Origin of the sequence: Streptomyces sp. NPDC096310 (genome assembly GCF_044763125.1) — a bacterium.
GTDB lineage: Bacteria > Actinomycetota > Actinomycetes > Streptomycetales > Streptomycetaceae > Streptomyces.
This window is the reverse complement of sequence record NZ_JBIWFO010000002.1, coordinates 281,813-394,579: the sequence shown is the minus strand read 5'-3', so window position 1 is coordinate 394,579 and position 112,767 is coordinate 281,813. Positions and strand designations below refer to the sequence as shown.

103 protein-coding genes, 1 tRNA gene, 4 pseudogenes and 2 CRISPR repeat arrays (1 of these 110 running past the window's edge) are annotated in these 112,767 nt (G+C 71.3%); of the genes and pseudogenes, 55 read left to right on the top strand and 53 right to left on the bottom strand.

Going from position 1 to position 112,767, the window contains the following annotated elements:
* The 3 genes from ACIQ7D_RS07220 to ACIQ7D_RS07210 all read left to right on the top strand — a co-directional run.
* Positions 1-1,126 carry the 3' portion of a glycosyltransferase family 39 protein gene (locus tag ACIQ7D_RS07220; RefSeq protein ID WP_403934505.1) on the top strand. Its footprint begins 1,037 nt before the window's first position, so only the last 1,126 of its 2,163 coding nucleotides appear in the window; the start codon falls outside the window, past its left edge; its stop codon occupies positions 1,124-1,126.
* Between the two features lie 121 nt (positions 1,127-1,247).
* Positions 1,248-2,801: an MFS transporter gene (locus ACIQ7D_RS07215; RefSeq protein WP_403934501.1), complete on the top strand. Its 1,554-nt coding sequence runs from the start codon at positions 1,248-1,250 to the stop codon at positions 2,799-2,801.
* 44 nt (positions 2,802-2,845) lie between these two features.
* Complete coding sequence (locus ACIQ7D_RS07210; RefSeq protein WP_403934498.1) at positions 2,846-3,670, top strand: TetR/AcrR family transcriptional regulator; 825 nt, start codon at positions 2,846-2,848, stop codon at positions 3,668-3,670.
* A gap of 79 nt (positions 3,671-3,749) precedes the next feature.
* Here the strand turns inward: ACIQ7D_RS07210 and ACIQ7D_RS07205 are convergent, their stop codons facing one another.
* Both ACIQ7D_RS07205 and ACIQ7D_RS07200 read right to left on the bottom strand, forming a co-directional pair.
* Positions 3,750-4,721: a hypothetical protein gene (locus ACIQ7D_RS07205; RefSeq protein ID WP_403934495.1), complete on the bottom strand. Its 972-nt coding sequence runs from the start codon at positions 4,719-4,721 to the stop codon at positions 3,750-3,752.
* Between the two features lie 354 nt (positions 4,722-5,075).
* The gene (locus ACIQ7D_RS07200; RefSeq protein ID WP_403935052.1) at positions 5,076-5,543 is read right to left on the bottom strand and encodes an NUDIX hydrolase; all 468 of its coding nucleotides are present in this window, start codon (positions 5,541-5,543) and stop codon (positions 5,076-5,078) included.
* 49 nt (positions 5,544-5,592) lie between these two features.
* Between ACIQ7D_RS07200 and ACIQ7D_RS07195 the strand changes: the two genes are divergently transcribed.
* A complete protein-coding gene (locus tag ACIQ7D_RS07195; protein WP_403934492.1) occupies positions 5,593-6,030 on the top strand; it encodes a hypothetical protein in 438 nt (145 codons plus the stop codon).
* A gap of 64 nt (positions 6,031-6,094) precedes the next feature.
* Here the strand turns inward: ACIQ7D_RS07195 and ACIQ7D_RS07190 are convergent, their stop codons facing one another.
* Positions 6,095-6,946, bottom strand: coding sequence for a helix-turn-helix domain-containing protein (locus ACIQ7D_RS07190; protein WP_403934489.1), 852 nt, complete (start codon positions 6,944-6,946; stop codon positions 6,095-6,097).
* 10 nt (positions 6,947-6,956) lie between these two features.
* Complete coding sequence (locus ACIQ7D_RS07185) at positions 6,957-7,691, bottom strand: DUF6879 family protein (RefSeq protein ID WP_403934486.1); 735 nt, start codon at positions 7,689-7,691, stop codon at positions 6,957-6,959.
* Between the two features lie 172 nt (positions 7,692-7,863).
* Between ACIQ7D_RS07185 and ACIQ7D_RS07180 the strand changes: the two genes are divergently transcribed.
* Positions 7,864-8,064 (top strand): hypothetical protein, encoded by a 201-nt coding sequence (locus tag ACIQ7D_RS07180; protein WP_403934483.1) that lies wholly within the window; start codon positions 7,864-7,866, stop codon positions 8,062-8,064.
* The gene (locus ACIQ7D_RS07175) at positions 8,061-8,300 is read left to right on the top strand and encodes a hypothetical protein (RefSeq protein WP_403934480.1); all 240 of its coding nucleotides are present in this window, start codon (positions 8,061-8,063) and stop codon (positions 8,298-8,300) included. The genes ACIQ7D_RS07180 and ACIQ7D_RS07175 overlap by 4 nt, the downstream gene beginning before the upstream one ends.
* Positions 8,301-8,508: 208 nt before the next feature.
* On the opposite strand, the gene ACIQ7D_RS07170 is transcribed toward ACIQ7D_RS07175, so the two are convergent.
* Positions 8,509-8,730 carry a DUF397 domain-containing protein gene (locus ACIQ7D_RS07170; RefSeq protein ID WP_403934477.1) on the bottom strand — a complete coding sequence of 74 codons (222 nt, stop codon included), beginning with the start codon at positions 8,728-8,730 and terminating at the stop codon, positions 8,509-8,511.
* A 79-nt stretch (positions 8,731-8,809) separates the two neighbouring features.
* A pseudogene (locus ACIQ7D_RS07165) lies at positions 8,810-9,532 on the bottom strand (Scr1 family TA system antitoxin-like transcriptional regulator); the annotation flags it as partial.
* A gap of 345 nt (positions 9,533-9,877) precedes the next feature.
* On the opposite strand from ACIQ7D_RS07165, the gene ACIQ7D_RS07160 reads away from it, so the two are divergent.
* Together ACIQ7D_RS07160 and ACIQ7D_RS07155 are read left to right on the top strand one after the other, a co-directional pair.
* The gene (locus ACIQ7D_RS07160) at positions 9,878-10,114 is read left to right on the top strand and encodes a hypothetical protein (protein ID WP_403934474.1); all 237 of its coding nucleotides are present in this window, start codon (positions 9,878-9,880) and stop codon (positions 10,112-10,114) included.
* Positions 10,111-10,368 (top strand): hypothetical protein, encoded by a 258-nt coding sequence (locus tag ACIQ7D_RS07155; protein ID WP_403934471.1) that lies wholly within the window; start codon positions 10,111-10,113, stop codon positions 10,366-10,368. Before ACIQ7D_RS07160 ends, ACIQ7D_RS07155 begins: the two co-directional genes overlap by 4 nt.
* Before the next feature lie 353 nt (positions 10,369-10,721).
* Here ACIQ7D_RS07155 and ACIQ7D_RS07150 read toward each other — a convergent pair whose 3' ends face one another.
* The 4 genes from ACIQ7D_RS07150 to ACIQ7D_RS07135 form a co-directional block, all read right to left on the bottom strand.
* Positions 10,722-11,186 (bottom strand): PPOX class F420-dependent oxidoreductase, encoded by a 465-nt coding sequence (locus tag ACIQ7D_RS07150; RefSeq protein ID WP_403934468.1) that lies wholly within the window; start codon positions 11,184-11,186, stop codon positions 10,722-10,724.
* Between the two features lie 87 nt (positions 11,187-11,273).
* Entirely contained in the window at positions 11,274-12,101 is an 828-nt protein-coding gene (locus ACIQ7D_RS07145; protein WP_403934465.1) for a YceI family protein, read from the bottom strand.
* Between the two features lie 108 nt (positions 12,102-12,209).
* The gene (locus ACIQ7D_RS07140; RefSeq protein WP_403934462.1) at positions 12,210-14,777 is read right to left on the bottom strand and encodes an MFS transporter; all 2,568 of its coding nucleotides are present in this window, start codon (positions 14,775-14,777) and stop codon (positions 12,210-12,212) included.
* 13 nt (positions 14,778-14,790) lie between these two features.
* Positions 14,791-15,327 (bottom strand): MarR family winged helix-turn-helix transcriptional regulator, encoded by a 537-nt coding sequence (locus ACIQ7D_RS07135; RefSeq protein WP_403934459.1) that lies wholly within the window; start codon positions 15,325-15,327, stop codon positions 14,791-14,793.
* A gap of 253 nt (positions 15,328-15,580) precedes the next feature.
* Between ACIQ7D_RS07135 and ACIQ7D_RS07130 the strand changes: the two genes are divergently transcribed.
* Positions 15,581-15,790: a hypothetical protein gene (locus ACIQ7D_RS07130; RefSeq protein WP_403934456.1), complete on the top strand. Its 210-nt coding sequence runs from the start codon at positions 15,581-15,583 to the stop codon at positions 15,788-15,790.
* 200 nt (positions 15,791-15,990) lie between these two features.
* Here ACIQ7D_RS07130 and ACIQ7D_RS07125 read toward each other — a convergent pair whose 3' ends face one another.
* The 6 genes from ACIQ7D_RS07125 to ACIQ7D_RS07100 all read right to left on the bottom strand — a co-directional run bounded on the left by ACIQ7D_RS07125 (position 15,991) and on the right by ACIQ7D_RS07100 (position 21,006).
* Positions 15,991-16,872 carry an RNA polymerase sigma factor SigF gene (locus ACIQ7D_RS07125; RefSeq protein ID WP_385006962.1) on the bottom strand — a complete coding sequence of 294 codons (882 nt, stop codon included), beginning with the start codon at positions 16,870-16,872 and terminating at the stop codon, positions 15,991-15,993.
* Positions 16,873-17,105: 233 nt separating this feature from the next.
* Positions 17,106-17,951, bottom strand: coding sequence for an RNA polymerase sigma factor SigF (locus ACIQ7D_RS07120; protein ID WP_403934453.1), 846 nt, complete (start codon positions 17,949-17,951; stop codon positions 17,106-17,108).
* Between the two features lie 176 nt (positions 17,952-18,127).
* Complete coding sequence (locus ACIQ7D_RS07115) at positions 18,128-18,421, bottom strand: Dabb family protein (RefSeq protein ID WP_403934450.1); 294 nt, start codon at positions 18,419-18,421, stop codon at positions 18,128-18,130.
* 43 nt (positions 18,422-18,464) lie between these two features.
* Positions 18,465-18,629: a hypothetical protein gene (locus ACIQ7D_RS07110; RefSeq protein WP_329828324.1), complete on the bottom strand. Its 165-nt coding sequence runs from the start codon at positions 18,627-18,629 to the stop codon at positions 18,465-18,467.
* A gap of 468 nt (positions 18,630-19,097) precedes the next feature.
* The gene (locus ACIQ7D_RS07105; RefSeq protein WP_384996960.1) at positions 19,098-19,742 is read right to left on the bottom strand and encodes a response regulator; all 645 of its coding nucleotides are present in this window, start codon (positions 19,740-19,742) and stop codon (positions 19,098-19,100) included.
* Positions 19,743-19,746: 4 nt separating this feature from the next.
* Positions 19,747-21,006 carry a sensor histidine kinase gene (locus tag ACIQ7D_RS07100; RefSeq protein WP_403934446.1) on the bottom strand — a complete coding sequence of 420 codons (1,260 nt, stop codon included), beginning with the start codon at positions 21,004-21,006 and terminating at the stop codon, positions 19,747-19,749.
* Between the two features lie 160 nt (positions 21,007-21,166).
* On the opposite strand from ACIQ7D_RS07100, the gene ACIQ7D_RS07095 reads away from it, so the two are divergent.
* The 3 genes from ACIQ7D_RS07095 (at position 21,167) to ACIQ7D_RS07085 (ending at position 26,373) form a co-directional block, all read left to right on the top strand.
* Positions 21,167-22,057 (top strand): ABC transporter ATP-binding protein, encoded by an 891-nt coding sequence (locus ACIQ7D_RS07095; protein ID WP_403934443.1) that lies wholly within the window; start codon positions 21,167-21,169, stop codon positions 22,055-22,057.
* Positions 22,054-24,717, top strand: coding sequence for an FtsX-like permease family protein (locus ACIQ7D_RS07090; RefSeq protein WP_403934440.1), 2,664 nt, complete (start codon positions 22,054-22,056; stop codon positions 24,715-24,717). Before ACIQ7D_RS07095 ends, ACIQ7D_RS07090 begins: the two co-directional genes overlap by 4 nt.
* Positions 24,718-24,984: 267 nt before the next feature.
* Positions 24,985-26,373 carry a GntP family permease gene (locus ACIQ7D_RS07085; RefSeq protein ID WP_403934437.1) on the top strand — a complete coding sequence of 463 codons (1,389 nt, stop codon included), beginning with the start codon at positions 24,985-24,987 and terminating at the stop codon, positions 26,371-26,373.
* 31 nt (positions 26,374-26,404) lie between these two features.
* Here ACIQ7D_RS07085 and ACIQ7D_RS07080 read toward each other — a convergent pair whose 3' ends face one another.
* A complete protein-coding gene (locus ACIQ7D_RS07080) occupies positions 26,405-27,406 on the bottom strand; it encodes a tripartite tricarboxylate transporter substrate binding protein (RefSeq protein ID WP_403934434.1) in 1,002 nt (333 codons plus the stop codon).
* 95 nt (positions 27,407-27,501) lie between these two features.
* Here ACIQ7D_RS07080 and ACIQ7D_RS07075 point away from each other — a divergent pair, with 95 nt between their 5' ends.
* From ACIQ7D_RS07075 to ACIQ7D_RS07065, 3 genes are all read left to right on the top strand, one after another.
* Complete coding sequence (locus tag ACIQ7D_RS07075) at positions 27,502-29,169, top strand: ATP-binding protein (RefSeq protein WP_403934431.1); 1,668 nt, start codon at positions 27,502-27,504, stop codon at positions 29,167-29,169.
* A complete protein-coding gene (locus ACIQ7D_RS07070; RefSeq protein WP_403934428.1) occupies positions 29,166-29,840 on the top strand; it encodes a response regulator in 675 nt (224 codons plus the stop codon). Before ACIQ7D_RS07075 ends, ACIQ7D_RS07070 begins: the two co-directional genes overlap by 4 nt.
* A 127-nt stretch (positions 29,841-29,967) precedes the next feature.
* Positions 29,968-30,636, top strand: a complete 669-nt coding sequence (locus ACIQ7D_RS07065; protein ID WP_403934425.1) for an endonuclease — start codon at positions 29,968-29,970, stop codon at positions 30,634-30,636.
* A 197-nt stretch (positions 30,637-30,833) separates the two neighbouring features.
* On the opposite strand, the gene ligD is transcribed toward ACIQ7D_RS07065, so the two are convergent.
* The 3 genes from ligD to ACIQ7D_RS07050 form a co-directional block, all read right to left on the bottom strand.
* Positions 30,834-31,838: a non-homologous end-joining DNA ligase gene (ligD, locus tag ACIQ7D_RS07060; protein WP_403934422.1), complete on the bottom strand. Its 1,005-nt coding sequence runs from the start codon at positions 31,836-31,838 to the stop codon at positions 30,834-30,836.
* A 438-nt stretch (positions 31,839-32,276) separates the two neighbouring features.
* Positions 32,277-32,762, bottom strand: a complete 486-nt coding sequence (locus tag ACIQ7D_RS07055) for a hypothetical protein (protein ID WP_403934419.1) — start codon at positions 32,760-32,762, stop codon at positions 32,277-32,279.
* Between the two features lie 9 nt (positions 32,763-32,771).
* Positions 32,772-34,226: a helix-turn-helix domain-containing protein gene (locus ACIQ7D_RS07050; RefSeq protein ID WP_403934416.1), complete on the bottom strand. Its 1,455-nt coding sequence runs from the start codon at positions 34,224-34,226 to the stop codon at positions 32,772-32,774.
* A 159-nt stretch (positions 34,227-34,385) separates the two neighbouring features.
* Between ACIQ7D_RS07050 and ACIQ7D_RS07045 the strand changes: the two genes are divergently transcribed.
* The 10 genes from ACIQ7D_RS07045 to cas2e all read left to right on the top strand — a co-directional run bounded on the left by ACIQ7D_RS07045 (position 34,386) and on the right by cas2e (position 47,122).
* Positions 34,386-34,856, top strand: coding sequence for a hypothetical protein (locus ACIQ7D_RS07045; RefSeq protein ID WP_403934413.1), 471 nt, complete (start codon positions 34,386-34,388; stop codon positions 34,854-34,856).
* Positions 34,857-35,604: 748 nt separating this feature from the next.
* Entirely contained in the window at positions 35,605-36,009 is a 405-nt protein-coding gene (locus tag ACIQ7D_RS07040; RefSeq protein ID WP_403934410.1) for a hypothetical protein, read from the top strand.
* Positions 36,010-36,312: 303 nt separating this feature from the next.
* A CRISPR array of direct repeats spans positions 36,313-36,949; the repeat unit is 28 nt; unit sequence GGAACACCCCCGCAGGCGCGGGGTCGAC.
* A 186-nt stretch (positions 36,950-37,135) separates the two neighbouring features.
* Positions 37,136-40,135, top strand: a complete 3,000-nt coding sequence (cas3, locus tag ACIQ7D_RS07035) for a CRISPR-associated helicase Cas3' (protein ID WP_403934408.1) — start codon at positions 37,136-37,138, stop codon at positions 40,133-40,135.
* 184 nt (positions 40,136-40,319) lie between these two features.
* Positions 40,320-42,068: a type I-E CRISPR-associated protein Cse1/CasA gene (gene casA, locus ACIQ7D_RS07030; RefSeq protein WP_403934405.1), complete on the top strand. Its 1,749-nt coding sequence runs from the start codon at positions 40,320-40,322 to the stop codon at positions 42,066-42,068.
* A gap of 66 nt (positions 42,069-42,134) precedes the next feature.
* Positions 42,135-42,755: a type I-E CRISPR-associated protein Cse2/CasB gene (gene casB, locus ACIQ7D_RS07025; protein ID WP_403934402.1), complete on the top strand. Its 621-nt coding sequence runs from the start codon at positions 42,135-42,137 to the stop codon at positions 42,753-42,755.
* Positions 42,756-42,913: 158 nt separating this feature from the next.
* Positions 42,914-44,068 carry a type I-E CRISPR-associated protein Cas7/Cse4/CasC gene (cas7e, locus tag ACIQ7D_RS07020; protein WP_403934399.1) on the top strand — a complete coding sequence of 385 codons (1,155 nt, stop codon included), beginning with the start codon at positions 42,914-42,916 and terminating at the stop codon, positions 44,066-44,068.
* Complete coding sequence (gene cas5e, locus ACIQ7D_RS07015; RefSeq protein WP_403934396.1) at positions 44,065-44,931, top strand: type I-E CRISPR-associated protein Cas5/CasD; 867 nt, start codon at positions 44,065-44,067, stop codon at positions 44,929-44,931. The genes cas7e and cas5e overlap by 4 nt, the downstream gene beginning before the upstream one ends.
* A 5-nt stretch (positions 44,932-44,936) precedes the next feature.
* On the top strand, positions 44,937-45,743 hold the full coding sequence (gene cas6e, locus ACIQ7D_RS07010; RefSeq protein WP_403935049.1) for a type I-E CRISPR-associated protein Cas6/Cse3/CasE: 807 nt from the start codon (positions 44,937-44,939) through the stop codon (positions 45,741-45,743).
* A 3-nt stretch (positions 45,744-45,746) separates the two neighbouring features.
* Positions 45,747-46,847: a type I-E CRISPR-associated endonuclease Cas1e gene (gene cas1e / locus ACIQ7D_RS07005; RefSeq protein WP_403934393.1), complete on the top strand. Its 1,101-nt coding sequence runs from the start codon at positions 45,747-45,749 to the stop codon at positions 46,845-46,847.
* Complete coding sequence (cas2e, locus tag ACIQ7D_RS07000) at positions 46,844-47,122, top strand: type I-E CRISPR-associated endoribonuclease Cas2e (protein ID WP_403934389.1); 279 nt, start codon at positions 46,844-46,846, stop codon at positions 47,120-47,122. The genes cas1e and cas2e overlap by 4 nt, the downstream gene beginning before the upstream one ends.
* A 103-nt stretch (positions 47,123-47,225) precedes the next feature.
* Positions 47,226-47,859: a CRISPR direct-repeat array (repeat unit 28 nt; unit sequence GGAACACCCCCGCATGCGCGGGGCCGAC).
* Positions 47,860-48,330: 471 nt separating this feature from the next.
* Here cas2e and ACIQ7D_RS06995 read toward each other — a convergent pair.
* The 4 genes from ACIQ7D_RS06995 to ACIQ7D_RS06980 form a co-directional block, all read right to left on the bottom strand.
* A tRNA-Ser gene (locus ACIQ7D_RS06995) sits at positions 48,331-48,415 on the bottom strand.
* Positions 48,416-48,471: 56 nt separating this feature from the next.
* On the bottom strand, positions 48,472-48,957 hold the full coding sequence (gene tadA / locus ACIQ7D_RS06990; protein ID WP_403934386.1) for a tRNA adenosine(34) deaminase TadA: 486 nt from the start codon (positions 48,955-48,957) through the stop codon (positions 48,472-48,474).
* Positions 48,958-49,500, bottom strand: a complete 543-nt coding sequence (locus ACIQ7D_RS06985; RefSeq protein WP_403934383.1) for a hypothetical protein — start codon at positions 49,498-49,500, stop codon at positions 48,958-48,960.
* Positions 49,501-49,746: 246 nt separating this feature from the next.
* Positions 49,747-49,950: a hypothetical protein gene (locus ACIQ7D_RS06980; protein ID WP_403934380.1), complete on the bottom strand. Its 204-nt coding sequence runs from the start codon at positions 49,948-49,950 to the stop codon at positions 49,747-49,749.
* 149 nt (positions 49,951-50,099) lie between these two features.
* On the opposite strand from ACIQ7D_RS06980, the gene upp reads away from it, so the two are divergent.
* Positions 50,100-50,735, top strand: a complete 636-nt coding sequence (gene upp, locus ACIQ7D_RS06975; RefSeq protein ID WP_403934377.1) for a uracil phosphoribosyltransferase — start codon at positions 50,100-50,102, stop codon at positions 50,733-50,735.
* A gap of 88 nt (positions 50,736-50,823) precedes the next feature.
* On the opposite strand, the gene ACIQ7D_RS06970 is transcribed toward upp, so the two are convergent.
* Together ACIQ7D_RS06970 and ACIQ7D_RS06965 are read right to left on the bottom strand one after the other, a co-directional pair.
* Positions 50,824-51,447: a LytR C-terminal domain-containing protein gene (locus ACIQ7D_RS06970; protein WP_403934374.1), complete on the bottom strand. Its 624-nt coding sequence runs from the start codon at positions 51,445-51,447 to the stop codon at positions 50,824-50,826.
* Positions 51,448-51,570: 123 nt separating this feature from the next.
* A complete protein-coding gene (locus tag ACIQ7D_RS06965) occupies positions 51,571-51,879 on the bottom strand; it encodes a type II toxin-antitoxin system VapB family antitoxin (protein ID WP_403934370.1) in 309 nt (102 codons plus the stop codon).
* A gap of 813 nt (positions 51,880-52,692) precedes the next feature.
* Here ACIQ7D_RS06965 and ACIQ7D_RS06960 point away from each other — a divergent pair.
* The 3 genes from ACIQ7D_RS06960 to ACIQ7D_RS06950 all read left to right on the top strand — a co-directional run bounded on the left by ACIQ7D_RS06960 (position 52,693) and on the right by ACIQ7D_RS06950 (position 54,623).
* The gene (locus tag ACIQ7D_RS06960; protein WP_403934368.1) at positions 52,693-53,640 is read left to right on the top strand and encodes a Scr1 family TA system antitoxin-like transcriptional regulator; all 948 of its coding nucleotides are present in this window, start codon (positions 52,693-52,695) and stop codon (positions 53,638-53,640) included.
* On the top strand, positions 53,597-53,728 hold the full coding sequence (locus tag ACIQ7D_RS06955; RefSeq protein WP_403934366.1) for a DUF397 domain-containing protein: 132 nt from the start codon (positions 53,597-53,599) through the stop codon (positions 53,726-53,728). Before ACIQ7D_RS06960 ends, ACIQ7D_RS06955 begins: the two co-directional genes overlap by 44 nt.
* 112 nt (positions 53,729-53,840) lie before the next feature.
* Positions 53,841-54,623, top strand: a complete 783-nt coding sequence (locus ACIQ7D_RS06950) for a VOC family protein (RefSeq protein ID WP_403934364.1) — start codon at positions 53,841-53,843, stop codon at positions 54,621-54,623.
* 78 nt (positions 54,624-54,701) lie between these two features.
* Here the strand turns inward: ACIQ7D_RS06950 and ACIQ7D_RS06945 are convergent, their stop codons facing one another.
* Positions 54,702-56,243, bottom strand: coding sequence for a M28 family metallopeptidase (locus tag ACIQ7D_RS06945; protein WP_403935046.1), 1,542 nt, complete (start codon positions 56,241-56,243; stop codon positions 54,702-54,704).
* A gap of 150 nt (positions 56,244-56,393) precedes the next feature.
* On the bottom strand, positions 56,394-57,038 hold the full coding sequence (locus ACIQ7D_RS06940) for an HhH-GPD-type base excision DNA repair protein (protein ID WP_403934362.1): 645 nt from the start codon (positions 57,036-57,038) through the stop codon (positions 56,394-56,396).
* Between the two features lie 156 nt (positions 57,039-57,194).
* Here ACIQ7D_RS06940 and ACIQ7D_RS06935 point away from each other — a divergent pair, with 156 nt between their 5' ends.
* The 8 genes from ACIQ7D_RS06935 to ACIQ7D_RS06900 all read left to right on the top strand — a co-directional run bounded on the left by ACIQ7D_RS06935 (position 57,195) and on the right by ACIQ7D_RS06900 (position 69,549).
* Positions 57,195-59,549 (top strand): germacradienol/geosmin synthase, encoded by a 2,355-nt coding sequence (locus tag ACIQ7D_RS06935; protein ID WP_403934360.1) that lies wholly within the window; start codon positions 57,195-57,197, stop codon positions 59,547-59,549.
* Positions 59,550-59,624: 75 nt separating this feature from the next.
* A complete protein-coding gene (locus ACIQ7D_RS06930) occupies positions 59,625-60,962 on the top strand; it encodes a beta-ketoacyl-ACP synthase 3 (protein WP_403934358.1) in 1,338 nt (445 codons plus the stop codon).
* Complete coding sequence (locus tag ACIQ7D_RS06925; protein WP_403934356.1) at positions 60,946-62,373, top strand: beta-ketoacyl-[acyl-carrier-protein] synthase family protein; 1,428 nt, start codon at positions 60,946-60,948, stop codon at positions 62,371-62,373. The genes ACIQ7D_RS06930 and ACIQ7D_RS06925 overlap by 17 nt, the downstream gene beginning before the upstream one ends.
* 133 nt (positions 62,374-62,506) lie before the next feature.
* Positions 62,507-64,705 carry an acyl-CoA dehydrogenase gene (locus ACIQ7D_RS06920; RefSeq protein ID WP_403934354.1) on the top strand — a complete coding sequence of 733 codons (2,199 nt, stop codon included), beginning with the start codon at positions 62,507-62,509 and terminating at the stop codon, positions 64,703-64,705.
* Between the two features lie 49 nt (positions 64,706-64,754).
* Positions 64,755-65,012 carry an acyl carrier protein gene (locus ACIQ7D_RS06915; RefSeq protein ID WP_403934352.1) on the top strand — a complete coding sequence of 86 codons (258 nt, stop codon included), beginning with the start codon at positions 64,755-64,757 and terminating at the stop codon, positions 65,010-65,012.
* The gene (locus tag ACIQ7D_RS06910; protein ID WP_403934350.1) at positions 65,009-66,247 is read left to right on the top strand and encodes a beta-ketoacyl-[acyl-carrier-protein] synthase family protein; all 1,239 of its coding nucleotides are present in this window, start codon (positions 65,009-65,011) and stop codon (positions 66,245-66,247) included. The genes ACIQ7D_RS06915 and ACIQ7D_RS06910 overlap by 4 nt, the downstream gene beginning before the upstream one ends.
* Before the next feature lie 136 nt (positions 66,248-66,383).
* Positions 66,384-67,247 carry an SDR family oxidoreductase gene (locus tag ACIQ7D_RS06905; RefSeq protein WP_403934348.1) on the top strand — a complete coding sequence of 288 codons (864 nt, stop codon included), beginning with the start codon at positions 66,384-66,386 and terminating at the stop codon, positions 67,245-67,247.
* A 184-nt stretch (positions 67,248-67,431) separates the two neighbouring features.
* Positions 67,432-69,549 (top strand): TerD family protein, encoded by a 2,118-nt coding sequence (locus ACIQ7D_RS06900; RefSeq protein ID WP_403934346.1) that lies wholly within the window; start codon positions 67,432-67,434, stop codon positions 69,547-69,549.
* Between the two features lie 84 nt (positions 69,550-69,633).
* Here the strand turns inward: ACIQ7D_RS06900 and ACIQ7D_RS06895 are convergent, their stop codons facing one another.
* Both ACIQ7D_RS06895 and ACIQ7D_RS06890 read right to left on the bottom strand, forming a co-directional pair.
* Positions 69,634-69,852 (bottom strand): DUF397 domain-containing protein, encoded by a 219-nt coding sequence (locus ACIQ7D_RS06895; RefSeq protein WP_403934344.1) that lies wholly within the window; start codon positions 69,850-69,852, stop codon positions 69,634-69,636.
* Complete coding sequence (locus ACIQ7D_RS06890) at positions 69,849-70,736, bottom strand: helix-turn-helix domain-containing protein (protein WP_403934342.1); 888 nt, start codon at positions 70,734-70,736, stop codon at positions 69,849-69,851. The genes ACIQ7D_RS06895 and ACIQ7D_RS06890 overlap by 4 nt, the downstream gene beginning before the upstream one ends.
* A 262-nt stretch (positions 70,737-70,998) precedes the next feature.
* On the opposite strand from ACIQ7D_RS06890, the gene ACIQ7D_RS06885 reads away from it, so the two are divergent.
* Together ACIQ7D_RS06885 and ACIQ7D_RS06880 are read left to right on the top strand one after the other, a co-directional pair.
* Entirely contained in the window at positions 70,999-71,451 is a 453-nt protein-coding gene (locus ACIQ7D_RS06885) for an ATP-binding protein (RefSeq protein ID WP_403934340.1), read from the top strand.
* A gap of 8 nt (positions 71,452-71,459) precedes the next feature.
* A complete protein-coding gene (locus tag ACIQ7D_RS06880) occupies positions 71,460-71,702 on the top strand; it encodes a hypothetical protein (RefSeq protein ID WP_403934338.1) in 243 nt (80 codons plus the stop codon).
* 1,126 nt (positions 71,703-72,828) lie between these two features.
* On the opposite strand, the gene ACIQ7D_RS06875 is transcribed toward ACIQ7D_RS06880, so the two are convergent.
* Complete coding sequence (locus ACIQ7D_RS06875; protein ID WP_403934336.1) at positions 72,829-73,392, bottom strand: DoxX family membrane protein; 564 nt, start codon at positions 73,390-73,392, stop codon at positions 72,829-72,831.
* Positions 73,393-73,591: 199 nt separating this feature from the next.
* Here ACIQ7D_RS06875 and ACIQ7D_RS06870 point away from each other — a divergent pair, with 199 nt between their 5' ends.
* From ACIQ7D_RS06870 to ACIQ7D_RS06850, 5 genes and pseudogenes are all read left to right on the top strand, one after another.
* Positions 73,592-74,062, top strand: coding sequence for a MarR family winged helix-turn-helix transcriptional regulator (locus ACIQ7D_RS06870; RefSeq protein ID WP_403934334.1), 471 nt, complete (start codon positions 73,592-73,594; stop codon positions 74,060-74,062).
* A 78-nt stretch (positions 74,063-74,140) separates the two neighbouring features.
* Entirely contained in the window at positions 74,141-74,650 is a 510-nt protein-coding gene (locus ACIQ7D_RS06865; protein ID WP_403934332.1) for a SigE family RNA polymerase sigma factor, read from the top strand.
* The gene (locus tag ACIQ7D_RS06860) at positions 74,643-75,644 is read left to right on the top strand and encodes a hypothetical protein (protein WP_403934330.1); all 1,002 of its coding nucleotides are present in this window, start codon (positions 74,643-74,645) and stop codon (positions 75,642-75,644) included. Before ACIQ7D_RS06865 ends, ACIQ7D_RS06860 begins: the two co-directional genes overlap by 8 nt.
* 11 nt (positions 75,645-75,655) lie before the next feature.
* Positions 75,656-76,525 carry a hypothetical protein gene (locus ACIQ7D_RS06855; RefSeq protein ID WP_403934328.1) on the top strand — a complete coding sequence of 290 codons (870 nt, stop codon included), beginning with the start codon at positions 75,656-75,658 and terminating at the stop codon, positions 76,523-76,525.
* 126 nt (positions 76,526-76,651) lie between these two features.
* Positions 76,652-77,405: pseudogene (locus tag ACIQ7D_RS06850) on the top strand (dioxygenase).
* Positions 77,406-77,555: 150 nt separating this feature from the next.
* Here ACIQ7D_RS06850 and metG read toward each other — a convergent pair.
* The gene (gene metG, locus ACIQ7D_RS06845; RefSeq protein WP_403934326.1) at positions 77,556-79,160 is read right to left on the bottom strand and encodes a methionine--tRNA ligase; all 1,605 of its coding nucleotides are present in this window, start codon (positions 79,158-79,160) and stop codon (positions 77,556-77,558) included.
* 302 nt (positions 79,161-79,462) lie between these two features.
* Between metG and ACIQ7D_RS06840 the strand changes: the two genes are divergently transcribed.
* Positions 79,463-80,116, top strand: coding sequence for a response regulator transcription factor (locus ACIQ7D_RS06840; RefSeq protein ID WP_403935043.1), 654 nt, complete (start codon positions 79,463-79,465; stop codon positions 80,114-80,116).
* A gap of 74 nt (positions 80,117-80,190) precedes the next feature.
* Positions 80,191-81,387 (top strand): sensor histidine kinase, encoded by a 1,197-nt coding sequence (locus ACIQ7D_RS06835; RefSeq protein ID WP_403935040.1) that lies wholly within the window; start codon positions 80,191-80,193, stop codon positions 81,385-81,387.
* Positions 81,388-81,421: 34 nt separating this feature from the next.
* Here ACIQ7D_RS06835 and ACIQ7D_RS06830 read toward each other — a convergent pair whose 3' ends face one another.
* Both ACIQ7D_RS06830 and ACIQ7D_RS06825 read right to left on the bottom strand, forming a co-directional pair.
* A complete protein-coding gene (locus ACIQ7D_RS06830; RefSeq protein ID WP_403934324.1) occupies positions 81,422-82,558 on the bottom strand; it encodes an alpha/beta hydrolase in 1,137 nt (378 codons plus the stop codon).
* A 235-nt stretch (positions 82,559-82,793) separates the two neighbouring features.
* A complete protein-coding gene (locus ACIQ7D_RS06825) occupies positions 82,794-83,453 on the bottom strand; it encodes an alpha/beta hydrolase (RefSeq protein ID WP_403934322.1) in 660 nt (219 codons plus the stop codon).
* Between the two features lie 671 nt (positions 83,454-84,124).
* Between ACIQ7D_RS06825 and ACIQ7D_RS06820 the strand changes: the two genes are divergently transcribed.
* A complete protein-coding gene (locus ACIQ7D_RS06820) occupies positions 84,125-84,730 on the top strand; it encodes a SigE family RNA polymerase sigma factor (RefSeq protein ID WP_403934320.1) in 606 nt (201 codons plus the stop codon).
* Between the two features lie 356 nt (positions 84,731-85,086).
* Here ACIQ7D_RS06820 and ACIQ7D_RS06815 read toward each other — a convergent pair whose 3' ends face one another.
* From ACIQ7D_RS06815 to ACIQ7D_RS06805, 3 genes are all read right to left on the bottom strand, one after another.
* Complete coding sequence (locus tag ACIQ7D_RS06815) at positions 85,087-85,497, bottom strand: VOC family protein (protein ID WP_403934318.1); 411 nt, start codon at positions 85,495-85,497, stop codon at positions 85,087-85,089.
* Between the two features lie 10 nt (positions 85,498-85,507).
* Positions 85,508-85,966: a helix-turn-helix transcriptional regulator gene (locus tag ACIQ7D_RS06810; RefSeq protein WP_403934316.1), complete on the bottom strand. Its 459-nt coding sequence runs from the start codon at positions 85,964-85,966 to the stop codon at positions 85,508-85,510.
* Positions 85,967-86,071: 105 nt separating this feature from the next.
* Positions 86,072-86,827 (bottom strand): VWA domain-containing protein, encoded by a 756-nt coding sequence (locus ACIQ7D_RS06805; protein WP_403934314.1) that lies wholly within the window; start codon positions 86,825-86,827, stop codon positions 86,072-86,074.
* 49 nt (positions 86,828-86,876) lie between these two features.
* On the opposite strand from ACIQ7D_RS06805, the gene ACIQ7D_RS06800 reads away from it, so the two are divergent.
* From ACIQ7D_RS06800 to ACIQ7D_RS06790, 3 genes are all read left to right on the top strand, one after another.
* Positions 86,877-87,578, top strand: coding sequence for a hypothetical protein (locus ACIQ7D_RS06800; protein ID WP_403934312.1), 702 nt, complete (start codon positions 86,877-86,879; stop codon positions 87,576-87,578).
* Positions 87,579-87,894: 316 nt separating this feature from the next.
* Complete coding sequence (locus ACIQ7D_RS06795) at positions 87,895-89,991, top strand: PhoX family protein (protein ID WP_403934310.1); 2,097 nt, start codon at positions 87,895-87,897, stop codon at positions 89,989-89,991.
* A 91-nt stretch (positions 89,992-90,082) separates the two neighbouring features.
* Positions 90,083-90,511 carry an RNA-binding S4 domain-containing protein gene (locus ACIQ7D_RS06790; RefSeq protein WP_403934308.1) on the top strand — a complete coding sequence of 143 codons (429 nt, stop codon included), beginning with the start codon at positions 90,083-90,085 and terminating at the stop codon, positions 90,509-90,511.
* A 12-nt stretch (positions 90,512-90,523) separates the two neighbouring features.
* Here the strand turns inward: ACIQ7D_RS06790 and ACIQ7D_RS06785 are convergent, their stop codons facing one another.
* The 7 genes and pseudogenes from ACIQ7D_RS06785 to ACIQ7D_RS06755 all read right to left on the bottom strand — a co-directional run.
* On the bottom strand, positions 90,524-91,039 hold the full coding sequence (locus ACIQ7D_RS06785) for a hypothetical protein (RefSeq protein WP_403934306.1): 516 nt from the start codon (positions 91,037-91,039) through the stop codon (positions 90,524-90,526).
* Complete coding sequence (locus tag ACIQ7D_RS06780) at positions 91,023-91,514, bottom strand: RNA polymerase sigma factor (protein ID WP_403934304.1); 492 nt, start codon at positions 91,512-91,514, stop codon at positions 91,023-91,025. Before ACIQ7D_RS06780 ends, ACIQ7D_RS06785 begins: the two co-directional genes overlap by 17 nt.
* 129 nt (positions 91,515-91,643) lie before the next feature.
* Positions 91,644-92,267, bottom strand: coding sequence for a class F sortase (locus ACIQ7D_RS06775; RefSeq protein ID WP_403934302.1), 624 nt, complete (start codon positions 92,265-92,267; stop codon positions 91,644-91,646).
* Complete coding sequence (locus tag ACIQ7D_RS06770) at positions 92,264-92,665, bottom strand: sortase-dependent protein (protein WP_403934300.1); 402 nt, start codon at positions 92,663-92,665, stop codon at positions 92,264-92,266. Before ACIQ7D_RS06770 ends, ACIQ7D_RS06775 begins: the two co-directional genes overlap by 4 nt.
* Positions 92,666-92,834: 169 nt before the next feature.
* The gene (locus tag ACIQ7D_RS06765) at positions 92,835-93,806 is read right to left on the bottom strand and encodes a pyridoxal-phosphate dependent enzyme (protein WP_403934298.1); all 972 of its coding nucleotides are present in this window, start codon (positions 93,804-93,806) and stop codon (positions 92,835-92,837) included.
* A 99-nt stretch (positions 93,807-93,905) separates the two neighbouring features.
* A complete protein-coding gene (locus ACIQ7D_RS06760; protein WP_403935037.1) occupies positions 93,906-94,040 on the bottom strand; it encodes a helix-turn-helix domain-containing protein in 135 nt (44 codons plus the stop codon).
* Positions 94,041-94,116: 76 nt separating this feature from the next.
* A pseudogene (locus ACIQ7D_RS06755) lies at positions 94,117-94,789 on the bottom strand (helix-turn-helix domain-containing protein); the annotation flags it as partial.
* A gap of 10 nt (positions 94,790-94,799) precedes the next feature.
* Here ACIQ7D_RS06755 and ACIQ7D_RS06750 point away from each other — a divergent pair.
* Both ACIQ7D_RS06750 and ACIQ7D_RS06745 read left to right on the top strand, forming a co-directional pair.
* Positions 94,800-95,159, top strand: a pseudogene (locus ACIQ7D_RS06750) (alpha/beta hydrolase); the annotation flags it as partial.
* Positions 95,160-95,257: 98 nt separating this feature from the next.
* On the top strand, positions 95,258-96,283 hold the full coding sequence (locus ACIQ7D_RS06745; protein WP_403934296.1) for an ABC transporter substrate-binding protein: 1,026 nt from the start codon (positions 95,258-95,260) through the stop codon (positions 96,281-96,283).
* On the opposite strand, the gene ACIQ7D_RS06740 is transcribed toward ACIQ7D_RS06745, so the two are convergent.
* The 8 genes from ACIQ7D_RS06740 to ACIQ7D_RS06705 all read right to left on the bottom strand — a co-directional run bounded on the left by ACIQ7D_RS06740 (position 96,262) and on the right by ACIQ7D_RS06705 (position 106,208).
* Positions 96,262-96,399: a hypothetical protein gene (locus tag ACIQ7D_RS06740; protein ID WP_403934294.1), complete on the bottom strand. Its 138-nt coding sequence runs from the start codon at positions 96,397-96,399 to the stop codon at positions 96,262-96,264. The genes ACIQ7D_RS06745 and ACIQ7D_RS06740 overlap by 22 nt on opposite strands.
* Positions 96,399-97,853, bottom strand: coding sequence for a lysine N(6)-hydroxylase/L-ornithine N(5)-oxygenase family protein (locus ACIQ7D_RS06735; protein WP_403934292.1), 1,455 nt, complete (start codon positions 97,851-97,853; stop codon positions 96,399-96,401). Before ACIQ7D_RS06735 ends, ACIQ7D_RS06740 begins: the two co-directional genes overlap by 1 nt.
* A gap of 85 nt (positions 97,854-97,938) precedes the next feature.
* Positions 97,939-99,726: a pyridoxal phosphate-dependent decarboxylase family protein gene (locus ACIQ7D_RS06730; RefSeq protein WP_403934290.1), complete on the bottom strand. Its 1,788-nt coding sequence runs from the start codon at positions 99,724-99,726 to the stop codon at positions 97,939-97,941.
* Positions 99,723-101,138, bottom strand: a complete 1,416-nt coding sequence (locus ACIQ7D_RS06725; protein ID WP_403934288.1) for a diaminobutyrate--2-oxoglutarate transaminase family protein — start codon at positions 101,136-101,138, stop codon at positions 99,723-99,725. Before ACIQ7D_RS06725 ends, ACIQ7D_RS06730 begins: the two co-directional genes overlap by 4 nt.
* A gap of 309 nt (positions 101,139-101,447) precedes the next feature.
* Positions 101,448-102,974 (bottom strand): carboxylesterase/lipase family protein, encoded by a 1,527-nt coding sequence (locus ACIQ7D_RS06720; protein ID WP_403934286.1) that lies wholly within the window; start codon positions 102,972-102,974, stop codon positions 101,448-101,450.
* On the bottom strand, positions 102,971-103,939 hold the full coding sequence (locus ACIQ7D_RS06715; RefSeq protein WP_403934284.1) for an MBL fold metallo-hydrolase: 969 nt from the start codon (positions 103,937-103,939) through the stop codon (positions 102,971-102,973). The genes ACIQ7D_RS06720 and ACIQ7D_RS06715 overlap by 4 nt, the downstream gene beginning before the upstream one ends.
* 94 nt (positions 103,940-104,033) lie before the next feature.
* Positions 104,034-104,936, bottom strand: a complete 903-nt coding sequence (locus tag ACIQ7D_RS06710) for a helix-turn-helix domain-containing protein (RefSeq protein ID WP_403934282.1) — start codon at positions 104,934-104,936, stop codon at positions 104,034-104,036.
* Between the two features lie 117 nt (positions 104,937-105,053).
* Entirely contained in the window at positions 105,054-106,208 is a 1,155-nt protein-coding gene (locus tag ACIQ7D_RS06705; protein WP_403934280.1) for an alpha/beta hydrolase, read from the bottom strand.
* Positions 106,209-106,467: 259 nt separating this feature from the next.
* Between ACIQ7D_RS06705 and ACIQ7D_RS06700 the strand changes: the two genes are divergently transcribed.
* From ACIQ7D_RS06700 to ACIQ7D_RS06690, 3 genes are all read left to right on the top strand, one after another.
* A complete protein-coding gene (locus ACIQ7D_RS06700; protein ID WP_403935034.1) occupies positions 106,468-107,562 on the top strand; it encodes an LLM class flavin-dependent oxidoreductase in 1,095 nt (364 codons plus the stop codon).
* A gap of 74 nt (positions 107,563-107,636) precedes the next feature.
* Positions 107,637-108,317: an FMN reductase gene (locus ACIQ7D_RS06695; protein WP_403935031.1), complete on the top strand. Its 681-nt coding sequence runs from the start codon at positions 107,637-107,639 to the stop codon at positions 108,315-108,317.
* Between the two features lie 50 nt (positions 108,318-108,367).
* Positions 108,368-111,703 carry an ATP-binding protein gene (locus ACIQ7D_RS06690; RefSeq protein WP_403934278.1) on the top strand — a complete coding sequence of 1,112 codons (3,336 nt, stop codon included), beginning with the start codon at positions 108,368-108,370 and terminating at the stop codon, positions 111,701-111,703.
* Between the two features lie 39 nt (positions 111,704-111,742).
* On the opposite strand, the gene ACIQ7D_RS06685 is transcribed toward ACIQ7D_RS06690, so the two are convergent.
* Positions 111,743-112,612, bottom strand: coding sequence for an ABC transporter permease (locus ACIQ7D_RS06685; RefSeq protein ID WP_403934276.1), 870 nt, complete (start codon positions 112,610-112,612; stop codon positions 111,743-111,745).
* Positions 112,613-112,767: the final 155 nt, after the last annotated feature.

The following is a 112,767-nucleotide window of genomic DNA, read 5'->3' as shown; positions in this document are numbered from 1 at the left end:
CCGCAGGAGCCCGCGTACGGACACGGCGCGCTCGGCGTTCCTCGTGTGGGGCGGCGCGCTGCTGATGACGATGGGCGTCTTCAGCTTCATGGCCGGCATCTTCCACCAGTACTACACGGTCGCCCTGGCCCCGTACGTCGCCGCCGTCATCGGTATGGGCGTCGCGGTGCTGTGGGAGGAGCGGGCGCACATCGCGGCGTCGGCGGCGCTCGCGGTGACGGCCGCGGGGACCGCTGTCTGGGCCTTCGTACTGCTCGGCCGGACCTCGGACTACCTGCCGTGGCTGCGCTGGGCGGTGCTGATCGGCGGTCTGGTGGCCGCGGGCGGGCTGTTGTGCGTGGGGCGGCTGGGGCGGAGGTTCGCGCTCGGAGCGGCCTCTCTGGCCGTCGTGGCCTCGCTGGCGGGACCGTTCGCGTACACCCTGACCACGGTCGACAGCGCGCACACCGGCTCGATCGTCACGGCGGGCCCGGCCTCGACGGGCGGCTTCGGCGGCGGCGGTCGCGGCGGCCCTGGGGGCGGTCCCGGCGGTGGCGACGGCGGCGGGATGGGGATGCCGGGCCGGCAGGGCGCGGGCCAGGGAACGGGCAACGGCGGCCAGGGCATGGGCCGGCCCCCCACACAGAACGGCCAGCAGCAGACCGGCCAGACCGGCCAGACCGGCCAGACCGGCCAGACCGGTCAGACCGGCCAGCAGGCCGGGGGTATGCCGGGCGGTATGCCCGGCGGCGCCGCAGGTGAACGCGGTGGCATGGGCGGCGGTGGCATGGGCGGCCTCCTCAACGGCCAGAACGTCTCCACCAAGGTCGAGGCGGCCCTCAAGAAGAACGCCTCCGACTACACCTGGGTCGCCGCGGCCGTCGGCTCCCAGAACGCCGCCGGCTACCAGCTCGCCACCGGAAAGCCGGTCATGGCGATCGGCGGCTTCAACGGCAGCGACCCGTCCCCGACCCTCGCCCAGTTCAAGAAGTACGTGGCCGACGGGAAGATCCACTACTTCCTCTCGGGCAGCGGCGGCGGCCCCGGCGGCAACGGCGGCTCCTCCCTCACGACCTGGGTGGAGGCCACCTTCAAGAAGGTCACCGTCGACGGCACCACGCTCTACGACCTGACGCGGAAGGCGTGACCTCCGGGTTCACCCGTCCGAGGGACGGCAGAAGGACTCTCTGTACAGCGTAAGGGAGTCCCTTGTACGGTGTATGGCGACATGAGTCCCGTACACCGTACAAGGCGTTCAAGGAGACCCCATGCCGACGACGGCCGCCGAGAACCGGACCGCCCCCGCCCGTCACCCCCAGCGCTGGCTCATCCTCGGTGTCATCTGCCTCGCCCAGATCACCGTGCTGCTGGACAACACCATCCTCAGCGTCGCGATCCCCTCCCTCACCCGTGAGCTGGGCGCCTCCACCTCCGACATCCAGTGGATGGTCAACGCCTACTCGCTCGTCCAGTCGGGCCTGCTGCTCACCGCGGGCAACGCCGCCGACCGCTACGGCCGCAAGAAGCTCCTGATCGCGGGGCTCGCGCTGTTCGGGATCGGCTCCCTGGCGGCCGGACTCTCGGGGACCAGCGCGCAGTTGATCGCCGCCCGCGCCGGGATGGGCGTCGGCGGCGCGCTGCTGATCACCACCACGCTCGCCGTCGTCGTCCAGATCTTCGACGACACCGAACGCGTCAAGGCGATCGGCCTCTGGTCCACCGTCAACTCCCTCGGGTTCGCCGCCGGTCCGCTGCTCGGCGGGGTCATGCTCGAACACTTCTGGTGGGGCGCGATCTTCCTGATCAACATCCCCGTCGCGGTGCTCGGTCTGATCGCGGTCGTCGCCCTCGTACCCGAGTCGAGGACCAAGGAGGGCGACCGCCCCGACCTGCTCGGCGCGCTGCTCTCCACCATCGGGATGACCGCCGTCGTGTACGCGATCATCTCGGGCCCCGACCACGGCTGGGCGTCCGGACAGGTGCTGCTCGCCGCCGCCGTCGGGGTGCTGGTCCTCGGCGCCTTCGTCCTGTGGGAGCTGCGGATCCCGTACCCCATGCTGGACATGCGTTTCTTCCGTAACCAGCGCTTCATCGGCGCGGTCGGCGGCGCCGTCCTGGTCGCCTTCGGGATGACCGGCTCGCTCTTCCTGCTGACCCAGCACCTCCAGTTCGTCCTGGGGTACGGGCCGCTCGACGCCGGTCTGCGGACGGCGCCGCTCGCGCTCACCGTCATCGTCCTCAACCTCCTCGGCGTCGCGGCGCGGCTGCTGCCGAGGATCGGCACCCCGGGCCTCATCGCCACCGGAATGTCCCTGGTGGCCGCCGGACTCGCCTCGATCGCGCTGCTCGGCGCCCACGGGTACGGCGGCATGCTGCTCGGGCTGGTCGTGATGGGCGCGGGCGTGGCGCTCTCCATGCCGGCCATGGCCAACGCCATCATGAGCGCGATCCCGCCGGAGAAGGCCGGGGTCGGCGCGGGCATCAACGGCACACTGGCCGAGTTCGGCAACGGCCTCGGCGTCGCCGTCCTGGGCGCGGTCCTCAACGCCCGCTTCGCCGCCCTCGTACCGGCGGCCGTGGGCGCCGCCTCGCTGCCCGCGGCGCTCGCGGCGGCGGACGGGGCGGCGGAGCGGCTGCGGATCTCGGACGCGTTCGCCCGGGGGCTGGAGACCAGCCAGCTCGTCGGCGCCGTGGCCGTCCTCGCGGGCGGGCTGCTGGCGGCGCTGCTGCTGCGCAGGGCGGCGCGTACGGACGAGGCCGGGGACGGGCGTACGGACGCTCCGTCAGGGGCACCGTCGGGCGCCACGCCCGAGGCGGCCTAGCACCTGGTCGCGGCACTAGCATGAGGAAACGAGGAGGCTCACCCATGGTGTCGGAAACCGACAGCGCCCAGCGCCCCGTCCGTACCAGCGTGTGGCTGGAGGGGAAGCCGGCGGGCCGTGGCCGCAGGAGCGCGGGTACGGGTACGGACCACCCCCACGGTCTCGACCGCGACCGCATCACCGCCGTCTCCGTGCGGCTGCTCGACGCGGAGGGCCCGGCGAAGTTCTCCATGCGCCGGCTCGCCGCCGAGCTGGGGGTGACCGCGATGTCCCTCTACTGGTACGTGGACACCAAGGACGACCTCCTCGAACTCGCCCTCGACACGGTCTTCGGCGACGTCCGCGTCCCCGACCTGACGGACGAGGACGCCGACTGGCGCGACCAGCTGCGCGAACTCGCCGCCAGCTACCGGGCGGTGCTCGTCCGCCACCACTGGGTCTCGCCGCTCGTCGGCAAGTTCCTGAACATCGGCCCGCGTTCGATGGAGTTCTCCGCGGCCGTCCAGGCGGTCCTGGGCCGTACGGGACTGGCGCGCCAGGACCAGATGGGCGGGCTGGCCGCGGTCTTCCAGTTCGTGTACGGATTCGGCACCATCGAGGGCCACTTCGTCCAGCGCTGCGCGGACGCCGGGCTGTCCCAGGACGCGTACTTCCGGCAGGCGATGGGGGCCGTCGGGGAACAGCCGGGGTACGAGGGGGCGTTCGACAACGCGGGCGAGATCATGGCGGCGCGCGGCGGCGACACGGTCGAGGAGATGCGCCAGCGGGACTTCACCTTCGCGCTGGAACTCCTGGTGGCGGGCATCGAGGCGATGCGGGACCGCGCCCGTGACCAGGACGCGGACCCGCCGCGTCCCGACCGGGACTGACTCCCGGCCCGTCAGTCCGTCCATCAGTTGGCGCGCTGCCCTCGGCATCGCCGTGCGGGGCCCTCGCCCGGCGCAGCCCTTACGCGCGGGTGGCGGCGTTCCGTACTTCGGCGGCGCGGGCTCGGACCTGGTCCGGTGGCAGTGCGGCGGGGTGGCGTACGGGCGCGGGCGCACCCCGGCAGGCTCCGCACTCCCCGTCGACCAGCGCCGCGGGCCGCGCCGGTGCCCGGCAGGTGCCGCACTCCACCACGGCCGGTGCCACTCGATGCGACACCACCGGCATATCCACAGGCTCGGGCGGCAGCTTGGCGGTGAGCCGGGACCGTACGAGCCCGGCCGGGTGGTGTACGGGCACGGGCAGCCCGTCGGTGAGGGCGCGCAGCACGTCCTCCTCCCCGGCCCCGCGGACGAACCACTCGGCGGCCAGCGGCTCCAGCGCCGCGCAGTCGGCGGCGGACAACGACAGCGCGGGACACCGCCGCCCGACCGAGGCGAGCAGGAGATACCCGCGTGACCGCCCCACCCGCGCACCGGGCACCGCGACCGGGGCCGGAGCGGGGGCGGCGGGGGCGTGCGTCCGGGCCGGGGCGGGGGCGGCGGGGGCGTGCGTCCGGGCCGGGGCCGGGGCCGAAACCGGCTCCCGCCCCGGCGCCGGGGCCGGTGCCGCCACGCTCGCCGCCCCCGTACCCGACTCGCCCGCATCGACTGGCGCACCCCAGGAGTCATCATCGCGGGCGGTGCGGGAGAACCACGTACGGGTGACCCACCGCCCACCGCCCGGCCCGACCGCCAACTCCCGCCGCCGAAGCAAATGCCCGGCCCGCTCAAGGAAGTTCAGAGCCGTCCGTAAGGCGCACTGCCCGTAATCCATCACCTTGGCCAGCGCTTTCACCGAGATATCGGCCCCGTCGGGCAGCCTGTCGATGAACCCGGCGATGGCCCCCTCACGCTCCGGCAGGAGTGCGAAGTCGCTTGCGGAGGCGGCCGGTTGACCGGCAACCGAACGCTTGCCGTACCCGGCACTGGCCATCGGATGGGAAGCGGTGTGCACGCGCGGCGGCGCAACACTAAACTGCGAAGCAGCCACAAGGATCACGTTCCGATCTAGCTGGTGAGGTCTCCGTCAGGTGCGACAACACCGGGCGGAGGCCGTTTTTACGTTCAGGGGCACGCTAGACGCTCCTCACCCTGCGTGGCAACCCGATCGCGAAACGTCAACCTCCGAGGTAGGGAGGGTGGGTGGGAAACAAGAACCAACCACTCCTCACAAGCAGGGCTCGACCCCCGAAGCTCAAGCCCCGGGCCGCCCCACCGCCTCCGCCCCACCAGCTCAGCACCCCCGAGAACCTCGCCCGCAACCCGAAGCTCAAGCCCCAGGTGTGTCGCATGTGCGATTCGCAACCAGCTACCGCGCTGCCGGCATGTGACCAAATCGCCAGTCATCCAGGCGTTTACGGATGCTGGAGACCATGGGAAGGGCGTCCACTTCTTCGGACTTGAACCAACGAACGTCCGTGGATTCCTCCGAAGTGGCCAGCCGCCCAGATACGGGACGCCCAAGGAAGCAGACGGAGAATTCTTGCCTCACTTCACCATCGTCATAGGCGAATACGTGATGGGGATTGGTGTACGTGCCTACAATGCCGATGACCTCAATATGGATTCCGGTTTCTTCGCGCGTCTCCCTGACTGCACAGTCGGGCAAAGACTCCCCGATGTGCATGGCTCCTCCGGGGAGCGCCCACATGCCGTTATCGACTCGCCGTTGGAGCAGCACGCGCCCAGCATCGTCAACGACAACGACTGATGCGGCCGGGACCAGACTATTGGCAGTCGGGGCATTCGGATCGTTCTCGTAGTCACGTCTACCCATGATGAGCATCCCCCCATACCGCAGCGCCCCGGTTCCACAGTTCCTCAACGTGAGAGACGAAGCGATCGAATATGCCGTCGTCCTGGTAGCGACGCAGATGCAGCGTAGGGGCGTCATGCCCCACGTTGTGAGTCAGCAAAGGTGTGACGATCATGTCGTCATCGAAGCGAAAGACAGACAAGTAGGCGTTACCTCCACTATATTTCGCATCAATGCCCTGCTGCCCCTTGATCTTCTCGGGCTGAGCGCTGCATGCCGCAGGGACTCCGACCACCCACACGGGAAGGTCGGAAGTGAAGCTGTCTCTCGGTATCAAGGTCCCATCATCATCTGCGCTCTGATCTCCATAGTCGTCGCCATCGTTGCGGGCCCACTGAGCTATGCCCCCGGGTCCTCCGCCGGCGAGGCTGTCTTGTACGGCGGTGGCGCGTTGGCTGCCTGGGTGATCCTCTGCATGGCGGTGCTGACGTCACTCGGCGTGCTTTGAACAAGCACGCGGTGCCCCGGGAGCCTGATCCCCGGGGCACCGCAAGCAGGAAACCAACCTCGCCTCAACGGAGTTTCAGGGCATGGCGAGCGGCGTTGATGACGTTGTGGGCGTCGGCTCCGAACACAGCCGACTCGCGCAGGGTGGCCCAGACCTTCGAGTACAAGGCGATGTTGTCGGCATCGTCCAACCACATCTCAGCGTGCCAGTCCTCGGCGACCACCAGACGGTCATCAAGGACCCAGAAGCCGTTGGCGGGCACGATCTTGACGGAGGCCGTGAACGGGATGATGCCGAGCTCGACCGTGTCCATCCCGAGCAGGCCGGCAAGGCGGTCGAGCTGGGCGGCCAGCACGGGCGGCGGACAGATCAGTGATCGTGACGCGGCTTCCCACATCAGGACGTGCAGGTTGCGACCGGGGCGGTACAGCCACTCTTGCCGCTGCACTCGGGAGCGCACGGCGGCCTCAACGTCGCCGGCTCCGCCCAGCAGCTCGGAATAGCGCTGGATGACGTGGCGCGCGTACTCGGGGGTCTGCAACAGACCCGGGATCACCGACTCTTCCCAGATCCACATTTCCGAGGTGCGGTCGATCTCGGCGCTCAGCCCCTCGTGCAGCGGCTTGAAGCCGTTCGCCAGCGCGCGACGCCATGACCTGATGTGGGACTCGAACCCCGCCAGCCGGCCGGCAAGCTCGGCGTACGCGCCCGGCTGCTCGGTCGCGTCGGCCCACGCCCTCAGGTCCTCGGGGGCGGCTGTCTGCTTGCCGTTTTCCAGCTTGCTGACCTTGGAGCCGGGCCAGTCGAGCCGTTGGGCAAGCTGCTGACCGGTGAGCCGACCACCAGGGCAGGTGAACCGGAGTTCGCGCAGTCGCGCCCCCAAAGCCACCCTGGCTTGCTGATAGTCGGTGCTCACCGGTCACGCGTCATTCGGTCGGGGCGAACTGGTCGAACGGCACGGCGTGGTGCATCGCCGCGTCACGGACGATGGCGTACCGGACGACCTCAGCCGGTTCGGTGATCAGCTCGATGCCCGTGATGTTGTCGGCGTCGTCGAAGTGCAGCAGCGCGACCAAGCGCGAGTCGAAGATCCAGAAGTCTTCGGCGGGCAGGTCGGTCGCGTCCTCACGCCACAGGTACCGGATGTCCTCGCCGACCGCCGCATTATGCCGGGCGTAGTCGAGCAAGAACCGTTGTTCGGTGGTCATCGGGCTGTCGGCGACGCGCACTCGTCCGACGTGCTTGCCTGCCTCTGTCTGGGCCTTGATGTTGACGAACCAGGGTTCGTTGGGGTCGCAGGGCGAGGAGCCGGTGACCAAGAACTCCTGAAAGTCGGGGTCCTCACGGTCGGACGCGTAACCGCGTCGCGTCTCCAGCCGCCAGGCGGTGTGCTGGAAGGTCTCGAACAGACGCCGAAAAGTGGTCCGGTCGACCAGTTCCGGCACCCGCTCCATCTCCTTCGGTCCCCAGTTCACGAGCAGTTCGCGCGGTACGGCCACCGCTGCCTCGTCCACCCCGAAGTGCTTGAGCTGCGCGAGGTCTTCCGGGTCGGTGACGGGCGTTCCTTGAACAATGATCTCGCCGGTTCCCTCGTCTGTGTGCAGGGCGGGGCAGCCGTCGACCTTACTGTCTGTGCCGGTGAAGCGAAGCTGACGAGCCATGGACGCTCTCCCTTCCAGGGGTCTTGATCCAACAGCATGGCCGGGGGTCCAGCTCGCTTCTACGGGGTCAGGCGGGGTTCAGGAGAAAACACCCGCAATCTTGACGAGGCGTCGAGCAAACACGAGAAAACAGCCTACTGTCAGCCAACGCCCCACTTCTAGAGTCACGTTCATGCCTACGAAAAAACCGGACATCGACCCGTTCGTGGCGATGGAGTCCCTGAGATCAGCATTGGCCGAAGCCGGGATCGTCCTGCCCTCCCTGAGCGTCGACGCTGCGTCACCGCAACTGCGGCTGGTGGAGCTGGGGCGGGTGCGCGCCGACGTGGCCGATCGCCTGGCCCGAGCACTCCAGCGAGGGGGCCGAGAGTGACGGCATACGACAAGCCCCCGACGACGCTCAGCCACGGCGAACTGCCCTATCCGGCGGGAACGCTCGTCGAGGACACGCAGCACGACCGGACCGGCGAACTCGTCGGTGTGATCGAGGAACGCGTCAAGGAGTCCGGGCGGCTCCTCAGCCGAACCGCCTACATGCGGCCCAGGGGTGGCGGGATCGAGTGGGATGTTCCACTGGCGCGCATCCGGCCCGTTGAGACGGAGTCGTGACAAAGCCAACCAGGGTGGCTGCCCTCCTTGGCCCCGGTGACCACATCGGCCAGGTGGCTTTGGGGAGCCGGAGCAACGAGGGGGACCAGTGGCCGAGCACGGCAGCTTACCGCCCACGGAACCGGACGCCGACCGAGAGGCGAGCCGGACCCGTCACCCCGGGAGAGGGTGACGGAGCCCGGCGAACAGGTACGCGTTGTTCCGGGGATCAGACGGTGCCGAGCTCTCCGGCCTTGAGGCCCGCCACGAAGGACGTGAACGAGCTGACGGGGAAGCCCAGAACAGGTCCGCTCGGGTTCTTGCTGTCACGGACGGGGACGACGCCGGAAGCTGCGTACTCGGGGGCCCATTCGACGCAGTCGCCGCCGTTCCCTTCGCTGTAGCTGCTCTTGACCCACTCCGTGCGGGAGAGGTCGGGGGTGGGGGTCATGGGTGTACGCCTCCATAACGTGCCGGATGAGGGAGAGGGAGTCATCGCGTGACAGGGCATCCGCGCGCAGTCGCTCATAGGCCGCTCGTGCTTCGGCTACCGCTTCTGCGGAGTCTTCCACCTGCCCTCGTACGTAGGTCTCCTCGTACAGGGCTTCGGTTCCGTCCTGCCGTGTGAGCACCTTAAACGGTAGTGCTCGCGACGCGGTGCCCGCGCTGAAGGGAAAGACCTGGACAGTGATGTGCGGAGACTCGGACGCGTCTACCAGGTGCTGAAGCTGCCCCCGCATGATGCCCGCGCCGCCCACGCCGGACCAGAGAACCGCCTCGTGCAGGATCACCCACAGCGCTGGCGGGTTCGGTGCTTCGAACACCTCCCGCCTCCGCATCCGGTCTTCCACCAGCTTCTTGATCTGGACCGCCGAGTCCTGCGGACGGGCGGACCTGAAAACGGCTTCGGCGTACTCCGGGGTTTGCAGTATGCCCATGACGCGGGTGGCGGCGTAGTCGCAGATGCTTGCCACCTCGCGCTCCAACTGGAGGTAGGGGATGAACCAGAGGGGGTTGCCCGCGTCGGCGGCCCGCTGTCGCATACGGGTGTACGTACCGGGCGTGCCGAGCGCCTTGTCGCACTGCTCCGCGAACTGGGCCGACGGGAGTTGCCCGTTCTCCGTCTTGCTCACGTAGGGCTGCTTGCAGAACAGCTTGTCGGCGAACTCCGTCTGGGACCACCCCCGGGCTTCCCTCGCGTGCTTGATCTCCTTGCCGAACTGCTCCGCCGGAGTCTCCGACTCGTCGTTCATGGTGCAACTCCCAGTATTCACATCCCGCTTGGAATCGCTCCGCCTCTTTTGAGACTACGCGCCGACACCGAATCTGTAGTCGGACGAACACAATACGTAGGCGCTGGAGGCGCGGAGTATGGATCAGCGGACGGTCCCACCAACGGGCGAAGACATGACAGACGATCCACCCGCCGGGACAGCGGCCAGTGGTCCCTGGCGGCCGGTCCCGGTGCCCGGTTGTGACCTGTGCGACTGGTGGGACAGGCGGCGGGAGAACGCCCATCGCGGTATCGGGGAGGCCAGCGCGGCCCACTGCGCGCGCCAGATCGCGGCGCACCCGCACCGCCGGGCCGGTGACGCCGGATGACGCCCGGTCCCGATCTGCGGGTCGGCATGGCCGTGTTCGACCGGCGGACGGACATGCCGGGTGTCATCCGCTCGTTCGCCGGACCGGTGGTCTGTCTTATCCGCCCCTCCGGGCACGCCTGGCAGGCCGCGCTGATCGCGCTGCGCCCGGCGACCGAGCGGGAACGGACCCAGCTCGCCGCCCTCGCGCGACTCCACCGGCAGCAGCGGCCCCACGCCGGGCGGCGGACATGAGCGCCGCGCGGCTCTACCACGTGACCGTGGTCTGCGAGGGACCGGTCAACGGTACGGGGGTACGGGTCGTCCTCGCCGCCCGGCAGGCGGCATCACCGGAGTTCGCCCTCTCCTTCCTCCGCCACCAGGCCCGGCGCATCGCCGACGGCCTCGACCCCGACCCCGGTGCCGGGTGGGCTCCGCCGGGCACACTCGTCCCCGTACAGCCCCCCCGTTCCGGACGTACCCACCGCACTCCGGTCCTGGTGCCATGACCCCCAGGCACAGAAAGCGGCACAGGAACGGCTCCTCGCGGGAACGGAGTTCGCCCTCGACGCCGACGATTTCAGCGGCCGGTACACCCTCAGAGCACTGCCCGCGCCCGTACCCGCGTACGTACTACCGCGCCACGCGCCACGCCCCGGCCGCCGGAGACACCGCAAACCCCGCTGGTTCGACCGGTTCCGCCTCCGTCTCCCGGACTCGTTCCCGTTCCCGTTCCCGTTCCGGCGACGGGCGTCACGTTCACACGCTGACGGAGCCTCCCGGTGTTCCGGGCGGAGCCGCGGGAAGCCCTGACGGGGACCATGGGACGGCCTCCCGACGACCCTGCCTCCGACGACCCTGCCTACGGCGCCAGGTGCGCAGGGAAGCCGCCCGTCGCGACCGGGCTCCAGCGCTCCGGGGTGATGCGGATGATCGACTTGCCCTGCTTCACCATCGCCGCCCGGTACTCGTCCCAGTCCGGGTGCTCACCCGCGATGTTCCGGTAGTACTCCACCAGCGGCTCGACCGAGTCGGGGGAGTCGACGACCTCGGCCGCGCCGTCGACCTGCACCCACGGGCCGTTCCAGTCGTCCGACAGGACGATCACGCTCACCCGCTCGTCCCGCTTGGCGTTGCGCGTCTTCGCGCGCCCGGGGTACGTGGAGACGACGATGCGCCCCGAGTCGTCCACCCCGCAGGAGAGCGGGGAGCCCTGCGGGCGGCCGTCCGCGCGGGTGGTCAGCAGGATCGCGCGGTGCCGGGGCCGTACGAACTCCAGCAGTCCGGCGAGATCCACGGTCGTGTTCGTTGCGATGTTCGGTGCCATGGTCCGCAGCCTATGACGCCGACGGCCCCGGAGGCGGACCTCCGGGGCCGTCGGCGTTCCCGCGTTGCGGAGAGGGTGCGCGGACCTCTACACCTCGGGCAGTTTCTCGCCCCGCACCGCCTGGATCTCCAGCTCGATCCTGAGCGTGGTCCCGATCGCCGCGATGCCCGCCTGCACGACCTGGTTGTAGTTCATGGCGAAGTCCGCGCGGTGCAGCTCCGTCGTGGCGTGGAACGCCGCCCGTACGCCGCCCCACGGGTCCGGGCCCGTGCCCAGATAGCTCAGGTCGAGGTCCAGGTCCCGTACGACGCCGTGCAGCGCCAGCCGGCCGTGCACCTTCCAGCGGTCCGGGCCCGCCGGGGTCACCCCCGTACCGCTGTACGTGATTTCGGGGAAGCGCTCCACGTCCAGGAAGTCCGGCGACCTGAGGTGCTTGTCGCGCAGTCCGTTGCCGGTGTCGATGGTCGCCGCGCTGATGACCGCCTCGACGCGCGCCTGCTCGGGCCCGCCGCCGGTGTCCAGGATCTCGATCCGGCCGCCGAACTCGGTGAACCGCCCGCGAACGCTGGAGATCCCCAGGTGCTGGGCGACCGCGCCCACCGACGAGTGCGCCGGGTCGATGCTCCACACCCCCGGCGGCGGCAGCTCGACGCCGCCCTGCCGGGCCAGCGTCACCGTGCCGAGGTCCGCCCGGCCGGTCCTGGTGACCAGTGCGGTGGAGGCGACCGGTGCGTAGCCGACGGCCGTGACGACCACCGTGTACGGGCCCGGCACGAGCGGCGAGTCGTCCCGTACGGCCCCTTCCTCGTCCGCCCCCGTCCGCAGTACCTGTGTGCCTGTCATGTCGGTCATGGTCACGATCGCGTGCTGGACCGCCCAGCCGTCGCGCGTCCTTACCTGTCCGCGAAGTCCCATCCCTGTTCTCTCCTCGATCATGCGGATCCCGATGCCACCCTCAACAGGGCCCCGGCGTGGGGGTGTCGGGCAGGGTACGGCCCGACACCCCGCGCGCGGGAGGGGGAACTACTCTCCGGGGTGCGCGAGTTCGATGTCGTGGCCGTCGATCCCGCGTCCCGCGACCGTCAGCGCACCGGCCACCGGAGGGTATCCGGTGGCGATCACCGTGTACTCGCCCGAGTCCAGGTCGGCGAAGGCGTACGCCCCGTCGTCCCCGGTCGTCGCCGTGGCGACGACGTTCCCGGCCGCGTCCACCAGCGTCACCCGCGCGTCCTGCGCGGGCCGCCGGTCGGCGCCCGCCCGGACGGTGCCCTGGACCAGGGCACCGGCCTGGAGCGCGATGTCGACACGGGTGACGCCCTGGCCGCCGATCTCCACCGGCAGTGCCTGCGGACGGAAGCCCGCCGCGTTCACCGCGACCGTCACCGCGCCGGGGATCAGCTCGCCGAACGCGAACTCGCCCCCCTCGGTGGACTTCCCGGTGGCCAGTACGTCGCCGCGTACATCGGTGACGATGACCATCGCGCCCTCGACGGCCGTACCGCTCTCGGCGGCGCGCACGGTCCCGGTGAGGCCGCTCGTACCGGAGAGCAGGATGTCGTACGCGAGCGGCTCGTCGCCGACGACCACCGTGGACGCCTGCGGCTGGAAGCCGTCGGCGGAGGCGATCAGGACGTACGAGCCCGCGCCCGGCGCGTCCAGCGAGTAGCCGCCGTCGGCCTGGGCGACCGAGCGGGCCAACTGGCGTCCGGCCAGGGAGATCAGGGTGACGGCGGCGCGGGGCACCGGGGCGCCCTCGGAGCCGAGCACCGCACCGCGCACGCCGGAGCCGGGGGTGCCGGCCGACGCGGTGATCAGCGCCGTCGTGGTGGCCGCCGCCGGTGCCGCGGAGAGTGCGGAGGGCGCGGCGGGTGCGGTTTCGGCGCTCAGGGACGCCATCGGGGCCACGGAGGCGGCGGGTACCGCTGCCGCCACCGTCGCTCCGGCGCTGACCGCGACCGGCTCGGGGGCGATCCCGGCGGTGACCGGGGCGCTCTCGGAGCTGTCGTCCCCCGCCCGGGTCTTCAGCGCGACCTCCTTGATGAACAGCGTCAGGATGAACGCGATCAGCGCCGCCGGAGCCGCGTACAGGAAGACGTTCGCGACACCGTGCCCGTACGCCGCCTCGATGACCGGGCGCAGCGGCGCGGGCAGCGCGGCGAGGTCCGGGATACCGCCACCGCCCGTACCGGCGTGGCCCAGGGCCGCGCCCTGCGGACCGAGGTCGGCCAGGCCCTCCTTCACGTAGTGCGTGATCCGGTTGCCGAGCACCGCGCCCAGCACCGAGACGCCGACCGCGCCGCCCAGCGAGCGGAAGAAGGTGACGGTGGAGCTGGCGGAGCCGAGGTCCTGAGGAGCGACCTGGTTCTGCGTGGCGAGGACCAGGTTCTGCATCATCATGCCGACGCCGAGCCCCATGACCGCCATGTAGACGGCCACGTGCCAGTACGGGGTGTCGTACCGGATCGTGCCCAGCAGCGCCAGTCCGGCCGTGGTGAGCGCGCCACCGCTGACCAGCCATATCTTCCAGCGGCCTGTCTTGGTGATGACCTGGCCCGAGATCGTGGACGAGAGGAACAGTCCGCCGATCATCGGGATGGTCATGACGCCGGACATCGTCGGCGACTTGCCCCGGGCGAGCTGGAAGTACTGGCTGAAGAAGATGGTGCCCGCGAACATCGCGACCCCGACGAAGAGCGAGGCCAGCGAGGCGAGGGTGATGGTGCGGTTACGGAACAGCCGCAGGGGGATGATCGGTTCCTTGGCCCTGGACTCGATGAGGATGAAGATCGCGCCGAGCAGGACCGAGCCGCCGACCATGGCGTACGTCTGCCACGAGATCCAGTCGTACTTGTCGCCCGCGAAGGTCACCCAGAGGAGCAGCAGCGAGACGGCCGCGCTGATGAAGAAGGCGCCGCCCCAGTCGACCTTGACCTCGCGCTTGACGACGGGGAGCTTCAGGGTCTTCTGGAGGACGATCAGCGCGAGGACCGCGAACGGCACGCCGACGTAGAAGCACCAGCGCCAGCCCAGCCAGGAGGTGTCGGTGATGACACCGCCGAGGAGCGGGCCGCCGACGGTCGCGACGGCGAAGGTCGCACCGAGGTAGCCGCTGTACCTGCCGCGCTCGCGCGGGGCGATCATCGCGGCCATGACGATCTGGGCGAGCGCGGAGAGCCCGCCGACGCCGATGCCCTGGACCACCCGGCAGGCGATCAGCATTCCGGCGTTCTGCGAGAGACCCGCCACGGCCGAGCCCAGGACAAAGATGACCAGGGCTATCTGGACCAGCAGCTTCTTGCTGAAGATGTCGGCGAGCTTGCCCCAGATGGGGGTGGACGCGGTCATCGACAGCAGCGCCGCGGTCACCACCCAGGTGTAGGCGCTCTGGCCGCCGCCGAGGTCGGAGATGATCTCCGGAAGGGCGTTGGAGACGATCGTCGAGGAGAGGATCGCGACGAACATCCCCAGCAGCAGCCCGGAGAGCGCCTCCATGATCTGACGGTGTGACATCGGCGTACCGTTCGCGGGAGCGGGGTCGCCGCCGCGCTTGGCGTGGCCGCCCCGCACACCCGTTGGTGTGGTCGTAGCCATGTGATTCCTTGTCTTACTTCTCTTGCCGCAGGGGTGTACGGGCGTATGAGTCTTGTGTGTCGTGCCGGTCGTCGTGCCGGCTTTCGTATCGGCCTTCGTATCGGCCTTCGTGCCGGTCGCGGCAGTCGCCGAAGCTGCTGCGCAACCTGCCGAGCAGTGCGTTGAGCTGACCGACCTCGTCGTCGGTCCAGTCGTCGAGCGTCCGGGCGAACATGTCGGTCACCCGCCGGTCCAGCTCACCGAGGAGTTCCCGCCCCGAGAGCGTGAGCCGCAGGATGCGCGAACGCTTGTCGGCCGGGTCGGGCAACCGCTCGATCCAGCCACGTTCCGCGGCGTGCGCGACATGTCTGCTGGTCACCGACATGTCGACGGCCAGCAGCTCGGCGAGCTTGCTCATCCGCATCTCGCCGTGCCGTTCCAGCAGGGTCAGTGCGGCGGCGGAGCCACCTGGGCAGTCGGCGGGCAGAATCCGCGCGAGGCTTCGCTTGACGGCTCCGACGGCACTGATCTGCCGGGAAAGTTCCGCGTACTGGCTGTGTGCGGCCGCCATGGCCCCTCCCGACATCTTGTTGCTTAGGGCAACCATAAGACCATAGGATCAGTTGGTTGCTGAAGGCAAACTAAATCGGTCTCTTCGCGGTAAAGGAACCCAAAAGGCTTCGCATGCGGGAGGTCATGGGCAAGATCACGGGGAGCGCGGGGGCCGATCCGGGGTGATCACGGAGTACGGAACGGCCTCGGTCGGCCATCAGCCCCGGGCCCGGGGTTGGGCGGGGCGCACGGGTTCGCTAGGGTCCTGCCGTATGGCACACAACCCCCATGCCCCGCAGGGACCCGAGGGAACTCCTGACCCGGCGGGCAGCACCCAGATGTTCCGTGCGTTCGTCGACGACGGAGAGCCCGAGCGCCGGCAGCCGGTTCCGCGGCAGAGCGGGCCGAAGACCGGAGTGATCGTCGGTGTGGTCGCGGCCGTCGTGGTCCTGGCCGTGGTGGCCTGGCTGGCCTTCGTCTGACACCGAGGCCTCGCCACCCGGACCGTCCTCGCCACCCGGACCGTCTTTCGCCACCCGGACCGGTGGCACCGAGGGGCACGCGGGACTCCGCGGCCCCGTCGGACTCGTCATGTCGGAACCCCGCCCGCGTCATCGTCCGGTGCCTTCTCCGGAGAGCCCGGCTCTCCCGAAGGCAGGACGGTGGGCGGGGTCCGCGTGCCTCAGTCCGAGATCAGACCTTCCCGCAACTGCGCGAGCGTACGGGTCAGCAGCCGCGAGACATGCATCTGCGAGATGCCGACCTCCTCGCCGATCTGCGACTGGGTCATGTTCGCGAAGAACCGCAGCATGATGATCTGCCGTTCGCGGGGCGGGAGTTTGGCGAGCAGCGGCTTCAGCGACTCGCGGTACTCGACGCCCTCCAGCGCCATGTCCTCGTAACCGAGCCGGTCCGCGAGCGAGCCCTCCCCGCCGTCGTCCTCCGGCGAGGGCGAGTCCAGCGAGGACGCCGTGTACGCGTTGCCGACGGCGAGGCCGTCGACCACGTCCTCCTCGGACACGCCCAGTACGGCGGCGAGTTCGGGCACGGTCGGGGAGCGGTCCAGCTTCTGCGCCAGCTCGTCGCTGGCCTTGGTGAGCGCGAGACGCAGCTCCTGGAGCCGCCGCGGCACCCGTACCGACCAGGACGTGTCCCGGAAGAAGCGCTTGATCTCGCCGACGACGGTCGGCATCGCGAACGTCGGGAATTCCACGCCCCGTTCGCAGTCGAACCGGTCGATCGCCTTGATCAGCCCGATCGTGCCGACCTGGACGATGTCCTCCATCGGCTCGTTACGGCTGCGGAACCGGGCCGCCGCGTACCGCACCAGCGGCAGGTTCAGCTCGATGAGGGTGTCGCGTACGTAGGTGCGCTCCGGGCTGTCCTGGTCGAGCACGGCGAGCCGCAGGAACAGGGAGCGGGACAGAGTACGGGTGTCGATGGCTTCCGGCTGGGACGCCCGTGGCTGGACCACATGGTCCTGGTCCACATGGTCGAGAGCATCGGGCGCGGGAGCGCTCTTCGTGAGCGTGAGCACCTTCGAGCTGCCCTGTTCTACGGACATGCCACCCCCTTGAGGTCGCGGACGGTCGCGTCGGCCGCTCCCGTCGGAGGAACGCAGCCTCCACCTGAATACCGGTGCCGAGGCCGCGGCAAACGCGGTTCCAGCAGAATGTCACATGTCGGCAACACGCTGTAGTGACAAGTCGACATCTGGGTGCTGGGTACGTCCCGTTAAGGAGTGGTATGGGGTATTTCGTCATGGAGGAGGAAGGTCGGGGGTTCTACCCCTGGGGGTTATGCCTCGATCCGATTTGCGGATCGCAACCTGGCGAAGCTGCGCGCGAGAAGCCTTGACACATGCATCTGGGATACGCCCAGCTCCTGGCTGATCTGTGACTGTGTCAGGTTGTTGTAGTACCGGAGCATCAGGATCCGCTGCTCGCGTTCCGGCAGTTGCACCAGCAGATGCCGGACCAGGTCGCGGTGCTCCACCCCGGCCAGCGCGGGATCCTCGTAGCCGAGCCGGTCCAGCAGCCCGGGGAGCCCGTCGCCCTCCTGTGCGGCCTCCAGGGAGGTCGCGTGGTACGAGCGGCCGGCCTCGATGCAGGCGAGCACCTCCTCCTCGGAGATCTTCAGCCGCTCGGCGATCTCGGCGGTGGTGGGGGAGCGGCCGTGGGCCGTCGTCAGGTCCTCGGTGGCGCCGGTGACCTGGACCCACAGCTCGTGGAGCCGGCGCGGCACATGGACCGTCCGTACGTTGTCCCGGAAGTAGCGTTTGATCTCGCCGACGACGGTCGGCATCGCGAAGGTGGGGAACTGGACGCCGCGTTCCGGGTCGAACCGGTCGATGGCGTTGATCAGGCCGATCGTGCCGACCTGGACGACGTCCTCCATCGGCTCGTTACGGCTGCGGAAGCGGGCGGCGGCGTAGCGCACGAGCGGCAGGTTCGCCTCGATGAGCGCTCCGCGCACGCGGGCGTGCTCCCTGGTGCCGGGCTCCAGCCCTTTCAGCTCGCCGAAGAGGACCTGGGTGAGCGCCCGGGTGTCCGCGCCGCGGCTCTGTGCCGTGCGCTGCTCGGGCTCGGTCCGGCGTTCGGTTTCGATCTGGGGCGGCACTTGAGGCGTAGTACTGGCCGGCACGGTGACGCCACCCCTCTGCGGTCGACTACGTCAACTCATCCGTCAAAAGCGGTCATAGCATCACAAGACATGTCCACTGTGTGCAAGCACCCGAAAAAACCGTGTTGACGGTGAGATGGGGTAATAAACCCAAAAACCCCACACCGGGGAGGTGTGGGGCGAGGTGGGTGAACGGCTCAGAACTCGTAGTCGGCGATCACCCAGGTGGCGAATTCGCGCCACTGTGCGACGGCTGCCTGGTGTGCCGGATGGTCGAGATAGCGCTGGAGAGCGTCGCGATCGGGGACGGCCGAGTTGATCGCGAAGTCGTAGGCGATCGGGCGGTCGGTGATGTTCCAGGCGCACTCCCAGAACTCCACCTCCGGGACCTGCCCGCCCAGCTCCACGAAGGCCCGGGCGCCCGCGGCCACCCGCGGCTCGTCGCGCGAGACGCCTTCGCCGAGCTTGAAGAGGACCAGATGGCGGATCAAGGGGCGCTCCTTGGGGTGGACGGCGCCGCGTCCGGGGCGGCGGCTAGTTGATGAGCGCTGACATAAAGTCCCCGACGCCCTGCGCGGCGCTCGAAATGCCCTCGAACCCTACCTGGACGAGGTCCGCGGCCCGGTCGGGGGAGGTGATGATCGTGTACAGCACGAAGACGGTGAGCCCGTACAGCACGATCTTCTTCGCTTGCCCCATCGGCCGCTTCCTTCCCGGTCTCCCCACGTGCGGTCGCGAGAGTCTAACCGTATGAACGGCAATGGCCTGAGGCTGCTTTTCCCTTGATACGGCATTTATGGACCAAGGGCCCGGAAGTCCGGGTCCTTTGCCGGGTTGTACGGATCCCGGCGGGCCGCACGATGGAGATGCGTCCCGCGGATCCGGCAAGAGTCCGCGGGCGACGAACCGGCCCCCCTCTGCGGGGCCCGTGCCGCGCACTCCCCCCTGACGCGGTGCGGGCCCAAGGGGCCGGTTCCCCGGGGGGAGCGGCTTCATCCCCCCCGACGCCGCTCCCCCCGCCAGGCCTCCTCCGAGTTCGCTCACCTCGGTCTCAGCGGCAGAGCGCGCTGTCCACCGCGTCGTCTCAGTCTTTCCGCCGCCCCGGTGCGGCCGTAATCCCGCGCGCCGGCGTATGGGGGGTGGTGCTGAGTACACCCCCGGGAGGAGTTATGCCCGCAGGTAGGCGAGTACGGCCAGTACGCGCCGGTGGCCGGCGTCCGTCGTGGGCAGCCCCAACTTGGTGAAGATGTTGCCGATGTGTTTGTGCACCGCGCCCGCGGAGACGGTCAGCAGACCGGCGATCGTCGCGTTCGAGTGGCCCTCCGCCATCAGCCCCAGCACCTCGCGCTCGCGCGGGGTCAGACTGTGCAGCGGGTCGTCGGCCCGGCGGCGTACCAGCAACTGGGCGACGACCTCCGGGTCCATCGCCGTACCGCCGTCGGCCACCCGCTGGAGCGCGTCGAGGAAGTCGGTGACCTTCCCCACCCGCTCCTTGAGCAGATAGCCCACCCCGCCGCTGCCGTCGGCCAGCAGCTCGGTGGCATAACTGTCCTCGACGTGCGCCGACAGGACGAGCACCGCGAGCCCCGGCTGCCGGCGCCGCGCCTCCACGGCGGCGCGCAGCCCCTCGTCGCGGTAGGTCGGCGGCATCCGTACGTCCACGAGCGCGACGTCGGGCCGGTCGGCGGCGACGGCGGCCAGCAGGTCGGTGCCGTTGTCGACGGCGGAGCTGACCTCGATGCCCTCGGCGCGCAGCAGATGGGTGAGGCCGGCCCGCAGCAGGGCGTCGTCCTCGGCGATCACGATGCGCACGGGCTCACACTCCTAGGGGGATGTCGGCGCGCAGCACGGTGGGGCCGCCGCGCGGGCTGGTGAGCCGGGTCGTACCGTCGAACGCGGCGACGCGGCGCTCGATCCCGACGAGCCCGGTGCCGAGGGCTTCGTCGGCGCCGCCGCGGCCGTCGTCCGTGACCTCGACGGTGAGCAGGTCGCCGTCGGTGTGGAGCGCCACGGCGATCTGCCGCGCCCCGCTGTGCTTGACGGCGTTGGTGAGCGCTTCGGCCACCACGAAGTAGGCGGCGGCCTCGACCGCGGCGGGGGCGCGCGGCAGCTCCCCCGCGTCGAGCGTGCAGTCGATCGCGCAGTTCGAGACCAGCGCCGCCACCGCGCCGGAGAGCCCGCGGTCGGTCAGCACGGGCGGATAGATGGAGCGGACCACCTCGCGCAGCTCGCCGAGTGCTTCGGTGGCCGCGTTCTGGGCGGTGAGCACCATGGGCAGGGCGGACGCGGGGTCGCGGTGCAGGGCGCGCTCGACCATGCCGAGGTGCATGACGACGGCGACGAGCCGGTTCTGCGTGCCGTCGTGGAGGTTGCGTTCGATACGGCGCAGCTCGGTGCCGTGCGCTTCGAGCGCGGCGGCCCGGGTGGCGGTGACCTCGGCCAGGCGCGCCACGAGCGAGGTCTTCGGGGGCGCGAGCCGCGCGGCGCCGACCCGTGCGTACCAGCGGGCCAGCGGCGGGACGAGGAGCAGGCCGAACACCCCGTACCCGGCGGCGGTGGCCAGCGCGAGACCGGCGCCGCCCCACGAGTCGACCGGGACGCCCAGAGTGGTCTCGGCGATCGGGACGACGGGCCAGAGCACGGCGATCGCCACGTTCTGCACCACGCCCGCCGGCGCCCCGACGCCCACCAGGCCGGTCAGTGTGCCGAGCGTGGCCTGGAGGGTCAGCCAGCCGATGTCGCGGCGGGTGCCGGGGCTGGTCAGTACGGCGGTGATGTCGGCGTTCTCGCCGGTGTTCCCGTCGGCGGTCTCCCGCGCGGGCGGCGGGATCGGCGTACCGAGGAAGTCGCCGGTACGGCGCCGTTCGAACGCGGCGAGGCGGCGGATCGCCCGGGCGGTACGGGGCAGCAGCGGCAGTGTGACGAGCGGCGCCACGCTCAGGAAGAGCGCGATGAGGGCGAACCAGGCGGCGATGCCGGAACCGGCGCCGATCGCAAGGAACTTCACCTGCCGGGGTATCTCCCGCGCCCATGTCTGGAGCCGGGGCCGCTGTCGGCCCGGGACGGGGTCGGTCACGTCGGGGCTGCTCCCTGGCACGCGCATGGTGGAGTTGGCTCTACCTTCGATCATGGCACGCGCGGGATGGTCCGTGTCAATGGCTCCGACCTACCGTCAGGGCGTCGGCCGGGTCCAGCGGCCGACTCCACTGTCGGGTGTACGGGTGAAGGGTCGGAGCATGGCGATGAAGGGGTGGCTCAAGGCGCCGGGAGGGGCGCGTCCGCCGGAGACGCGGACGCAGACGCGGACGCACTTCGCCGTACGGCTGGAGGCGGCGACGGCGGTGTACGGCCGGGGCGGCACCGGCGGTTCCGGCGGCACGGGCGGGTCCGGACGTGCGAAGGGCGCGGGCGGCTCCGGACGTGCGAAAGGTGTGGGCGGCTCCGGCGGCCCCGCCGAGGTCACCGCGCTGCGCGAGGTGACGGCCGGGGTACGGCGCGGCGCGTTCACGGCCGTCATGGGCCCGTCCGGCTCCGGCAAGAGCACCTTCCTGCATCTGGCGGCGGGCCTGGAACGGCCCACGTCCGGACGGGTACTGCTCGGCGACACCGACCTGTCCACGCTGAACGAGACCTCCCTGACCGAGCTGCGCCGCGACCGGATCGGCTTCGTCTTCCAGGCGTACAACCTGATCCCCGCGCTCGGCGTCACCGACAACATCACCCTGCCGCTGCGCTTCGCGGGACGTACCGCCGACCCCGCCTGGCTGGCCGAGATCGCCTCCGCCGTCGGGCTCGACGGGCTGCTGGACCGGCGGCCGAACGAACTCTCCGGCGGCCAGCAGCAGCGTGTGGCCATCGCCCGCGCGCTGGTGACCCGCCCCGACGTCGTCTTCGCCGACGAGCCGACGGGCGCGCTCGACACCAACACCGGGGCGCAGGTCCTGCGGCTGCTGCGCGGGCTGGTCGACACGCTCGGCCAGACGGTGGTGATGGTCACCCACGACCCGGTCGCCGCCTCGTACGCGCACCATGTCGTCTTCCTCGCCGACGGCCGGATCGTCGGCGAGATCGACGCGCCCACACCGGAGTCGGTGGCGGCGCGGATGACGCACCTGGGGGAGCGGTGAAGAACTCCGGGAGTTCCACGCTCTCCTTCGCCTGGCAGTCGATCCGGGCGCGCCGCACCGAGTTCGTCGCGTCGTTCCTCGCGGTGCTCGGCGGCGCGATCCTCGTGACGGCCTGCGGGGTGCTGCTCCAGTCGGGCCTGTTCGCCGGGATCGCCCCGCAGCGCTACACGGCGGCCCCCGTCGTGGTCGGCGCCGCCCAGTCGGTCAGGGCGGAGGTGGCGGAAGGCCCCGACACCGTGGAGACGCTGCCCGAGCGGGCGATGCTGCCGGCGAAGGTGGTGGAGACCGTCGCGGCGGTCCCGGGCGTCCGCGAGGCGATCGGGGAGCTCAGCTTCCCGGTCACGCTGACGGCCGCGGGCGACCGTACGGTCCCGGCCCCGTCCGGCGGCGCGATGCTCGGCCACGGCTGGGGCTCGGCCGCGCTCACCCCGTACACGCTGCGCGCCGGCGCGCCCCCGCGCGGCCCCGGCGAGGTGGTGCTGGACGCGGAGACGGCGCGGCGCGCGGGCGCCGGTGTCGGCTCGCCGGTACGGATCGCGACGGCGGACGGCGCCGTACCGTACCGGGTCACCGGGGTGGCGGCGCCGCCGCAGGGCGACGGACTGCCGCGCCAGTCGGCCCTGTTCTTCACCGACGAGCGGGCGCGCGCCCTGTCAGGGCACCCCCGGGAGGTCGTGGCGGTCGGGATCCTCGCGGAGCCGGGCGTACCGACGGACGCGCCGGGCGGTCCGGCCGGGCCGGCCGGGCTTCTCGCCGGCGGGGCCGCGGAGGACGCGCTCTCGCACCGCGTGGCACAGGCCCTGGCGGACGAGGGGCTGGACGGCGACCGGGTGGTGGTCCGCTCGGGCGTGGAGCGCGGCGAGGTCGAGTTCCTGGGGGCGGCGCAGTCGCGCTCCGTACTGACCCTGGTGTCCGGCTCGTTCGGCGGCTTCGTCCTGGTGATCGTCCTGCTCGTCGTGGCGGGCACGCTCTCGCTGGTGGTGCATCAGCGGCGGCGCGAGGTCGCCCTGCTGCGCGCGGTGGCGGCCACGCCCCGGCAGATCCACCGGATGCTCGCCACCGAGGCGCTGCTGGTGGCGGGCGCGGCGGCGCTGCTCGGCGTGGCGCCCGGGTACCTCGCGGCGCAGGCGCTGCGCGACGGGTTCGCCCGGATCGGGGTGATCGAGGAGGGGTTCGCGCTGTCGGCCGGCCCGGTGCCCGCGGTGGCCGCCGTACTGCTCTGCCTGGGTACGGCGTGGCTCGCGGTGGGGGCGGCGGCCCGTAAACAGGTACGGATCCGGCCGGTGGCGGCGCTGCGCGAGTCCGTGGTGGAGCGCCCGGACATCGGCCGCGGCCGGATCGCCGGCGGGTACGCGGTGCTGGCGCTGGCGGTCGTGTCGCTGGCCGCGGTGGCGGTCGTACCGCAGAGTACGGCCGCGGTGCCCGCGGTGCTCTGCTCGCTGCTCGCCCTGATCGGCGTCGCGATGCTCGGCCCGCGTCTGACGGCCGCGCTCGCCCGGATCGCCGGGGCGGGGCCGCTGCGGCGCTTCCGGGTGGCGGGCTACCTCGCCGCGGCCAACAGCGCGGCGGGCTCGCGGCGGCTGGCGGCGGCGGTGACCCCGCTGGCGCTGACCATCGGCTTCGCGAGCAGCCAGTTCTACAGCCAGACCACGCTGTCGGAGGCGACGCGGTACCAGGCGCGGGCGGCGACGGTGGCGCCGTACGTGGTGACGGGCGCGGGCGGGGTCGCCCCGGACGTCGCGGCGGCGGTCCGCCGCGTACCGGGGGTGACGGCGGTGACCCCGCTGGTCGCCACCGAGGTGGTGGCCGTCGAACGGACCCTGCTCGACGAGCCGTTGTCCCGCTCGACGGCGTACGGTGTCGACGCCGCGGGCCTGCGCGGCACGCTGGACCTGCCGGTCGACTCGGGCGCCCTGGACGAACTGCGCGGCGACACCGTCGCGTTGAGCGGCACGGAGGCGCGCCTGCTGGGCAAGGGCGTCGGGGACCGGGTGGACCTCGTCCTCGGCGACGGCACCCGCGCGAAGCCCCGGGTGGTCGCCGTGTACCGCCCCAACCTGGGCTTCGGTGACGTCCTGCTCCCGGCGGCCACCGTCCTCCCGCACACCACGGACCGGCTCGCGGACACGGTCCTCGTCGCCACGGCCCCCGGCGCGGACGGGGCGGCGGTGGCCGGGGCCCTGCGCACCCTGTCGAAGGACCATCCGGGCCTGGCCGTGGGCGACCGTACGGCCCTCCAGGCGGCCCAGGACGCGCAGACCCGCTCCCAGGACTGGCTCAACCGCCTGCTGCTCGCGGTGATCCTCGGCTACGTGGCCCTCTCGTCGGCGACGACGCTGGTCACGACCACGACGGCCCGCACCCGCGAACTCGCCCTGCTCCGCCTCTCGGGCGGCACCCGCGCCCAGATCGCCCGCATGCTGACGGCGGAGACCACACTCCTGGCGGCGACGGCGGTCCTCCTGGGCACCGTCACGGCGGCGGTCCCCCTGGCCGCCCTCTCCCTGCGCCTCACCACCGACCCGGTCCCGGCCGGCCCGCCCTGGGTCTTCGCGGCGATCGTCACGATCACGGTCCTGACGGCGCTCCTGGCCATCCGTATCCCGGCGGGCCGCGTCCTGCGGGCCCACCCGCTGGAGGCGATGCGCACGCAGACGTGACGGACGCGCACCGGGGATCGGGACCGGGGAGCGGCGCGGGCGTGGTCAGGAGCGGAAGGGAGTGACCACAAGGAGGGAGTGGCCACAAGGAGGGAGTGACCACAAGGAGGGAGTGACCACAAAGTCCAATAAGAGCACTGCCTCCGCAACGGTGACCCGGGACCAGCGCCTTCGGCACTGTCTCTGCGTGTACCGGTCCGGTCGTTCCACCGAACACCGTTCCTCGTCCCCGTTCCCTCGCCGTCGCGGGAAGGCGCAAGACTCCGCATGAAGACAGAAGACGTGCAGTCCACCCTGGGCACGCTCCCGCTGCTGCTCATAGCCGTGGTGGCCATCCTGACCCTGCTGTTCCTCATCATCAGGGTGAAGATCCATCCGCTGATCGTCCTGCCCCTGGTCAGTCTCGGCACCGCGTTCGCCGCGCGGGTGCCGACGGACGAGATCATGGACGTCCTGGTCGACGGCTTCGGCGGAACCCTCGGCGAGGTGGCCCTGCTCGTGGGGTTCGGGGTGATGTTCGCCCGGATCGTGGAGACCAGCGGGGGCGCCCAGGCCCTCTCCGACGCGATGATCCGGCTCTTCGGCGACCGGCGGGCACCGCTCGCACTGGGCGTGGCCTCGCTGCTGTTCGGGTTCCCGATCTTCTTCGACGCGGCGCTGATGGTGATGCTGCCGATCGTCTTCGCGGTGGCGCGGCGGCTCGGCGGCGGGGTGCTGCGGTACGCGCTGCCCGCCGCGGCGGCCCTGTCGACCATGCACATCTTCCTGCCCCCGCACCCCGGCGCGGTGGCCGCCACGGTCTTCCTCCACGCCGATGTGGGCCTCGTGGTGCTGCTGGGCGTGCTCATCGCCGTACCCACCTGGTACCTGGCGGGCTATCTGTACGGGGTGTGGATCGGGGACCGTATCGTCCTGCCGGTGCCCGAACTCCTCACCGGCGGACCGGAGAAGGAGGCCGACGCCGACCCGCCCAAGGTGTCCACGATCCTGCTCCTGCTGCTGCTCCCGCTCGGCCTGATCTTCCTCAACACGGGCCTGCGCACGGCGGTGGACACCGGCTATCTGGCGAAGGACCTCGGCTGGGTCGCGGTGCTCCAGGTCGTGGGCAGCACACCGGTGGCCCTGCTGATCACCGTGATCACGGCGTCGTACGTCCTGGGCACCCGGCGCGGCCGCAGCAGGGACTTCCTGGAGGACCTGTACGACAACGCCCTCAAGCCGATCGCGCCCGTCATCCTCATCACCGGCGCCGGCGGCATGTTCGGCGGCGTGCTGGTCACCAGCGGTATCGGGGACGCGCTGGCGGACACGCTGCGCGACACCGGACTGCCGCTGATCGTCTCCACGTTCGTCGTCGCGTCGATCCTGCGGGTGGCCCTGGGCACCGCCACGGTCGCCATCACCACCTCGGCCGGGCTGCTCAGCGCCTCGATCGTCGCCGCCGGCCTCAACCCGGTGCAGACCGCGGCGATGGTGCTGGCCCTGGCGGGCGGCTCGGCGGTGGTGCCGCATGTCAACGACGCCAGCTTCTGGCTCTTCGGCAAGCTGCTCGGCATGGACATCCCCACCACCTTCCGTACCTGGACGGTGATCAAGACCCTGATCGGCGTGATCGGATTCCTCTTCTCCTGGATCATCTTCGCGCTGGCCTCCTGAGGCGTTCGTTCCGCGAGGGCCCGGCCGCGGGTCACACCAGGCCGAGCCGCCCCAGGTCACCGGCGGTCGCCCGGTCCTGCCCGGCCAGGTACGCGGCGAAGCGCTCCCCGGTCAGGAAGGCGTCCGTCCAGCCGTGCCGGGCCAGCTCCGCCTTCCACCGGGCGGAGCCGCGCATCCGGGTGAGCACATCCGTCCAGCGCGCGCGGTCCGCGGCGCTGATGCCCGGCGGCGCGACGACACCGCGCCAGTTGGCGAAGACGAGATCGATCCCGGACGCCCGCAGCGTCGGCACGTCCTTCAGCAGCCCCAGCGGCTCCGGACTGGTCACCGCGAGCACCCGGAGCTGCCCCGCGGCGACCTGGTCCAGGAACTCGCCGTAACCGCTCGCCCCGAACGCCACACTGCCGTCGATGACGGCCGTCAGCAGCTCACCGCCGCCCTCGTACGCCCGGAAGCCGACCGCCTTCGGCGCGATCCCGACGGCCCTGGCGAGCCGCATCGACAGCAGATGGTCCGGGCCGCCGGGGGACGAACCGCCGCCGACCGCCAGGCTCTCCGGCTCCTTCCGCCACGCGGCGACGAGCTCGTTGATCGTCCGGTACGGCGAGTCCTTGGCGACGACGATGACACCGGCCTCCTCGATCAGCCGGGCGATCGGCGTGGTCCCCGCCACCGTCACCCGCGACGCCGACGCGTGCGAGGCCCCGACCACCCCCAGCCCCATCTGCAGGGCCAGCGCCCCGTTGCCCCGCTCGTCGACCAGCCGCTGGAGGCCGACCGTGCCCCCGGCGCCCGGCAGGTTGAACACCTCGACGCCCGGGGCGATGCCCTCCTCCTCCAGCACCCCGGCCGCTGTCCGCGCCGTGGTGTCGTACCCGCCGCCGGGGGCGTTGGGCGCCATGATCCTCGGCGGGCCCGGCCAGCCCCCGTCGTCCCCGGGACCGTGCCCGGGCGTCCCGGCGCAACCACCGACCGCGAGCAGCAGGAGCACCGTCAGCACCCGCACCAGCGCGGCGAACCGAACCCTCACCATCCGCCCCTTTCGTTTCGCCAACCCCGGCGCGATGATGGTGCGACCGGGCGGCACACCGCTGCGCCTTGTGCCGTCAGAGAAGATTGAGTGCGTTCGTGGTCGCGAGATTCCACCGGCTGACCCTCGCCGGTGAGCTGCTGGTCCTGCAACTCGCGATCGTGGTCGTGGTCGTGGTGGCGGTCGGCGCGGTCTCGCTGGCCCAGTCCGCCGCGACCTTCGACCGGGTCGAGGGCCGCCGGGTGACCGCGCTGGCGGAGCAGTTGGCCTGGAACCCGCTGGTACGCAGCCGGCTCGCGCAGCCGGTGCCGGGAGAAGCGCTCGCCCCGCTGGTGCACAGTACACAGGCGCAGTCCGGGGTGACCTCGGTGACCGTCGCGAACGCCGACGCCGTCGTGGTCGCCGCCACCGACCCCACCCGGGTCGGCACCTCGATCCCGCTCGGCGGCGGCGGCGCCGACGCCGGCCGGCGCGGCTGGGCCGGACACCTCCGTACGGACGGGACCAATGAACTGGCGGCCCGGGCCCCGGTCCTCGGCTCCTCCGCCGGGAACCAGGGAGAGCATCTGGGCACGGTGACGATCGGGGTGACCGCGCCGACCCCGGGACAGCGGCTGGCCGGCGGATCCTCGTATCTGGTCCTCTACCTCGGACTGGCCTCCGTCGCCGGTGTGCTCGGCTCGTGGCTGCTGGCCCGCCGGATCAAACGCCAGACGCTCGGCATGGAACCGCGCGAGATCACCGGCCTCGCCGAACACCGGGAGGCCATGCTCTACGGCATCGCCGAGGGCGTCATCGCGCTCGACCCGCAGCTTCGGATCACCCTCGCCAACGAGGTCGGCAGGCGGCTGCTCGACCTTCCGGAGCGGTGCGTCGGCATGAGCCTGGCCGAGCTGGGCATCGAGGGCCGGCTGTACGACGTACTGGCGGGCGAAGCGGCGAACGACACGCAGCACACGGGGGACACCCGCGACGAGATCGCCATCCGGCGCGGTCGCGTCCTGGTCATGAACCGGATGACCGTCGTCAAGGACGGCCGCCGCCTCGGCTCGGTGACGACGCTGCGGGACCGTACGGAACTGGCCCGGCTCGAACGCGAGCTGGGCTCCTTCCGCTCCACCACCGAACTGCTCCGCGCGCAGGCGCACGAGTTCGCCAACCAGCTCCACATCATCTCCGGCCTGACCCAGATGGGCGAGCACGACGAGGTGCTGCGGTACATCCGCGCCTCCAGCGGCCACCGCAAGTCCCTCGACCTCCAGGTCACCAGCCGCGTCGACGACACCGCCGTCGCCGCGCTGCTGATGGCCAAGTCCTCGCTCGCCGCCGAGCGCAAGGTCCGGCTGCGCCTCTCGGACCGTACGGCGCTGGGCCGGCTGGAGCCCGGGGACTCCGCCGACGTGGCGACGGTGACGGGGAACCTCGTGGACAACGCCATCGACGCCGCCGCCGAGGCCGGGGCAGGGGTGACGGACGACGCGTGGGTCGAGGTCGAGCTGCGCCAGGACGCCTCCGGCGTGGAGATCGTGGTACGGGACTCGGGCCCCGGAGTCGCCCCGGAACTGGCGCGTGAGGTCTTCGCCCGGGGCTTCACCACCAAGGCGGCCCAAGGCGGGGAGCGCGGCATCGGTCTCGCGCTCACGCGACTGGTCTGCACCCGCCGCGGCGGCGAGGTCGCGGTGGCCAACACCGACGACGGCGCCGTCTTCACGGCCCACATGCCGGTCGGACAACCTGCCCACGACACGATGGAGACGGCCCGATGATCGACGTACTGGTGGTCGACGACGACTTCATGGTGTCGCGGATCAACAGCGGGTTCGTCCGCAAGTGCGAGGGCTTCCGTGTCGTGGGCGAAGCCGGCTCCGGGGAGCAGGCCCTCGCGCGGGTCGGCGAACTCGACCCGGATCTGGTGCTGCTCGACCTGTATCTCCCCGACATCTTCGGCCTGGACGTCATCAGCCGGCTCCGGGCCATGGGCCACGACTGCGACGTCCTGGTGGTCAGTGCGGCGAAAGAGGTGGAGGCGGTCCGCGGCGCCGTACGCCAGGGCGTCGTCAACTACCTCCTCAAACCCTTCGACTTCGACGACCTGCGGGTACGGCTCGCCCAGTACGCCGAGCGCCGCACCAGCCTGGACAACACGGTGATCAGCGGCCAGCGCGACGTGGACCGTCTGCTGACCCGGGCCCCCGCGGCGCCGGCGCCGGCCGCGCCCAAGGGGATGAGCTCCGAGACCGCCCGTCTGGTGACCACCGCGCTCCGCACGGCCGGCACCACCCTCTCGGCCACCGAATGCGCCGACCTCATCGGGATCTCCCGGGTCAGCGCCCGCCGCTACCTCGAACATCTGACGGCCCTCGGCAGCGCCGAGGTGTCCCTGCGCTACGGCGCCGCCGGCCGCCCGCAACGCCGCTACCGCTGGCGCTCCCCGTAGCTCACCGACGCCACTGCCCTCGGCCCCCCACTCACCTGACCTGCGCCTCTGCGCCTGCCGGGACGCTTTGGGACAATACAGTCGTACGGAGTCGAAAGCGCCGCACCACCAGCTCAGGGAGGACGTCATGAGCGCCACCGCCACGCGCCGCGACACCGTCCGCGCACTGCTCGACACCCATGGCCGCACCTACGCGGCCCAGGCCGGAATCCGGCTCAAGGACACTCCCCAGCCGCTCTACCAACTGCTCGTCCTGGCCTGTCTCCTCAGCGCCCGTATCCGCGCCTCGGTCGCCGTCGACGCGGCCCACGAACTCTTCGAGGCGGATCTGCGCACCCCGCGCCGGATGGAGGACGCCACCTGGCAGCGGCGGGTGGACGCGCTGGGCGCGGGCCACTACCGGCGTTACGACGAGAGCACGTCCACCACCCTCGGCAAGGGCGCGGCATTCGTCCGCGAACGGTACGGCGGCGACCTGCGCCGGCTGCGCGAGGCGGCCGCCGGGGACCCCGGGCGCATGCGGGACCTCCTCCAGGAACTGCCCGGGATCGGCCCCGCGGGCGCGGACATCTTCCTCCGTGAGGTGCAGGGCGTCTGGCCCGAGCTGGAGCCCTACCTCGACAGCAAGGCGGCCGAGGGGGCGCGGCGCCTCGGGCTGCCGACGAAGGCCGGTGAACTGGCGAAGCTGGTGACCGCGCCGGAGCTGGCGGCCTTCGCCGCTGCCCTGGTGCGGGCGGCGCTCGACATGTCGGTGGTCGAGGACGTGCGCGAACGCACGGGCGCCGCCCGTCCCTAGGGCCTCTCGTTTGGATCTTGCTGGGCTCGCGGGGTCTGGCACCGCGCCTCGCGGCGTTGTCGTCACTCATCCCCAAGGTCTCGGCTTCGCTCGACCAGGGGAGGCCCCATCCGCTCCCGCGTCGCCTCCTTCCTCCGCCTTGCGATCCACGGCACCAGACCCCGCTCCCTGATCCAGCCAGACCCAAACGAAAGGCCCTAAGGCCCTTCTCGTACGACATCCACCGCGGCCTTGTCCTGCCGGAGCCCCAGGAAGCGCGGGTGGCGCAGCATGCCGTCCCGGGTCCATTCGGTGAAGCCGATCTCCGCGACGAGGACCGGCTCGACCCAGTGCGCGCCCGGCTCCCGTACGGGTGTGGCGAAGGGCGAGGCGGCGACCTCCAGCGCGTCGAGCCCGGCGCGCAGCCGGACCAGGGTGGTGTGGTCGAACCCGGTGCCGACCTTGCCCGCGTAGACGAGGCGCCCGTGGTCGTAGTGGCCGAGAAGCAGCGCGCCGAACCCGGTGCGCGCCCCGGCCGGCGCGGTGAAGCCGCCGATCACCAGCTCCTGGCCGCTCGCGCACTTGAGCTTGAGCCAGTCCGGGGAGCGGCGGCGCAGATATCGGCTGTCGGCGCGCTTGGCGATGAGCCCTTCCCAGCCGCGCGCGCAGGCCTCGTCGAGCCGCTGCCGCCCGCCCTCGTTGCGGTGCGGCGTGAAGCGCACGGGCGCCCGGAAGTCGAGCGCGCGCCGCAGCAGGGACTTACGGGTGCGCAGCGGAAGCCGGGTCAGATCGATCCCGTCCAGCCGGAGCAGGTCGAAGACGTAGTACGTGACGGCCACCCCGGTGGCCCGCGCGCGACGCGGGTCGGTGAGCTGCATGCGCCGCTGGAGGCGCGCGAAGTCGGTGCGGCCGTGGACGAAGGCGACGATCTCGCCGTCCACGGTGAACCCGTCGCTCGGCTGCCCGGCGAGCGCCTCGGCGATCTCCGGGAAACTCCCGCGCACGGCACGGCCGGTACGGGAGAGCAGACGTACCCGGTCGGCGTCCCGGGTGGCCAGCGCCCGCATCCCGTCGAGCTTGCGCTCGAAGAGCCAGCCGGAGCCGAAGTCGCGCCGGTCGCTGAGGACGGCGAGCATCGGGTCGGCCGCCGACTCGACCGCGGCCGGCGCCACCCCCAGCAACCGCTGCTGAGCCTCGGGCAACGCCCGGAGCAGGTCATTCATCCAACGTCCTCCCGCTCCTCCCGCCCAGCACACACACGACGACGCGCCCCCCGCCCACGTCTCCCGCCTCTCCCACTGTGATCCCCGACCACACACCCCGCGCGGCCAATGGCGCGGTCGGGTACGAAAGGCCGCCTCCGCCCTGGTCTCCCAGGAGGGCGGGCACGCGGCACCGACGGAGGCCGGAGGAAAGATCCCCCGCAGGCGCGGGGCCGACCTACTCGCCTGCCAGCCGAAACACCCTCCTACCGGAACACCCCCGCGTGCGCGGGGCCGACGTACATCCGGCTTCTCCGTGGAACCATCCGGCAGACCGGTGGGACGGTCCCCGAGCCCGATTACGCCGACCGGCCACTCATCGACCAGCAGTGACAGAGCCCCTCCGCCCCCGGCTTCGGCCCGAGGGCTGAGGGGCACATACGTGCGTTCGGGCCCGGCTCAGCCCCCTCGGGCGGCTCCATCCGGCCAGACCACGTCCACGGGGAGACCAGCCGCGCGAGCCTCCGCGACGACGTCCGCAGTACCCCCGCCCTTGCCCCCCGGAGGAGCACCGTTCCATACCGCGACCAGACGGTCCGCGCGCTCCAGGAGGACGTCGTTCGCCGACTCGTACGCCTGCCGGTTCGCTGTCTCGTGCGGCATGACGAGCACCTCGGCGGCGGCCTTCACCAGGCGGTCGAAGACCGGCGCGTGATCCGGCTTGACCTTCGCCGCCCGGTAGTCCTGGGAGGGGATCACCACGACGAGGCGGCCACCGGCAGCGGTCACCTCCTCCGCGAACAACGTGTCGGACCCGGCCGCGATGCACGACACCCCGGTCAGATCCTCCCGGTACGGCGCCAGGACCTCGCGCAGCGCGGCCCTTACGAGCGGGACACTTTCCTCGGTCAGGTCCATGTGCCCCGTCACGGCGAGCGTCGTCATGTCCACCCCTCAGCTCGACAGCAGGTCGCGGATACTGTCCCGCGCTTCACGGACCGTACGCGACGTGCTGTGCCCCACGGTGTAGGGGTACAGCTCCCCGAGCTGGCTGCGGACCCTCCCGGACTGGGTGAGCCGGGCGGCGTCCACCGCCCGGTGCGTCTCCTCCGCACCGCCCGTGACATCACCAACGAGGAACCGGCATTCAGCGAGGCCGATCCGGTCGAGCGCGTGCGAGCGCCCCGCTTCGGCCCCGCGCGAGGAGAGCGCGCTGCGGATCTCGGCGGCGGCCCGCTCCGCGTGCCGGTGCGGGTCCTGCCGCGCGAGGTCGAGGAGCCGGCCGCCGGTGACGCCGGCCAGCTCGGCGTCGTCGAAGTACGCGATCCAGTACGGCTCTTCCTCATTCGGCCCTGCGGTGGCGAGAGCCTCGGCTGCCCGCGCCGTGGCCCGCTGGAATCCTGCAGTACGGCCCTGCGCCGCGTACGCCCACGCCTCCCGGGTGTGCAACATTGCGCGGACGCGCGGACCGATGACGTCTCGCGCCCCTTCCTGTGCCAGGTTGATGAGTTGGAGGGCATCGTCAGGGCGGTCGCGATAGAGCATCTGCCTGGCCATCCCCGCCAGGACGTTGGCTCCGAACACCGGATCGTCGCCCGCGTGCGCCGCCCTCAGAGCGAGCCGGTAGTACTCCTGCGCTCGCTGGTGGAGCCCGGAGTCCCATGCCATCGTCGCGGCCGTTCCGGCGAGGTGCGCCATGATGCGGTACAGACGGGTTTCGACCGTCGGCGCCTGGTACTCATCGAGAGCACTGGCGATCTCGCTGAGCTGACCGAGCACTGCTTTGCGCCGAAGCCCGCCGCCGTACTTGTGGTCCCACTGCCGGAACGCTTTCGCGGTGATCTCCAGCTCGTCTATCTCCCGCATCCCGAGTCGGCCCCGGCGGACCGGCGCGGGCGGCCTGGCCGCAGGAAGCAGCCAGCCTTCCAACGAGTCGAGCAGGGCGGCGCCGGTCACCGCGGTTCCGGCCAGTGCGCGCGTGACTGCGCGTCGGTCCATCACGAGATCGCTCCTGGTCAGGTCTGCGGCCAGGTCCACCGTGGCATCGGACCGCCAGGGAATCTCGTCAGGGTCGGACCGTGCGCTCGGCAGCGCTGGCAACGGCTGATGTGTCTGCTGCTGGCGTTCCCAGGGGCGCGGCGCGAGGCCGAGGAGATGCCCCGGGACACGGAGTCCGTCGGCGATCCTGCACATCACGTCGAAGCTGGTGACTCGCTGCGAACCGCTGATGATCGTGCTCACCTTGCCGGGGGCGAGCCGGCAGGCCGCCGCGATCCGGTTCTGGGACAGGCCGGACCACTTCTTGACCAGGGCGAATACCGCAGCGAAGTCGTGCTCGATCAGTGCTGCCCGCAGGTCTTCTCGGTCGAGGACTTCGGGGGCGAGTGGGCCGGGGGTGGTGGCGTCCACGAGGGCCGATTTCCAGGCGATCCTATGCGCGCGAGCGCGCCTTACTGGAGCGCCAACGAGTGTATTACCGCCTCGGTAACCCCCGCCGGTCATCCCGCCATCGGCAAATGGCGCCGACGCTACTTCTATGACCCAGTCGGCTGATGAGAGGGGCACAGGATGCCCGCCGGAGTGAACGCCGAGACGGCCATCGTCCGGTGGCTCGCGTCTTCCACCCGGGACCCCAAGTCCGCGCACCGGGACTGGGAGGACGGCCGCCCCGCCATTCTTGCCCTCGGGGTTCTCTTCGATGCGGTCAAAGCCCCGTCCCGCCTCGTGCACGCGGCTGTCGACTCCTCCGAGCGGTCCGCCGTCGCCGTCGTACTCGGGCAGCTCGGCGGGCCTGTCATCTGGGCGCCGTCCACCTGGTACGCGATCCTCGTCCCTGCCGGAACCGCGGCGGACTGGGATTCCCCTCACGCCGCCGCGATGGGCCACGGCACCTACCTCACCGTGCCGCGCCTGGATCGCGTCGAGCCGCCCGGCATCCACTGGGCCGTACCGCCGGCCCACGCCCGCACGCTCTGTTCCCCGGTCGCCGTCGCGCAGCTCCTGGACCTCGGCCACCAGAGCCAGGGCCTGTCCCGATGAGCGTCAGCGCCATCGAGGTCGCCCTCGCCGAGTCGACCGCTCTCGCCAACACACGAGCAAGCCTCCCCGAACTGATCGCAGCCGTCGCGGCGCTGAAGGCACACATCACAGACCTGTTGCCCGCCGCCGAGAAGGAAGTTGACGGCTGTGGCGGGGCGGCCTGGACTGGTACAGCAGTCGGACACGCCTGGACATCGCGCAGAGCCGCGCGTCCGACGACATGCCCGAAACACCGCTCTCCGCCCAGGTGCACGTATCCCTCCTGCACCGCGACTGTGAGTGGCCCCTGGAGCACTACGGCCAGGCGCTGCTCGGGGCAGAGGCAACACGGTGAAGGACGGCAGCGCCTGGGTGGGCGACCAGATCCGCGACCAGCGCACCGGTCGGGACGGCATCGTCACCGACGTCCGCAGCGGCACCTACATCCTACGTTCGCTCTACGGAGGCGGGAAGGAGTGGACGGCGGAGACCAGCAGCGGCCTGACCGTGGTCGTACCCCTCGAAGAGACCCCAGGCGCGCAGCACCCAGACGGGCGAGGCCCCGGAGACGGCGACCGCCGGCGCACGCAAAGCTCCCGTGCGCCGACCGGGGCGCTCACCCCGGCGTACGGGCCGGGTCCGGCCGTACCACCCTTGCGGCCGGACCCGTCAACCGCTCCGATCAGCCAGTGCCCATCAGCCCCAGCCGCACCGCCGCACCCCCGCCTAGACTGCTGGCTGCCCCCGCCAAGGTAAGGAATGATCACAAATGCGACCCGCGCGATTCCAGGATTTCGTCCTGGACCTGATCAAGAACAGTGCCGACGTCACCCGCGTGCAGACGCTCGCCGAGGCTGGCGACAGCGAGCACCCGTTCGGGCTGGCGATCGCCACCTCGTCCGGTGAGTCGCGCTGGCAGATCATCGGCCAGCTCGCCGACGGCGAGAAGCACGACGACCCCGACACCCCGGTCGCCGACGGTGTCTTCCAGGCACCGTGGCCCGAGCCGGCGGCGGGCGACCACGAGGGCTGGCTCGCCACCGCCCTCGTGAGGGCCGAGTCGCCCGAGATCAAGGAAATCATCCGGTGGTCAACCCGGCCCGACGACGCGACCAAACACGGCATGACCGTCCACTTCCACAACGGGTCGAAGGCGTTCGTCCGGAAGCTCTGACTTCCCGGCGCAGAGGCCGGGATGGCACCACCTATCAAGGAGGACTGATGGCACGATTCGATCCCGGTCGGTGCGAGGGCACCTGCCCGTCCTGTGGGCAGACGGTCGGCTCACCTCCTGGGTCGCCGGCGACCGGCCACCAGAAGCCGCACCCGTCGCGCGAGACCTGCCCCGGCGGAACCACGCAGTAACCCCTACGGCCCCGGCCGACTGCCCTCCCCCGTCGGCGTCGGCCGGGCTCCTCGCGGACAAGGCCGGCGAGCGGCGTGTCGAGTATCGGACGGTCGGCGCCCGCCCTGCGGGGGAACATCCCCGCAGGGCGGGGCCGATCCCTCGTCGGGCAGCAACTTGCGCAGGCGCCCCGGAACACCCCCGCAGGCGCGGGGTCGACTACGAGACCGTGCCGGCCTTGCGCTGGATCACGGGAACACCCCCGCAGGCGCGGGGTCGACGTCCCGGGTGGCGTCGAAAGGCAGGCGGGGGAAGGAACACCCCCGCAGGCGCGGGGTCGACACAGTCCGGACCCGCACCACCCACCGGAGGTTCGGAACACCCCCGCAGGCGCGGGGTCGACCAGCGGGTCCTGGACAAGACCCGGGTCCTCGTCGGAACACCCCCGCAGGCGCGGGGTCGACGACACGAAGGCCAGGCAACGCACCCTGCTCACCGGAACACCCCCGCAGGCGCGGGGTCGACCGGCGTACCGCTGGCGGAAGGCGCCATACTTCAGGAACACCCCCGCAGGCGCGGGGTCGACCCCTGGCCCGGCCCGTCCGCGTTCGGTACCGGCGGAACACCCCCGCAGGCGCGGGGTCGACGGCCGCCGCCGTGCGCGGCGGGTGCGAGTGCGGGGAACACCCCCGCAGGCGCGGGGTCGACTCAACGCGTCCCAGCCACCCGACTACACCACGCGGAACACCCCCGCAGGCGCGGGGTCGACACTTGCTGACCTGGGCGTTTATCTGCGGAACGCCTTGGTTTCATTTAGTGGGATCTCGATGAGACGCCGATCAAGGCTCCGTCGAAAGATGCCAGAAAGGAGCAATTGCGGTCGATCCCTCACTCTCTGTCGCCGTCCACGCATACGCTGCCCTGTCACCTTACTGAACTGAGTGGAGAAGCAAGGGTGTTCGGAAGCAGCGTTGAGGCTGATGGTGATTGCGACGATCTTCTCGGCGTGTTGTGGGGGAAGTCCGAGGAGAAGGCCGGCGGGACGATGAACCTCCTGTTGTCGCATCTCCTGGACACGGCTGCGGTGGCGGAACGCATCTGGGACTACTTCCTGGCACCGTCCACCAGGCGAATGTTGGATGAGACTGCAGGAGGCGTGGGCAGAGGGCGTCCTCTGTTCTCCTGGCTGTGCGGAGTACATGACTGCGGGAAGGCGACGCCGGCTTTCCAGCGGATGTGGGTGAAGGGCGCCGAGGCGGTACGTGCCGCTGGGCTCGGCTGGTCCGAGCCTGCGATCGCTCGGTGCAGGTGGCGGCATGACAGGGCTGGTGGGTATCTGCTGCAGGGGCTGCTGCCGAGGGGTGGCTGGAGCGAGGAACAGGTTTCTTGGGTCTGGCCGTTGGTGGCGGGACACCACGGTGCGTTCCCCAACCGCGCCGCCACCCAGCCGGCGCGTAAGGCGCGGGGGCAGTTGGCTGGTGGTGGTCGTTGGCCCGAAGTCCAGCAGGCATTGGTACAGCGCTTCACCCGGGATCTGGGCTTTGGTGACCTGGCCGAGGTGGAGCCGTGCCGGATTCCCTCGCGGGCGGCGCAATTGCATCTGAGCGGGCTCATTGTGATGGCGGACTGGATCGCCAGCGACGAGAGGCACTTCAAGGGCATCGATGACCTGGCGAAGGTGACCTTGGAGAATGCCCGTGTGCGCGCCGGACTGGCTTGGGAGGCGCTTGGCCTGCGTGGTGGGTGGGGGCGTCTGGCCGAGCCTGGGCCGGAAACGTTCGGCGACCGGTTCGGGCAGAGTCCTCGTCCGTCGCAGCGGATGGTCATGGAGGCGGCGCGGAGGATGGAGGCTCCGGGGCTGCTGGTGGTCGAGGCGCCGATGGGAGAAGGGAAGACGAAGGCGGCGCTGTTGGCGGCCGAGATCCTGGCAGCGAAGTTCGGGGCAGATGGCGTCTTCGTGGGGATGCCGACACAGTCCACCAGCGATCCGATGTTCAGCCAGGTCAGAACGTGGGTCGCCACGGTCGACGAGGATCTGGCCTCCCAGGTCGCTCTGCTTCATGGCAAGCGGATGTTCAACAAGGAATGGCGGGAGCTGCTGGAGCCAGGCTGCGCATCGGCTTCCGAGGCCAGTTTCGGAGGGATCGACGAGTACGGCGAATGCGAGGGCGATGACCTGTACGGGGACGGCGACCTGTACGAGGGCGGCGACCTGTACGGGGGCGCGTCCGCGCGAGGGGGTGTGCCGGGCCGGTCGTCGTCGCGTGGGCCCGCGGAGTGGTTTCTGGGCGCGAAGCGGGGGCTGCTGTGCCCGTTCGTGGTGGGGACCATCGACCAGTTGTTGTTCGCCGCGACCCGGACCAGGCATGTGATGCTCCGTATGGCGGGGCTGGTCGGAAAGGTCGTCGTCCTCGACGAGATTCACGCCGCGGATGTCTATATGTCCCAGTTCCTCAAGGAGGGCCTGCGGTGGCTGGGGCAAGCCGGCGTTCCGGTGGTCCTGCTGTCCGCGACGCTTCCTCCACGGCAGCGCCGTGAGCTGATCGACGCCTATCTCGCCGGTGCCGTGTCCCGTGAGGAGTTCACTGCCGAGGGCCTGAGCGATCCGTTGGGCTATCCGTCGGTGACCGCCACCTGGATGGCGCTCGACGGCTCCGGTCCACGTTTCGCTGTCGAGGAGTGCGCCGGCTGGCGCGACGATCTCGCCCTCGCGGTCGAGTTCATGCCGGAGGCGATTCCCGGCCCGCGGACTCCGTACGAACAGAGGGAAGCGGTCCAGGCCGAGGCCAACGCGTCGGTTGCCGCGTACCTGGGTCGCGAACTCGCCGACGGCGGATGCGCGTTGGTGATCCGGAATACGGTTGACCGCGCGCAGTCGCTGTACACGGAACTCCGCAGGAGCTTCGGTCGTGACGTACTCCTGCTGCACGGGCGCATCGCGGTCGGACCTCGGGCCGACCGGACGGAAAAGTGCCTGCGCCTCCTCGGCGCGGAGGAGAAAGGCCGGCCGTCGAACAGACCGGCGCGGTTGATCGTGGTCGCCACTCAAATCGCAGAGCAGTCCTTCGACGTCGACGCGGACCTCCTCCTTACCGACCTCGCTCCCATCGACCTGGTGCTTCAGCGAGTCGGCCGCCTGCACCGGCATGAGAAGACCCGGCGCCGTGGTCGACTGGCCGGACCTCGTGTGGTGATCACCGGTTTCGGCGGGCCGGGCAGCGGGTGCGAGGCCGCGGGCTTCGAATGCGGTACGACCGCGCTGGAGCGTCCCGCGCCGCGGTTTCTGGGCGGGTCCGAGTTCATCTACGGACGTCACCTGCTCCTCAGGGCCGCCGCGCTGCTGTTCGCGGCTGTGGACGGCTGGCGCATTCCGGGGCAGGTTCCGGAACTGGTCGCGGCCGGCTACAGGGAGGGCGAGGAGGGCGTGCCACAGGCATGGCGCGAGGACGCGGAGTCGGCTCGGCTGCTGTGGGAGGGAAAGCAGCGGCAGCGGGCTGACAACGCGGCCGATTGTCTCCTGACCCGGCGGGGTGACAAAGAGGGTACGACTCTCTCCGGACTGCACTATTCCTCGGTTCCAGGTACGGGGCGTGACACGGACCTGGACGCGGTGGTCCGTGACAGTGAGGCCGGTACGGAGGTCATCGTCGTGATCCAGGACGGTGAGACGTATCGGACGCTGGCGGGACGTGCCCTGACAGTGAACGGGGATGTGCCGGACGCACTGCTGGAGGAGGTTCTTGGCGGGACGGTAAGGCTTCCTCCGCGCTATACGGCGGCAGCGGCTCTGGAGCTCGCTCCACTGCCAGGGTGGCTCGGTCACCCGCGGCTCGGATACAGCCCGGCACTCGTCCTCGACTCCGGATGCGGAGCTGTTCTCGCCGATCGGGTACTGCGTTACGAGCACGACTTGGGGCTGGTGGAGGAGAAGGTTCCCGCCGGGCCCGGGAGATAGGCGGAGAAGAACAGACGCGCTGAGTTCCGTATGGCGCGCGGGGAGAGGGGCCTCGAATACCTGACTGCATGGTGGGGAACCTTTGGCTATGGATTCGGGCTTATCTATTTTCCTCTCATGTCGCACGCTGATGTGTAGGGTTGCTTATGCGTCATGAGGCGGGGAAGGGCTTGGGGGAACCGAGTTGTTCAATTTGCTGGATGAGCCATGGCTGACCGCAAGGGGCCTGGACGGTTCCGCGGAGGCGAGTCCACCCCGTCTCGGCGCGGTGGAAGAGGTCGGGCTGCGGCATCTTCTTCTGGCGGCCGATCGATTACAGGACCTCGTGGTCGAACTGCCGACACAGAAGCCCGCGGTTTTCCGCCAGTTATTGCTGCCCATCGTGATGCATGCTCTCGGCTGGCCGGCAGATTCGGCCCAGTGGACGGAAATGTTTCAGGCCGGTGCCTTCACGCCGGAGCAGCGGCAGAAGCTCACCGACTATCTGGACGATCACCGCCATCTCTTTGACCTGTTCGACACTGCTGAACCTTTCGGGCAGGTCGCCGGACTGCACACGGCCAAAGGGGAGACGAAAGGATCGGCCCTGCTCGTCGCGACCGCCGCGACCGGGAACAATGTGCCGCTGTTCTCCTCCCGCACGGAGGGCGATCCGCTGGAGCTGACCCCCGCGCAGGCGGCCCGCTGGCTCGTGCACACCCACTGCTGGGACACGGCCGCCATCAAGACCGGCGTCGTCGGAGACCCGCAGGCGAAGGCGGGGAAGACGACGGGCAACCCAACCGGTCCACTCGGCCAGTTGGGCGTCGTGATGCCCGTAGGACGTACCGTGTACGAGACGCTTCTGCTGAACATCCCCTTCGGGCAGACGTCTTTGTCGGACGACCTGCCGCAGTGGTCCCGGCGCGCGAGAGACGGCAGGGTCGAGGACACCCTGTCGTGTGCCACTCCCGCATGGCAGACACGGCCGGCCCGCGGACTGCTGGACCTGTGGACCTGGCAGTCACGGCGTATCCGACTGATCCCCGAGGAGACCTCGGCCGGGACACGGGTCACCCGGGTCATCGTGGCAGCCGGCGACCGGCTCACCTCCACGCCCGCATACGAGCCCCACACCGCCTGGATCAGAGACCGTCCCACATCGCGCACCAAGAAGACCGGCAAGACCGGCAAGACCGGCAAGACCAGTAATTCCACGGCGCCGACGAGTGAGCGGCCCCGCAGGCATCAGCCGGGGCGGGCAGCCTGGCGCGGTCTTGAAGCCCTGTTGGCGGTAGAGAGCGCGACCACGAACGACGAGGCGACCGCCACCCGCGCCGGTTTCCGCTCCAGTGTCCTGCTCAGCTCCCTCAGTGACACAGTGGACCGGATGCCGGAGACGTACCCGCTCCAGGTGGAGCTGACCGGCATCGCCTACGGCAACCAGTCGGCCGTCATCGAAGACGTCTTCTACGACCGGATTCCGCTGCCGTTGGCCGCGCTCGACCCGGACAGCATCGTCTACGGCTCGCTCCTGGCCGCTGTGGAGCAGGCCGAGAAACTGGCCGCGGCCGTCAACAACCTCTCCGCGGATCTTCGGCGGGCCGCCGGCAGCGAACCGATTCCCTGGGACAAGGGACAGCGCCCGGGCGACACCCTGCTGCACGCCCTCGATCCGGTCGTGCGGCGCCTGCTGGCCGGGCTGCGCACGGTAGGAGAGGACTTCGACGAGTCCGAGCGCGGGCTTGAGGCATGGGAAGAGAAAGCCGGACGCACAACGTGGAAGGTGGCCGAGCAGGTCTTCTCCACCGCCGCTCCCGCTCTGTTCACCGGCCGCTCGGTGAGCAGGGACGGCAAGGAGTACGTGTACCGGCTCAGCACCGCTGAGAAGAACTTCCGAGACCGTCTCGACGTGGTCCTCACACGCCGCTCGGCACGCCGCAAGCGCCGGTGAACCACGGCTCCGCGTCCTCCCGGCACCACTTCGCACCTGATGGCCTTCTGACCGAAGGGGACCGCTGTGTCCACCACCCCGCAGACCGACACCACCCGTGTCAGCACCCCGAACCTCCGACGTTACTGGGCACAGCGCGTGGACAGCAGCGGCGCCTGGCGCAAGCAACCAGCAGGCAAGACGTCCGTGCGCCCGCCCGGCGAGGACCTGGCGGCACTGCGCTCCGGCTTGGGGCGACCAGCCGGCACCGTACCGGCACTCTGGCCCTTCTACACCAGCCCCGTCGACGGGCAGGTGACGCCAGAACTGGAAGCCGAACACGCGGCCTTGTCGCTCTACGGCCTGCACCAGCAGAGTCAGAGCTGCCCCATGCACAAGCCCGGTGTCCATATGGGGACCGCACTGCGAACCCTGCACCGCAGCGGACGCTTCGGTGAGGAGGCCGTCGACCATCGCGTCGCCGCAGCGGTCCACACCTCGTCCGTCACCGCTCTGGTCCACCGATTGCGCGGACTGATCACTCAACTGCGCTCCGTGCAACAGCCGCTCGACTACGACCGCCTGCTCCAGGACATCAAGCGCTGGCACTACGCCGAATCCCGGCAGAGCGTTCGTCGGGACTGGGGCCTCGCCTATCACGCGTGGAGCGCCCGCGGAGACAAGGAAGCCCCGCCGAAAGCGGGCTGACCGCGTCGCGCGTTCGTACGAGCAGGGCCTGCCGACACCCGGCTTCGCAACGTGGCTCCAGGCCCTGTACCGCCTCACCCGCAGCGGGCCGCCCGGGCCGCCCGTTTCCCGTACCCACAGACACAGACACCGACGCCGACCGAACCGCTGGAGGACCCATGGCGCTGCCCCCGTCGCGCACCTACATCGACGTTCACATCCTGCAGACCGTGCCCCCGGCCAACCTCAACCGGGACGACCAGGGCAACCCCAAGGAGGCGTACTTCGGCGGTGTGCGCCGCTCACGTGTCTCCTCCCAGGCATGGAAACGCGCCACCCGAACCCACTTCACCGAGCGCCTTCCCCAGCAGGATCTCGCCACCCGTACCCGGCGGATCGGCGGCGCGCTCGCCAAACGGATCGGCTCCGTCACCGATTTGAACACCGAGGACGCGAACCGACTGGCGAGCGCTCTCCTGGCGCCCTTGAAGATCAGCGCCGGCAAGCAGGAGGGGGACACCGCCTATCTGTTCTTCTACGGCCGCCGTCAGCTCGACTCCGTCGCCGCCCTGGTCAAGGACAGGGCGGCCGAACTCATCGCCCTGGATGACGAAGAGCTGACCGCTGAGATCAAGCAGCTCTCCGTGCAGAAGGAGTTCAGCACCGGCCACCCCATGGACGTCGCTCTCTTCGGACGCATGGTCGCCGACCTCCCGGCGCTCAACGTCGACGCGGCCACCCAGGTCGCCCACGCCCTCTCCACCCACGCGGTCGAGCTGGAATTCGACTACTTCACCGCGGTGGACGACGAACAGGAGAAGGGAGAGGAAACCGGCGCCGGCATGATCGGCACCATCGGCTTCAACTCCGCGACGCTCTACCGCTATGCGACCGTCGGCCTGCATCAGCTCGTCGACAACCTCACGGACGAGGAAGCCGCGGTGACCGCGGTTGAGGAGTTCATGACCTCCTTCGCACGCTCCATTCCCTCGGGATACGCGAATTCCTTCGCGCACCGCACCTTGCCCAGCCTCGTCGCCGTCACCGTACGGCCCGACCAGCCCGTCAACCTCGTCTCCGCCTTTGAGGAACCGGTCACCGGCTCCTCGGGGATCGCGGCGGCCTCCGCGAACCGGCTGGCCCACGAACACACCAGGATCCTCAGCAAATGGGGCGACACCCTCGCCTTCACCGCCTTGTGCCACACCTTCCCCACCACGGGCGACACCGCCAAGCTGCTGGAGCACACCTTCGGTGAAGCACTCCCCTTCCCCCAGCTCCTCAACGGCCTGCGCACCCACCTGACCGACACACTCAAGCAGGCCGCCCGATGACGTCACCGTCCGCCTCCACGCCACCGTCCGCCCCACCGGACGAGGACCACGCGGTACTGCTGCTCCGCCTCGCAGGCCCGCTCCAGTCATGGGGGTCACGCAGCGCCTTCAACCGGCGGGAGACCAACCCGGAACCCACCAAGTCCGGAGTGATCGGCCTGCTCGCCGCGGCCTCCGGAGTCGCCCGCGAGGACCGGCTCGACGAACTCCTGCCCCTGCGCCTCGGAGTCCGTGTCGATCAGCCCGGGACTCTGCTGCGCGACTACCACACCGTCAGCGACTACCGAGGCCGCCCGTTACCCCAGGCCGGTGTGAACGCGAAGGGAACGCAGAAGCCGACCTCCCCTGCCAAGAACACCCATGTGACCATTCGCTACTACCTCCAGGACGCGGTATTCCTCGCCGCGGTGGCGGGCCCGCGCCCTCTGCTCGCCACGCTCGATCTGGCGGTCCGCGCACCCGCTTTCCCCCTCGCCCTGGGGCGCCGCTCGTGCCCGCCCACCCAACCGGTCTCCCTCGGCGTGCGCGACGGAAGCATCGAGAACGTACTGCGGGAGGAACCCTGGCAGGCGTCCCGACAGGCCCGCGAACAATACGCAGCCCAGCGGGGCCGCGAACGCAACCTGGGCCGCTCCCTCTACCCGGCTCGGGTGGACCGCGCCGTCACCGTGGAGGATCCGGCCGGGGAGGACGTCCTCGACGATGCCCCCGTCTCCTTCTACCCGCACGCCCGTACCTTCACCAGCCGGCGCGTACGGCACGACTGGCTGAGCATCCCCACCGGCTTTCCCGAAGCCCACGACGACCCCAATGGTTCGGACGACGAAGCCGGACATGACCCCTTCGCCCTGCTGGGCTGGTGACAGCCATGACCTATCTCTCCCGTATCCGCATCAACCCGCTCCGGGCACAGAGCCGTCTGCTGCTCGCCAACCCCCGCGCGATGCACGGCGCCATCATGGGGGGTATCCCGGACACAGCGGCCGGTGAACGTGTCTTGTGGCGGCTGGACGCCGACAACGCCCGCCGCCCCCATCTGTTCGTCCTCACCAGCTCGAAGCCCGACTGGACACACGTGATCGAGCAGGCCGGCTGGCCCGACGCCGACGGGGAGCACGCGGCGGTGCGCGACTACGCTCCACTCCTCCGGCAGATCGCCGCCGGACGCGAGTTCGCCTTCCGGCTGACGGCCAGCCCCGTCCAGAACACCCAGGCACCCCAGAATCCCACCCCGGCGCAGGCCGCCCGCGTGGCCGCCCGTACCGACAGCAAGCGCGAGCGCGGCTTCCGACTCGGGCACCGCACCGCCGCCGCCCAACTCGGCTGGTTCCTCGACCGCACCGAACGCTGGGGCTTCGACATCCCGGCGTCCCGCACAGACCTCCCGGCCTCCGGCCTCGACCAGCCGATTCCGGAGGCCGCGCTCGATGCGCGGGCAGCCCCCCGGGACCCCAACCCTCCCCGCGAGGTCCGTATCACCGACCGGCAGCGCCACTCCTTCACCAAGGGTGGCAGAGGCCCCCGCGTCAGCTTCCACAGCGCCACGTTCGAGGGACGTCTCCGCATCACCGATCCCGCGGCGTTCACCAGCCGCCTCCTGGAAGGGATCGGCCCTTCCAAGGCGTACGGCTGCGGCCTCCTCACCCTCGCACCCCTCCCCGCACAGAAGGACTGAGCCATGGCCGAGCCCTGGTGGAAAGCAGACCCGCACGACCTGCACCGCCTCGTGGACCGGGTATCCAGCGTCTACGTCGAGCGAAGCCATCTCGACCGCGACGAGAACGCCGTGGTCGTCATCAACAAACGCGAAACCGTACGTGTCCCGGCCGCCATGATCGCCGTCATGCTGCTCGGTCCCGGCACCCGCGTCACCCACGGCGCCATCCGTCTCCTCGCCGACTCCGGCACCACCATCTGCTGGGTCGGCGAACAAGGCGTACGCATGTACGCGACCGGACTTGGCCCCAGCCGCAGCGCCGGCCTCCTCCACCGCCAAGCGTGGCTCATCACTCGGCCCAAGGAACGGCTCAACGTCGCCCGTGCCATGTACGGCATGCGGTTCCCCGGCGAAGACGTCTCCAAGGCCACCATGCAGCAGCTTCGAGGCCGCGAAGGCGCGCGCTTCCGTAAGCTCTACCAGGAACACTCACGCCGCAGCGGAGTTCCCTGGGACGGCCGCGTCTATAAGGCCGGAGACGCATTCGCCGCAGGCGACGATCTCAACCGCCTGCTGTCCGCCGCCAACGCGGCCCTCTACGGCATCTGCCATGCCGTCATCGTCGGGCTCGGCGCGAGCCCCGGGCTCGGCTTTGTCCATACCGGCTCGGCCATCTCCTTCGTTCTGGACATCGCCGACCTCTACAAGGCCGAATACACTCTCCCCCTCGCCTTCGACCTCTCCGCCCAAGGGCTCACCGACGAACGGGACGCCCGCATCGGCCTCCGCGACCAGATCGCCGAGACCAAGCTCCTCGGTCGCATCGTGCACGACGTCAAAGCCCTGCTGAACCCACCGGGCACTGATTTCGACACTCCGGAAACCAGCGAACTGTGGGACGAACGCCTCGGATCGGTCGCAGCGGGAGTCAACTGGGCGGCCGATGCGCCGCACGACGAGACGAATGCCTCACCCTCGGCCGAACTCGCTGATCAGGCGGAATCGGATGGACCCGCCCCGCCGAAACTGACCGACACCGGCATGGGCGAGCAGCACATCACCATCATCGGACCGGAGTTCGAGGAAGCACGTTCACCGGAGTCTCCGGAGCAGACGTCGTGACCGTCATCGTCCTGATCGCCGCTCCCGATGGGCTCCGCGGCCACCTCACCCGCTGGATGGTTGAAGTCAACGCAGGCGTGTTCGTCGGTAACCCGAGCCGCCGAATCCGTGACCGTCTCTGGGAACTCCTGGCCACACGCATCGGCGACGGCCAAGCAGTCCTCATCGAACCCGCCTCCAACGAACAAGGCTGGGCCATCCGGACGGCCGGCCGAGACCGCTGGCGGCCAGTCGACTTCGATGGCCTGATCCTCTCGGCCCGCAACCGACGTTGACCGTATAACTGTTCGGTTATACGGCACGCAGGCGACGCGGGTGTCTTCCCCGAGCGGGCGCGGAACCGACGGTCGTACGGTGACGAACTCGGCAGTTACCGGGGGAACAGCCCCGCAGGGGCGGGGCCAACGTGAGTGCCGCGCTTCTATTCCTCCCCCGGAACACCCCCGCATGCGCGGGGCCGACCCCCACGCCGGACTACACCGCGCCTGACCCGAGGGAACACCCCCGCATGCGCGGGGCCGACTGGGACGAAAACCGCAAGACAACAAAGGACGAAGGAACACCCCCGCATGCGCGGGGCCGACCGCTCGTCACAGAGCAACGTCCTTGTCTCGCCGGGAACACCCCCGCATGCGCGGGGCCGACTCGTAGAGTGGGCCGACCAGGGCGTCACGCAGCGGAACACCCCCGCATGCGCGGGGCCGACGGAGTACTTGAAGAAGGCGCTGTCCGCCCGCAGGGAACACCCCCGCATGCGCGGGGCCGACGACATGGGGCTGGTGAAGTGACGTGGCGATGAGCGGAACACCCCCGCATGCGCGGGGCCGACACGCCCGGATCGCCCACCTCCACCCTCCCCTACGGAACACCCCCGCATGCGCGGGGCCGACCCATGTGGGATCACATGCCTGCGGCTCGTCTACGGAACACCCCCGCATGCGCGGGGCCGACACGCGGAGTCGGCGCGGACATCCCCTCTACGCCGGAACACCCCCGCATGCGCGGGGCCGACACTTGCTGACCTGGTCTTTTATCGGCGGGCAGCCTTGGTTTCATTTAGTGGGAATGGCCCGGGACGTTGATCGAGACTCTGTCGGCTGGCGGCCAGAAAGGACATGGTGACCGATCTCTCACATGGTGTCGGCGTCAGTGTTTAGGCCGTCCCATCACTCTACTGAACTGAGTGGCTGGGCTCTGAAGATCTGGCTTCGGCGGGCCGGGATCGGGCGCCCTTGCGAGCCCGCGAGCCATTCGCATCCGGCGGGCGCGTCGGGATGGCGGACTGGGGCGCCGGCGGGGGCGAGTTGCGGGAATTCTCTCCGAGGGACCGCAGGCGGCAGATCCCTTCGCGGGGAGGCACACGGTGCCGCCCAGGCGGGGACCGTGCGGGGCTGTTGGCTCCCGAGCCTCATGCCCATGCGGTACGGGCCGTACGCAAAACACCCCCCTGACCGCGTATTCGCAGGTCAGAGGGGTGTGAGAGCGGTAGCGGAGGGATTTGAACCCTCGGTGAGTTTCCCCACACTCGCTTTCGAGGCGAGCTCCTTCGGCCGCTCGGACACGCTACCGAGAGAGAGCTTAGCCCAAGGTGGGCCGTGCTTTGAAATCGATAGGCGGTCAGGGGTCAGCGGGTGCGGAAGAAGGTGGTCAGGAGCGTGGCGCACTCCTCGGCCAGGACGCCGTGGATCACTTCAGGGCGGTGGTTCAGGCGGCGGTCCCGTACGACGTCCCAGAGGGAGCCGGCGGCGCCCGCCTTCTCGTCGAGTGCGCCGAACACCACCCGCTCCAGCCGGGACTGGACGATGGCGCCCGCGCACATCGTGCACGGTTCCAGCGTCACCACCAGCGTGCAGCCCGTCAGGCGCCAGGCGCCGAGCCGGGCGGCGGCCCTGCGGATCGCCAGGATCTCCGCGTGGGCCGTCGGGTCGCCCGTCGCCTCGCGTTCGTTGTGGGCCGTGGCGAGCGTCGTGCCGTCCGGGGACAGCACGACGGCGCCGACCGGTACGTCACCGGACCCGGCCGCCCGTACGGCCTCGTCCAGCGCGAGGCGCATGGGCGCCGGCCACGGTGCGCGTACCGGGTCGGGCGCGGCGTCGTGCGTGGGCCGCATCTAACGCACGGCCTCCAGCACTTCCGCCGCGCCCAGCGCCTCCGCGATCTCGGCCATCGCGTCGGTCTCCAGCGCCAGCAGATCGGCCTCGGAGAGGCCCAGGTCGGTCAGGATCTCGCGGTCGCCGACGGCGCCCGTGGGTACGGTGTCGGCGTCGGCCGCGGGGGTCTCGGTGTCGGTATCGGTTCCTTCGTACTCGTCCGGTTCGCCGTCCTCCGTACCGTCGAGGTCCAGCGCGTCGAGGTCGTCGGCCGGGTCGTCGTCGTCCCTGCCGAGCAGTTCGTCCATGAGGATCTCCCCGTACGAGGAGCGTGCGGCCGCGGCCGCGTCGGAGACGTAGATACGAGGATCTTCCTCGCCCTCCACACGGAGGATGCCGAACCAGGCGTCCTCCTGTTCGATGAAGACGAGCACCGTGTCCTCGTCCACCGAGGCTTCGCGGGCCAGGTCGGTGAGGTCCGACAAGGTCTCCACATCGTCGAGCTCTGTATCGCTCGCTTCCCACCCGTCTTCGGTGCGCGCGAGCAGTGCGGCGAAGTACACCGTGACTCTCCCACTGGTCAGAGGTGTGACGGTCCGGCGGCCCGCTGCTCGGCGCCGCCTACTCGGAATCGTGGCAGAAACCGGCTCTTCGCGAGAGGTCTTCCGCCGTTGCGTCGTGGCGCCATTTTATTGGGCCCCTGTTCGGACCCGTTCGCGGGATGGCTTCCTCCGGGCCCCGGGGCGGGCAGGGGCCCGGCGGGATCCGGTCTCGCGGCCGGGCGTGGCTCCGCGTGGCGTCCGGCGTGGCTACCAGCGGAACGTACGCATCCGCATCTGCTGGCGCATCCGTGCCGCACGGGCCTGCCGGGGCTTGACGCGCTCGCGCAGCGCCTTGGCCTCGTTCAGCTCCCGCAGGAACTGGGCGCGGCGTCGGCGGCGGGCCGCCTCGGTCTCGCTCTCGCCGTCGCCCGCGCCCTCGGGCTCCTGGTCCGGGGGTGACTGGGGACTCATCGATGCCTCACCGCCTCAAGGCCGTGTCCTGGGCCCTTCTACCTTCCCTCGCCCACGGGGGTTGATGCCAGTGCGTTCCTGTCCGTTCCCGGCATTCCGTACGTTCCTGGCAGCGCGTAACGCCTTGGCCCCCGGTTACTGTGGACGCCATGCGGATTCACGTCGTCGACCACCCTCTGGTCGCGCACAAACTCACCACCCTGCGCGACCGGCGCACCGACTCCCCGACCTTCCGGCGCCTCGCCGACGAGCTGGTCACCCTGCTCGCGTACGAGGCCACCCGGGACGTACGGACCGAACAGGTCGACATCGAGACCCCGGTGACCGGGACGACGGGGGTGAAGCTCTCGCACCCGCGTCCGCTGGTCGTCCCGATCCTCCGGGCCGGTCTCGGCATGCTGGACGGCATGGTGCGGCTGCTCCCGACCGCCGAGGTGGGCTTCCTCGGGATGATCCGCAACGAGCAGACGCTCCAGGCGTCCACGTACGCGACCCGGATGCCCGAGGACCTCTCCGGCCGGCAGGTGTACGTGCTGGACCCGATGCTCGCGACCGGCGGCACGCTCGTCGCGGCGATCCGGGAGCTGATCAAGCGCGGCGCCGACGATGTGACGGCCGTGGTGCTGCTCGCGGCGCCCGAGGGCGTCGAGGTGATGGAGCGCGAGCTGGCGGGTACGCCGGTGACCGTGGTGACGGCGGCGGTCGACGAGCGGCTCAACGAGAACGGCTACATCGTCCCCGGACTGGGCGACGCGGGCGACCGGATGTACGGCACCGTCGACTAGGCCCGGAGGGCACCAGGGCCTCGATGAGGGGCTTGATCGAAGGGCGTGTCCTCCCCCCGGCCCCCGGGGGGAGGACACGCCCTTGTGTTCAGCAGGACGGCGCCGCCGGGGCGCTCAGCGTGGCCAGTGCCTGGTCCGCGTCCTTCTGGACGTTCAGCGTCTTGAAGGCCGAGCCGATGATCAGGTCGACGTCCTTCGTCTTACGGGTGTCGGCCTTCGGTGTGGCGCCCTTGAGCTGGGTCCCGAGGACGGTGAGGGCGCTGTCCATGTCGCTCGTCGCGCCGAGGAGCACCCCGGCGCCCGGGACCTTCTTGTCGTACGTCTCGGGGGCGTTGCCCACCTTGCCGATGACGAAGCCGCGTTTTCTCAGCTCGTCGGCGGTGGTCTTGGCGAGTCCGCCGCGCGGGGTCGCGTTGTAGACGTTGACCGTGATCTCGCCCGGTCTGGGGAGCGCGTGCGCGGGCGCCGTGGGGGTGGGGGACGGCGTGCAGTCGGGGGTGGTCGGCTCGCTCGCGGTCGTGTCCTTCGTGCTGTCACCGGAGAAGACGTCGATGAGCTGTGCCGTTCCCCAGCCGGCCAGGCCGAGGGCGACGACGGCGGCGACGGCCGCGAGCACGATCCTGCGGCGGTGACGGGGGCGGCGCATGCGGGGGTACTTGGACCCCGTGATGCGGTACTTGCCGCCCATGCCGGGGGGAGTGAGCATGCTCATGGGCGCAGCGTAGTGCGCGCCGTGTGCGTTTCCTACTAAATGATCAACCGTTTGGGTGGTCGGCGGTAGCAAAGGGGCCGAAAGGGGCACTGCGGGCCGTGCCGAGGTGCGGAACCCGGCCCGTCAGCCCATGTCCAGCTCCAGTTCCAGCACGCGCGCGTGGAGCACCTGGCGCTGCTGGAGCGCGGCGCGTACGGCGCGGTGCAGCCCGTCCTCCAGGTAGAGGTCGCCCTGCCACTTCACGACGTGCGCGAACAGGTCCCCGTAGAAGGTGGAGTCCTCGGCGAGCAGCGTCTCCAGGTCGAGCTGACCCTTTGTCGTCACGAGCTGATCGAGGCGGACCGGGCGCGGCGCGACATCCGCCCACTGCCGGGTGCTTTCCCGGCCGTGGTCGGGATACGGCCTCCCGTTACCGATGCGCTTGAAGATCACACGGAAAGCCTACCGGGCAAGCGGCTCCGGGCGCAGCCATGGCGCAGGAGCGCAAAGGTCGTATTCAGTGTCAAAGGGGGAGCGAAGTCAGAGTGGAATCGCCCCCTCCGCCCCGCTTGCCGGGCGCGTCGTGCCCGCCTCGCCGTGGAGACGTGCCCCGGAGGCCCGCCCCGAGGGTTCACCGGAGACCTGCCCCGGGGCCCGCCGGAGGGGCGCTAGACGGGCGGTGTGCCCGGCGGGGACTGGCGGTGCGGGTGGGGCGGGAGGTGCGGGCCCGGGGAGAGCGGCGGGCGGTCCCGGCGGCGGTGCCGGCCGTCGCGCGACGGTACTTTCACCCGTACCCGGCGCGGCGTGAGCCCGTAGATTCCGAGCGGCGGAAAGAGGTCGACCCGCCTCGGACAGTTCCCCTGCGCGCATTCGAGACAGAGGAGATCTCGTGTTCCGTCCGGTGTGGTGCGTACCGCTTCGACGCTGTTCTTCCAACAGGCCTCGCAGTACCAGCAATCCCTTTTCGACAGCAACACGGTCGCCCTGGGCAAGAGGGTCCCCTTTCCTCGACGGAGTTCGCCCCGTATCCGCAGAAACGGTCATTCGTGAAGCGGCCCGAACGGTCCGAACGGTCGGAGAGGGGCGGTGTGCGCGGTGGGGATGGTGAGAGACGCGGGGATAGGGATTGAGTTCGAATCGCTGCGCATTGTCGTCCTCGGGGCGATACAACTACATTGCGTGTGACCAGCGTTGCTCTGCGCCAGGCGTGCGCGCAACGCCGTGTGCGTGCCAGACGGGATCTGTCACCTGAGGAAGGAAGGCCCAATGGGGCGGCGCAATGCGGAAGGCGGGGAGAAGGCAGCCGGTACGGCGGCCGTATTCGGTGAAGTGCTGAAGCATTCACGGGACTCCGTCGGCCTCACCCAGGCAGGGCTCGCGGAGAGAGTGCCGTGCGACAGGTCGTTCGTAGCACGAGTGGAGGCGGGGACGCGCGTGCCCGACGACAAGTTCACCGACACGTGTGACGTGGTCCTGCGGACCGGCGGGATCCTGCGCAAGCTCTGGGAAAAGATCGACTGGTATCCGGAGGTGGAGCACCCGGACTGGTTCAAGCGCCGTGCCGCCATGGACGCCCAGGCGGTGGCGCTGCGCGAGTACCAGAACCAGGTGATGCCCGGACTGCTGCAGACCGAGGACTACGCGCGCGACCTCTTCGCCCAGGTCGCCACCGGCGATGAATTGGAGGAGATGGTCCGCGCGCGTCTTAGCCGCCAACACCGGTTCCTTTCGACCGGAGGGCCTCTCCTCATTGCCGTTCTGGACGAAAGCTGTATCCGGAACGCCGTCTTCAGTGACACCGTCATGCGGAATCAGTGCGCACATCTGATCCGGGTGGGAAAGCTGCCCAACATTCGGGTGCAAGTCGTCCCGGCCGGCTCCCGGGGTGTCGTACGCCCCAGTACGTCCATGTCGCTCATCACCCTGCCCGACGGCCAGTTCTGGGTGTACTCGGAATCGCTCGACCGCGGGCACTTCAGCGACGATCCGGCGGTTACCGCCCGTCATGCGCAGTCCTATGATGTGCTCAGGGCGGATGCCTTGTCCGCTTCCGACTCTGCCGCGCTGATCCGTGACGCGATGGAAGGGTATGGCCACCATGAGGAACCGCGATGTGACGGCGGCGGCGTGGGTCAAGAGCAGCTACAGCAGCAACAACGGCGGAAACTGCGTGGAAATAGGCCTCGGTATCCCCGGATCCGTCCCTCTGCGTGACAGCAAGAGCGTCGAAGGTCCCGTACTCGTTTTCCGTACCGGTGCCTTCGACACCTTTCTTTCGGGCGTCAAGAGACCCCTTCCTTGAGAGGCCGCCACCTCGACCCGCTTTTCCGGCGTTTCGACGCCGCCTTTCCGTTCCGTTCCGCCGTAATCTCTGGCCGAATCCCCAGGAACACAGGAAAGGCAGGGTGCACCACGTGCTCAGCACCGACTTCGTGACCGGCTCCCCCAACTGGCTCGACGTCGCCGCCCCCGACATCGACGCCTCCGCCGCCTTCTACACCGCCGTTTTCGGCTGGACCTTTCAGTCGGCCGGGCCGGACGCCGGGGGGTACGGCTTCTTCCAGCAGGACAACAGGACGGTCGCGGCCCTCGGGCCCCTCACCGACAGTGGTGCCGAACCCGCCTGGTCCCTCTACTTCAAGAGCCCCGATGCCGACGCCACCGCCCGGTCCGTCACCCAGCACGGCGGCACCGTACGCGTCGCCCCGGCGGACGTGATGGACGCCGGACGCATGGCGTGCTTCACCGACCCCCAGGGCGCGGACTTCGCCATCTGGCAGCCCGTCTCCGTCCGCGGGCTCGAAGTCACCTGCGAGCGCGGCGCCCTGTGCTGGGCCGAGCTGCACACGGCCGACGACGCGGGTGCGCTCGCCTTCTACCGGGCCGTCCTCGGCTGGCGCTTCCAGGAGTTTCCGGCGCCCGGCATGACGTACACCGTGCTCTCCACCGGCGAGGGCGATCAGGAGGACGCCACGTTCGGCGGGGTCGTGCGGGCCGAGGGCGGCGAGGGAGCGCGCTGGCTGCCGTACTTCGGCGTCGACGACACCGACGCCCTGGTCGCGGCGGTGACGGGGCACGGCGGCTCCGTCGTCCTGCCCGCCGCGGACGTGCCCGACGTCGGCCGCGTCGCGCACCTCGCCGACCCCTCCGGCGCGCGCTTCGCGGTCATCAGGCCCGCCCCGCAGCGGGAGGCGTAGCGCACCTCGCCGGCCGGACACAACGGAAGGGCACGCCGTGTGCTTCCACGGCGTGCCCTGTTCCCGTTCTCCCGGTGACTACGAGGCCGGTGTGTGCCCCTTGTCGCGCGCCCCTCCTGTCGCCTTCTCGGCGGACGTCGCCGGCTGCGCCGTCTGCGCCGTCGCCGGCTTCTTCAGCGAGCCGAGGTCGTGGGCGTACGTCCCCACGGCGTTCGCGATCACGTCCACATTGGTGTCGAAGGCCCGCATGCTGATGTTGGAGAGGTCGTCGCAGGCCGCGTGGTAGCACGGGTCGTACGCCACGCCCGCCTCGCCTCCGTACCGCGCCGCCTGCTCCGGCGACTTGATGCCCTCCGCGCCGGTGAACGTGCCGCCCGAGGCGATGCCCGCGTCCATGAAGGGCCCGTAGTCGGAGCGGCCGTCGAAGTCCGTGCCCTCGTGCGGAACGTTTCTGCTGTCGAGGAAGTCGGTGATGCCCTTCTCGATCTGCGCCGAACCCTCGGGGCCGGCGCCCGCGCCCTCGCCGTCCGAGTCATCACCGTCGTAGACGAACTGAGCGGGGTTCGGTGAGGCGATCATGTCGAAGTTCAGATAGAGCGAGATGTCCGCGCGCTGCCGGTCGGTGAGCTTCCCGACGTACGACTCGGCGCCCAGCAGGCCGAGTTCCTCCGCCGACCACCACGCGAAGCGCACCTTGTTCGCCGGCCGGTCGTGCGTTCTGGCGAGCTTGAGCGCGACCTCCAGCAGCCCCGCGGAGCCGGAGCCGTTGTCGTTGATGCCGGGGCCTTCGGTGACCGAGTCGAGGTGGGCGCCGAGCATCACCGTACGGTCGGAGCTGCCGCCCCTGGTCTCGGCGATCACGTTACGGGTGGTGCGCTCCTCCTGGAGCTGGCGTACGTCCAGGGAGACCGTCACGGGACCGGCCGCCACCTCGGCGGCCAGCGCCTCGCCCGCCTCCTGGGTGACGCCCCCGGTGGGGATCACGCCCGCCTCGGGGCCGCCGAGCGTGCCGCTGAGCGCGCCCTCGGTGTTGTTGTAGATGACCGCGGCGACCGCCCCGGCGGCGCCGGCCTCCCGCTGCTTGTCGGCGAAGGAGCAGCCGCCGCGCTGGACGAGCGCGACCTTGCCCGTGTAGTCGGCGGAGGCGTAGTCGACGGCCTCGCATCCCGTCGTCGCGTCGAGCGGTACGGCGGCCAGCTCGGCCCGTACGCCGCCCTCCGGGGTGGACTTCGTGTACGACATGGCGGTGATCGTCACATCGCGCTGGGCGGGCGCGGTGACCGTCAGCTTCTCGGCGAGGGTCTCGATGTAGGTGATGTCGAAGGTGTCGTACGAGACCTTGTAGCCGGCCTTCTTGAGCTGGCCGTACACATAGGCGGCCGAGGCATCGTGGCCGGTCGTGCCGGCCGCGCGGTTGCCGTTCGACTCCTCCGCGATCTGCTGGAACCGCTCCAGATGGCGGTACGCGTCCTTCGCGGAGGCCGAACGCACCAGCTTCTTCGAGAGTTTCGCGGCGTTCCGCGCGGCTTCCCTCGCCGGGTCGTGCGCGTGTCCGGCGGCGGGGGAGGCGGCGGAGAGCAGAAGCGGGGCGGCGAGCGCGGTGGCGGCTGCGACGGCCATGAGTCTGCGGGACGTTGCGATCACAAGGGTCCTTCCGGTGCGAACGAATGTGAGCGAATGCCGGAGAAAAGTAGCGAGTGCCGCGTCATCTGGGAACAGATGGGGCTCAGTTCGCCGAAGATCGTGATCGGTTCCGGTCCCGCGCGTGGCTCAGCGCTCCGTGGCCGGTTTGGTCGCCGGCTTCGTCGCCTTCGTCGCCTTCGTCGGCTTCACGGTCTTCGCCGCTTTGGCCGCGCGCTTCGCCTCCTGCTTGAACGCCCGTACCTTCGCCAGCGATTCGGGGCCGGTGATGTCCGCCGCCGAGCGGTACGCGCCCTCGTCGCCGTACGCGCCCGCCGCGGCGCGCCAGCCCTCCGGCCGTACCCCGAACTGCTTGCCCAGCAGCGCCAGGAAGATCTGTGCCTTCTGCTTCCCGAAGCCGGGCAGTTCGTTGAGGCGCTCCCGTACCTCGGCGCCGGTGGCGATGGAATGCCAGAGCGCCGTGGGGTCGCCGTCGTAGTGGTCGACCAGGTACTGGCAGAGCTGCTGCACGCGCCGGGCCATCGACCCGGGGTAGCGGTGCACGGCGGGCTTGCCGGAGAGCAGGGCGGTGAAGGCGTCGGGGTCGTACGCGGCGATCGCGTGCGCGTCGAGGTCATCGGCGCCCATCCGGACCGCGATGGTGTACGGGCCGGAGAACGCCCACTCCATCGGGACCTGCTGGTCCAGCAACATGCCGACCAGGGCGGCCAGGGGGCTGCGGCCGAGCAGTGCGTCGGCCTCGGGTTGCTGTGCGAGACGGATGGTGGCGCTCATGGGCCGATGATCACCCGGGCGCGGCAGAACACGCGGACAACACGCGCCGACGATGTGCTCATATGACTATTTTGTGGTCCGTATGGGCGAGTGGAGGGGCGGGTAGATCGCGGTGCAGGCTCCATCGCTCGTGCTTTCGTGAAAGGCCGCTCAACCGTGACGCACCCCTTTGAACTGCCGGATTTCTACCTGGCGTATCCGGCCCGCCTCAATCCGCACCTGGAGGAGGCCAGGAAGCACTCCAAGAAATGGGCCAGGGACATGGGCATGCTGGAGGGCTCGGGCGTCTGGGAGGAACACGACCTCGACTCCCACGACTACGCGCTGTTGTGCGCGTACACCCACCCCGACTGCGACGGACCGGCGTTGTCGCTGGTCACCGACTGGTATGTGTGGGTCTTCTTCTTCGACGACCACTTCCTGGAGGTCTACAAACGGCCGCAGGACCGCGAGGGCGGCAAGGCGTATCTCGAACGGCTCGCGGCCTTCATGCCGATGGACCTGTCGGCCGGATTCCCCGAGCCGGCCAACCCCGTCGAGGCGGGGCTCGCCGACCTGTGGGCGCGTACGGTCCCGAGCATGTCCCTGGAGTGGCGGCGGCGGTTCGCCGAGTCCACGGAGAACCTGCTCAACGAGTCCGACTGGGAACTGGCGAACATCAACGCGCAGCGCGTCGCGAACCCCGTCGAGTACATCGAGATGCGCCGCAAGGTGGGCGGGGCGCCCTGGTCGGCGGGGCTGGTCGAGTACGCGGCGAACGCCGAAGTCCCCGCCGCCATCGCGGACTCCCGGCCGCTGCGGGTGCTGAAGGAGGCGTTCTCGGACGCGGTGCATCTGCGCAACGACCTCTTCTCGTACGAGCGGGAGATCCAGGAGGAGGGCGAGCTGAGCAACGGTGTGCTCGTCCTGGAGACCTTCCTCGGCTGCACGACGCAGGAGGCGGCGGACGCGGTCAACGACCTGCTCACCTCCCGTGTCCAGCAGTTCGAGAACACCGCGCTGACCGAGCTGGGGCCGCTCTTCGCCGAGCGGGGGCTCGGCCCGCAGGAGTGCGCCGACACTCTCGCGTACGTGAAGGGGCTCCAGGACTGGCAGTCGGGCGGCCACGAGTGGCACATGCGCTCCAGCCGGTACATGAACGGGGTGGGCGAGGACACGGCGACCGGGGAAGGCGGCTCCGGGGCGGGCGGCTCCGAGGGCGCGCCGCCGCCGTTCTCCATGACGCCCGTCGGGCTCGGTACGACCGCCGCCGACATCGCGCGCGCCATGGGGCTGGGGACGATCACCCCCCGGAGCTTCGGCGCGGGCGGGGCGGCCCGGGTGCGCAGCCACAGCCATGTGCCCTTCCAGCACGTCGGACCCTCCGTACTGCCCGACTTCGAGATGCCGTTCGCGCTCTCGCTGAGCCCGCATCTCGACCACTCCCGCGACCATGTGGCCGAGTGGGCCCACCGGATGGGCATCCTGGAGGCGCAGCCGGGGCTGCCGGGATCCGGTGTCTGGGACGAGGAGCGGCTGCGCAGAATCGATCTGCCGCTCTGCTCCGCCGGTATCCATCCGGACGCCACCGAGGAGGAGCTGGACCTGACGTCGGACTGGCTGACGTGGGGGACGTACGGGGACGACTACTTCCCCGCCGTCTACGGCAACACGCGTGATCTCGCGGGCGCCAGGGCGTGCAACGCGCGGCTCTCCCTCTTCATGCCGGTCGACCTGTCGCCGCCACCGCCACCGGCCACCGGGCTGGAGCGCGGGCTGGCCGATCTGTGGATCCGTACGGCGGGCCCCATGGAGGAGTCCGCGCGGCGCACGTTCCGCACGGCGGTCGAGGACATGACGGCGTCCTGGCTGTGGGAGCTGGCCAACCAGGCGCAGAACCGTGTCCCCGACCCTGTCGACTACATGGAGATGCGCCGCGCGACCTTCGGCTCGGACATGACGATGGCCCTGTGCCGGCTGGGTCACGGCCGTCAGGTGCCGCCGGAGCTGTACCGGACGGGGCCGATGAAGTCCCTGGAGAACGCGGCGCAGGACTACGCGTGTCTGCTCAACGACGTGTTCTCGTACCAGAAGGAGATCGAGTTCGAGGGCGAGGTGCACAACGCCGTGCTCGTCGTGCAGAACTTCTTCAACTGCGGCTACCCGGCTGCACTGTCCGTCGTGGACGACCTGATGAAGTCGCGGATGCGCCAGTTCCAGCATGTCGTGGTCCATGAACTTCCGGTGCTGTACGACGACTTCGCGCTGGACGACAACGCGCGCCGGGTGCTCGACGGTTATGTGCGGGAGCTGGAGAACTGGCTCTCGGGGATCCTCAACTGGCATCACGGCTGCAAGCGTTACAAGGAGCACGAACTCCTGGAGGACCGGGCCGGAATCACCCGGTGGCTGCCTCCGGTGCCGACCGGGCTCGGTGTCTCGGCGGCGCGTGTCCGGCTTCCGGGATGGACGCCGACGGGCGGGCCCGCGCGCCCCGCGTTCCCGTCCGCTGTCCCCCAAATGGCCCAGTAACCCCCCTGCCCGGCAAGGAGTTTGACATCCGGTCGACGTGGTCGGCGCCGATCGTGAACCGGATGGGGGCCTTGAGTGGCGAGCGGGCAGGCCCGGGGGGCCCGGGGTGCGCGGACGGCGGTGCTGGAGGCCGTCGCCGGATGGGTCCCGGGCGAGCCGGTCCGTAACGAGACACTGCCCGCCGCGTGGGGCGTGGACGACCAGTGGGTCCGTACGCGTACGGGCATCGCGTCCCGCCACCGCGCCGGGCCGGGGACGGCGACCGGGGACCTGGCGTACGAGGCGGCGCGGCTGCTGATCGGCGACGCGGGCGGCGGGGCCCCGGCGGACCCCGTGTCCCGGCGCGGCCCCGGGGCGCACCAGGGCTACGGCGCGCGCGGGGGCCTCGCGGGCTCCGGGTTCCACGGGGGCCTCGTCGGCTCCGGGATCCACGGAGGCCCCGAGGGTTCCGAGGGCGGCTGTGAGCGGGCCGCGTGCGGTGCGGCGGCGGTGGACCGGGCGGTGGACGGTGTGGACGCCGTGGACGCCGTCGTGCTGGCCACGGCCACCCCCGACCACCCCTGCCCCGCGACGGCGCCCGAACTGGCGGCGCGGCTGGGGCTCGGCGCGGTGCCCGCGTTCGACCTGGGCGCCGTGTGCAGCGGCTTCGTCTACGGCCTCGCCGTCTGCCACGGCCTGGTGGTGTCCGGGCTCTACGACCGGGTGCTGCTGGTGGGCGCGGACACGTACTCGACCTGGCTGGACCCCCGGGACCGCTCGGCGGGCGTGGTGTTCGGGGACGGCGCGGGGGCGGCGCTGATCGCCGCAGGCAGAACCGGTTCCCCTGGCGAGCTGCTCGGGTTCGACCTGGGCAGCGACGGCTCGGGGCGCGAGCTGATCACCGTGGCGGGGGGCGGCTCGCGGGCCCGCTCCCGGACCAGGCATCCCGCCCCGGAGCGGTCCGCTCCGGCGGCCGGGAGTGACCGGGCGGGTCCGGCGGCCGGGAGCGACGCGTTCTTCCGGATGCGCGGCCGGGCCGTCTACCAGCACGCGGTCGAGCGGATGACGGGCTCCTGCCGGTCGCTGCTGACCACCGTGGGCTGGGACGCGGCCGAGGTGGACCACTTCGTACCGCACCAGGCCAACGCCCGCATCCTGCGGGCCGTCGCCGACCGGGTGGGGATCGGCGCGGACCGCTGCGTCACCCATCTCGACCGCGTCGGCAACACCGGCGCGGCCTCCATCCCCCTGGCCCTGGCGGACGCGGCGGCGCGGGGGCGGTTCCGCGCGGGCGACCGCGTGCTGCTCACCGCGTTCGGTGGCGGCCTCACCTGGGGGACGGCGGCCCTGAGCTGGCCCGGAACCGTACGGGCCGCGCCTCTCGACGGAAGGTACGCACCATGGGAAGGAACGCATCATGACGGGGACGGCTGAGCGGGCGGCGCGGGCCGGGGTGGCGGTGACCGGGCTCGGGGTGGTGACGCCCGCGGGCATCGGCGAGCCGGCCTTCTGGGCGGGGCTCTGCGCGGGACGCTCCGTCGCCCGGCGCCGACCCGAACTGGCGGGCATGCCGGTCGACTTCGTGTGCGCGATCGGCGACCCGGGGGAGGCAGCGGCGAACGGGGAGCCGCCAGGACCGGCGTCGCCGATCGCCCCGGGGCCCGGCACCCCGTACTCCTCGTACTCCCCGTACTCCCCGTCCTCCCCGTCCTCCCCGGAGACCCGCTACGGTCCCCACGCGCCGCATCGTGCGCACGTCCCGCCCGCTTCGTCGTACAGCGTGCTCGACGTGGACACGGCGGTGGGCGGGCGCTCCGTGTGGCGCATGGCGCGGTTCGTGAAGCTGGCGCTGATCGCCGCGCGGCAGGCGGTCGCGGACGCCGGGCTCGACCCCGCCACCTGGGACGGCGGCCGGGTCGGGGTGGTCCTCGGCGTCGGCGTGGGCGGGGTCTCCGTACTCGCGGACAACGCGCTCAAGCTCCAGGAGCACGGTCCGCAGTCCGTCTCGCCGCTGCTGGTGCCGATGATGATCCCGAACGCGGCGGCCGGCGAGGTCGCCATCGCGCTCAAGGCCCGGGGGCCGAGCCTGGCCCCGGTGACCGCCTGCGCGTCCGGCGCGACCGCGCTCGTCGTCGCCCGTGACCTGCTGGTCGGCGGGCAGTGCGACGTGGTGGTCGCCGGGGGCGCCGAGTCCGTACTGACCCCGCTGGTGGTGACGGCGTTCGCACGGATGGGCGCGCTGTCGACGCGTACGGACGACCCGGCCGGGGCGTCGCGGCCGTTCGCCGCCGACCGGGACGGCTTCGTCATCGGGGAGGGCGCCGGGATGCTCGTCCTGGAGCGGGAGGCGGACGCCCGCGCCCGGGGCCGGGTGCCGCGCGCGCTGCTGACCGGCGCGGGATCGAGCACGGACGCGCACCATCCGACGGCGCCCGCGCCGGACGGCCGGACCGCGCAGGTGGCGGTGGAGACGGCGCTGCGGGAGGCGGGGTGGAGCGCGGGCGACGTCGAGCACGTCAACGCGCACGGCACCTCGACGCCGCTCAACGACGCCATGGAGGCGTCGCTGATCGAGCGGGTCTTCCCGCACGGGCCGCCGGTCACCGCCGCGAAGGGCGTGGTGGGGCACACGCTGGCGGCGGCCGGGGCGATCGAGGCGGTGGCGACCGTACTGACCCTGGAGCACGGGCTCATCCCGCCGATCGCCAACCTGGACGCGCCGGCCGTCGAGTTCGATCTCGACTGCGTGACGAAGGAGGCGCGCCGGCAGCGGGTGCGGAGCGCGGTCAGCCACAGCTTCGGCTTCGGCGGACACAATGTCGCACTGGCGTTCGGGAGGGTCTGACGGGGTGTGAAGCGGGCGGAACGTGCTGGTGGCGGGCGCGTGAGGCGGATCGGCCGAACGAATGTCTTGTGGCCCTGAGCACGGCAAAGTCGTTTCTTCATCAACCGTCGCTCGTTCTTCTCAGGTGAGCGTAATGATCAACAGCGGTGCCGTGGACGCGGGGAAGGCGACGGCGCGGCGGCTGACGCGCGTGCTGTACGGAGACGACTTCGAGCGGGAGCACGGACCATGGCGCCGGTTCGCCGCCGACGGCCTCTTCCGCAGCCGCCCGGACACGTCCCCCGGGGAGCGGCTGTCCCTCGCGTACGAACGGCTGCGGGCGGTGAACGGCGCGATCGACAGCCCGGCCGGCCTGGCCGCCGACCCGCGCGGGGTCGCGGCGCTGCACGAGTGGCTGGCGCCGGTCGACCCGTCCTTCACGACCGTGGCCGGCATCCACTACAACCTCTTCCTCGGCAGCCTCCTCGACCTCGACCACACCGCCGACGGGGACCCCGGGGACGCCGAGCGCGATCTGACGGACTTCCTCACGCTGCGCCGGATCGGCACCTTCCTCTGTACGGAGGTGGCGCACGGCAACGACGCGGTCGCCCTGGAGACGACGGCCACGTACGACCGCGCCAGGGACGGCTTCGTCCTGCACACACCGCACGCGGGCGCGCAGAAGTTCATGCCCAACACCAGCACCACGGGCGGCGCGAAGAGCGGGGTGGTGGCCGCCCGGCTGCTCGTGGACGGCGCCGACCACGGCGTCTTCCTCTTCCTGGCGCCGCTGACGGACGGCTCGCGCACGCTCCCCGGGGTACGGGTGCGGCTGCTGCCCGAGCGGTTCGGCAGCCCGCTGGACCACTGCGTGACCTCGTTCGACCGGGTCTTCGTCGGGCGGGACGCGCTGCTGGGCGGCGTACGGGGACGGCTCGGCCGGATCACCGGGGACGGCGCCTTCAGCAGCGCGGAACGCAACCGGAGGCGCCGCCTCCTGGCCTCGATCGGCCGGGTCAACGCCGGAAAGCTCTCGATGAGCGCGGGCGCACTCGGCGGGGCGCGCGTCGCGCTGGCGCTCGCCGTACGGTACGGCGGGCACCGGCTGATCACCGGGCCCCGGGCGGCCGAGCGGGTGCCCGTCTTCGCGCACCGCAGCCATCACGGCCCGCTGACCGGGGGCCTGGCGACGGTCTTCGCGATGACGCTGCTGCACCGTACGGTCGTCGACGCGTGGGAGACGCGCACCGAGGCGAACCGGGGCGAGACCGAACGGCTGGTGGCGGTCGCCAAGGGATGGATCACCTGGCGGGCGCGCGAGATCATCGTGGAGTGCCGTGAACGGTGCGGCGCCCAGGGACTGTTGGAACACAACGGCATGACCGAGATGCTGGCGAACATCGAGGGCGCGATCACGGCGGAGGGCGACAACACCGCGATCTACGCGAAGGCGGCGGCGGAACTGCTCTTCTCGGCGGGGAATCCGGCGGGGGGTGCGGTGGGGAATCCGGTGAGGGTTGCGGCGGGGGTTCTGGCTCCGGTCGCCGTCACGGACGCCGACATGGACATCGCCCGGGAGCCGGCTCCGGGTACGGACGCCGACCGCGACACCGCCCCCGACGCCGACCCGGGCGCCGATTCCGGTGAACGTGACGCGAATTACGTCTCCCTGGAGCTGTCCGACACGGGCCATCTGGGTGATCTCCTGCTGGCCGTCGAGCAGTTGTGGCTCGACCGCGCCCGCCGCCGGATGGGCCGCGCCCCGCAGGGCGACCCCCTCGTCCGCTGGAACGCGGCGTCCGGTGCCGCGCTGCGCGCCGTGGAGGCGCACGCGTACCGGCGGGCGGCCGAGGCGTACACGGCGGCGGAGCGGCAGCTGTGGAAACGGGAACCGAGGGATACGGAGCCGGGCGCGGAGCCCGGGTCCGTACCCGCCTCCGCGCCCGGCTCCGCACCCGCCCTGCTCCGCTCGCTGCACCTGCTCTTCGCCCTCCAGTGGATCGACCGCAACAGCGGTGACCTGCTCGCCCATGGCCTGCTGGCCCCCCGTCACCTTGATGAACTCCCCGAGGCGATCGAGCGCCTCATCGCGGAGCTGGCCACGTACGCGCCCACCCTGGTCGAATCCTTCGCGCTGCCCGAGGAGATGCTCGCCGACCGGCCCATCGCCGGCCCGGGGTACGCCGACGCGTACGACGACCCGGAGGGCGCGTGGACCGTCTCGGAGGCCCTGCCACGGTGCGCGACCTGCCGGCGGTCACCGCCGCCATCCGCGCCTCTATCAGATCGATTTCATGTTGTCCATCGGCTTTTGAGGTTTATCAACACTTTGAGAAACTTGCCGCGCTGAGCCCCTTGAGTACCTTGAGTGCCTTGAGTACCTTTTGAAAGGACATGCCATGAATGCGACCCGTCAGGCGATCCATCCGAAGATCACAGAGGTCCTTGCCGAGACCTTCAAGGTGCCGGCCGTAGAGATGCACCCCGAAGCCACCATGGACAGCCTGGAGATGGACTCCCTCGCGGTCGCCGAGTTCGCCGTCATCATCAAGGAGAAGCTGGGCGTCGACGCCGACTCGGAGACGCTGCTCAAGGGCGCCACCCTCGCCGAGATCACCGAGTTCCTCGACAAGGCGGCCGTGGGCGTCGGCCGATGACCGGTGCGGCCAGGCCCGCCGTCGCCGTCACCGGACTCGGGATGATGACCCCGGCCGGGAACGACACGGAGTCCACCTGGAACGGGGTGTGCGCGGGCGTGTCCCCCGCGCGTACGGTGCCCGAACTGCGGGGCTGTGTCGTCGACTTCGCCTGTACGGTCGACGGCATCGATCTGGACGCGGCGATCGGCGGGCGAACGGCCTTCCGGATGGGCCGGCATGTGAAGTTCGCGCTGCTCGCCGCGCGCGAGGCGGTCGCCGACGCCGGGCTCGACCCCCGGAGCTGGGACGGCACCCGGGTCGCCGTCATCGTCGGGACGAGCAGCGGGGGTTCCGCGAGCGTGACGGAACAGGCCGTCGCGCTCGACCGGCGCGGCCCCGAGGCCATCTCGGCGACCGGGACCCTGCTGACCATCCCCAACATGGCGGCGGCCGAGATCGCCATCAAGATGCGGGCCACCGGGCCCAGCATGGCACCCTGCACCGCCTGTTCGACGGGGGTGACGGCGCTGTCCGTGGCGCGCGACCTGCTCACCACCGGACAGTGCGACATCGCCGTGGCGGGCGCCACGGAGGCGACCGTCTTCCCGCTCGCCATGACCGGGTTCGCACGGTCGGGCGCCGCCGCCGTCGCGGGCCCCGGCGACGACCCGGCGCTCCTCTGCCGCCCCTTCGCCGCGGACCGCGCGGGCCTGGTGATGGGCGAGGGCGCCGCGATCATGGTGCTGGAGCGGGAACAGGACGCGCGCTCGCGTGGCGCACGCCCCCGCGCGCTGGTCGCGGGCGTCGGCGCCACGACCGACGCCCACCATCCGACGAGCCCGCACCCTTCGGGCGCCGTCGCGCGGCGGGCCGCCGAGGTGGCGCTGCGCGACGCGGGCTGGCGGCCCGGCGACGTCCAGCACGTCAACGCGCACGGCCCCTCGACCCCGCTGGGCGACGCGACCGAGGCCGCGCTGATCAGCAGGGTCTACCCACACCGGCCGCCGGTCACCGCGCCCAAGGGCGTGCTGGGCCACTGCATGGGGGCGGCCGGGGCGATGGAGGCGGCGCTGACCGTCCTCACCCTCCAGCACGGCGTCGTACCGCCGATCGCCAACCTCGACGCGCCCGCTGTCGAGTTCGACCTCGACTGCGTGACGAAGCAGCCGCTGCGCCAGCGGATCGACCGGGCGGTCAGCCACTCGTTCGGCTTCGGCGGCCACAACGCGGTACTGGCACTGGAACGCGCCTGAGCCCCGGCCCGTACGCCTCGTGAGCCCCGGCCCGTACGCCTCGTGAGACGCGGGACGAGGCGTACGGAACCACACCCGGCGCCGGCCCGGCCCACCCCCTTCACCCACCCATCACCCCCCTCGTTCGGAGACCCCCATGCGCAGGTGCCCGCCCCTCCGGGGCCGTACCGCCGTCATCACCGGCGCCGCGCGCGGCGTCGGCGCACAGCTCGCCCGTACCCTCTCCGCGCGAGGCGCCCGGGTCGCCCTCGTCGGCCTGGAGGAGCGGGAACTTGCCCGGGTGGCGACGGAGTTGGCCGGTGAGACCGCCTACTGGCACGTCGATGTCACCGACGCGGACGCGCTGCTCCGTACGGCACGCTCCGTCGAAGCGCTCTTCGGTACGGTCGACATCGTCGTCGCCAACGCGGGCGTCGCGAACGGCGGCCTTTTCCGGCACGCCGACCCCGAGACGTGGCGGCGCGTTGTCGAGGTCAACCTCTTCGGCAGCGTCAACACCGCCCGCGCCTTCCTGCCCGCGCTGATCCGGTCGCGCGGCTACTACCTCCAGATCGCCTCCCTCGCCGCCGTCGCGCCCACCCCGCTCATGACGGCCTACTGCGCCTCGAAGGCCGGCGTGGAAGCCTTCACGCACTCCCTGGAAGCCGAGGGCGCGCACCACGGCGTACGCACCGGGGTCGCCTATCTGAGCTGGACGGACACGGACATGGTGCGCGCCCCGGAACAACAGGCCGCCCTCGGCCGCCTCCGCGCCGACCTGCCCTGGCCCACCCGCCGCACCTACCCCCTGGTCCCGGCGGTGGACCGCATCACCTCAGGCATCGAACGCCGCGCCCGCCACGTCTACGCCCAACCCTGGCTCAGGGCCGCCCAGTTCCTCCGCGCCACGCTCCCCGCCCTGGCCACGCGCAACGCCCGTCACGCGGTGGCCGAGCTGGAGTCCCGCTCAACGGCTCCGCTACCGGCACAGGCCCCGGCGGTCGCCGGTCCGGTGGGGTGATCCTGTCGGCGGGGGAGGGTAGCGCCGAGTCATCGGTTCACTGCAAAGCGCCATCGAGCAGGTACTTTGGGCGCTAGTGTTCACTTCTCGCGCCGCACTTGTGCGGTGCGTCACATGAGCGCGACGCGATGGGCCGCCCGTTTGGGGACGCGGTGGCCCCGTAGTGGGGGGTGGGTGCGACACCATGCACGAGATGACCAAGGGGGCCAACGTCGGGCTGGGTTCTCTGAGCGAGGATGCCACGACGGTACGGGTGGGGCTGAGTTGGAGCAGCGAGACGGGGCACGGCGACGCCGATGTCTCCGTACTGCTCCTGGGAGATCAGGGAAAGGTCCGCGGCGACGCGGACTTCTTCTTCTACAACAACCCGGTGGCGGAGGACGGCAGCGTACAGCTCCTGGGCAAGACGCCGACGGACAGCGGCAGCGAGGACCGGATCAGTGTCGACCTGTCGGTGGTCCCGGCGGACGTCGCGCGGATCGTGGTGGCGGCCAGCCGGGACGAGGGAGAGCGGTTCGGGGACCTCAACGGACTGCGGCTGACGGTCACCGACCGGGGCGGCGAGGGGCTGCTCGGGTTCTCCATCGACGACGCGGGGGCCGAAGGCGCCTTCGTCTTCGGGGAGTTCTACCGGCGGGCCGGAGATTGGAAGTTCCGGGCCATCGGGCAGGGGTACGAGACGGGGCTGGCCGGTCTGGCGACGGACTTCGGTATCGACGTCGACGACGCGGCGGAGCCCCTGGAGGCCGTCGCGGATCCCGCCGCGGAAAGTCCGACCGACGCCAAGTCCTCTGAGCGCACGGGGAGTCCGGGGGCCCCGGAGGCCGCGTCCCCTCCCGCCGCCGTCCTGCCGGCCCAGGCGATCCCGCGCGGGGAGCAGGCCGGGCCGGCCGCGCGCCGGCCCCGTACCGTACGGAAGAAGGTGACCCTGCCCAAGGTCGCCAAGAAGTCCCTGGCGGAGAACGACACCTGGCGCTCCGCGCGACTGTTCCCCGTGCCCTCGCTCAAGAGCGACCGTGAGCGCGAGACGCGCGCGACGTCCGTGCTGCTGTCGGTCATGGCACAGGTCCCCGAGTTCGGGCGGCGGCTCACCGCCGGGTTCGGGGCGCCGGCCGGGCGAATGGAGACGTTCACCGAAGTCTCTCTGCCGTACGGCGACGCCCGCACCGGCGAGTCCAGGAAGCGACCCGACGGGGTGATCCGGGTCGAGCGGGCGGGAAAGCTGTGGACGGCCCTGATCGAGACGAAGACGAACGGCAATCCGCTCAAGGCGCAGCAGGTGCAGGACTATCTGGACATAGCGGCCAGACGTGGGTACGAGGCGGTCATCACGCTGGGAAACGACGTCGCCCTGGAGGGCAGCCCGCTGGTCGACGTCAAGATCGACGGTCGGCGCAAGCACAAGGTCGTGCTGTGGCACCTGTCCTGGGCGGAGGTAGCGCACCAGGCGCAGTTGCTGATCCGTCACGAGGGGGTCGGGAACGCGGCGCACGCCTGGCTGCTCCAGGAACTGCTGCACTACCTCCAGCACGAGAACTCCGGCTGCCACGGCTTCCAGAACATGGGCCCCGCCTGGGTTCCCGTCCGTAAGGCCATCGACGACGAGACGCTGTGCCAGGGCGACGCGCGGGCCGTGGATGTGGTGGAGAGCTGGGAGCGGCTGGTCCGGCAGGTCTGTCTGCGCCTCGGCGGAGAACTGGGCCAGAAGGTGCTGCCCGTGCAGCGCGTACGGCGGGCGGCCGACCCGACGGCCCGGCGCGGTGCGCTCGCCGATCTGCTCTGCCGGGAGGGGCGGCTCCACGCGGAGCTGCGGATCGAGGGCATCCAGGGGATCCTCGCGCTCACCGCGGATCTGCGGACCGGCAAACTCCGTACGTCCGTCGACATCCCCGCACCCGACCAGGGCTATCCGCTGGCCTGGGCGAAGCGGCTGATCCGGCAGCTCTCCGAGGCACCGGCCGATCTGCATGTACGGACGTTGCTGGCGGAGCACGGCGACGGACCGCGCGGCACGCTGGAGCGGCTGCGTCCCGAGCCGGCGGATCTGCTGCCGAAGGGCGGTGGGGAGATCACCGGCTTCCGGCTCTCCCTCTTCAAGAGCATGGGGGCCACGCGCGGCACCGCCGAGTCCGGCTTCATCCGGAGCGTCGACGACGCGGTGGACCGCTTCTGGGGCAGCGTCGTCACCCCCCTGGAACGCCGACTCACCCCGCCCCGCCCGGCTGCCCGGCCGCTGTCGCCGCCGGCGTCCTCCCCGGCGTCCTCCCCGGCGTTGTCCCTGTCGTCCGGGGCTCCGGAATGAGGGAGCCCCGGAGATCGTGCTACGGCCGGAGCTGAGACCGGGCGATGGTGTGGGCGTCCGCCGATGAGGTCGTCGATGAGGTCGTCATGGCCGAGGACGTCGGTGAGCTTCGGACTCTCCGGCGTCACTGGTCCGAAGGGCGGTGTGGAAGGTGAGCCAGGCGGTGGGGGTGATGCGGAGGATGGGGCCGCGCTTGGCTTTGGAATCCCGGACGGCGATGGTGCCGGGTACGTTGTGGGCGACCTCGACGCACTCGCCGGTCTGCGAGCTGTAGGTGGACTTTACGAAGACGAATTCGATCACGAGTGCATCCCCTTGCCAATGCTTTCGATCAGGCTTACCGAGTCCTTGGGCGCGAGGCTCTTCCGAGCGGTTCGGTCGAAGAACGTGCTGTACACAGAGCTGTCTTCCTCGTTCTCCACCCACAGGGTAGAGGTGATCGTGTCCACGTGAACCACGTCGACCGATTCCGCTTCGGCAAACGAGACGATGTTGAAAGCATTTGCCATACAGGGGTGTCCACCAGACCGATACGGAAGCACCTGAAGGCGTACGTTCGGCAACTCGGCCATGTCAAGCAGATGTTCCATCTGCCCGCGCATCACCTCAGGGCTGCCCACCTGCTGCCGGAGCGCTGCCTCCCAGACAACCGCGTACACCTCCAGAGGGTGTTCTCCGTCAAGCCGGGCTTGGCGCTTCATCCGGACTTCTACGATCCGCTCGATCTCATCCGGATCGATCCATGCACCCTCGCTCACCGCGAGCGATCGAGCGTACTCCCGTGTTTGGAACAGGCCTGGAATGAAGGAGAGTTGCCACGTCCGTACAAGGCTGGCCGCGTCCTCCATCGCGATGTACTCGCGTAGGTTGTTCTGGTCGAGTGCGTTCCACCAGCCTTTCGCCCTGCGCCGCTCTCGGTCCAGCTTGGCCAAACGGACCAGGCTCGCAACGACGGCTTCGTCCTCGACTCCGTACAGCTTGCAGAGCGCGATGATGTCGGGATCCCGGAACGGCACCCAGCCTCGCTCCATCTTGGCGACCTTGGCCGCCTGTGCGCTGAGTACCTCTGCCGCAGCCGACTGATTGAGGCCGGCCGCGTCACGGAAGGCCAATAGCTGGCTCCCCAACTGCCGTGCCAGCACCGTCGATAGGCGGTTCGCTGAGCTCCCGCGTTTTTCTGCCACCACTCACGGCCTCCTCACGTTACGCATAGTCTGCACTCGCTCTCAGCGAGCGACAATCACTCTTCAGGGGATAATTATCTGCACGATATTGTCCGATGGCAACTCGGGGCGCTACGTTCGGTGCGCAGCCGCTCGCACAGCGGAGCCGCCTGGCGGAAGTGCACCGCCCTGCCCTGCCTAACGGCAGCCGCAGGCCTGGTATCGCCACCGCCGCGCTTCCGGCCGTACGGGCAACGCCCCCGACCGCACATGGAGGTGCGCGTCCATGTCTTTGCCCCTTGAAAGCCCCGATTCCGAGCCCGTGTTGTACGAGGACCGGCTGAACTACACGCCTGTGGCCGGCAGTGTGAGCCTGGCGCGGCACCGGACGTCACGGCTCATTGTCGAGTGGGGGCATCCCGAACTCGCCTGGGTCACGGGCCTGGTGGTGAGCGAACTCGGGACCAACGCCCTGCTCCACGGATGCCTGCGGGACCGGCTCTTCCAGGTTGCCGTCGTGCTGCGGTCCACCGTGTTCCGTATCGAGGTGAGCGACCCGCGTGGAGAGCGGCTGCCCAGGCTGCGGACCGCCGACGAGAACGAGTGCTTCGGGCGCGGGCTGCCGCTGGTCGTCCAGGTCACCGACCGGTGGGGAACCGAGCCCCGGGTCGTCGGCAAGACCGTCTACGCCGAGATCGACCTGAAGCCCGAGCCGTCCGGCTCGCTGCCCCGGCGGTGATCGCGGCCATGGCCGACGAGACGTTCTGGGGCGTCGTCGCGATCTCCATCAGCCTCATCGCGCTGGTATTCGGCGTGCTGTACGCGGCCCATGGGCGCCCCGGGCCGGAAGAGGGCGCCCCGGATCCGCCGTTCGTCGCGGCAGAGGAGACGTACTCGTACACCTGCCACTGCCATCGCGAACCGGTGCACATCACCATCCGCGCCCGCCAGGTGCCCCGCATGGTCGGACGCGGGCGCTGGCTGCTGTGAGGGTGGTGGGTGCGGGTTCGGGCGGTGCCTGTCGGGGTGGGCCCGGGGTGCGTTATGGCGGGCGGTCCGCCCCCTCCAGCTCTGATGGTCGCGGCTCCAGGGTGCGCGTCAAGGGCGCTCCTTCGTCGCGTCGGCTTCGCCGATGTCGCTGCGCTCCACCCTTGACCCGCACCCTTGCGCCGCTGGTAGAGCTTTTTCGGGAGGGGGCGGGGGGGAAGGGTCCACTGGAGAACACCGGTGCACTTGCGGTGGGTTGCAGGCTGGCGGGCCGGTTCGCCCTGCGGGGCGCGCGGTCGTGGAGTGGGGTGGTGGCGGCTTTCGTCAAGCGTCTACCGACCGGATAAGGGTTGGGCTTCATGCCCCGCTGGTCACTGTCCGATGGTGAGTGCGGGTTCAGGCGGTGGCCTGGCGGGGGGTTGGGTGTCCGTTGTTCCACTCGTGCGGACCGAAAGCTCCCCTATCCGGGACTCTCGGTCCATGCACCACTCTCTGAGCACCAACCCCGTCCCACATGTCACACCCGCCCCGAGGTCACCTGGCCTCTCCATCCACGGCGGGTGACCAGCGGGGCATGAGCCCTGGCCGGCATCCGGTGGGCGGACGCTTGACGAAAGCCGGGCCACCCCACACCACTCCCGCGTGCCCCGCAGGGCGAACCGACCCGCCAGCCTGCAACCCACCGACGGAACAGAGCAGTTCCCCAGTGGACCCTTCCCCCCGCCCCCTCCCCCCTGCCTTTTCCAGCGGCGCAAGGGTGCGGGTCAAGGGTGGAGCGCAGCGACATCGGCGAAGCCGACGCGACGGAGGAGCGCCCTTGACGCGCACCCTGGAGCCGCGATCATCGGATCAGGGAGGGGGCGGCCCGCCCGACACCACACACCCCCGGCCCACCCCGACAGGCCACCGCCCGAACCCGCACCCACCACCCGACAGTGACCAGCGGGGCATGAAGCCCAACCCCCATCCGGTCGGCAGCCGCTTGACGAAGCCCGTCACCACCCCACACCACTGTTGCGTGCCCCGCAGGGCCAACCGGCCCGCCATCCCGGCAACCCACCGGTAGGGCACCGCTGTTCCCCAGCGGACCCTTCCCCGACAGACCCGGCTCCCGCCCCGGCCCCGCCCCCTACTTCCGCAGCAGCAGGGTGATGCCTGCCACCACCAGGCCCAGGGCCACCGCCGACGCTCCGTACGCCAGGCGGTGTGACTTCAGGCCGGGGAGGAAGCGGTCGGCGGCGATGCGGCCGGGGCCGGTGAGGGCCAGGGCTGCGGCGCCTGCGGTCAGCAGGATCTCGTACTCGATGCCGGCCGGGGCGAAGAAGCTGCCCGTGCCCTTGACGGCGATGGCGTTGACCATCGTGCCGACCACGGCGGCGCCCATCAGCGGGGTGAGCAGGCCGATCGCCAGGCCCAGGCCGCCCAGGGTCTCGGTCAGCCCGGCCACCACGGCGAACGCCTTGCCGGAGGGGTAGCCGCTCATCGTGAAGAACGCGCCGGTGCCGTCCAGGCCGCCGCCGCCGAACCAGCCGAAGAGCTTCTGGCTGCCGTGCGCGGCCATCGTCAGGCCGAGGACGACGCGGAGCAGCAGCAGGCCGACGTCGTAGGCGTGGGGCGTGGAGGCATGGGCGCCGTCCCCGGAGGCGGAACCGGGGCGGGACAGGGGCGCGAGGGTGCTGGTGGGGGAGGACATGAGCGCGTTCTCTCCTGGGGTGAAGGGGGTGGGGGCCGCTTCGGTGAGGCCGTTCCGTGCCTGGCTCCGGTGAGCCACGGGTCATGGCCCACAAGGTGTGAGCCGTCCGCGAGCTTTCCTTGAAAGTTTAAGCAAAGGCTTGCGTTCACGACCGTACACAGTGATTTGAATTTGAACAACCGGTGCCTAGGATGGCGCCATGGACGAGCCCCGCTGGCTGGACGAGCACGAGATGGCCGCGTGGCGCGGCTTCATCACCGCCGGCATCCTCCTGGAGCGCCGCCTCGACCAGCAGCTCAAGGAGGACGCGGGCCTCTCCCACCCGCAGTACGAGATCCTGGCGCGCCTCGGTGACGCCCCCGGCGGCGAGCTGCGCATGAGCGGTCTGGCGGACCTCCTCCTCACCTCCCGGAGCGGGGTCACCTACCAGGTCGGGCAACTGGAGAAGGCCGGCCTCGTCACCCGCCGCGCCTGCCCCTCCGATGTGCGCGGCGTCATCGCCGCCCTCACCGACGCGGGCCGCGAGCGGCTGCGCGCCTCCGCGCCCGGCCATGTCGCCCTCGTACGCGAACTGCTCATCGACGTCCTCGACCGCGACCAGCTCGCCGCCCTCGCCGACAGCCTCGGCGCGGTCGGCCGCCGATTGCGTGACGGCGCACCGAGCGGCTGAGGGCCGGAGACAACCTGATCGGTCCCCCACCGCGTTCCACTGACGTGAGCGATCGAACAGGATGGCGAGGGCAGGCCGATGGATCCGGGCGACGGCGACTTCGAGGCGTTCGTCACGGCCCGGGGGCCCCGGCTGCTGCGCGTGGCGTGGCTGCTCACCGGGGACGCGCATCTCGCGGAGGACCTGCTCCAGAGCGCGCTCGCGAAGGTCTGGCCCAAGTGGTCCCGGATAGCGGGGGAGCAGCCCGAGGCGTACGTACGCAAGGCGATGATCCACCTGCATGCCTCCTGGTGGCGGCGGCGCTGGCGCGGGGAGCTGCCGTACGGCGAACTCCCGGACACGGCGGTGCACTTCGACGCGTACGCCAAGGTGGACCTGGAACAGTCGCTGGCGACGGCCGTACGGTCCCTGCCGGTGCGGCAGCGGGCGGTCGTCGTGCTCCGCTACTTCGAGGACCTGAGCGTCGAGGCCACGGCGGCCGCCCTCGGCTGCTCCACCGGCACGGTCAAGAGCCAGTCGTCCCGTGCGCTGCGCGCGCTGCGGGGCCTGCTGCCCGCGCCCGTGGAAGGCGGTGACCGCCGTGGGTGACACGGGGGCGGACCGGGACAGCCGGGAGAGCGAAGACGGGCGGGAGAGCGAAGGCAGCCGGGAGAGTGCCGAGGAGCGGGAGCTGCGTGTCCTGCTCGAACGGGTCGCGCCCCGGCTGTCCGGCCCCGAGGACCGGCTGGCGCGGGTACGGGAGCGGGTCGTCCGGGGGCGCCGCAGGCGCCGTACGGCCGGAGCCGCCGGAGCGGCCGTGGCCGGGCTCGTGCTGGCCGGCGCGCTGCTGCCCGGTGTGGTGCGCGGCGGCCCCGAACGGGTGCTGCCCGCCGCCACCGTGCCCGGCCCCGTACCGACCGCCGACCTGTCGCCGTCCACGGCGCGGGACCGGTCGGGTGAAACACCGGCCCCGGACGGCGCCTGGGTCAGCTTCACGCACCTGCGGGGTCTGACGCTGCGTCCGCCCTCCGGCTGGTACACGCTCGATCTGCCGCCGGACGGCGAATCCGGGGTGGCGGCCAGGAGCTTCGTCTCGTCCCGGCCGCTCACCCCGGACGACCGGAGCTGCCCGGCCGGGCAGCGGTACGACTGTCCGCCGCTGCGGACGCTCGGTCCGGACGGCGCGCTGGTCACGCTGGTCGCGCAGGGTGCGGACACGCCGCCGGGCACACCCCCGTCTCCACCGCCGTACCCATCGCCGGAGACGGTCGGGTCGCCGTCCGGGCTGCGTCAGTTGGAGAAGCTCTCCGCCGGGTGCAGGCGGATCGGCGGGACGCGCGAGTACAGCGTCCTGCTGGACGGTACGTCGGCCGCCTCCGACAGCCCCACCCTCACGCCCGGCAGGGACCGCTCCGGCGCCTCCGGCTCCCCGGGCCCCACCCCCGCCGTCCCGGTCACCCCCGTCGCCGCCGTCGGTCTGTGTGTCGCGGGCGACGCGCCGGGGACCGTGGAGGCCGTCCATACGATGATCACCGGCGCAGACTTCGACGCAGGAACCGCATCCTCATCCGCCCCTCCTCCCTTCCTCAGGAACACGAAATGAGAGGCCCGTACATGTCTGTGCGCACTGTTCGCAGAGGATCACGGCTGGCCGCCGCTCTGCTGGCGACCGGTCTGCTGCTCACCGGCTGCGCGGGCGGCGGGGACGGCGTGCGCGACGCAGGCCGGGCGGAGACGGCGGACAAGGCCGGGACGGGTGCCCGTTCATCGACCGGTTCATCGTCCGGTTCGGCCGCCGGTCCCGCCGGTTCCGCCGCCGCGAGCGGCGCCGACAAGGGCGGCGGCGCATCCGCCGGCGCGTCCGCGCGGCTGGATGCGCACGGCGCCGACACGCAGGCGATCCCCGGCCTCGGCCCCGAGACCCGCGCCCAGATCCCCACGGACAGCCGCCAGGCCGTCGTGGTCACCGGCATCAACCGCGACTCCAACCTCGCCTCCGTCGTCGTCCACGAGCGCGACCCGGTCTCCGGCTGGGCGCCCGTCACCGACACCTGGCCCGCGCACAACGCGCTGGAGGGGTGGACCGACGACCACAACCAGGGCGATCTGCGCTCGCCCATCGGGGTGTACGGGCTGACCGACGCGGGCGGCCGACTGGCCGATCCGGGGTCGCGGCTCCCGTACGACCAGGGCCCGGCCTTCTCCGTCTCGGGCACCGGGTTCGAGGGCGAGCCGCTCGAAGGCTCCTTCGACTACGTCGTCGCGATCAACTACAACCGCGTGCCGGGCACCACCCCGCTCGACTGGGGCCGGCCGCTCGGCGCCGACAAGGGCGGCGGCATCTGGATCCACGTGGACCACGGCGGGCCCACCCAGGCGTGCGTCTCCGTGCCCCTCGACCGGATGAAGGAGCTGCTGCGCACGCTGGACCCGGAGAAGAAGCCGGTGGTGGTGATGGGCGACGCGGACTCGCTGGCGCTCTGAGCCGTGAGCCGCTGGGGCTCTGAGCCCCTGAGCCTCCCGCCGTCCTGGGCGGCTGACGCTGGGTGACGGGCTGTTCACAGCTCACGCCCAGCTCGCTGCCGGCTTGGTTCCCCAGCCTCCCCTGTCATGACAGAGACACAAGAGCCTTTGGGGAAACGGGACGTGATGCGCCGCAGGGCGGTACTCGCGGGCGGCGCGGCCATCGCCGCCGGTGGTATCGCCGCCGTGGCGGTCACCTCCGCCTCGGCGGGCGAGGACGCCGCCGCCTCGTCCAACGGCACCTGGCCCGGTGCCACGGCCACCGGCGACGGGGAGGAGTGCTACCGGCTCACCTGGCAGACCACCGAGGGGCCGTACTACATCGACGCCGACGAGGTCAGGAAGGACATCACCGAGGACAGGGAGGGCATCCCCTCACCCTGCGCCTCAAGGCGATCGACTCGGACACCTGCAAGCCGCTGCCGGGCGCGGCCGTCGACATCTGGCACTGCGACGCGCTGGGCCCCTACTCCGGTTACGAGGGCAGCTCCACCGGCGGCGGCCCGCCGCCCACGTACCGGGGCCGCGCCGTGCACATCCACACCAAGGTGCACGTCGGCGGGAAGATGACCGAGGCCGGGTACGAGGGCGTCACACCTGCCACACCGGCCAGTTCTTCTTCGAGGAGGCCGCGGTCCTGGACTCGGCGGAGATCGCGCCGTACTCGACCAGTACGACGGAGCACACGACGCTCACCGAGGACACGATCTACGACCGGAGCGGGGTCCAGGGCGGGCTGCTGAAGCTCTCGTAGCGCAAGAACGGCATGGCGCGCGGCGTCGTCGGCACCATCACCATGGGTGTCGACCCGGACGAGACCCACGACGGCACCGGCCTCTGAGCCATCGGTCCTCTGAGCCATCGGTCCGTCGGTCCGTCGGTCCATCGGTCCGTCGATCGGTCGGTCCGTCGGTCCATGAAGCAGGGCCCGGGGCCTGGCGGACGTGCCCGGCCCCGGGCCCTGCCCGGGATGCGTGGAACGGATACGGCGTTACGCCGACGGCTCCTCCAGGCGCGGGAAGAGCACCGCGCCCTTCGTCACCGTCGAGCCGGCCGGCAGCAGGCCCCATGTGCCCGCGTCCTGGACCCGCTGGTCGGCGAGCGCGCCCAGCGACTCCGCCGCGCCGAGCGAGTCCCACAGCTTCTGCGAGGTCTCCGGCATCACCGCGTTGAGCAGCACGGCGAGCGCCCGCAGCGACTCCGAGGCGGTGTAGAGGATCGTCGCGAGCCGCGCCCGGCCCTCGTCCGAGTCGTCCTTGGCGACCTTCCAGGGCTCCTGCTCGGTCAGATAGCCGTTGACCTGCTTGACGAAGTCGAACACCGCGGCGATCCCGCCCGCGAAGTCCAGCTCCTCGCCGATCTTCCGGTCGGCCTCGGCGACCGCCTTCACCAGCCCGTCCCGTACCGCCTGCTCGGCGTCGCCCGGGGCGGCGTCGGCCGGCAGCGTCCCGCCGAAGTACTTGCCGACCATGGCCGCGACGCGCGAGGCGAGGTTGCCGTAGTCGTTCGCCAGCTCGGAGGTGTAGCGGGCGCTGAAGTCCTCCCAGGAGAACGAGCCGTCCTGCCCGAAGGCGATGGCCCGCAGGAAGTACCAGCGGTACGCGTCCACGCCGAAGTGCGAGGTCAGGTCCTGCGGCTTGATGCCGGTCAGGTTCGACTTCGACATCTTCTCGCCGCCGACCATCAGCCAGCCGTTGGCCACGACCCGGCCGGGCACGGGCAGCCCCTGCGCCATCAGCATGGCGGGCCAGATGACCGAGTGGAAGCGCAGGATGTCCTTGCCGATGAGGTGGACGTCGGCGGGGAAGGTCGTGTCGAACTTCTCCTGGTTGGCGCCGTAGCCGACCGCCGTCGCGTAGTTCAGCAGGGCGTCGACCCACACGTAGATCACGTGCTTCTCGTCCCACGGCACCGGGACGCCCCAGTCGAAGGTCGAGCGCGAGATCGAGAGGTCCTGGAGGCCCTGCCGGACGAAGTTCACGACCTCGTTGCGGGCGGACTCGGGCTGGATGAAGCCCGGGTTGGCCTCGTAGTGCGCGAGGAGCTTCGGACCGTACTCACTGAGCTTGAAGAAGTAGTTCTCCTCCTTGAGGATCTCCACCGGCTTCTTGTGGATCGGGCACAGCTTGACGCCGTCCTCGTCCTCGATCAGATCGCCGGGGAGCTTGTACTCCTCGCAGCCCACGCAGTACGGGCCCTCGTAGCCGCCCTTGTAGATCTCGTCCTTGTCGTACAGGTCCTGCACGAACTCCTGCACACGGGCCGTGTGGCGCTTCTCCGTCGTCCGGATGAAGTCGTCGTTGGCGATGTTCAGGTGCTCCCAGAGGGGCTTCCACGCCTCCTCGACAAGCTTGTCGCACCACTCCTGCGGGGTCACCCCGTTCGCTTCCGCGGTGCGCATGATCTTCTGACCGTGCTCGTCCGTGCCGGTGAGGTACCACACCTTCTCGCCGCGCTGGCGATGCCAGCGGGTGAGCACGTCCCCTGCGACGGTCGTGTAGGCGTGGCCCAGGTGAGGAGCGTCGTTGACGTAGTAAATGGGGGTGGTGACGTAGTACGCCTTCCCACCCTGCTCTTCGGATCCAGTGGCCGCCATGCTCGAAATGGTATCGGCCCGGAACCGGTGTCCTCACATCGATAAACCACCGTTGCTACCCGGTGGAGACCTCAGGGAAACAGCCGCCGAGGTAGACAGGCACATCCTGGGAGGGAATGGGCATCATGTACAAGGCGGGGCGCCGGATGAGACGTGGGACGCATACGGACACGCACAAGGAAACGCACAAGGACACGCACACGATCACGGAAGCGCATACGGAGACGGACATGGGCACGGGGGCCGGCGGTACGGGGGCGGAGACGGGACCGGGGCCGGGGAAAGGGACAGGGGACGACAGCATGCGGGTACTGGTCGCCGAGGACGAGGAGGTCCTGGCCGAGCTGGTGGCCACCGGCCTGCGCCGGGCGGGGTTCGCCGTCGACACCGTGTACAGCGGGGACGCCGCCCTCGCCTATCTGGGCCTGCACGACTACGACGTCGTCGTCCTCGACCGCGACCTGCCCCGCGTCCACGGCGACGACGTCGCGCGCAAGCTGGTCGCCGAGTCGTCCCGTACCCGCATCCTGATGCTCACCGCGTCCGCGTCCCTGGAGGACCGTGTCGAAGGGCTCGACCTGGGCGCCGACGACTACCTGGGCAAGCCCTTCGACTTCCCCGAACTGGTGTCGCGGGTGCGCGCCCTGCGGCGGCGCAGCGCCAGACCCGTACCGCCGCGACTGGAGCGGTACGGGGTACGGCTCGACTCCGTACGGCGCACCGCCTCGCGGGACGGGGTGGCGCTGGACCTCTCGCCCAAGGAGTTCTCCGTCCTCCAGATCCTGATGGAGGCGGACGGGGCGCCCGTCTCGGCCGAGGAGCTGCTGGAGCGCGCGTGGGACGCGCACGCCGATCCGTTCACCGGTGCGGTACGGGTCTGTCTGAGCAAGCTGCGCGCGAAGCTGGGGGACCCGCCGCTGATCCGTACGGTGCCGGGAGCGGGGTACGCCCTGTGAGCCCCAGGCCGGTGGGTTCCGAGACCCTGGTGAGCCGGCCCGTGCGCCCCGCGGCGCCGGCGCGGGGCGGATGGCTGCTCCGTCCGTTCACCGGCTCGACCATCCGTACGCGCATCGCGCTCGTCTACGGCGGCGTCTTCCTCGTCCTCGGCGGCTGCCTGCTGACCATCGTCAACCTGCTCGCCGGCGCCGGCACCCAGACGGAGGCCGCGGAGATCGCCGCCCGGGTGGCGCCGGCCCAGGTGGCGCCCGTCTTACAGCCACCGTCGGTGACGCGGCTGATCGGCGAGCAGCAGATCGCGCCCGTCACCGTCACCCAGGTCGCCGACAACGTCACGAACGCGGCCTCCGACGAGATGGTGTTCTGGTCGGTGGTCGCGCTGCTGGTCATGGCGGCCTGCGCGGTGGGCGTGGGGTGGTGGACGGCGGGCCGGGTGCTGCGGCCGGTGCACGCGATGACGGACAAGGCCCGCAGGCTCTCCGAACGCAATCTGCACGAGCGGATCGGCGCGCGCGGCCCGAACGACGAGCTGAAGGAGCTGAGCGACACCCTGGACGCGCTGCTGGGGCGCCTCCAGAAGGCGTTCGACAGCCAGCGCCGCTTCATCGCCAACGCCTCGCACGAGCTGCGCACCCCGCTGGCGACGCAGCGCACCGCGATCCAGGTCGGCCTGGACGACCTCTGCTCGCCGGACGAGCTGGCGCGGACGAAGGAGACCCTGCTCGACAACAACCGGCGCAGCGAGAAGCTCATCGAGGGGCTGCTGGTGCTGGCGCGCAGCGAGCGCGAGGTGGACGACCTGGAGCCGGTCGACCTCGGCGAGGCGGTCGAGGAGGAGACGGTGCGGTGCGGCGGTGACGTGTCCCTGGCGGTCAAGGACGCCGAGACGGTACGGGGCAACCGGCTGCTGCTCGGCCAGCTCGTGGGGAACCTGCTGGCCAACGCCGTCACGTACAACGTGCCGGGCGGGACGGTGGACGTGGAGGTGACCGGCGCGGTCCTCGTGGTGCGGAACACGGGCCCCGAGGTCGCGGCGGCGGACGTGCCCGCGCTGTTCGAACCGTTCCGGCGAGGCGAGGGCCGCGACCGGATGGGGCGTGGCGCGGGGCTCGGTCTCTCGATCGTCCGGTCGATCGCGGAGGCGCACGGCGGGACGGTGGACGCGGTGCCGGGCGGTGACGGCGGGGGGCTGGTGGTGACGGTGACGCTGCCGGTGCAGCCCCCGGCGCCGGCGACGGAGGGGCGGGGGAGGCGCGCGGCGGGGGACTAGTGCCCCTTCCGGCAGGCTTTGCCCCGGCTGCCGTTCAGGGAGCGGCGGTGGTGACGTCCACCTCCGTGATGGCCGCGTCGGGATGCCGCACCCCCGTCAGTACCTGGTCCTGCCCGGTGTCGCCGAGGAGGTAGCGGCGGAAGAAGGCACCGAGGTACGTGGCGGCGACATGGCGCTGCTGCGGCTCGGTCAGCTGCCTGGCCGGCGCCGCACCCTCACGGTCGGTGCACTGCCCGGAGTGTCCTTCCACCGGCGTGGCGTCGTCGGAGGCCGCGACCTGACGGCTCTGAGGCGACCACTGCGTGTTGAAGTAGTTGTGGTTCGCCCCGTGGATCGCGAACCGGTAGAAGCCGCTCCGGTTCCCCTTTGCCGCGTCGGCCGCGAACCAGAACGCCTCACCGCCGACCTGTCCGTCGCATGTTCCCCGGATGGAAGCGAAGGGGGTCTTGGTGATCGTGTAGTTGGACATGTCCTCCGTCATCACGTTGTAGGCGGGAGCCACAGCCGCCACCGCCTTGACGTCGACACCCTTGGGCCACTGCCCCCGATGGCTGTCAGCCGCCTGCCAGGTGACCCCGGCCCCTGCCCTGGAATGCCCCATGATCCCCACGTTGCCCATGTCCACGTGGTGGGCGAAGCCGACGCGTCGCGCCGCTCCGGTCGCCGGGTCGACGAACTTCCCGGCGAGCTCACCCTTGTCCTGGGAGCTGAGCTCCTGCCACATGCGCAGATGCCGGTTGATGAGATCCGCCCGCGCGGCAGCATTGTCATCCCCCCACATGGAGGAGGCGTTGATGCCGTTGGCGCCGACCGAGACCACGACAAACCCCTGAGCGGCCAACCCGCGGCCCACGTAGTCATATCCGCGCTCGCTGGGCAGGGCGGGTGTTCCTGACGCACACGGCCAGGCGAACAGCTTGGCACCGGCGGCTTCATACGCGGCATCGTCCCCGCTGACTTCGGCGGCCGTGCGCGCTGCGTCCGCCTTCCGGTCGGCGCAGGTCTCGTGCCAGCCGTGCAGCATCACGATCAGTGGATGCCGCCCCGTGCCCAGGTCGGCGGGGTAGTGCACCACACCGGTCAGCTCGACCGGTTGACCGGTCTGTGGCAGGCGCCAGGCCTCATCGCCCAGGTCGTAGCTGACCGTCCTGGTGGCCCCGGACGAAGGCACCGCGCTCCGTTCCGTCGCCGTGTTCGGTGCCGCGGCACCGGTTGCGGCCGTATACGTGAAGGCTGCTGCCGCGGCGGACAGGACCGCCGCCGACAGGCCCAGCAGACGAGCCGAAGCCCTCGTGCGTTTGTGTCGCTTCATCATGTCTTCCTCGGTGGGTGCGGGACCGGCCCGGAGCGTCCGGTCCCGCTGGTTGGCCGTTGGCCGTTGGCCGGGGTGAAGGTGAAGGCCGTCCTCAGGGGGCGGCGGCGTAGGAATCCACCACGAACTGGATGACCCGGTCCTGCAACGCGGCCCCTGAAGCACCTGCTCGCCTGATCATGTCCGTTCCGTGGAAACCGCTCTTGTCGATGACCAGTTCCTTCTCGCGGGCAACGGAGGCCGCGTGGACCTCACGGACCTGCTTCTCCACCGCGCCCAGCATGTCACCGGGCGACACCACCAGAAGCGTCGGAACGCGCAGCTTCCGCACCGCCGCCACGGCGTCCGCCCCGAGGCACCGGGCAGGCGAGGACATCATCAACAGGCCCACCACCCGCAAGGGCGTGTCAACGCCGGCGACCGCTGCCGTCGTCCCGCCGCACGACGCCCCCGCCAGAAACACCCTCTTCGCGCCGACACGTCGCAGTTCCGCCAGTCCAGCACGGGCATCTCGGTCGATGTGCTCGTTGGCGGCCAGTTTCTCGGACGCACCGTGATTGCGGTACTCGGGGATCACCACGTGGTAGCCACGCTCCGCCAGCTGCCGCCCGATGTCGATGAACGAGCAGATGCTGTAGCCCTGCTCGTGATCCAGAAGAACGCCGTCGGGCCCGTCCCCCAGGACCAGCGCCGACAGACGCACCCCGTCGCTGGTCGTCAGCGTGGTGGCTTTACTCCTCAGGTCCTTGGGCACGCAAGTGTTGACGAGATACCCCCGTGCCGTGCGCACCGTGCGGTCGGGAGAGCTCGGCTCGTACGAGACCGGCTCATGATCCGGCGGTGCCGCGGGAACACTGCTCCGCGCCCCGGAGGGTACCGGCGCGGTGGACGTCGCAGCCCCCGCTTCCGTGTCACGCCCGGACCCGCCGGCCGGGCTCGCACAGCCCGACACCAGGCCCAGGCACACCAGCGCGGCGACGGCGGCGGCTCTGACTTTCAGCACGGTCTTCCTCAGCTCTCACATCCGGCGGCGACGTGTCCTGTGCATGCTGGACACGCACGTCCGCACCAGGGCGGAACATCCCCTACGCCTTGACAGACGTGCGGACCTGCCCGAGGTTGCAGGCCGCGACGATCAATGTTCCGGTAGCCGGGGACGGACAGGCCACGTCACAGCCGGGCGCCCGCACCGCGCGGTGAACTGCAACCTGTCGGCGCCCCACACGTCCTTCCCAGTAGGGGGCACCCCTCTGAAAGCCCTGAACCGCTCGATTCACGCAACAGGTTGACGCATATGCCAGAAATGACCCGCTGGGAGACCCTCCGCGGCAGCATCCCGATGTCGCCACGGCGCCCCGGACCGGATGACGGCCGACACGCACAGCGTCAGGACGTCACCGTGCCGCCCGCGGGGAAAAGGCGCTGATGGCTGCCGTTTCCGCCTGGGAAGGTGCTTTCCCGCGCAGCCGGTGGCGATGGCTACTGGCCCGCCTCTCCCAGGACCGAAGGCGATCGGACCCCAAGGGCCGGCCGTCCGGCACGGTGTCGGAAGAAATCGACACGCTGTACCGCCACCGCAGGCTCGACCTCGTGCGCCTGGCCGTCCTCCTGGTCGACGACATCCCCACAGCCGAGGACGTCGTCCAGGAAGCCTTCGCAGGACTCTACCGACGTCACGGCAACACGCTCGACAGCATCGCCGACCCCGAAGCCTACATACGGCGCAGCGTGGTCAACACCTCCAGGGACGTGCTGCGCAGGAGGCGCACCGTGCGCGCCTACATCCCCCCGCGCATCCTCCCCGCACCACCACCGGAAGAAGAGATCCTCCTCAAGGAAGAACACCAGGAAGTGCTGCGAGCACTGAGACTGCTCACCGTGCGCCAGCGGGAGGTCCTCGTCCTCAGGTACTGGTCGAACATGTCCGAAGCGGACATCGCAGCGACCTTGGGACTGTCTCAGGGTGCGGTGAAGTCCACAGCGAGCCGGGCGCTCACGGCTCTGGCCAGAAGACTGAAGGAGACGCCATGACAGCCGTCGAGGACCGCCTTCGCGCCACACTGCACGCCCGGGCCAACCAGGTCGACGCCCTCCGCCCGGCCTTCCCGCCATCGACCCGCGCGCGGACGGTCGTCCACCCCGGACTGCGCAAGGCCGCGGTGGTCCTTCTGGTCGCAGCAATGACAGCCGTCCTCCTCGTGCTGCCACGGCTTCTCTCGGGGGGCGGCCCACCAGTCCCCGCCGACACTCCCCCGCCCGCCGGCCCGAGCGACAGCACGTCACCTTCACCCGCCTCTTCCCCACGGGACGAGGCGCCCAGACCTGTCGCACCGTAGAGCAGCCGCAGCCGCAGCCGCAGCCGCAGCCGCCGGGGCTGCGGCTGTCTGCTACGCCTTGGGCGCCTGCGAGATGCGCACCGTGCTGCCCGAGGGGTCACGGAACGCGCAGTCGCGCGGGCCCCAGGGCTGGTCGATGGGCTCCTGAAGCACCTCGGCGCCGGAGGCCCGTACCTTCTCGAAGGCCGCGTCGACATCGTCCGTACGGAAGATGATCTGCTGGAGGACGCCCTTGGTGAGCAGTTCCTGGAGCGCGTCGCCGTCCGCCTGGGAGCGGCCGGCGTGCGGCTCGGAGAGCACCAGCTCGACGTCCGACGGGGACGCGCTGCCGAGGGTCACCCAGCGGAACTCGCCGGAGGAGACGTCGTTGCGCACCTCGAAGCCGAGCGCGTCGCGGTAGAAGGCGAGGGACTCGTCCATGTCGTTGACGGTGATATTGCAGTACTGGAGTGAGAGGTTCATGGAATCCACGCTAGACGTGGGCCGCGCGGACCGCTTCTTCAATCCTGACCGGTTGCTCCGGGTCGGCGGGCCGCCGCCTGGCGGGCCGGGTGCGCTCCTTCGCCATGCAGGTGGGCATCGCCACGACGGCGTCGTGCTCGCGGGCCCGGTACGCGCTCGGCGTCATCCCCACCAGCTCGGTGAACCGTGAGCTGAACGAGCCGAGCGAGGTGCAGCCGACCTCCATGCACGCATCGGTCACGCTCGCGCCGGCGCGCAGCAGCGCCATCGCCCGCTCCACCCGCCGGGTCATGAGATAGCTGTACGGCGTCTCGCCGTAGGCCGCCCGGAACGCCCGGGAGAAGTGCCCCGGCGACATCAGCGCGTGGCGGGCCATGGCGGGCACGTCGAGCGGACGGGCGTACTCCCGGTCGACCAGATCCCGCGCCCGGCGCAGATGCGCGAGGTGGGCGAGCTGCTGGGGGTCCATGGGGCGAGCGTACCGCCCGCTTTCCGTGGACGGCCCGGCCCCGGCGGAGCAGCGGGGAGAGCCGCTGTCCGCCGGCCGGGAGGTCCCGCTGTGCGGGAGGTCCTGCTACAGGGTGGTGTCGGGGCGCCAGGCGGCGAGCAGCCCGCGGTAGAACGCGGCGTCGGGCACCTCGCGCGGGGCCGGGCCCGCGTGGAAGAAGCCGACGTTGGCGGTGGCCTCGTCCGCACCGAGTTTCCGCGCGAAGTCGAACGCCTTGGAGTCCTCCTCGCCGAACGCCACGAACTGCCAGAAGAGCGGAAGTCCGGCTGCCTCGGCGAACGCCTGCTCGGCGGCGCGTACGGCGCTGGGCGCGCCGTCCGTCTGGAAGATCACCAGCGCGGGCCCGCCGTCCCCGGCCCTCTCGTGGTGGGCGACGACCTCCTCGACGGCGCGGTGGTAGTGCGTACGCCCCATGCGGCCGAGGGAGCCGTTCAGTGCGTCGACCGCCCCCTCGTACGCGGAGAGTTCGATCTCCCCGGTCCCGTCGATCTCGGTCGAGAAGAACACGACGGGTACGGTCGCGCTCTCGTCCAGGTGCGCGGAGAGCGCGAGCGCCTGCTCACCGAGGTGCTGGGCGCTGCCGTCCTTGAAGTACGGCCGCATGGAGCCGGAGCGGTCGAGGACGAGATAGACGGTGGCGCGACGGCCGGTGTGCCCGTACTTCTTGAGCGCGGCGCCGGCGGCCTTGTAGCGGTCGGCCAGCCCGGGGGCGCGGGACTTGACGCGCGCGAGGGAGAGGGCGGGGCGGCCGGGGGCGGGGGTCGCGGATGCGGGAGCGGTGGGCTCGGGCGCGGCCTCGGGCTGAACGTCGGCCTCGGGCACGGGCGTTACGTCGGCCTCGGGCTCGGGCTCGGTGACGGGCGCGGGTTCGATGACGGTTTCCGGCGCGGGCTCAACTGCCGCCTCGGGCGCGGGCTTCGCATCAGTCTGCGGTTCCGGTTCCGGTTCCGGCTTCGTCGCCGCTTCCGCTTTCGCTTCCGGCTTCGGCTCCGGCTCGGCCGACGCCTGTGCCGGGACGGTCGGGGCCGCCGCGGGCGGCTCGTCGGCCGCGCGGGTGCGCGACGCCTGCGACGGCACGCCGCGCTCCGGCTCGCTCGGGCGGGCGTTGTCGAACGCCGCCGCCACCAGGTCCGCGGCACCGGCGCCGACCCCGGCACCCGCTCCGGTCCCTGCGCTCGCCGTCGCGGGCGACTTCCGCGCGGAGGCCGACTTCTCCGTACGGTCCGCACGGTCCGCCTGGGACGGTACGGAGACGGAGACGGCTGTCGACGCCGCCCCGGCGGTGGATGCGGAATCCGAGGGCGAGGACGAGGACAATGACGAGGACGAAGACAAGGACGAGGACGAAGCAGCGGCCGTGGCCGATTCCGTGGCCGGCTCCGTGGCTGAACCCGCGGCCGGTTCCGGGGCCGTGTCGGTCGCCACGTCCGGCGCCACGTCCGGCGCCACGTCCGGCGCGCCGTCCGGCGTCGCGTCCGACGCCGATGCCGACCCGTTGCGCTCCTCCGCACGGTCGCGTCCGAACACCTTGCGCAGCAAGCTCCGAATGCCCATGGGCGAGCCTTTCAGATGAGGTGGGTGCGGTGTCCGCCGCCGGGGAAACGCGCATCCCTGGCCAGGGCGGATACGTAAGGTTAGCGGCCGTCCCCGGTGATCCATGGCAGGGGCGGTTTACGTAACGGGCAGAAGGGTATCGGCGCGACCTCCCCGTTGCCCCGCGTTAACGCGCGTGCCGGGCATTACTCTCTCCGGACCACTCGGTCGATTCGGATTCACCCGCCGTTCATCTTCCGGCTGCCGCCCTGGTGGGACCCGCGCTTAGCGTCACCGCCGAGACATCCCGACACCCTGTCGGCGCGGTGCGCGCCGAACCATCACCGGAGGCGAACGTGCGCAAACTGCTCCCGCTGCTCAGCTCCCCCTCTTCCCCGCATCCCGGCGGCCGTTCCGCCCTGACCTGCCGTTACCGGTGTGGCGACGCCTGCTTCCACGAGGTGCCCAACAAGAGCGACAACGAGTACGTCGGTGATGTCATCGCCGGTGCCCTGTCGCGGCGTTCGATGATGCGGGCCGCCGCGGTCGTCACGGTCGCGGGCGCCGCCGGCAGCGCGCTCGCCCTCGGTGGCCCCGGTGGTTCCACGGCCGTCGCCGCCCCGGCCGTCGGCAACGGCCACGCCGGTACGAACGGCGGCGGCTCGGCCGCCACGGGCGACGGCGCCCGGGGGCTGCGCTTCAACCCCGTCGCGCCCAACACCGCCGACAAGGTGACGATCCCCGCCGGCCACAGCCAGAACGTCGTCATCCGCTGGGGCGACCCGATCCTGCGCGGCGCGCCCGCCTTCAACCCGGACAAGCAGACGGCGAAGGCCCAGGCCGGCCAGTTCGGTTACAACAACGACTTCCTGAGCCTGCTCCCCATGACGGGGAAGGGCGAGCAGGGGCGGCAGCTCCTCGTGGCCAACCACGAGTACACGGACGAGATCCTGATGTTCAAGGGGTACGACCCGGCCAAGCCGACCCGCGAGCAGGTCGAGATCGCCTGGGCGGCCCACGGCCTCTCCGTCGTCGTGGTCGAGGAGGACCGCAAGAGCGGCAAGCTCACCGCGGTCACCCGCCACCAGCTCAACCGCCGCATCACCGTGAAGAGCGAGTTCCGCCTCACCGGTCCTGCCGCGGGCAGCGAGCTGCTGCGCACCTCCGCCGACCGTACGGGCAGCAAGGTGTACGGCACGCTCAACAACTGCGCGGGCGGCACCACCCCGTGGGGCACCACGCTGCACGGCGAGGAGAACTTCAACCAGTACTTCGCCAACGGCTCCAGCCCGACCGATCTGCGGTACGGCATCGGCACCGGCGCGAGTGAGCGCAAGTGGGAGCTGTTCGACAAGCGCTTCGACCTCAAGCAGGAGCCCAACGAGGCGCACCGCTTCGGCTGGGTCGTCGAGCTGGACCCGTACGACCCGGACTCGACGCCCCGTAAGCGCACCGCTCTCGGCCGCTTCAAGCACGAGGCCGCGCAGCCGCGCCTGACCGCCGACGGCCGGCCCGTCGTCTACATGGGCGACGACGAGCGCTTCGACTACCTCTACAAGTTCGTCTCCTCGAAGAAGATGAAGAAGGGCGGCGGGCGCGCCGCGCACGAGCACAACCTCACGCTGCTCGACGAGGGCACGCTGTACGTCGCGAAGCTGACCGGCGACAGCCCGGCGGGCGAGATCGACGGCTCGGGCAAGCTGCCGAACGACGGCGAGTTCGACGGTTCCGGCGTGTGGATCCCGCTGGCCACCGGCGATGTCTCGCACGTCCCTGGCATGTCCGCCGACGAGGTGTACGTCTTCACGCGCCTCGCGGGCGACAAGGTCGGCGCCACGAAGATGGACCGCCCCGAGGACGTCGAGCCGTCCCCGCGCACCGGCCGCGTCTACGTCGCGCTGACGAACAACACCGACCGTGGCAAGGCGGGCAAGGCGGGCCCCGACGAGGCGAACCCGCGCAACGCCAACAAGCACGGCCACATCCTGGAGCTGGCGGAAAACTGGGACGACGCGGCGGGCGACGGCTTCGCCTGGCGGCTCTTCCTGGTCGCGGGCGACCCGAAGGACCCCGGCACGTACTTCGCGGGCTTCCCGAAGGACAAGGTCTCCCCGATCTCCTGCCCGGACAATGTCGCCTTCGACCCGCACGGCAACCTGTGGATCTCGACGGACGGCAACGCGCTCGGCAACCACGACGGGCTGTTCGGTGTCGCGACGCAGGGCGAGCGGCGCGGTGAGCTGAAGCAGTTCCTGACGATGCCGAACGGCGCGGAGACCTGCGGCCCGGTCATCCAGGACCGCCGGGTCCTGGTCGCGGTCCAGCACCCGGGCGAGATCGACGGCGCGTCGGTCGAGAAGCCGGCGAGCACCTGGCCGGACGGCCCCGGCAAGATCGTCCGCCCGTCGGTGATCTCGGTCTGGCGCAACGACGGCCGCGACATCGGCGTGTGACGCGGGCCGCGTGAGTCACGTATGACCAGGGGTGGCGCCGCTCGGACCGGCGCCACCCCTTCCGTGTGCCGGGTCCGGCTACCCTCGACGCATGGCTTCTGAGGCTTCCGGTACGAGCGCGGGCGCGGCGCCGGTGTCGGCGTCGGGTGAGGGAACGGCCCGGGTCGACACCTGGATCTGGTCCGTACGGCTCACCAAGACCCGCTCCCAGGCGGCCACGGCCTGCCGCGCGGGCCACGTCCGCGTCAACGGCGAGCGCGTCAAACCCGCCTATACGGTGAAGCCGGGCGACGAGGTCCGGCTGCGCCACGCGGGCCGCGACCGGGTGGTCGTGGTCTCCCGTACGGTACGGAAACGGGTCGGGCCCCCGGTGGCGGCCGAATGCTACGTCGACAACAGCCCGCCGCCCCCGCCGCGCGAGCTGGCCCCCTCGGTCCCGGTGCGGGACCGGGGCGCGGGGCGCCCGACGAAGCGGGACCGCCGGGAGCTGGAGCGGTTGCGAAGCTCCCCGGATTCCTGACGCTCCGAAGAGCTAGGAGCCGGGTTTCGGCGTCGGGTCGACCGTGGTGACCGCGTCCGGGGCCGTCGCCCCGGTCGACGGCGAGGTCGGGGGCGGAACCGCCGGTGGCGCGAGGGAGGGGGCGCCGGTCGAGGTGCTCGCTTCCGTCGTGGCGTCGACGCCGGGCGGGCGACCGCCGGACGGGGGCTCTCCGGTGGGTTCCGGGCCGGGCGACGACGCCGACGTGGGCTCGGCCGGCGGGGTCGGTGCGGGCGGTGGGCTGCTCGCGGGCGGCGGGGCGAGCGGGGCGGTCGGGGACGTGGACGCCGTCTCCGCCGCGTAACGCAGGGGCAGCACGACGAGGGTGACGACGGCGCAGGACACCCCGACTCCCACCGCTGCGCGGACCAGCCGGCGGCGGGCGGCGGTGCGCCGGATCGCCTCGTACCGGCCGGGCGGCGGGCCGAGATGATCGGTGGACGGTCGCAGGATGACCGTGAGCGGGTCGTCGGGCTCGAACTCCGGACCCTCGTCAGAGTGTGTGATCAACGCTTCTCCTCAGGTGGGCGCGGAGCAGTTCGCGGGCCGCGTGGAGGTCGGCCTTGACGGTTCCTTCCTTGCGCCCGGTCAGTACGGACACCTCCCGGATCGGCATGTCGGCGTAGTAGTGCAGCAGGATCGGGACGCGCAGCCGTTCCGGCAGTGACTGTACGAGCAGCCGGACCGAGGGGTCGTCCTGTTCGGTCCGCGGACGGACGGAGGCTTCGACCCGGGCGCGGTGCACGGCCCTGCGCTCGCGCTCCAGTTTGCGCCAGTGGTCCCTGACCAGGTTGGCGGCGGTGACGTACAGGAAGCCCTGGGGCTCCGCGACGGATGTCCAGCGCGCCCACAGCCGGGTGAACGCCTCCGAGGCGATCTCGTGGGCCGTCTCGTCGTCGTCGACCAGCCGTCGGCACCAGCCGGAGAGGCGCGGGTAGAGCGCGGCGAACAGCTCGGACGCTGCTTTCTCGCGGGACCGTTTCAACGCTCTCCATGGTCGTGATGGCACTCGTGGGGGGAGGCAGGGGCGGCGGGGGAGGGCCCGGGCCGCTGGAGTACGGCTCCACCGGCCCGGGCCCGCGTACGCGTTCGGGGTTTCGGGGTTCGGGCGGGGTCAGGGGGCCGCGGACGCCAGCCTGGCGAAGGCGATCACGTTGTCGGGGTAGCCGTCTTCGGTGAGGGCTCCGCCGCAGGTGATGAGACGCAGCTCGGGCCGGTCCACGTTCCCGTAGACCGCCTCCGTCGGGAAATCGGCCTTGGCGACCGTCCGTACGGTGGTGACGGCGAACGTCGCCCGCTCACCGTTCTCCAGGCGCGCCACGATCCGGTCGCCCTGCTGGAGCCGGGCGAGGTGGTGGAAGACCCCCGCCCCGTAGGAGCCGACCGTGACATGGCCGAGGATCACCGACGGGCCCGCGCGGCCAGGCACCGGCGAGTGCTGGTACCAGCCCGCCCGGTCGTTCGCGGAGATCGGCGGCGTCTGCACGGTGCCGTCGGGGGCCAGCCCCAGCGTCATGACGGCGGTGTCGACCCCGATGGCCGGGATCTCCAGTCCGACCGGCACCGCGCGCCCGTCGTCCGGCGCCGTACGCGCGGACGGGCGCTCCGGCGACGGCGTGCCGCCGGAGCGCGCGGCCGTGTCGCGTCCCGCCCCGTCGCCGCCGCCGCACCCCACCAGCAGTGCGGCGGCCGACGCGGTCGCCGTGGTCAGGAAGGCGCGCCTGGAGAGCGAGGTCATGCCCCGGTCGCCCGGCGGCGCCGTACGACGAGGATCGTCGCGCCGCCCAGCGCGAACGCCGCGGCGGCGCCGCCGCCGATCAGCCCGCCGCCGGCCCCGGAGTCCGCCGCCACGGGCGCGGCACCGGTGTCGGGGGCGCCCTTGGGCACGACGGTGACCTGGCCGGGCGCGGCCGTGGGCTGCTTCGGGGCCTCGGTCGGGGCCTCGGTCGGGGCCTCGGTCGCGGTGGCCTCGTCGGGGCCCTGGTCGGGGGTGGTGGCCGGGGCCGGGGTGGGGGCGGTCTTGGGCGCGGTCGTGGGGACCCGGGTCGGACTCACACCGTCGGCGAACGCGGGGACGGCGCCCGCGAGTACGGCGGTGCACGCGAGTGCTACGGCACTGAGGACAGTTCGGCGCATGAATCGCTCTTTTCGTCGGTCCGCCCGCCCGGTGGACGGGGCGGGCTGCCTTACGGATCGAGCGGAGAGACGAGGCAGCGGGGGGACCGGTTGTAAAGAGATGGCAAAGTCGCCGGCGGGTCGTCCCGGGGTCGGACCGGCGGGTCGTCCCGGAGGTCGGACCGGCGGGTCAGGTGGTGACGATGTCCGCGAAGCGCCGGGTGTCGATGTTTCCGCCGGAGGCGATGAGGCCGATCCGCCGGGCGCGGTGCTCGACGCGTCCGGCGAGGAGCGCGGCGAGGGCGGTCGCGCCGCTGGGTTCGAGGACGATCTTGAGCCGTTCGAAGGCGAAGCGCATGGCGTCGCGGATCTCGTCGTCGCCGACGAGGGCGATGGAGTCGAGGAGTCGCCGGTTGACGGCGAAGGTGATCTCGCCGGGGGTGGGCAGCGCCTGGCCGTCGGCGAGGGTCCTGGGCACGGGGACGGTGACGCGTTCACCGGCTTCCAGGGAGCGCTTGGTGTCGTCACCGTCGGCGGGTTCGACACCGACGGCGCGGATACGGGAGTACAGGGCCTTGGCGGTGAGGGCGCTGCCGGCCATGAGGCCCCCGCCGCCCACGGGTGCGAGGAGCAGGTCAAGTTCCCCGGTCTCCTCGAAGAGTTCGAGGGCCGCGGTGCCCTGGCCCGCGATGACGTGCGGATGGTCGTAGGGCGGGATGAGCGTGAGGCCGCGTTCGGCGGCGAGCGCTTCGCCCAGCGCGGTGCGGTCCTGGGTGTAGCGGTCGTACGTGACGACTTCCGCGCCGTATCCGGCGGTGGCCTCCCGCTTCGACCGGGGGGTGTCCTCGGGCATCAGGACGACGGCGGTGCTGCCCAGGTCCCGGGCGGCCAGCGCGATGGCCTGGGCGTGGTTGCCGGAGGAGTAGGCGGCGATGCCCCGGGCGAGCTGCGCGGGGGACAGTTGGGCGGCGGCGTTGTAGGCGCCGCGGAACTTGAAGGCACCGGCCCGCTGGAAGTTCTCGCACTTGACGAACACCTCGGCTCCGACGCGGGCGTCGAGGGTGCGGGAGGTCAGCACGGGGGTGCGGTGGGCGATGCCGTCGAGGCGTACGGCGGCCTCGCGGATGTCGTCGAAGGTCACGGGCAGGGCGGCGGCGGCCATGGGGTTCCTCGCGTCGGTCGGGGGCGGGCGGATCGGGCGGATCGGGCGGGCCGGGCGGGACCTCGGGTGGGGGCGCCGGGCGGACCGGTCCCGTCGTCGTCACTTCGTGTAGGCGTACACGCCGGCCCGGGAGATGTCGAGGAGGTCGGCCACGGCCTGGGCGGCGTTACGGGTGTCGAAGTAGCCGTCCTCGTACAGGCGTCGCACGAGTTCCTTCTTCGCCTCCCGGGGCAGGGCGCGCGGCGTCGTGGAGCGCTCGGCGGCGGTCTGCTCGACGACGTCGCGCAGTTCCCGGCTGCTCCGGGCCCGCAGGGACTCCTTCGCACGCCTCCACGTCGTGGCGGGCCCAGAGTCGGCGGAAGAGGGGGCCGGCCAGGGAGAGTTCGGCGACCAGCTCGGTGAAACGGGGGTCGTCCGTGTCGGTGCCCACGGACTCGCGGAAGCCGGCGACCATGCCCTGGGCGGCGTTCTCCCAGTCCGGGTGGAGGGCCTGCTCGGCGGGGTCGAGGAACAGGTCCCGCAGACGGTTGGCCCCCACGGTGAGGCGCGGTGACAGCGCGGTCGCCAGGGCATTGGCGGCGAGGACGTCGAAGTAACGGCTCTCGACCAGAGCGGGGAGCTGAAGCGTGGCGACGAGCTGGGCGCTGCTCGACGGAATGGTCTCCCTCCGGGGCAGGTGCCGGGGCCGGTGGCGACGGCGGGGGCTGTCGGCGCCCAGGCGGAGCAGGTGCGCCGTCGCGTCGTCGTCCAGTCGCGGCACCCGGGCCAGCGATGTGAGGACCTGTACGGAGGGGTTGCGGTCCCGGCCCTGCTCCAGGCGCAGGTAGTAGTCGGCGCTGATGCCGGCGAGCATCGCGACCTCCTCCCGCCGCAGGCCCGGCACGCGCCGTACCCCCACGGCGGGGATCCCGGCCTGCTCGGGGGGTGACGAGTTCGCGGCGCGCGCGTACGTACTCGCCCAGCAGGTTCGGTTCGTCGGTCATCTCTTCACGGGATCTCGCCCTGACCTCGGAGAGCGGCTGGCGGATCCCGCCGCTGCACGAACTGCCGCCGCCCTCGGGGCTGTTCGGCGTCACGGATCCGGCGGACATCGCCTGGCTGCGCGGGATGCTCTCGGATCAGCCGGTGCGCTGCCTCCAGCAGCCGGTCCGCCTGGACAACCCGGCCATGAACGCGATCCCCCGGGCACACATCCACCGCACGGTCGGCGTGCCGGAGGGCATCGCCCGGCGTCCCGTTCCCGCGACACAGCCCAACGGCGACCCGGCCCAGGTGTGGACGCTGGCGGTCGGCCACGACTGCATGGTCACCCTGCCGAAGGAGCTCACCGAACTCCTGCTCAGGGCCGGGTGATCCGCTCGCCCCGGGGAGATCGGTGACGGACCGTACGTTAGGTTTGCCTTACTTGGTCCGGGGCAGGATCCGGGCCGCCGTCAGGGAGGCCCGCCGCCGTGTCCAGAATCCTCACCCGCCGTGCCACCGTGGCCGCCACCCGACGTATCGCCGTGGCAGCCGCCGTCACCGCGCTCGCCGTCACGCTCACCTCCTGCGGCGGCGGCGGCGAGCCGGCCGGCCAGGGCACGGGCCAGGGCCAGGGCACGGACAGCGACTCCGGCGGCGGTGCGACGCACACCGTCGCGACCGTCATGGGCGAGGTGAAGGTCAAGGACGCGCCCCGGCGGGTCGTCGTGCTGGACACCGACGCGCTCGACTCGGCCGTCACCCTCGGGGTCACCCCGGTCGGGGCCACCACCGTCGTCGACAAGGCGCCCTTCTCCACCTACCTGCCCGCCGGCCGGCTGGGGGGCATCAAGCCCGTCGGGCTCATCGCACAGCCCAACCTCGAAGCGATCAACGCACTGAAGCCGGACCTGATCCTGAGCAGCAAGGTCCGCGACGAGAAGAGCTACGAGGCGCTCTCCGCGATCGCCCCCACCGTCTTCTCCGACACCACAGGTCCCTCCTGGCGGAAGAACTTCGAACTGCACGCCGACGCGCTCGGTAAGAAGAACGAGGCGAAGGAGGTCGTCTCGGAGTACGAAGCACACGTCACGCGGGTGACCGAGGCGCTCGGCGGGCCCGAGAAGGCCAAGCGGCTCAAGGTCGGCTTCGTACGGTTCATCGAGGGCGCGGACACCCGGCTCTACCTCAACGACACCTTCGTCGGCTCCCTCTTCAAGGACCTCCAGGTCGGCCGCCCCGCCAACCAGGACAAGGACGGCTTCTCCCTCGACGTCAGTCCGGAGCAGATCGACAAGGCCGACGCGGACGTCATCTTCTACTCCGCCTACGGGGACGCCAAGAAGTCCAAGGAGACAGAGACGACGGCGGGGCCGCTCTGGAAGAACCTCGTAGCGGTGAAGAAGAAGACGGCCTTCAAGGTCGACGACAACCTGTGGATGCTCGGCATCGGTTACACGGGCGCCGGTCAGATCCTGGACGCCGTGGAGAAGAGCTACGAGTCCGCCGGCCGGTAGCCGGGGGCGCCCTCCCGCACCGGGACGGACAGGTCCTCGTACGCCAACTCCTCCACGGCCTCGACCAGCAGCCGCCGCCCGGTCCGCGCCCAGGCGTCGCGGGCCGGGCGGTTCATCAGGGGCTCTCCTCGGGGACGGGGGCCGGCGTCCCCGGGGCGCCGAAGGTCGTCCATGCCGCACGCTCCGGCACCCGGAGCACCGTCCGCCCCGCCACCGCGTTGAGGATCGTCGCCGCGCGCCACGCGCCCAGGGTCAGATCGGGGGCGCCGACGCCGTGCGTGTGCAGTTCGGCGTTCTGGACGTAGAGCGCGCCGGAGACCCGCCGGTCGAGCGCGACGCGGTAGTCGCCGTCGACGCGGTAGCGGCCCCGCTCGTCCCAGTCCACCAGCTTCGCCAGGCCGTCCAGGAAGCCGGGGCGCGCCGCCGCGTACCCGGTCGCCGAGACGACCGCCGCCGTCCGTACCTCGAACAGCTCGTCCTGCTCGGTGTGGCGGCACGTCAGTACGTAGCCGCCGCCCCGCCGCTCCATCCCCTCGACCGCCACGCCCGGGTGGAGCGCGGCGCGTGGCTCCGTGCCGCCTATCGTCCGCTCGTACAGCTCGTCGTGTATCTCGCCCAGCGTCTCCTCGCTGACGCCCTTGTAGAGCTGCCACTGCTCGCGTACGAGCCGTTCGCGGCGCGCTTCGGGCAGGGCGCGGAAGTAGCGGATGTAGTCGGGCGTGAAGTGCTCCAGGCCGATCTTGGAGTACTCCATGGGCGCGAACGCGGGCGTACGCGCCAGCCAGCGCACGTACGGGCCGCCCGCGCCGCCGCCGTCCTGGTGGCGCAGCAGGTCGAGGACGACCTCGGCGCCGGACTGGCCGGCCCCGAGGACCGTGACGTCGTCGAGGCCGGCCAGCCGGGTGCGGTGGGTGCGGTAGTCGGCGCTGTGCAGCACCCGCGTACCGCCGTCGCGGCCACTCGCGCCGTCCCTGTCCCCGTCGCCGTCGCCGTCGCCGTGGAGATACGGGCGCAGCGGGTCAGGGACGACCGGGTCCGTACCGATGCCCAGAACGACCTGGCGGGCCCGTACGGACGAGTCGGTGCCGTCGGACGAGCGGTGGGTCACGAGAAAGGCCTCGGCGCTCTCGTCCCAGGTCAGGTCGGTGACGCGGGCGTCGAAGCGGCAGGATGGCAGGTTCTCGGTGACCCAGCGGCAGTAGTGGTCGTACTCGCGGCGGGGTATGTGGAAGCGCTCCGAGAAGAAGAACGGGAACATCCGGTCGTGTTCGCGGAGGTAGTTGAGGTACGACCAGCGGCTGGTCGGGTCCGCCATGGTCACCAGGTCGGCGAGGAACGGGACCTGAAGGATCGTTCCTTCCAGCAGCAGCCCCGGATGCCAGGAGAAGGCGGGTTTGGCGTCGAGGAAGAGCGTACGCGGCCCGGCCCCGGGGACACCGTCCGCGAGGGCGGCCAGCGAGAGATTGAACGGGCCGATCCCGACCCCGACGAGGTCGTAGACATCGCCGGGGACATCTCCGTGGATCTCACCGGGGTTGCCGAGGTCGTGGCTGTCGTGAGGGGTCGTCACTGCTGGGCCTCCGCAAGGGGACGGTGGGGGCGGGGAGTTACGAAGCGGGCGGGAGCCGGTGGTTCGGCGGCCCCCTGCGATGACCTCACCTCATCACACCCGTCTCTTCCGCCCCTTCCCTCTCCTCCGCCTCTCCTGTCTCCTCCGCCTCCTCCGTCTCTCCGGCGGCCACGACCGCCGCCAGCAGCCGGTCCACGTCGTCGGTCGTGGCGTACGGATTGAGCAGGGTGAGCTTGAGGCGTACGCGGCCGGGGCCCTCGCCCGGCAGCTCCGTACGGCCGACGACGGCCCGGCCCTCGCGCAGCAGCCTGCGGCGCAGCCGTGCGTTGATGTCGTCGCTCCTGGCCGCGGCCGCCGTCCCGTCCTCGGCCTCGGCCTCGCCGTTCGGTACGTACCGGAACAGGAAGGCGGTCAGCACCGGTTCGGAGTGCAGCGCCAGCCGGGGGTGTTCCCGTACACCGTGCGCGCCCGCCAGCGCCAGCTCCCGGCAGGCGTCGACCAGCCGTCCGAGCCCGTCCCGGCCCAGGGCCCGCAGCGTGACCGCGATCTTGAAGGCGTCGGCGCGCCGGGTGGTACGGAGCGACAGGCCGAGCAGGCTCGGGTAGCCGGCGTCCTCGTCGTCCGCGGGGTTGAGGTAGACCGCGCGGCGCGCGAGCGAGGCGTATGTCTCCGACGCGCGGACCAGGAAGATCCCGGCCGCGGCCGGCTGCCAGCCGAGTTTGTGCCAGTCCAGGGAGACGGAGTCGGCGAGCGCGAGCCCGTCCAGCAGCGGCGCGAGCCGGTCGGAGAGCAGGGCGCCGCCGCCGTACGCCGCGTCGACGTGCAGCCAGGCGCCGTGCGCGGCGGCGAGGGCGGCGCAGGCGCGCAGCGGGTCGACGGCGCCGGTGTCGGTGGTGCCCGCGGTGGCCACGACGGCGACGGGGAGTTCACCGCGAGCGGCACATCCGTCGAGCGCGGCGGCCAGCGCTCGCGGATCCATCCGGAGTTCGTGGTCGACGGCGACGGGGACGACCGCGTCCTCGCCGAGCCCGAGGAGGGCGGCGGCGCGCTGGACGGAGAAGTGCGCGGCCGCGGAGGCGAGGATGCGGGGCCGGCCCGCGGATCCGCTCGCGGCCACGCCGGAGAGTTCGACCTGCCGGCCGGTCGCGGCGCCGAGGACCCGGTCCCTGGCGAGCATCAGGCCCATCAGGTTCGACTCCGTACCGCCGGAGGTGAGCACCCCGGCGGCGCGCGTGTCGTCGTACCCCACGAGCCGGGCCATCTCCTGGAGCAGCAGGGTCTCCAGGGTGGTCGCGGCGGGCGCCTGGTCCCAGGAGTCCTGGGAGGGGTTGAGCGCGGAGACGGCCAGGTCGGCGGCGACGGCGATCGCGAGGGGCGGGCAGTGCAGATGGGCGGCGCAGGCGGGGTCGGCGGGGTCGGCGCTGCCGTGGGCGAGGAGTTCGGTGAGCCGCGCGAGCACGGCGGAGACGCCGAGTCCGTTCGCTCCGTCGCCGCCGTGCCCGGTCGCTCCGCCCTTGGCCGCGCCGGTGCCCGTACCGCTCGCGAGGGCTTCCGCGACCGAGGCGGCGATGTCCTCGGGGCGGCCGGGGGCGACGGGGCCGTCGCGGCGTTCGGCACCCTCGGTGAGGGCGGCCAGAACGGTCGCGACCAGCGGCTCCAGGGCCTGCGGCCCGCCGGTACCACCGGAGAGCGGGGCGGCCGACGTCCCGGTCTGCTCCGGGCCGGGCGCCGCGCCCTGCTCCGGGCCGGGCGCCGCGACGTGCGCCGAGGCGGCCGACGTCCTGGTCTGCGCCGGAATGGGCAGCGCGCCCTCCGGCGGGGCCGGCGGCGCGCCCTCCGGCGTGGCCGTCTGTGTCCGGGTGTGCGTGGTCATGCCTGCCGTCCCTGGGCCGCGTCCTTCGAAACCGTCGCGATCGCGTCCGCCAGCCGGTCCACCACCGCATCCGCCTGCTCGTCCGTGATGGTCAGCGGTGGCAGCAGCCGTACGGTCGCGTCGAACCGCCCGCCCAGCTCCACGATCAGTCCCCGGTCCAGACAGGCCGCCCGTACCCGCACGGCCAGTTCCGCGTCGACCGGGCGGGCGCCGCAGGAGTCCGACGGCGCCTCCGCGTCGACGAGTTCGACGCCGATCATCAGCCCCCGCCCCCGTACGTCGCCGATCGCCGGGAGCTCCGCGCGCAGGCCGTCGAGGCGTGCCGTCATCCGGGCGCCGACGGTCGCCGCGCGCTCGCTCAGCCCCTCGGCGGTCACGAACCGCAGCGTCGCCGCGCCCGCCGCCATGGCCAGGGTGTTGCCGCGGAAGGTGCCGGTGTGGGCGCCGGGCAGCCAGCCGTCGTACTTCTCGTCGTACACGATCACGGCGATCGGCAGCCCGCCGCCGATCGCCTTCGACAGGACCAGTACGTCGGGGGTGATCCCGCTGTGTTCGACGGCCCAGAAGGCGCCCGTACGCCCGACGCCCGTCTGGACCTCGTCCACGATCAGCGGAATCTCGCGTTGCGACGTGAGCCGCCGCATCTCGCGCAGCCAGGAGTCGGGCGCCGCCACCGCGCCGCCCTCTCCCTGTACCACCTCGACGATCATCGCGGCGGGCGGCACGACACCGCCCGCCGGATCGTCGAGCAGCCGCTCCGTGTACGTGGCGGCGAGGGCGGCCCCGTGTTCGCCGCCGACGCCGAACGGGCAGCGGTACGCGTACGGGTACGGCAGCCGCGTCACCTCGGCCCCGCCGCCCGCGACCCGCTCCTTGACGGCGACGCTGCCGGTCACGCCCAGCGCGCCGGCCGTCATGCCGTGGTACGCGCCGGTGAACGCGAGCAGCCCGCTCCGCCCGGTCGCGGTCTGCGTCAGCTTCAGGGCAGCCTCGACCGCGTCCGTACCGGCGGGCCCGCAGAAGTGGACCCGGGCGCGGTCGGCGAAGCCGCTCGGCAGGGTGGCGAAGAGCGCGTCCGTGAAGTCGTCCTTCTCCGGGGTCGCCAGATCGAGGACGTGCAGCGGCGCTCCGCTGTCCATCGTGCGCCGGACGGCCTCCAGGGTGACGGGGTGGTTGTGGCCGAGGGCGAGAGTGCCCGCGCCGGAGAGGCAGTCGAGGTATCGGCGGCCGTCCGTCCCCTCGACGGTCATGCCCGAGGCGCGGACGGGGACGATCGGGAACGAGCGGGCGTAGGTGCGTGCCGAGGACTCCCGGGCGCGCTGGCGCCGCAGGATGGCGTCGGCCGCCACGGTCGCGGCGGTGGCCTGGGCCGGCAGGGCGACGGGCGGCACGGTCGAGGGGGGCACGGTCATGACACGACTCCGGAGATGCGAGGAAGGACGAACTCCCGGTCGTACGAGCCCGCGTAGGGAAGAACGATCAAATCCCTCGTGCGTATCCGCTCGATCGGGACATCACGCGGAAGGGTGTCGCCGGGAGGAGGTCGGAGCGGGTCGGGCACGGCTGGCACTACCTCGGGGTGGGGGGTGCGGCGGAAGGGGCGCATGCCCAACAGCTTGCACCGCAAAGGTTTTGCTGAGGAGCTGTCAGGGACTCGACTCCCACGGAATGGTTAGGGGAGCCTAACCTAATGTCTTCTTCGGGGAGATGCCAACCGGCGTTCACTCCTCCGCGATGCGCCGGGTGACGCGCCGTCCGGGCGTGTACGGTTCCCAGCCCGGATCGCCGGTACGGGCGAAGGCGACCCAGGCGGCGTGCGTGCGCGGCGCCAGCTCGGGCGGCGGGGCCTGCGTCCCCAGCAGGCCGCCGGGACCGTGCAGTTGAGGCAGGTGCGTGGTGTCGAAGACGAACGGAAGCTCTACGGTGTGGGCCGCGCCGAGCCGCCCGCCCAGGGCGTTCGAGCGCCAGGCGAACTCGTACGCGTAGGTCCGCCCGGCGCCGGCAGCCGTGACGGCGTCGCTAGTGCCGGTGCCGGTGCCGGTGCCGGCGCCGGTGGCGTGGGCGTCGAGCAGGTGCCGGGTGCCGTCGCCGAAGAGCGCGTCGCCCAGGACGGCGGCGCGCAGTTCGCCGTCGGTGGCGCCCGGCCGGCGGGCGCGGTGGGCCGCGACGCGTGCGCCCGGGTCGCGGTGCGTGCGGGCGGCGAGGGCGTCGAGTTCGGCGGGTGTGGTGGAGGCCGGCAGCCCCTGCGGGGCCAGATAGAGGTTCCCCTCCTCGGAGTTGACGCCCGCCAGCAGATCGACGCCGTACGCGTGCGCGGTCAGGGCGTCGGCGGGCTGGCGGTCCCGTACGACGCTGAACGGGGTGAGGCCGGCCAGGGGGTCGAGATGGGTCGCGGTGATGAGATCGATGCCCGCGAGCCGGGGCATGATCTCCACGAGCCGTTCGTCGGGCAGCGCGGCGAAGGCGTCGAGCCGGGGCCGTACCCCCAGCGCGCGGGCCGCCGCGTCCGTGACCCGTGCGGCCTGTTCGGGGGTGTGCGCCCCGAGTCCGCTGCCGCTCTGCACGATCGCGCGCCGGAAGAGCCCGCGCGCGGCCGGTTCGGCCAGGACGGCGCCGGTGAGGGTGGCCCCCGCGGACTGGCCGAACAGGGTGACGTTGCCGGGGTCGCCGCCGAACGCGGCGATGTTGTCGCGCACCCACCCCAGCGCTGCGACGACATCGAGCAGGCCGCGGTTGGCGGGGGCGCCGGGCAGGTCGAGGAAGCCCGCGACGCCCAGGCGGTAGGCCACGGTGACCAGCACGACGCCGTCGCGGGCGAAGGCGGCGCCGTCGTACAGCGCGGAGCGGGGCGATCCGGCGACGAAGCCGCCCCCGTGCACGAAGACCATCACCGGCCGGGCGGCCACGCTTCCGTCCATGGCCACGCTTCCGTCCACGGGCGCGTGGACGGTGAGGGTGAGGTAGTCCTCCCCCCTGACCCAACCAGGGCCGAAGTACGGGGACATGTCCAGGGCACCGAACGCGTCGCGCCGGGCCTGCGGGGCAGTGGGGCCCGGTTCGGTGGCGTCGCGCACCCCGGCCCACGGGGTGTGCGGCCGGGGCGGGGCGAACCGGGCACGGCCCACGGGGGCGGCGGCGTAGGGGATGGCGTGGAAGACGGCCGTACCGCCGTGGCGGCGGCCCCGTACGGCGCCGCTCTCCGTGGCGACGGTGAGCGGGGAGGGGCGGCCCTCGGGACGGCGGTTCACGGGCGGTCCGTCCGGAGCCGCGCGAACGGAGCCCATTCCTTGATACCGAAGGTGCCCGCGTCGCGCCGTACCTCCAGCGCGCCATGACCGGCGAAGTGGGCGGGGAGGACCAGGGCGTTGTGGTCGGCGGCCCGGCCGAGGATCCGGTGACGGGTGGCGCGGGCCCCGGCCGGGTCCTCGCAGAAGCAACTGTTCTGGTCGGGCTCCATGATCTGGAGCGGAGTGTGCAGCAGGTCGCCGACGAACACCGCGCGGTCGCCTCCGGAGTCCAGGGTGATCACGCTGGAGCCGGGGGTGTGCCCGGGGGCCGCCTCCAGCCGCAGATTGGCGTCGATACGGTGGCTGTCCTCCCATAGCACCGTCTGACCGGCGGCGTGGACCGGCGCGACGCTGTCCTCGAAGACGTTCTGGTTACCGGGCCCGAACACCGACGCGTTCGCGTGGGCCGGGTTCCAGAAGTCGAAGTCCGCCTTGGGCATCAGATAAGTGGCGTTGGGGAAGGTCGGCACCCAGGTCCGGTCCCGCAGAACGGTGTTCCAGCCGACATGGTCGAGATGGAGATGCGTGTTGACGACGACGTCCACGTCCTCGGGCCGGACCCCGGCACGGGCCAGGTTCTCCAGATAGCCCGTTTCGAGATGGCCCCAGACCGGCGCGTACGGCCGCTCCTTGTGGTTGCCGGCCCCGGTGTCGATCAGGATCGTCCTGCCCTCGCTGCGCAGCACCCATGTCTGGAGCGCGGACACGCAGATGTTGGTGTCGGGATCCAGGAAGTCGGGGGCCAGTACGGGGCGGTGGCGCTGCCATGCCTCGTCCGTACTGCCGGGGAAGAAGACGTCGGGGGTCATCCCTACGGGGCCGGAGAACTCCCCGACGCGGGTGATGGTGACCTCGCCGAGCGCGAGTCCGTACACGTGCGGATCCTGACTCCGACTCCGACTTTGGTTCTGGTTCTGGTTCCGCATGGTGTTCCGGTCTCCTTGACTGATTTCGGGCATGCGGCAGCGCCACGCCGACGCACAGGGAACAGAGAGAGGGAAGAAGAGGGAAGAGGGGAGGTCAGCCCGTGCTGACCCCGGGCCGGGACACGGAGGAACCGACCGGGGAGCCGGGCGGCGGTGCCACGGCCTGGACGAGCAGGGTCAGCGCCGTACGCGAGGGCGAGCCGCTGTCCGTCGTGGCGAGCACGACGCTCCGGCCCGGCCCGTGGCCCAGGGTCTGCTGGGTGACGGTCAGCGTGCCGACGAGCGGGTGCCGCATCTCGTGGACGGCGACGTTGCACGCCTTGACGCGGTGATCGGCCCACATCGACGCGAAGTCCTCGCTCTTGGAGCTGAGTTCGCCCACCAGTGCGTGCAACGCGGTGTCGTCCGGGTACTGGCCCGCCACCAGACGCAGATTCCCCACCACCGATCTGGCCTTGGCCGGCCAGTCCGCGTACAGGTCGCGGGTGTGGGCGTCGAGGAACACCATCCTGACCATGTTGGGCCGCTCACCGGCCCGGTCCGGGGCGTCGGGGTCGAGATGCCCGGCGAACAGCGCGTGGCCCAGCCGGTTCCACGCCAGGACGTCGTTGCGGCGGCCGAGCACCAGCGCGGGCACGTCCGGGAGCGAATCCAGGAGTTGACCGGCCGCCTCCGTCACCCGCTCCGGTGCGGGCCGCCGCCCCCGGCCCCGGCGCTTGGCCGTACGGGCCAGGTCGTACAGGTGCAGGCGTTCGGCCTCGTCCAGGCACAGGGCGCGGGCGATCGCGTCCAGCACGTCCGGCGAGGCGTTCATCGAGTGCCCCTGCTCCAGCCGGGCGTAGTACGACGCGCTCACGCCCGCCAGCAGCGCCAGCTCCTCGCGCCGGAGCCCCGGCACGCGCCGCCGCTCCCCGTAGGTGGGCACCCCGACGTCCTCCGGGCGGAGCCGGGAGCGCCGTGCCTGCAGAAACTCTCCGAGCTGCACTTTTCCGCTCATGGATCCGAGTATGGGTCGCCCCGGACGCCGTAGCCTCTCCCTGCGAGTGCCAGGCACGGGAGGGTCAGGCACGGGAGGGTCAGGCAGGGCTCCCGGCGGGCCGGGAGCCGGTGCGGGTCAGGGGGCGGGGACCGGTCCGCGCATATGGGCGCTGATCCACTGGATCAGACCGGCGTCGGCCATGTTCGGCACGTATGTGCGCGCATTGTGACCGCCGCCCTGGATCACGCTGAGCCGGGTCCTGATCGGCCCCTTGGTGTACGTACGGACGAACTCCTCGACCTTCGGCCTGGTCCGGGCGTCCGAGCCGACCGTGCCCACCTGGAAGGCGAGGTAGACGTCAGGGCCCTTCGCCCTGATCAGCTCGGGGGCGAGGACCGTCGGATCGTTCTCCCGCTCCTGCTGTTCGTGTCCGGCCCACAGCCGGGAGTCCGGTACGAGGTCCGGGCCCGAGACGAGGGCCGCCTTGAACTGGCGGGGCTTTTGGAGGACGGACTTCAGCCCGGCGAATCCGCCCGTGGACGACCCCATGATCGCCCAGCCGTCGCGCGACTTCAGGGTGCGGAAGTTCGCCTTGACGAGGTCGGGTACGTCCTCGGTCAGCCAGGTGCCCATCTTCGGCTGGCCGGGGATGTCGCTGGCGTCCCAGTAGAGCCCGCCGGTGTCGGGGCGGGGGTTGAGCACCGGCATGGCCAGGATGAAGGGCAGGCTCTTGCCCTCCCGGGACCACCGGGCGATGCTCGCCTCCAGTTTCAGATCCGTACCCATCCAGTAGTTGACCGGGTAACCGGCGCCCCCGGGCAGCGCGATCATGACCGGGAACCCGCTCTTCGCGTACTTCGGGTCCTTGTACTGCGGCGGCGCCCAGACCCAGACCCGGCCCGTGAATCCGGACTTCTTCCCCCGCAGCGTCGTGACAGCGATCTTGGACCCGTCCTCGGGAACGGTGGCGGCCACGGTGAACGCGGCGGCCGGCCCGGTCGGCATCAGCACCTCGGACGCCCCGGCCGCCGCCTGCCGCCGCCCGCCGCCGCCCTCTGCGGCGGGCGTGGGGGCCATGTCCCCGCCCTGGTCGAAGCTGATCGGGTCGCCGGTGTCGGAGAAGACCCCGAGGGCGCCGAGGACGGACGGCCAGGCACCCGCCCCCAGCACGAGGGCCACGGCCAGCCCGAGGACCCACCTCTTACGCCGCTCCTTCTTGTGAGGCTTATGAGGGCTCGCCCCTGCTCCGTCCCCCTTCTTATGGCGGGTCTTATGGCGGGCGTGCGGCATCGGCGTTCTCCTAGGGCCTCTCGGGCGTGCCGGCATCTTCCACCCACCAGGAGGGGCATCACGGACCCAAGGGTTCCGGATTGGTATGACAAATCTACTTAAAGTGACCTGGGGTCGCAGGGCGGACCCCCCGTCGCGGGGCCGGAATAGATTTCGAGTCCCCTGCCGTTGTACGGTGCGGTTGGCAAAGTTGAAAATTAAACCATTTCGATGGAGCCGATCAGACGCCAGTCCACCGAAGAGGCGAGAGGTGAGCTCGATGCAGTTCGGGATCTTCACTGTCGGCGATGTCACGACCGACCCGACGACCGGACGTACACCGACCGAGCACGAGCGGATCAAGGCGATGGTCGCCATCGCGCGGAAGGCCGAGGAGGTGGGGCTGGACGTCTTCGCGACGGGTGAGCACCACAACCCGCCCTTTGTGCCCTCCTCGCCGACCACCATGCTCGGCTACATCGCGGCCACCACCGAGCGCCTCATCCTCTCCACCTCCACCACCCTCATCACCACCAACGACCCGGTGAAGATCGCCGAGGACTTCGCGATGCTCCAGCACCTGGCCGGCGGGCGCGTCGACCTGATGATGGGGCGGGGGAACACCGGGCCGGTCTATCCCTGGTTCGGGGAGGACATCCGGCAGGGCATCCCGCTCGCGATCGAGAAGTACGCGCTGCTCCACAAGCTGTGGCGCGAGGACGTCGTGGACTGGGAGGGCAAGTTCCGTACGCCGCTCCAGGGCTTCACCTCGACGCCCCGGCCGCTGGACGGGGTTCCGCCGTTCGTCTGGCACGGGTCGATCCGGTCGCCCGAGATCGCCGAGCAGGCCGCCTTCTACGGGGACGGCTTCTTCGCCAACAACATCTTCTGGCCCAAGGGGCACTTCCAGAAGCTGATCAACCTCTACCGCAAGCGGTACGCGCACTACGGCCACGGCACTCCCGAGCAGGCGATCGTCGGTCTCGGCGGCCAGGTGTTCATGCGGAAGAACTCGCAGGACGCCGTACGGGAGTTCCGGCCGTACTTCGACAACGCGCCGGTGTACGGGCACGGTCCCTCCCTGGAGGAGTTCACCGAGCAGACCCCGCTGACCGTGGGCAGCCCGCAGGAGGTCATCGAGAAGACGCTGTCCTTCCGCGAGACCTTCGGCGACTACCAGCGCCAGCTCTTCCTGATGGACCACGCGGGGCTGCCGCTGAAGACGGTGCTGGAACAGCTCGACCTGCTGGGCGAGGAGGTCGTGCCCGTACTGCGCAAGGAGTTCGCGAACCTGCGGCCCGGCGGGGTTCCGGAGGGGCCGCTTCACCCGGCCGTCGCTCCGGCCGTCGCCGCGGCCGGGAAGAAGGAGGTCTGACCATGGCCGTCGTGCCGCCCGCCACCCCCGCCGACTCCTCCGTCATCGCCACCGCTGCCGCGTCCGGCGGCTCCGTGGAACCGCTGAAGCTGGTCGCCGTATCGGCCGGTCTCGGCAAGCCGTCCTCGACGCGCCTGCTGGCCGACCGGCTGGCGGAGGCGTCCTTGCGGGCGCTCGCCGCCGAGGACCGCAAGGCGGAGGTGGAGATCGTCGAGCTGCGCGAGCTGGCCGTCGACATCGCGAACCACCTGGTCACCGGCTTTCCTTCAGCCGCGCTCGGCGCGGCGCTGGCGGCGGTGAGCGCGGCGGACGGGGTGATCGCGGTGACGCCGGTGTTCGCCGGTTCGTACAGCGGGCTGTTCAAGTCGTTCTTCGACCTGGTCGACCCCGACGCGCTCACCGGGACACCCGTGCTGCTCGCGGCCACCGGTGGGACCGCCCGCCACTCCCTCGTGGTGGAGCACGCGATGCGCCCGCTGTTCTCGTACCTCCACGCGCTGACCCTGCCGACCGCCGTGTTCGCCGCGACGGACGACTGGGGCGCCGGGGCCGACACGCACGCGGGCGGACTGCCGGCCCGGATCGGCCGCGCGGGCGGCGAGTTCGGCCGGCTGCTCCAGGGGCGGACCGCGCGCGACCTGAACCGGGGGAGCGAGGGACAAAAGAGTCAGACGCGCAACGAAAGCGGCGAAGGCGGGGACGAGTTCGACGGCGTCGTGCCTTTCGAGCGGCTTCTCGCGAATGTCACGCAGTGATCTGATGGCGACGAACGTCCGTTGTCAGTGGGGTCTCCTATGGTTTGACCATGACCCCAGCTCTCATCGGGCGTGACCACCCCCTGGGTGTCCTCCGGGCGGAGATCGCCCGGACGACGGACAGCCATGGGGGCCTCGCGCTGGTCACGGGCGAGGCCGGCATCGGCAAGACCGCGCTCGTCACGCGGGCGGCGCACGAAGCGCGGCGGCGCGGGGTGCTCGTGCTGGGCGGCTCGTGCTGGGAGTCGGACAGCGCGCCGGGGTACTGGCCGTGGGTGCAGGTCCTGCGGGGGCTGCGGCGCGCGGTCGGGGAGGGGCGCTGGGCGGAGGTCGAGGGAGCGGCGGGCGGCCGGCTCGCGGCGCTGCTGGGGGAGCCGGGGTCCGCGCGGTCCTTACGGTCCTCGATCGGCGCGAACTCCCCGCAGGACGCCTTCGTGTTGTACGACGCGGTGACCACGGCCCTGGTCACCGTCGCGCAGGACCGCCCGGTCGTGGTCGTCCTCGACGATCTGCACGGGGCGGACACCGCCTCGCTGCGTCTCCTCGAATTCGCCGCGCAGCACGCCTGGTTCGAGCGGCTGCTGCTCGTCGGGGCTTACCGCGACGTGGAGGTGGAGGCGCCGGGCCATCCGCTCCAGGGGCTGTTCCTCCCGCTGGTCGCGCGGGCGACGACGACGCTGACGCTGACCGGGCTCGACCGTGACGAGGTGGGCGCGCTGCTCGCGCTCACCGCCGGGCGCGAGCCGGAGGCGGCCGTCATGGACGAGGTCCACCGGCGGACCGGCGGCAATCCGTTCTTCGTCGAGCAGACGGCCCGGCTCTGGCACGGCGGCGGCCCGCTCTCCGCGGTGGCGCCCGGGGTGAGCCAGGCCGTACGGAGCAGGATCGCCCAACTGCCGGCGCCAGTCAGCGCGTTGCTCACATCGGCCGCCGTGCTGGGCCGGGAGTTCCACCGCCGGGTGCTGGCAGGCGTCACGGCCGCGCCCGTACCGCATGTGGACCGGTTGCTGGAGCGCGCGGTGGCCGCCCGGGTGGTCGTGGGCGGGCGGGCCGGCCGGTTCGCCTTCGCGCACGATCTCGTACGGGAGGCGCTGTACGTCTCGCTGCCCGAGCAGGACGTACGGCGCCGCCACGCCGCGGTCGTCCGCGCCCTGGACGGCGACCCCGCGCTCAACGGCCGGCTCTTCCCCGCGGAGTTGGCCCGGCACGCCTATCTGGCGGGCGACGCGCTGGAGCGTGACCGCCGGCTGGACGTGCTGCTGGCGGCGGCGCGGGATGCCTCCAGCAGGCTGGCCGGCGAGGAGACCCTGGGCCACTACCGGCGGGCGCTGGAGATCGCCGAGGGGACGGCGCCGGGCGCTCATGCGCCGGGGGCGGTGGCTGATGGCGCGGAGGCGGGGGCGGGGGGCGATGGGCCGGGGGCCGGGGCCGGTGATCCGCGCCGGGCCGTGCTGATCGCGCTGGATCTCGGCGGCGAGTTGCGGAACTACGGCGAGGAGGAGGAGGCCTGGCGGTACTTCGAACGGGCCGCCGCCCCCGCCCGTGAGCTGCGCGACGCCGAACTGCTGGCCCGCGTGGCGCTCACCCTGCACCGCCGGGGCGGCGTCCCGGGGCGCGAGGCGCAGACCGCGGGGCTGCTCCGGGAGGCCCACCGCACCCTGATCGGCGGCGGCACCGATCCGCGGCGGCTCGATCCGGCCCAGCTCGCACAGGAACTGACCGTACGGTCCACGGCGCTGGCGCGCCGCGAGGAGGACGACGACGCGCTCGCCTTCTCGCTGCGGGCGCGCCACGACACGATCTGGGGGCTGGGCACGGCGGCCGAACGGCTCGCGCTCACGGACGAGATGGCCGCCATCGCCCGCCGCACCGGCGACCGCGACATGGAGGCGCACGCGACGGCGATGCGCTGGGTGACGCTGCTGGAGCAGGGCGATCCGCGGTTCCACGCGGAGCTGCACGCGTATGTCACGCTCGCCGAGCGGACGGGCAAGCGGTTCTTCCAGCTCGGCAGCGCCATCGATCTGTCCATGGCCGCGTCCCTCGCGGGCCGCTTCGACGAGGCGGAGCGGTTGCTGGCCAAGGCGCTGGAGCCATGGCGCGAGCACGCGCCGTACGCGTTCGTCAGCGCGCATCTGGACTGGGCGCTCAAGCTGCACCGGGGCCGCTTCGACGCGGCGGAGGCCGTGGTCGGCACGCTGGACGGGCTGGGCTACCCGTACCCTCGGCTGCCGGCCGCCCTCACGGCGCTGGAGCGCGGCGACACGGCGGACGCGGTCCGGTATCTCAGGGAGGTGGAGGCCGGGGCCGACCCGCCGTTCCCCCGCGTCTACGCCCCGCTGTGGCTGCGCTTCCGCGCCCAGACGGCCGCCGCCTCGGGTGACGAGGCGCTGATCGCCCGCGCGCGGGCCGCGCTCGCGCCGTACACGGGGCAGTGGATGGTCTCCCTGTACGGCTGCGACATCAGCGGCCCTGTCGACCTCTGGCTCGGCACGCTGGACGCGGCGAGCGGGCGGTGGGACGAGGCGGCCGCGGCGCTGACGGCGGCCCGCGACGCGGCGGACCGGCTCGGAGCGGCCCCGTGGTCGCACCGCGCGTCCACCGCCCTGACGGAGGCTCTGCGCCACCGGGGCCCGGACCGCCACCGGGGCCCGGATCGGGACCGCCATCCGGACTCGGACCGGGGCCGCCACCCGGACCGGGACCGCCACCCGGAGCCCGCCCGCCACCGCTCCGCTCGCGGCGTCGGCACCCCGGTCGCGCCCGAGCCCGCCGGCGAGACCGTCGCCCACGCTTCGCCGGCCGAGGTCCACGGGGCCGATGTCCAGCAGGCCGAGTTCCGGCGGGACGGCACCGTCTGGGCGCTGGGCTTCGCGGGACGGACGGTCCATGTGCCCGACGCCAAGGGGCTACGCGACCTGCATACGCTCCTCGGCCAACCGGGCGCCGACCTGCCCGCCGGGGAACTCCTCGCCCCGGAGGGCGGGCGCGTCGTGGCCGCGGCCCGGTCGCTGGGCGGCGACCCCGTGCTGGACGAGCGCGCCAAGGCCGCCTACCAGCGCCGGCTGGCGGAGCTGGACGAGGAGATCGACCGCGCCGACGCCCGCGGGGACGCCGCCCGCACCGCCGAGGGCGAGCGGGAGCGGCAGGCCCTGCTGGACGAGCTGCGCCGGGCCGCGGGGCTCGGCGGGCGTACCCGGCGCCTCGGCGACGAGGCGGAACGGGCCCGGAAGACGGTCACCGCCCGCATCCGCGACACCCTGCGCAAGCTCGACACCCTCCACCCCGAACTCGCCGCCCATCTCAGGGCATCGGTATCCACCGGCTCCACCTGCGTCTACCGCCCCGCCCCCACCACGCCCCCTGTCGACTGGCGTCTCGGGTGAACGTACGGAGCGGCCCCGACACGCTGTCACGGCGAGGCGTCATCTGCGGTTGTACAGGCGCATCGTGACCGTGCCGAAGCCGATCAGCAGGACCGCCGACCAGCCAAGGGACCAGGCGACGGCCGCCGTCGGCCAGTGGCCCGCCATCAGCTCGCGCACCGCTGTCGCCACATGGCTGACCGGGCTGTTGTTGACGAAGACCTGGAGCCAGCCCGGCATCGTCCTCGGGTCGACGAAGACATTGCTCAGGAAGGTCAGCGGGAAGATGACCATCATGCTGACGCCCATCACGGACTTCTCGCTGCGCAGCATCAGCCCGAACATCGTCCAGACCCACGAGAAGGAGAACGAGAAGACCAGCAGCAGCGCCACCCCCGCCAGGACCCCGGGCACCCCGCCCTGCGGCCGGTAGCCGATGAGGGTGCCGACGGCGAGCATGACGGCCGAGGCGATCACGTAGCGGACGACATCCCCGAGGAGGTAGCCGACCATCGGGGCCGGGCGCCAGATGGGGAGGGTACGGAAGCGGTCGAAGACACCTTTCTCGATGTCGGTGTTGACCGCGACGCCCGTGTACATCGTGACCATCACGACGCTCATCACCAGGATCCCCGGCAGCAGGAACTGGATGTACTCCGAGACGGAACCGGCCAGCGCACCGCCGAAGAGGTACGAGTACAGCAGCACCATCATGATCGGGAAGGCCGTGACGTCGAAGAGCTGTTCCGGCACGTGCTTGATCTTGAGCATGGTCCGCCGGCCGAAGGCGAGCGAGGCGGTGAGCCCGCTGGGCCGGGGCGGCCGGTCCTGGCCCGTCAGCAGGGCCTCCAGATCCTCCGCCATGGGAGAGGTGAGCGCGGGATCCACCGGACCGTGTGCGTTCTTCGTCTTCGTGAGCGCGGTGCTCATACCGCCGCCTCCTCCGTCGTCGGGGTGGTCGCCCCACTGCCGTGCCCCCCCCCCCCCGGCCCCGCGGCGGGGGGGGCGCCGGGCGCGGCGCCGGGGCCGCCCGGCGGGGGGGGCGGGGGGGGGGGGGCGGTGGCCGCGGGGGCCCGGGGTGCTTC

Coding starts and splice junctions, on each gene's coding strand:
- ACIQ7D_RS06920 (WP_403934354.1), top strand. CDS start 62,507: ATGATCAACAGCGGTGCCGTGGACGCGGGGAAGGCGACGGCGCGGCGG.
- ACIQ7D_RS07070 (WP_403934428.1), top strand. CDS start 29,166: ATGATCGACGTACTGGTGGTCGACGACGACTTCATGGTGTCGCGGATC.
- ACIQ7D_RS06705 (WP_403934280.1), bottom strand. CDS start 106,208: ATGCCGCACGCCCGCCATAAGACCCGCCATAAGAAGGGGGACGGAGCA.
- ACIQ7D_RS06885 (WP_403934340.1), top strand. CDS start 70,999: ATGTCTTTGCCCCTTGAAAGCCCCGATTCCGAGCCCGTGTTGTACGAG.
- ACIQ7D_RS06875 (WP_403934336.1), bottom strand. CDS start 73,392: ATGTCCTCCCCCACCAGCACCCTCGCGCCCCTGTCCCGCCCCGGTTCC.
- ACIQ7D_RS06820 (WP_403934320.1), top strand. CDS start 84,125: ATGGCTGCCGTTTCCGCCTGGGAAGGTGCTTTCCCGCGCAGCCGGTGG.
- cas5e (WP_403934396.1), top strand. CDS start 44,065: ATGACGTCACCGTCCGCCTCCACGCCACCGTCCGCCCCACCGGACGAG.
- ACIQ7D_RS07110 (WP_329828324.1), bottom strand. CDS start 18,629: ATGGGGCAAGCGAAGAAGATCGTGCTGTACGGGCTCACCGTCTTCGTG.
- ACIQ7D_RS06810 (WP_403934316.1), bottom strand. CDS start 85,966: ATGGACCCCCAGCAGCTCGCCCACCTCGCGCATCTGCGCCGGGCGCGG.
- ACIQ7D_RS06790 (WP_403934308.1), top strand. CDS start 90,083: ATGGCTTCTGAGGCTTCCGGTACGAGCGCGGGCGCGGCGCCGGTGTCG.
- ACIQ7D_RS06730 (WP_403934290.1), bottom strand. CDS start 99,726: ATGACCACGCACACCCGGACACAGACGGCCACGCCGGAGGGCGCGCCG.
- ACIQ7D_RS06715 (WP_403934284.1), bottom strand. CDS start 103,939: ATGCGGAACCAGAACCAGAACCAAAGTCGGAGTCGGAGTCAGGATCCG.
- tadA (WP_403934386.1), bottom strand. CDS start 48,957: ATGCGGCCCACGCACGACGCCGCGCCCGACCCGGTACGCGCACCGTGG.
- ACIQ7D_RS07135 (WP_403934459.1), bottom strand. CDS start 15,327: ATGGCGGCCGCACACAGCCAGTACGCGGAACTTTCCCGGCAGATCAGT.
- ACIQ7D_RS07055 (WP_403934419.1), bottom strand. CDS start 32,762: ATGACGACGCTCGCCGTGACGGGGCACATGGACCTGACCGAGGAAAGT.
- ACIQ7D_RS07095 (WP_403934443.1), top strand. CDS start 21,167: ATGGCGATGAAGGGGTGGCTCAAGGCGCCGGGAGGGGCGCGTCCGCCG.
- ACIQ7D_RS07155 (WP_403934471.1), top strand. CDS start 10,111: ATGAGCGCCGCGCGGCTCTACCACGTGACCGTGGTCTGCGAGGGACCG.
- ACIQ7D_RS06855 (WP_403934328.1), top strand. CDS start 75,656: ATGTCTGTGCGCACTGTTCGCAGAGGATCACGGCTGGCCGCCGCTCTG.
- ACIQ7D_RS07210 (WP_403934498.1), top strand. CDS start 2,846: ATGGTGTCGGAAACCGACAGCGCCCAGCGCCCCGTCCGTACCAGCGTG.
- metG (WP_403934326.1), bottom strand. CDS start 79,160: ATGGCGGCCACTGGATCCGAAGAGCAGGGTGGGAAGGCGTACTACGTC.
- ACIQ7D_RS06815 (WP_403934318.1), bottom strand. CDS start 85,497: ATGAACCTCTCACTCCAGTACTGCAATATCACCGTCAACGACATGGAC.
- ACIQ7D_RS06700 (WP_403935034.1), top strand. CDS start 106,468: ATGCAGTTCGGGATCTTCACTGTCGGCGATGTCACGACCGACCCGACG.
- ACIQ7D_RS06910 (WP_403934350.1), top strand. CDS start 65,009: ATGACCGGTGCGGCCAGGCCCGCCGTCGCCGTCACCGGACTCGGGATG.
- ACIQ7D_RS06915 (WP_403934352.1), top strand. CDS start 64,755: ATGAATGCGACCCGTCAGGCGATCCATCCGAAGATCACAGAGGTCCTT.
- ACIQ7D_RS06980 (WP_403934380.1), bottom strand. CDS start 49,950: ATGAGTCCCCAGTCACCCCCGGACCAGGAGCCCGAGGGCGCGGGCGAC.
- ACIQ7D_RS06725 (WP_403934288.1), bottom strand. CDS start 101,138: ATGACCGTGCCCCCCTCGACCGTGCCGCCCGTCGCCCTGCCGGCCCAG.
- ACIQ7D_RS06865 (WP_403934332.1), top strand. CDS start 74,141: ATGGATCCGGGCGACGGCGACTTCGAGGCGTTCGTCACGGCCCGGGGG.
- ACIQ7D_RS06770 (WP_403934300.1), bottom strand. CDS start 92,665: ATGCGCCGAACTGTCCTCAGTGCCGTAGCACTCGCGTGCACCGCCGTA.
- ACIQ7D_RS07170 (WP_403934477.1), bottom strand. CDS start 8,730: ATGACCCCCACCCCCGACCTCTCCCGCACGGAGTGGGTCAAGAGCAGC.
- ACIQ7D_RS07145 (WP_403934465.1), bottom strand. CDS start 12,101: ATGGGACTTCGCGGACAGGTAAGGACGCGCGACGGCTGGGCGGTCCAG.
- ACIQ7D_RS06925 (WP_403934356.1), top strand. CDS start 60,946: ATGACGGGGACGGCTGAGCGGGCGGCGCGGGCCGGGGTGGCGGTGACC.
- ACIQ7D_RS07150 (WP_403934468.1), bottom strand. CDS start 11,186: ATGGCACCGAACATCGCAACGAACACGACCGTGGATCTCGCCGGACTG.
- ACIQ7D_RS07160 (WP_403934474.1), top strand. CDS start 9,878: ATGACGCCCGGTCCCGATCTGCGGGTCGGCATGGCCGTGTTCGACCGG.
- ligD (WP_403934422.1), bottom strand. CDS start 31,838: ATGAATGACCTGCTCCGGGCGTTGCCCGAGGCTCAGCAGCGGTTGCTG.
- ACIQ7D_RS07185 (WP_403934486.1), bottom strand. CDS start 7,691: ATGGCTCGTCAGCTTCGCTTCACCGGCACAGACAGTAAGGTCGACGGC.
- upp (WP_403934377.1), top strand. CDS start 50,100: ATGCGGATTCACGTCGTCGACCACCCTCTGGTCGCGCACAAACTCACC.
- ACIQ7D_RS06690 (WP_403934278.1), top strand. CDS start 108,368: ATGACCCCAGCTCTCATCGGGCGTGACCACCCCCTGGGTGTCCTCCGG.
- ACIQ7D_RS06765 (WP_403934298.1), bottom strand. CDS start 93,806: ATGGCCGCCGCCGCCCTGCCCGTGACCTTCGACGACATCCGCGAGGCC.
- ACIQ7D_RS07125 (WP_385006962.1), bottom strand. CDS start 16,872: ATGTCCGTAGAACAGGGCAGCTCGAAGGTGCTCACGCTCACGAAGAGC.
- ACIQ7D_RS06800 (WP_403934312.1), top strand. CDS start 86,877: ATGACGGTTTCCGGCGCGGGCTCAACTGCCGCCTCGGGCGCGGGCTTC.
- ACIQ7D_RS06710 (WP_403934282.1), bottom strand. CDS start 104,936: ATGAGCGGAAAAGTGCAGCTCGGAGAGTTTCTGCAGGCACGGCGCTCC.
- ACIQ7D_RS06945 (WP_403935046.1), bottom strand. CDS start 56,243: ATGGCCGTCGCAGCCGCCACCGCGCTCGCCGCCCCGCTTCTGCTCTCC.
- ACIQ7D_RS06970 (WP_403934374.1), bottom strand. CDS start 51,447: ATGAGCATGCTCACTCCCCCCGGCATGGGCGGCAAGTACCGCATCACG.
- ACIQ7D_RS06740 (WP_403934294.1), bottom strand. CDS start 96,399: ATGAACCGCCCGGCCCGCGACGCCTGGGCGCGGACCGGGCGGCGGCTG.
- ACIQ7D_RS06870 (WP_403934334.1), top strand. CDS start 73,592: ATGGACGAGCCCCGCTGGCTGGACGAGCACGAGATGGCCGCGTGGCGC.
- ACIQ7D_RS07140 (WP_403934462.1), bottom strand. CDS start 14,777: ATGGCTACGACCACACCAACGGGTGTGCGGGGCGGCCACGCCAAGCGC.
- ACIQ7D_RS06905 (WP_403934348.1), top strand. CDS start 66,384: ATGCGCAGGTGCCCGCCCCTCCGGGGCCGTACCGCCGTCATCACCGGC.
- cas1e (WP_403934393.1), top strand. CDS start 45,747: ATGGCCGAGCCCTGGTGGAAAGCAGACCCGCACGACCTGCACCGCCTC.
- ACIQ7D_RS07200 (WP_403935052.1), bottom strand. CDS start 5,543: ATGGGTAGACGTGACTACGAGAACGATCCGAATGCCCCGACTGCCAAT.
- ACIQ7D_RS07085 (WP_403934437.1), top strand. CDS start 24,985: ATGAAGACAGAAGACGTGCAGTCCACCCTGGGCACGCTCCCGCTGCTG.
- ACIQ7D_RS06900 (WP_403934346.1), top strand. CDS start 67,432: ATGCACGAGATGACCAAGGGGGCCAACGTCGGGCTGGGTTCTCTGAGC.
- cas6e (WP_403935049.1), top strand. CDS start 44,937: ATGACCTATCTCTCCCGTATCCGCATCAACCCGCTCCGGGCACAGAGC.
- ACIQ7D_RS07040 (WP_403934410.1), top strand. CDS start 35,605: ATGCGACCCGCGCGATTCCAGGATTTCGTCCTGGACCTGATCAAGAAC.
- ACIQ7D_RS06685 (WP_403934276.1), bottom strand. CDS start 112,612: ATGAGCACCGCGCTCACGAAGACGAAGAACGCACACGGTCCGGTGGAT.
- ACIQ7D_RS06940 (WP_403934362.1), bottom strand. CDS start 57,038: ATGAGCGCCACCATCCGTCTCGCACAGCAACCCGAGGCCGACGCACTG.
- ACIQ7D_RS06960 (WP_403934368.1), top strand. CDS start 52,693: ATGGGGCGGCGCAATGCGGAAGGCGGGGAGAAGGCAGCCGGTACGGCG.
- ACIQ7D_RS07065 (WP_403934425.1), top strand. CDS start 29,968: ATGAGCGCCACCGCCACGCGCCGCGACACCGTCCGCGCACTGCTCGAC.
- ACIQ7D_RS07180 (WP_403934483.1), top strand. CDS start 7,864: ATGCCTACGAAAAAACCGGACATCGACCCGTTCGTGGCGATGGAGTCC.
- ACIQ7D_RS07130 (WP_403934456.1), top strand. CDS start 15,581: ATGGCACACAACCCCCATGCCCCGCAGGGACCCGAGGGAACTCCTGAC.
- ACIQ7D_RS06840 (WP_403935043.1), top strand. CDS start 79,463: ATGCGGGTACTGGTCGCCGAGGACGAGGAGGTCCTGGCCGAGCTGGTG.
- ACIQ7D_RS06775 (WP_403934302.1), bottom strand. CDS start 92,267: ATGACCTCGCTCTCCAGGCGCGCCTTCCTGACCACGGCGACCGCGTCG.
- ACIQ7D_RS07045 (WP_403934413.1), top strand. CDS start 34,386: ATGCCCGCCGGAGTGAACGCCGAGACGGCCATCGTCCGGTGGCTCGCG.
- ACIQ7D_RS07215 (WP_403934501.1), top strand. CDS start 1,248: ATGCCGACGACGGCCGCCGAGAACCGGACCGCCCCCGCCCGTCACCCC.
- ACIQ7D_RS07080 (WP_403934434.1), bottom strand. CDS start 27,406: ATGGTGAGGGTTCGGTTCGCCGCGCTGGTGCGGGTGCTGACGGTGCTC.
- cas7e (WP_403934399.1), top strand. CDS start 42,914: ATGGCGCTGCCCCCGTCGCGCACCTACATCGACGTTCACATCCTGCAG.
- ACIQ7D_RS06880 (WP_403934338.1), top strand. CDS start 71,460: ATGGCCGACGAGACGTTCTGGGGCGTCGTCGCGATCTCCATCAGCCTC.